Here is a 115,343-nt window from a genome sequence, read left to right as displayed (position 1 = left end):
CCTCCGCGGTGGCGCAGATCGTGGTGCCCATGGCCGCGTCACTGGCACCGGACCACCAGCGCGGGTCGGCGGTGGGCACGGTGACGAGCGGACTGCTGATCGGGATCATGATCGCGCGTACCGTCGCCGGTCTGCTCGCCCAGATCGGTGACTGGCAACTGGTGTTCGTCTTCGCCGCGGTCCTGATGGCGGCCCTGGCGATCGTCCTGCGCCTGGTCCTGCGACCCGTCCCGCCGTCGGAGAACACCACCTATCCGCAACTGCTGCGCTCGGTGCTGGCGCTGGTGCGCACCGAGTCGTTGCTGCGCAGGCGCATGGCTCTGGCAGCGGTCGGCATGGGCTGTTTCACCGTCCTGTGGACTGCGTCGTCGTTCCTGCTGGCCGACCGGCCGTACGGGTTCGGCCCCGCCGTCATCGGCCTGTTCGGTCTGGCCGGAGTCATCGGAGCCGTAGCCTCGTCGGTGGCCGGGCGGCTCACCGACCGCGGACGCGGCCGTCAGGTGACCACAGGCGGACTGATCCTGCTTGCGGTCAGCTGGCCCGTGCTCGCCGTCGCCGGCATGGGCGGACCAGTCGGCCTGATCACGCTGAGCGTCGGCATCATCGCGCTCAACCTTGCCCAGCAGTCCCTGTTGATCAGCCACCAAAGTGCGATCTACCGCCGGGCCCCGCACGCCCGGAGCAGGGTGACGACGGCCCTTATGGTGTCCGCGTTCGCCGGGGCCACCGTCGCATCGGCGCTGACCGCAGCACTGTATCCGCTCGTGGGGTGGCTGGGCGTGTCCGGGCTCGGCCTTGTCATCGCGCTGGCCGGGGCCGGGATCTGGATTCTGGAGCTGGTCCACCCCAGCCCCGCCGAACCGCTTCCTGCTCTGTCAGCGGCCGTGGACACCGGTGCGGCCCACAGGCGCCCGGCAGCCGCGGGCCGCGTGGGCTCATGCCGTGAGGAGGTCGGCTGTGCCTGAGATCCGCCGTGTGGCGGTCCTCGACGACTACCAGGGAGTCGCACGCCAGTACGCCGACTGGAGCGCCCTGCCGGACAACGCGCACCTCACGGTCTTCCCCGAGCCCCTGGGCGGCACCGAAAACGTGATCGCCGCGCTGGAACCGTTCGACGTCATCGTGGCCATGCGCGAGCGCACCGCGTTCCCGGTCACGGTCATCGACAGGCTGCCGAACCTGCGCCTGCTGGTGACGACGGGCCCGGCCAACGCCGCCATTGATGTGGCCGCTGCCCGGCAGCGCGGAATCGTAGTGTCGGGCACCCGCGGGGCAGGGCTGACCTCGACGGCTGAACTCACCTGGGGCCTGATCCACGCCCTGGCCCGCTCCATCCCTGCCGAGGACCGCGGCGTCCGCGAGGGCGCCTGGCAGCGGACCGTCGGGCGCGACCTGCACGGTGCCCGCCTCGGCGTCATCGGGCTCGGCGGCGTGGGCACTCGAGTGGCCCGCGTGGGGCTCGCCTTCGGCATGGACGTCGTCGGCTGGAGCACCCACCTCGACACCGAGCACGCCCGTGCCATCGGCGTCACCCCGGTCTCCAAGCAGGAACTGCTGGCCACCTGCGAGGTGGTAACGATCCACCTCAAGCTCTCCGCACGCACCACCGGACTTCTGGGCCGCGACGACCTCGCACTCATGCGACCGGGCTCCCAGCTGATCAACACCTCACGCGGACCCATCCTCGACGAGGAAGCGCTGCTCGCGGCCCTGCACGCGGGGACCATCGGCGGTGCCGGCCTGGATGTCTACTCCACCGAGCCCCTCCCGGCCGACTCGCCGTGGCGCACCGCCCCGCGCACGGTCCTCACCTCACATCTGGGCTACGTCACCGCGGGCGCCTACGACGTCTTCTACTCCGACGCGCTAGAAGACATCCTCGCCTACGCCGCCGGTGGACCGATCCGCGTGATCACCCCTGAGCAGACCACCCACCACCCCTGACAGCACACACCCATTTGAAATGGCACCACTCATGACCACGCATGACCAGCACACCGCGACAAACAACGCCGAGAACGACGATGACTCGGGATTCCGGCTCCCCGTCATCTGGACGCGCACCCTGGGTGAACTCACCTTGAGCTACGTCCCCGACGCGGGCGTCGACATGATTCCGACCCGGGTCTACCCCTCCTCCGTCGAGGAGGACTGGAGCGAGCACCGCGCACACATGACCCAGGCAGGCCACCTGCCCATGGGATGCGGGGCACTGCTCGTCGAAGCGGGCGGCACCCGCTTGCTCATCGACGCCGGCCACGGCCGCATATCCGGCAAGGACCTGGAACACTTCCAGCACGCCTTTGGTCATGTGCGGGACCTGCCCGAGTCACTGGCGACCCTCGGCGTGGACCCGGCCGAACTGGAGATGGTCGCCTTCACCCACTTCCACGGCGACCACACCGGATGGGCCCGGCCCGACGCGGTCGAAGATCCGCGGAGCCTGTTCACGAAAGCGCAGTGGATGGTCGGAAAGGGCGAGCTGGAGAGCATCCCGCCCGGGACCGGCCCGATACTGGCTGGCCAGGACGAACGCGCAGTGGTCGTGACCGACGGGACCGAGATCGCCGACGGTGTCCGCGCGTGGTCCCTTCCCGGGCACACCCCCGGTCACACCGCCTGGATCCTCGACACCGGCGACGGCCGAGAGGTCGTCGCCTTCGGCGACGCCATGCACTCACCGGTCCAGATCCAGCACCCGGACTGGGATGTGGTTCTCGACACCGACCGGGAGGAGGCCGAACGATCCCGGCGTCGGCTCGTGGACTACCTCTCGCGGGACGGGGTCTACGGCTTCGGTGTCCACTTCGCCGACCAGCAGCTGGGAACCGTCGACGGCTCCGGCCTCTGGCGCCCCTGGAACGACGCAGCAGATGTTTCTTGACGTCGGCTGCGGCGGCTGCGGCTGCGGCTGCGGCTGCGACAACACGTACGCTCACAAAGGTGTCAGGCGCATCCAGCCATGAACGTAGTCAAGGACATCCGCAGCGAACTCGGACCAGCAGCTCTCACTGCCTCGGCTTCGGCTCGATGCAACTGACCGGCCCGGGTACCCGGGGGAGATCCGAAGGATCCGGACGAGGCCGTACGGGTGCTGCGCCGGGGCGGTGGACCTCGATGTCAACTTCATCGACACGGCCCACCCCTACGGTCTTATGGTCGCCGAACCACTCATCAAGAAGGCCCTGCATCCCTATCGGACGGTCTGGTCGTCGCGGCCCAGGCCGGGCTCACCCGCCCGGGTTCTGATCAGTGGCTTCCGGTCGGCAGGCCCGTGATACCTGCGTCAGCAGGCCGAGATGAGCCTGCGCAACCTCCGCCTGGGCCGCATCGGCCTGTTCCAGCAGCACAGTGCGACCCCGTCGCAACTCGCCCTGGCCTGGCTCCTCAAGCGTTCCCCTCCGATGCTGGCCGTACCCAAAGCCTCGTCCGTGGCACATCTGGAGGAGCACCTGCGAGCCGCCGAGACCGAGCTGTCCGATGCCGAGTTCGACGCCCTCTCCCAGGCCGTACAGCGCATGGTCCTCGAGGACCGCCGGCCTGTTGTTCCGAGCCGGGTGACGCACTGCTGGTACGTGCGGACAGCGCAACCACCGGCGGGACGGAACACGCCGCCAGCCGAATGGGCCACGACGTCCCCGCCCGCCCGTTACGGAAGCCCCCGCGACGCACATGAACACCGGCGACGGCCGAGCGGATCATGGCTGACGATCGCGGGACGGAGGGCGCGACCCGTCAGCCCCGCGCCAGCTCGCGACCGACCCCGGCAGAGGCACGGCCTTTGGCCTGCAGGGCCAACTGGTGTCTCTGCCGCATTCACGCCCTGCAGTAGACCGGTGAGCATCCGGCATGTGACGTCCGTAGCCGCACCCGTTAAACTGGAGCAATCATTCCGTTATACAGGAGGTGTTCCGTGTCCCCCGCCGGCCGTCCCCGCGCCTTCAACATGGAGGGGGTCCTGGACGCCGCCATGCGGTTGTTCTGGGAGCAGGGCTATGAAGCGACATCAATGGTTCAGCTCCGGGAGGCCACTGGCCTGTCCTCGGCGAGCCTGTACGGCGCGTTCGGTTCGAAGCAGGGGCTGTTCGAGCGGACGTTGGAGCACTACATCGCCGGGCCGGGCAGCGTCACCGACATCCTCGGTGACGAGAGCCTGAGCCCGCGCGAGGCCGTCGCCCAGATGCTGCACGGATCCATCGACATGCAGACCGATACCTCCCATCCCCGCGGCTGCCTCGTCGCCCTGTCGGGTACCGTCCGGGCTCCCGGGGACGGCGACGCCGCAGTGCGCCGCGCGGTGTCGGCACGCCGTGCGGCGGACCGGACGCACATCAAAGCGTGCGTCGTCCGCGGCATTGCCGCAGGAGAGCTCGCTGAGGAAACCGACGTGGACGGCATCACGTCCATGATCCACGGCTTCCTGCTCGGCGTCTCCACACAGGTGTGTGACGGCACGCCCGCCAGGGACCTGCACGCCGCAGCGGACGCCGTCCTCGCTGCCTGGCGCGCATCGGGACGCAGAGCCTGACCGGCATACCCTGCGGGGCCGCCGACTCCTTCACCGTCTCGACTATGCCCGAGGGCGACGCGCTCAAGGACACCATCACCAAGTACGACCTGCCCGGCGAGATGACCGGCACCGGCGAGATCCGCAACGGCTTCGTCCACCTCCACGTCGTCATGGGCGTCGAAGGCGACCGCGCCATCGCCGGACGCCTCCACGAGGCCCACATCGGCACCCACTTCGCCCGCGCCTACGTCATCCCCGCAGGCTGACAAGCCCCCCGCTGCCCAGCGCTCCAGGCGCCCCGGGTGGGGAGCGTGACGGCCCCCGCCCGGGCGCCTGGCTCCATCCGGCCGTGTTTCTTACCAGGCCCGCCCGGCGCGCCGGGGCACTTCGCCGATACCCGCGCCCGCTGTACACCGGCGCCTCTACCGTCCAGCCCGACAAGTGATCACGGGGGCGTGCGGAAGGGGCTGAACAGTGGGGCGGAATCTGGGTCTGGACGGGGTGGTGGACCACTTCACCCTGTCCCGCGACGAGGCGGGCTGGTTACGGAACAAGACCGGCGCCACCAGGCTGGGCTTCGCCGTTCAGCTCAAGTATTTGACCTGGCGCGGCCGGTTTCCCCGGATGCGCCTGGAGCTGCCGCCCGACGCGGTCGAGCACGTCGCCAAGCAGGTCGGCGTCGCCTCCTCCGAGCTGGGGTTCTACGACTTCACCTCCCGCGCAGCCAAGCGGCACCGCAGCGAGCTGCGGGATCTGACCGGCTGGCACGAGTGCACCAAGACCGATCTGGTCAAGCTCGTCTCGCACCTGGTGGACGTGATCTGGCACGACGAACGCCGCGAGGAACAGGTACGGGCCGAGTTGCTGCGGCAGATGCGCGCGGAGCTGATCGAACCGCCGACCGCAGCCCAGGTCAATACGATCATCCGCTCCGCGCTCCACCAGGCCGACGAGCGCGCCGTCGCCGAGGTCGCCGCCCGGCTCGCGCGGGCCGAGGACTGCACCCGCCGCCTGGACGCGCTGGTCTTCACCGACCTGACCGGCACCGGGCAGGCCGAGGCGACCGCGGAGGACGGCGACACCTCGCAGGACGAAGACGAGGTGGAGTCGGTGCTGTCGGACATCAAGGCCCACCCGGGCAACGTCAGCCTCAACTCGCTGCTGGACGAGATATCCAAACTGGGGCAGGTCCGCGCCGTCGGCGTCCCGGAGAAGGCCTTCACCGGCATCGGCGTGCAGGTGATCAACGCCTGGCGGGCAAGAGCGTCGGCATCCTCCCCGAGCCATCTGCGGCGCTTCGCCCCCGAGGTGCGACATGTCCTGCTGGCCGCGCTGCTGTTCCAGCGGCAGCGGGAGATCACCGACACTCTGGTGGAGCTGCTGAACTCCACCGTGCACCGCATCAACGCACGCGCGGAGAAGAAGGTGACCGAGGCGTTCGTCGCCGAGTTCACCGAAGTCCGTGGCAAGGCCGGACTGCTCGGGAAGATCGCCGACGCCTCCCTCGGCGCCCCCGAAGGGTCAGTGCGCGAGGTGATCTACCCGGCCGCCGGCGGCGAGAAGACGCTGAAAGGCCTGGTCGCCGAGATGAAGGCGACCAACGCCGCCTTCGCCCGCTCCAAACGGGAGGTGTTCAAGTCCTCCTACAGCAACCACTACCGGACCGGGCTGATGAAGCTCCTCGGGGTGCTGGACTTCCGCTCCTCCAACGACCGGCACAAGCCCGTCATCGAGGCCCTGGCCCTGATCGAGCGGCACAAGGACTCCTCCACCACCTACCTGCCGCTCGGCGAGACCGTCCCCCTTAACGGCGTGGTCCGCAAGGACTGGATGGAGTTCGCCCTCCACACCCCCGACAAGGGGCCGGCGCGCGTCATGCGCACCGTGTACGAGGCGTGCGTCTTCCAGTCCCTGCGCGACCGGCTGCGCTGCAAGGAGATCTGGGCGGTCGGCGCCGACAAGTGGCGCAACCCCGACGACGACCTGCCCGACGACTTCGAGGTCAGGCGCGCGGAGTACTACGAGAAGCTGAACAAGCCGCGCGACGCGAAGGTGTTCATCGCCCAGCTCCAGAGCGAGATGCGAACCGAACTCGGCGCCCTCGACACCAGGCTTCCGAAGCTGCCGTGGGTGACGATCAGCGGCAAGCACCGCAACGGCGCGATCAAGTTCACCGAGCCCGAGCCGCAGAAGGAACCGAAGAACCTGCGCCGCCTCAAGAAGGCGATCCGCACGAAATGGGGCACCGTCGCCCTGATCGACATCCTGAAAGAGGCAGCCCTGCGTACCGGGATGCTCAAGGCGATGGCCCCGGTCGGCACCCGCGAGGCCATCGACGAGGCCAAGCTCCTCGAACGCCTGCTCTTGATCGCGTATGCGTACGGAACCAACTCGGGGATCAGCTCGGTCGCGGCCGGCGAGCACGGGCACAGTGAGGAGGAACTGCGCTACACCGCCCGGCGCTACCTGACCGCCGTCGGCCTCAAGGCTGCGGGGGTGGAGATCGCCAACGCCACCTTCGCAGCCCGCCAGGAAACCGTGTGGGGGCAGGGCACCACCACCGTCGCCTCCGACTCGACGCACTTCAAAGCCTGGGACCGGAACATCTTCACTGAGTGGCACTCCCGGTACGGGGGCCGCGGAGTCCTCGTGTACTGGCACATCGAGAAAGGTTCGATGGCCATTCACAGCCAGCTTCTCAACTGCACCGCCTCCGAGGTCGCCGCCGCGATCGAGGGGATGATGCGGCACGCGACCGACATGAAGGCCGAGGGCAACTACGTCGATTCGCATGGCCAGTCGGAAATCGGGTTCGGACTGACGCGGCTCCTGGACTACGACCTGCTGCCCCGCATCAAGCAGATCAACAAGGTCAAGCTCTACCGGCCCGGCCGCGAGGATGAGGACACCTACGACAACCTCGCCGACGCGATGACCCGCCCGATCCGCTGGGATGTCATCGAGAACAACTACGACCAGCTCATCAAGTACGCCACCGCGATCCGGGTCGGCACCGCCTCCACCGAGGCCATCCTGCGGCGCTTCACCCGCACCGCTTCCCACCCCGTCTACCAGGCCATGCTGGAGGTCGGCAAAGCCCAGAAGACCATCTTCGTCGCCCGCTACCTGCGCGACCGCGACCTCCAGCGCGAGATCCAGGAGGGCCTGAACGTCGTCGAGGGCTGGAACGGCGCCAACGACATCATCTTTTTCGGCAAGAGCGGCGAACTGTCCAGCAACCGCCGTGACCAGCAAGAACTGTCAGTTCTCGCGCTGCATCTCCTACAAACGGCGCTCGTCTTCGTGAATACCCTGATGATCCAGGACATGCTCGCCGACCCCGAATGGGCCGACGTCCTCACCGACGAGGACAAACGGGCCCTGACCCCACTGTTCTGGATGCACATCCAGCCCTACGGCGAAGTCCGCCTCAACATGGGCAGCCGCCTCCAACTCGCCGCACCCGTCCCCCAGGACCCGGACCCCACCCCGGAGCCCGCCGCGGCCTGATGAGATGTGAGGGCCCTGCGTTTCGGCAGCGGAGCCAGGGCCCCACGAGCGTTGGTCAGTGCGGAGTGAGGCAGTTCGGGTCGGTGCAGCCAGCGGCCAGGGCCAGCGTGCGGTCTTCGGGCGGCGCGTCCAGCCACTCTGCGCGCATGGCCTGGAGTCGGGTGACGTCCGAGGCCAGATCCGGCGGCTCGGATCGTAGGGCGTCGGCCCACTGCTGAGTGAGCGCACGCCCGTTGACGTACAGCTCGCCGTCCCGGCCTCCGACGGCGAACAGTACGCCGTCACGCTGGGCGGGGATGACCATCGCGCCCGCCGGTTCGGAGACCTTGCCCTGGCGCACCAGTACCGCAGTAGCGGCCTGGGCGTCGGCCAAGGCCTTCTCGTCCAGCGGCGGCATCGGATCGGGGGCGGAGGGCGGCAGCAGGGGCATCACACCGTCCTCGGGCGCCCCGTCCAGGCCGCGGCCGGCGAGCTGGTTGTTCTCGTAGAAGGCGACCATCCCGGCCAGCAGCGGCATCTCCGTCCGCAGCCGCTCGGCCACCGACGGGGTGAGCCGTTCGCCGTTGGCGAGCACCTGGCCGCTCTTGCCGACCGCGACCGAGAGGCGGGGCCGTCTCCGGCCGGGTCCCGGGCTGGCGGCGTGCATCGCGCTCGGCGCGCTTCTTCTTGATCCGCCCCATCGGCGGCCTCCTCGCGTATCGGCCCCCGGGCGGCAAACGAGCAGCCCCGCGCCCCGGATACGACCGCACCCCCTGAACGGCCCCGATCAACCAGACAAGCCACACAGAAACGTGAAAACCCGCCCAGGAAACTACTAGCGGGTTACTTGGCACCTGGTTCGCTGCTCGTTAACGGCATCCCTACCTGCGGGGGAGGAGTGCGTACGGGCGCAGGGGAACGCCGATCACCTGCAGGACGAGGTTGCGGTGTGCGGCGTGCAGGGTGCGTACGGCGGCCCGGGTCAGGCCTGGCTTCGGCGGCTGGATGCCGGCGCGTTCGCGGCCGGGCTTGGTCGGGATCCACAGATAGCCGGGGTCGCTGCCTTCGAGGGCCTTGGTGATGCCGGCGCGGACGTCGAGCCAGCGGCGCAGGATCTCCGCGCTGTGCGCATCGAGCGGGTGGTCGAAGTCGGCGACGGTCACGACGGGGACCGGGCGGCGTTCCAGGTCGACGTCGGTGACGTTGAGCTGGTGGAGCTGGGGGACGGAGCGGCCGGTGGCGGCGACGAGTGCTGCCACTGCGGCGGTGCGGATGGCGGTGGCGGCGTTGGCGCCGGTGGGCCGCCGTACGGCGAGGGTGCGCAGCAGCTTGTAGGCCTGCTCGGGTTCCAGGCGGTCGCCGTGCCCGGTGGGCGGGTAGTCGCGGCGCAGGTTCAGGCCGAGGTGCTCGACGAAGGTGTTGTAGGTCTGGATGCGGGCGCGCTGGGAGTCGTACGACGCGGCGGCGTCCGGGCCGGTGAGGGTGTTGCGGCGCCGGGTCTCGCCGGCGTCGGCCGCGTCGAGCCAGGAGTCCGCGCGCTCGGGCTGGACGAGCTGTTCGGCGGTCAGGGAAGTGGCCTTCTCCTCGTTGAGGACGTGTTCCAGGAACTCGGTGAGCAGGGTGCCGCGCAGCCGGACGGTCCCGTCGGCGTACCCGGCTTCTTGCTGGGCGTCGATGAAGGCGCCGATCGCGGTGAGGGCGTCGGCGGTGCGCGGGATCGGCTCGGACATGCCCGACAGCGTACGGAATCCAGTCTGGTGTCTAGATAACAGCAAGAAGCTTGAGGACGCCCCTCCCCTGGTGAGCTGCGGGTCTCGTCTCGGTCCGTGTCGGACCAAATCGGTCCGTGCAGGCCCGGTACGGACCTTGTACGACCCCCGGGCTACCCGGGAGCGGAGCCGAAGGCTCCGTGGAGGTCTTCTGCGCTTCTTGCTGTTATCTAGGTCCCGACTTGGGTGGCGCCCGCGGGAGCCGCGGAAGCTGTGGGGGCTGTCCGCCAGGTACGGATTCCGCGGCACCTCACCCCTGCAGACGGGGCACCCCCCGGCGAGCGTTACACGGGTATCGCCGAGATACGGGTCAAAGGGGCAATGAGTTGATCTCGAAGCCATGAGCACCTCGCTCCGCCACCCGTTCGGCTCAGTGTCGTTGGTCGTGATGTTGTTGTCGTCTGGGCCCGGGGCGGGATCCGTGGAGCTGCGCACCGACCGGTGACCGGTCGGTGCGGACCCGGTTTACCGGTTCGCGGCTTCGCGAGAGGCGATCCGGTTCGTGCGACCGACCGCGCGGGCCACCGTGTTGCGCACCGCGAGGCCCGGCCGGGTGCGGGGCACCATGAGCCTGGAGAGCAGACCGACGCGTCGCTGCCGCGGGCCTGTCTCACGGCGGAGCCGCGACTCGTAGGCGGCGAAGGCGCGGGCGTGATCACCGGGATGGGCGGCGAGCTCTTCCGCGAGGGCGTACGCGCCCGCCATCGCCATGCTGGACCCGTCGCCCAGCAGGGCTGTCGCCGCCGCCGCGTCCCCGAGCAGTACGACCCGTCCGCGGGACCACGAGGGCATCCGGACGGTGGTCAGGGGGTCGAAGAACGGAGCCGGGTGGTCGAGGAACGTCGCCACGAGTTCCGGTGCCCGCCACCGCACGTCGGCGTAGGCGTCAGCCACGGTCTGCTTGTGAAGGGCGATGTTCTTGCGGTCGTGGGGCGCTAGCTGTGCGGCCCGGAAGGTGAAGATCGCGAGCGGAGTGGTCCGTGAGGGATGGAGGACCAGCATCCGGTTCGGCACGGTCAGCATCGTCATCTCGTTCGGGTCCTCGATGGCGTCGGGTTCCAGCGGGACGGTCGCGCCGTACAGGCCCAGATCGTTCGCGAACTGCCGCTCGGGGCCGAACACCAGGCGCCGTACGGTGGAGTGAATCCCGTCGGCACCGACCACCAAGTCGAAGCGCCGTGGCGCGGACCGCCGGAAGGTGACGTCGACCCCTCCTCCGTCCTGGTCGAGAGCGGTGACCGTGTCGTCGAACAAGAACTCGGCCTCGGTCTGCGCCGACCGGTGGAGCACCTCGGACAGGTCGGCTCGGGTCACTTCGACCGTCGGCGCCTCGTCCGAGGTGAGCGGGAGTTGCAGGATTCGCCTGCCGCCGGGGTCGAGCAGGGTCAGTGACCGATTGCGGGTGGCGAGTCCGCGGAGCTGCGGGAGGATGCCCATGCGGTCGGCGACCGGGATCGCGGGCCCCTTCACGACGATCGCGCTACCACCGGAGCGCAGCTGCCGGGCATGTTCGACGACCGTCGGCCGGTATCCGTTCCGGGAGAGCCAGTACGCGAGTGCGGGCCCTGCGATTCCGGCACCGACTATCAGCACCTCGGGCTTCTTCATGACGATGACCTCTCGGAGTGTCGATGAACAGGTTCCCCGGCGAGTGCCGGGCTGGGTCTCAGGGAGCGGCGGCACGGGGCAGCGCAACCGGCCAGGTACGATCGATTTCGTACCTCAGTGGAGCACAACCTTCAGGTACGATTCAAGTCGTACCTGAAGGAGGTGCCGCGTGGCCGGGAAGAACCTGGTCGGCCCGGAGGCCGATGCGCTCGATCTGGGTGCGGTGTTCCGCGCCCTCGCCGACGAGCACCGTCGTTCGGTGATGACGCAGTTGGTCGCCGACCGCAGCGACAACGAGCGGGGCTGCAACTCGTTCGATCTCCCGATCTCGAAGCAGACCCAGACCCACCACTTCCGCGTCCTGCGCGAGGCAGGTCTCATTGACGAGATCGACTACGGCAACCGCAAGGGCATCCGACTACGACGCGCGGACATCGAGAAGAGATTCCCCGGGCTGCTCACCCTCCTGGGAGCAGCGCCTCCGGGTGATATGCCGTAACCCCGCCAAGCGCTCGCAGGACCCCCGCCAAAAGGTCAGTTGGATCATGCAGGCGGCGGAGCCCCGGCCACTGAGGTCCTCGGAGGGCGGTGGTGGAGTGCCTTGTGGCCCCGGAGTGCGACCTCAAGGTCCTCCAGCAGCGCCTTCTACTGTCACGCGGCGGGCCGCGTCCAGTCGCCGCCAGCAGATGAGCGCGCACCCAAGGACGAGCAGGGCTTCGTGAGTGTCGTCCCGGATCTCCCAGCGCATCCGCAGCCGGCGGAACCCGTGCAGGTGGGTGAACGCCCGCTCCACGACCCAGCGTTGGGCGCCTAGCCCGGAGCCATGCTCGGTGCCCCGCCAGGCAACCAGCGGCCTCACACCGAGCGCGCGGACGAGGCGACGGCACCCAGTAGAAGGCTCAGCGCTTCAAGATCAATCCATTGTCCCTTTGACCTGTATCTCGGCGATACCCCTTACACCGCGGCGTCGGCTCGGCTCACGCGCCCTGCAGCCTGGCGCGGGCTCGCTCCAGTTGCTCCACCGTGATGGCGCCGGTGTCGGGCAGGCCTGCCTCCGCCCATGCGGCCTGCGCGCGGGGGATGGCGCCGCCGGCGTCGTCGGTGAGGATCTTCTTGGCGAGGTTCACGGCGATGGCGCCGTCGCCGAGGTCCATGAGGTGGGCGAGCATGCGGACCTGTTTGGTGGCGGAGGCCTTCTCGTTGTAGCGGAAGACCAGCACCCATCGGCCCTGCAGGGCGCGGGCCCGCTCGATCAGATCGCGGCCGCGGTCGGTCTCCTGCTGCTCGGTACGGATGTGCTCGGTGTCCCCGGCCGGGTTGCGCAAGGTCAGCAGACCTCGCCGGCTGGACTCCTCGATCTCGACCTTCTCCAGGAAGGCGACGAACCGGGAGGCGCTGTCCAGGCGGGCGATGTCCTGCGCCGCCTGGTTCGCGATCAGGTGCAGGTCGACGGTGAGGGCGTGCACGCGGCGGCCCCAGGCGGGTTCCTCACCGGGCGGGCAGGGCCCGGCAGCGTGCGCGGCGGCGATCACGAGGCTGTAGTCCACACCCTCATCATGGCGGCCGTCACCGACAGCCCGATGCATCGCAGGCCAGGCGGCTCGATCAGCGCATCGCCTTCAGGATCCGCTTGAACCGGAGGATGCCGCCACTGATCGCCCTGGGGAAGGAGTCGCGCGTGGGGGATGGTGTTGCCGTGCAGGCCGATCACGATCTTGAACTTCTCAGACAGGGCCCTCTTGTCGCGGCGCGGCAAGTGCCCGGCGCCATGGAGGAGGTGCCGGATGTCCTCCTCCTGTGGAAGGGACTGCCCGACGCGTGGCCACTGCGCGCAGCACGGCCACACATTCGTGGGACCGCCCGACAAGGCCCCGGACTCCTACCTCTGTCCCCAGGGGAAAGGTAGCTGTCAGTGATCCTCTGGCTGGCGATCTTGGGGCATTGGAAGGCCGGTAGCAGGGCGAGCGAGGTCGGTCTCCTCGTCCTCCGTGCCGTCGGGCCAGTGCCTGAAGGGCCCGATGGGCTGCTCAGGGGCGGCGCCGAGTCCCGGTCGCTTCGTGCGGCGCGGGGGCAGCGGGATCATGCGCCCTCCCCCTTCGTGTCGGGCCTGCGCCAGCAGCACACCGGTGCGAGCGCGCTGATCCGGTTCTCGTACTCGCGGAGGGTCCGCGCGCTGGGCTGGGTGGCCGGGCTGCGGCCCGTCCCCTGCTAGCGTCGGCTCGTCTCTTTCTGTAATCCTCCGCATCCAAGGAGTCACATGGGCCACGGGTTTCCGACCGCGAAGTTCTTCCGCATCGTCAACGACGACACCGGGATGTGTCTGGCCGCTGCCAAAGGGGGCATGACCGAGGGCGAGCAGAAGGCGTACGACAAGTGGACCGGCGAGGAGGGCGTCATCCCCTACGCCCACACCAAGTCCCAGGTCCTGACCGTGCGCAAGCCCAAGGGCGACCGGGCCGAGGTCTGGTTCTTCTGTGAACTGGAGAGTCACGGGGAGCCGTGGTGGCACCTGGTCAACGCCGACAAGGACCACCGCAGCGCGTTCGCCCTCCACGTCGGCCCCATGCAAAACGCCTCCGGCCCGGTCGGGCTGGGCCTGTGGGGCTGGGGCAGGAACGACCAGACGCAGTGGACGGCACGTGACGGGATGTTCTGGCCGGGCCCGCACGAGAACATGGTCGCCACCCTGATGCCCGCCGACGGCGGATACTGGCCTGTCGTGGCGAAACGCGAAAGTGCCCCCAACCAGACGTGGACCTTCGAGGAGACCGAGCTGACCGGCGAAGCCGTCCCCACCTACCAGAAGGGCATGTACGCCACACGGGAGGGCCGCGACCCGGCCAAGTGGTACGCGGAGCACTGACAGCAAAGCCCCGCTGCGCCCAGGCCTGCGCTGAGCGGGCCAGGCCGGGAGGGGTGGAAACGGGCCGGCGCTTCCCGCTGAATGGGATCGCCACCGGGCACTGAGCTTGCCCCGCTTCAACTAGCGTTGACTGTCCGTCGCACTTGCTAGTGAACGAAATCCAGCCCTCCACGTCGGCGGGTCACCACCAGCGGTGACCCGCAACTGGCCTGATCAGGACGGCAGTAGATCCTATTGTGCGACACGCGGCGACCCAACCCCTCCTGGCTGTGAACACGAGGAGGGCAGAACTGCTATGCGCGCAAACCATTCTGCGCTTCGGGGGAGCCGAGTCCGCACTCACCGACACAGCCGCCCCCGCGCCAGCTGGGCAGTGCACGGTTTAAGCCAGGGCAGAACGCGTCGCGGCGACGGCAGGTTCTGGCTGTGCCCCGTCGGGACGGCATACCGACAGGCCGCCCCAGACATGCTCGAAGTGATGAGACCCGGCACGGCGGACAGGAAGCGGGGAACTTTCGGGTCGGTCTCCCTCTCGGCCCCGTTGCCTGAAGTGTCAGCAGTCTCGTGAGCTGCAGCAGAAGGAGCACCATGCCCAACAATGTCATCGGTTCCGGCAGCACTACGCCTGGCCAGAACTGGCAACCGACTCCCGGGGGTCAGGGGATCTACATCGACGTCAACACCAGCCAGGCGCAGTTCAATCCGGCTTTCGGCACACCGGCCTACACCATCTCGCTCGGTGGCCAGGGGACCATGTGGGACAGCTCCGGGTCCTCGGCGGTCTACAACCCGACCTTGACCGGCTTTCGGGTCTACCTGCGGGACATGGACCGCTCCAACCCGACCGTCACCGTCGCCCAGGCCCAGCAGCACGGATTCCATATCAACTGGATCGGCGTACAGACCTTCTGATCTCACGCCAGCCACAGATCACCGCCTTCCGAACTCTTCAGTAGTTTTCGAATCGAAGGTGGGGGTAGCGAGAGGACGCCGGCGACACCGCCGGGGTCCTCTGCTCCGGAGACCATCAGGCCGCCGGAGGCCGGCGGCGTCACCATCTCCTCCGAGATCCGCTCACGGCTGTCCCCGCTGGTCCACGAACACATCAATCTCCACGGCCGCTACCCCATCATCCGCTTCCACAGCGACGGAGGACTGCGGCCCCTGCGGGAGCCGGGCGAGGCCGAGGAGTAAGAGCCGTACGGCAGCGGGCCCCGGCCGCATCCGTACGGCCGCTGTGAGCGTCGCTCGCGACGGTCGGATGCAGCTGACCAGGTTCCGGCAGCAGACTCCGGTGACTGTCACCTCGCCACGCATAGGTGACAGTCTGCGATGACGCGACTACGCTTTGTATGCCTCATGGGGTGACGTGACCACCGCTGCGGTGCGGGAGGGCGACTGTCCCGCACAGAACAGGAGTCGTCGGCTTCGCCTTCGCCTCGGCCACCAGGTCCCGCAGCGTCTTCTCGCCCACCACCGGGTACAGGGCCGTGCGCACGATCTCGTCCGGCTTGCCGATCGCCGCGTCCGCGAGCTTGAAGAGGATGCCCTCCTTGCCGCGGACCTTCTTCAGCTCCGCGGTCAGCTGCCGCTCCACCCGCCGCTCGGCACGGGCATTGATCTTCTGCACCAGGGCGATCAGCAGCTCCACCAGCGCGTCGGTGATCTCCGACTGCCTCGACGCGCACAGCGCGGCCAGCAGCGTGATCCGCGCGTCCTCGGCCGTCTCCCGGAAGTCCGAGGGGTACATCTTGATAGCCCGCGCCCGCCAGGCAGCCAGCAGCTTCTCCGAGCAGTCGGTGAACAGCCCGTCCGGCAGCCCAAGCCTGCGCACGTCGTTCAGCTTGGTGATCTCCGTCAGCAGCGAGTCCAGGCCCACCGCTCCCGGGTCACGCTTGAGCGACGCCAGCAGTGCGGCCCCGGCTTCATTGCCCTCGCCCACCAGCTCCAGCAGCCGCTTGGCGCACGCACCCAGCCGCTCGATGGTGCGGGCACAAAACGCCTTCTCCGCCCGCGCCTGGGCCGCGTTCACGATGCGCTCGATCCGGCCGGGCGGCTCGATCCGGCCCGCCCGGCACTGCACCAGCACCGCCTCCCGCAGCCGGTCCTCGACCAGCTCCACCGGGCACACCTCGTCCGCCAGCCACGCGATCAGCCGGTCCTCATCCGCCCGGGTCGCCGGCCGGAACCCCAGCGCCTCGCGGATCTGCGCGCGGTGGTGCTTCACCGCACGGCTGGACAGGTCGTACTTCGCGAACTCCGCGGCCGGCACCTTCACCAGCCCAGCGACGTACTCCACCGCAGGCTGCGGGATCTCCTCGACGAACTCCGGAAACCGGCCCTCAAGCTCGAAGAACTTCAGCATCAGACAGAAGCCGAGCCTCGTCGCCCCCGTCTTATTCGCCACCAAGGCCCAGTCGCCGTCCACCAGCGTCCAGCACTCGACCACTTCCTCCGGCGACCACTCCTGCCGCACGCCCGCCCCTTCCTCGTCAATCACAGGCCACTCGTTCAGCCCAACGAGGCAGCGCTGAAGGGGAAACGGATCATCTGACTACTCGAAAGCTACCCGCCGGTTACTTTTCCCCCGGGGGCAGAGGTAGGAGTCCGGGGCCGACAAAGACCGCCCCGGCCCCCGCCCAGCCGCTACACACTCCACACCCAAGCCGTTGACCAGCACTGATGGATATGTTCGGCTGGATTATCAGACCAGTGGCCTGCGTTCGGGCCACCACCGCTGAACAGCCTCGGCGGTTGTCGATGAGCTCATGTTGAAACAGAGCTTCGCACCGGGTGCCAGTTCGCGTGTGGTGACGACCAGGACCTCGAAGAGCCTTCGACGGCAGCCCGCTCGCCGCCGCCTCCCGCGGCCGCGCCGTCTCCGCCGTCCGCAGCTTCTACGGCAGCCCTCTCGGCGATCGCCGCCGTCGACGTAGCCGTGAGACCCGCCTCGCGCGAACTCGGCAGTCGCCTCACGGCGGAGAGAAGTCGGCGGCGCAAGGATCACTGGCCGGGTGCGGAGTTCGAGAGCGCGGTGATCCTTGCGGGAGCCTCGTCGTGCAGATGGTGGATCTGTGCCAGGCGCCGCAGGGCAGACAGGAGTACGTCGCCCAGCACGCTGGTGACGACCAAGGCCTTTATGGCTTGGCTCGTGGTGGCGCGGGTGGTCCTGAGATCGGCCGCGGTCACGGTCTCGGCGGCCTGCGCATAGGCGTCGATGTGCTCCCTGGTGCCGGCCTGGCCCAGGCTGCGCAGAGCATCCAGGGCCCCGGCCGCGGTGACGACCGCCGGGGTGTCGTACGAGACCCGCCAGCCCTGCCGGTGGGCCAGGGCGACGATCTCCGACATCGCGGCCGCGTGGTCGGCCCCGTGTTCCGAGGCGGTTCCGCAGCAGGCCGGTGCCACGTGGCATGCGCTCACCAGCTCACCAGGCGTGAGGTCAGGTGTTTCCCTCGCTGTCAGTACGTCCCTGACCATCTCGATGGACAGACCGCCCACGTCGGTCAGCGCGCGGATGAGCCGAAGACGGGGCAGGTGGTGCTCGTCGTAGTGCATCTGTGTCGTGTGGACACGGTCACCGGGCCTGAGCAGCGCCTCACGCAGGTAGTACTTGATCGTGGCGGTGGACGCGCCACTGGATTCACTGAGTTGGGCGAGTTTCATCCGTGATCCCTCCTTTTTGCATTCAGCACGTGCGAAGTGGTTGCCGTCCGCCCGGGCTCCCTAGCGTGAGGGGAAGCACACACAGACCCTGACCGGAGCCGGAACCCGCAGGAGAGCTCATGGACCACGCGCACGGAGCACACGGCATGAGCGGGATGGGAGGAATGGGGAACACCGTTTCCTCCCTCGACACCCTGGGCGCCGTCCTCCTCATCGGCTGGGCGGTCGCAATGTGGGCGGCCGTCGTCGTGATCGCTCTCGGGAACCGGGGGCAGGCACGGCCCTGGCTGTACAAGGTGGCGATCGCTCTCATCGGGCTCGGAGTGATCGGGCAGGTGGGCCACTTCCAGGAACATGTGGCCCAGGCCGCCTACTGGGTGGCGCATCCGTACTCCCCGCCATGGATGACTCCCTGGGGGAACGGCCTGTCGCGCGGTATGGGGCAGGTCGACCCGAGCAAGCCCACGCTCGGTATGGAGATCCTCCACCTCATGGGCAACTTCATCTTCCTGGCCGGGCTCGTCGGCATCGCGCAGATCACCCGGCGGGCCGCCGGCGCGCTCAAGTCCCGCAAGTGGGCCAGGATGGGAGTGTGGATGCAGGGCATCCACGGCCTGGAGCACGTGGCGCTGACCCTGTCCATAGCGCTCGGCGCCAGCCGTGCCATCGGGCTGTCCACCTGGTTCGGCCTGATCGAGCCGGGCCCGGCGCTGGCGACGTACCGGGTGTGGTGGCATTTCGTCGCCAACCTGATCGGTACGGTCATTCTCGCCATCGCGGTCTACCACCTGTGGAAGGAACGGCGGGCGGTCAAGGCCGGGTACGGGGTTCCCGAGGCCGAGGTGGCTGAAGCGGACGAGGCGGTGGCCGTCGTCACCGGTCCGCAAGAAGCCGACTGCGAGCAGAGCACGGTGGTCGAGCCCGTCGTGGCCGGGCGTTCCTGATCGCCCTCGTCCGGGCGGCCCTGCGACGCTGGTCCATCGGGTGTCGTATCCGACGCGATGCGACACCGCCAGCACAGACCGTGCGGGGAGGGACGGCCGCAGGCGCAGCTGCTCCCCGAGCGGCCGCCGTCGCCGGCCGGGAGGACGGAATCGGGTCCGGGGCGGCAGCCGCGGCAGAGCCCGGACTGCCCGGGGCGGTGCGGGCGTTCGCAGCCCGGGCAGCATGTGCGCTGCGCAGGCGGTCGCGCCGGGGCCACGGGGAAGCGGTGACTCGGCCCACGGCGGCCCTCGACCGCTTCCTCGGGGGGGAGTGGTGCGCTACCGTGGCGGGCCGCCGCGCGCTCCGCGACAACCTCCCGGCAGACGGGGCAGTGTGTGCCGGTGGACCAGAGCACGCCCGTTTCGCAGTCCGGATGCGCACAGCCCCAGCGGGGGAGTGCGACACCCAGCAGCCAACGACCCACGTCCCGGATGTCGGCGACGACGGTCCGCGCGAGGCGTTGCGCGAGTCTGTCCCGCAGCCGCGCCACGGTCGTGCCGTCGGCGAGTTGCCGGGCGATCTCCCGCCCGATCCTGCGCTGCACGTACGTGTTCACCTTGCCGAGCAGGAAGCGGACCGGCTCCAGCACGGTGTGGAGTCTGCCGCTGAACGTCAGTTGCGGCCCGCGGTAGGACTTCTCACGGGTGGGGAGGGGATCGGGGTTCTCATCCGCGCGCAGCGCGAGCGCATCCGGTGCGCGCTCCGGGCCCGGTTTGTCGAGCGGAGCCTCGGCACGCGTCCCCACAGGTACCTCGCCTACGGCGGATGAGACCGGCTCGGCGTCGTTCTCAAGTCGGTCAGTTCTCAGGTCTTCCTTATACGCGAGGGAACGGTCATCAACGTCGGGACCCGATCGGTCATCAAGTTCGTGTGCGCAGACCGGCTGGGCGTTGACCAGGAACTCGTGACGCCCCTGTGCACCGGCTCGCCGCAGCACACCGATCCAGCCGGAGGCCACCAGCTCGTCGACGATGCGGCCGGCTGCCTCGGCGCTGATCGCCTCGCCGGCACGGCGGCCGGAATGGTGGCGCAGGAAGCCGGCGAGGACACCCTCGGTCAAAGGGATCTTCTGGACAACGGCGTAGGCGATGAGCGCGTAGGCGCGCAGCAGACGGGGTCGCAGGTGTTCGCTCGCCGCCACGGGCAGCCAGATGAACCGTTCGGTGGGCCGCGGCGGGCGGACTCGGCGGCGGGCGGTGGTTCCCCGGCCCCCTGGCAGGGACCGGCGGGTACTCACCGGCATTTCGATGACACCGTCGGGTGCCGGGGCACGCAGTTGCGCCAGGCCCCGTTGAACGGTCGACGCCGAGAGGCCCAGATATCGGGCGAGGGTGGCAACCCCTGCCGTGCAGCCTTCCTGACGCAGGCTGAGAGCCTTGACTTTCACGTAGACGCTGAGCGCCGCATCGGAGTAGTGGGGCGACTCGACGAGCCGCATGGGCACCTTCACTCGTCCGCGAGGCATGGCGATGGCCCCGCAACGCTTGGATTCGGCCAGATATTGGCTGGACTTCAGTAGGGAGTGGCTGGCGTCACAACAGCCTTCCCGCACATAAACCTGGTGGTAGGGCTGGTGAATCACGGAACTCTGGGTCATTATGGAGACGTCTCTGTGCAAGAGGCATGCGGAAGCCGTCATTCGGCGGCTGAACGGTTCGGGTAGAACCTGGCATCGCGCGTTTCTCGGGCTGGCACCCGTGAAACGGGCCTGCGCCCGTCGAGTTGGCAGCTCGACGGGCGGCGTGAAACGACCACGGACCCCAGTGCTGGCGCACTGGGGGGCGGTCGGCGACAGTCCCCTTCTGCAGGACACGAGTCGCCATGCTCGCTCTACATCGTCCCCCCCGTAGGTGATGGCTTTTTCGTGCGGAAGCGGAGCACCTCAGCCCTCAGAGTGAGGCGGCGTCCGCCAGCTCCGCCGTCGCCTGGAAGGCGAAGAAATCCCCCTGTCTGGCGTTCACGCGGATCGTACGACGCCCACCGGATGAAGGTGACACCGCAGGTATCTGCTCCGCTTCGATCCAGCACGGTTCGTCGAACTCGACGTAGCGGTTGAACGAGACGTCCACGGAGACCGGTAGCGCCGCCCCCGCCTGTGCGGAGTCCAGAGCGTGGCCGGCCTGGCGGACGGCCTCCAGCAGGAGCATGCCCGGCACGTGGTCGACCGGGTGGTCGAACAGCACGGGATGACTCGGGTCGACGCGCAGTTGCCAGCGGCCGCTGTCCTCGGTCGGCGACAGGACGATGTCCTGCTTGCGCAGGCGGCCCACGGCGGCCCGCGAGACCGGCTCGGGCGGCTCCGGGACGGCTTTGAAGACCTCCTCGACGTTCCGGCCCGTCCGCAGGCGCTGGTAGACCGCGGGGGAGTGGGTGTTGAACCGGATGCTGGCCATGGCCAGCAGCGAGCCGGCGCGAACGGCCTCCAGGTGCATGACCATGGTGCGCGGCAACTTGCCCTGGTACTTGATGTCCGAGCATGTCACGTGCAGTTCGATCTCGGCGGGCGTGGGCTCGATGCGCAGCGCCTGCGGGTTGAGCGCGTACTGAAGCCGCGACCAGCTGATCTGATGGCCGAACGGCATGTGATAGCCGACATGCATGAGCAGCAGACCGGACTGCCGCACGGTCTCGCTGAGCAGAAGCGGGTCGTACAGACCGTGCTCGGAGGTGTAGAAGCTGTGGCTGCGCGGCCACTGCGCGGTGACGGTGAAGCTGTCGGGCCCCTCCTTGATCCAGTCGGTCAGGAACACCTCCGACAGCGCCGCCCGGTGCACGTACTCCCGTGCAACGGTCGTGGTCAGGGCGGACGGTCTTACCGCGATGGGACGTTCCGTGGTGGTGAGCATGCCTCTCCCCCTGGCGCTCGTGTCGGGGCACCTTCCCTACCGATCTAGGGGCCCCGTCCTGTAAAATAAGGGTGTTCGTTTTTTTTGTCGAGAGAGTCGAGCACAGCAATGGCCGAGCCGAAGCAAGAGCGGGCAGTGCGGACGCGGGAGGTGATTCTGACTGCGGCCGCCGAGATCTTCGACGAGTTCGGGTACAGCGGTGCGAGTATCAGCAAGATCATGACTCGCGCGAACGTCACACAGGGTGGGATGTACTTCCACTTCAAGTCCAAGCGTGAGCTGGCTCAGGCCGTCCTGGCGCACCAGCAGGAGTTCGTCGCACATCCGGCCGAGGGGTTCGGTCTCCAAGGACTCGTTGACCTCACGTTCTTCACCGCGCACCAGTTGACCGGCAACGTGCTGTTCCGGGCAAGCGTCCGGCTCGCCGTCGAGCAGGGTGAGTTCGGGCCGTCCGACGACACGGCCTACCAGGAGTGGGTCGAGCAGTTGTACCTCCACCTGCGCGCCGCGCGCGAGCAGGGCGAGCTGCTTTCCGACGTCGACGAACGGGAGTTCGCCAACGTGCTGGTGGGCGCGTACACCGGGACTCAGGTCTTCTCCAACATCGCCAGCGCGTACGCGGACCTCCCTGAACGCCTGGTCTCGATGTGGCGGTACTTCCTCCCGGCGATCGCCACCTCGCAGGGCCGGGCTCGGGTGCGACTGCCCTCAGGCACCGAGAGATTCGCCGCATGAGACGTACGCGCATCGTGCTGACCGGTGCCACTGGGTTCATCGGGTCGGCGGTGCTGCGCCGGCTGGCCCGGTTACGGGAAGAGGCCGGCAGGCCCGCGCCCGTGCACGTCCACGGGGTGGGCAGGCGGCTGACCTCCGGCACCGCGGCGCTGGTCGACGACTGGACGTCGGCCGATCTGGGGGATCCCGGCAGCCTGCCGGGCGTCTGCGAGGGCGCGGACGTGCTGCTGCACCTGGCGGCCTCGCAGAGCTCCGACGAGGCGCACAGCACGGGGGTCAACGTCCACGGGACCGCCGCGCTGATGCGCGAGGCCTCACGGTGCGGGGTGAGGCGGATCGTGCATCTGTCGACCGCCGCCGTCTACGGGCCGGGCCCGCACCGGGGGATAGGCGTGGACGAAGTGGCGCCCGTCCCCATATCCGTCACCAGCCGCACCCGGCTCGCCGGTGAGAAGTACGCGCTGGCGGCCGGGGCATGCGTCCTGCGGCCCGGCCTCGTGCTGGGGCAGGGGGACCGGTGGGTCGTACCCGCTCTCGCCGAATTCATCACAGCCGTACCGGCCTTGTGGGACGGCGGCCGTGCACGTGTCTCCATGGTCGCCGTCGACGATCTTTCGCGCCTCATCGCCCACATCGCCACGGCGTCGCCCCTGCCCGGGCCCCGTGTCTGGCACGCCAGCCATCCCGATCCGGTGTCCACCCGCGACCTGCTGGCGACCCTGAGCCGGCACCTCGGCGTGCCGGCCGTGTCGGCCGAACTCGCCTGGGAAGACTGCCGGTCCCGCCTGCGGGCGTCGGCGTGCAAGCTGAGCGAACGCCAGTTCGCCCTGGTGGCGCGTGACCACTGGTACGACAGCCGCGAGATCTGGTCCGCGGCGGACTGCGACCCCGGTCCCGGGCCGCTGTCCCGGGTGCCGGAGGCCGCACCCTGGTACCGCGCCCTACTGGCAGTCCTCCCCGAGCGCCACGGCTGACGAGCCGGCGACGCCCGGGTCCACGGTGGTGACGAGCGTGGGGCAGCCCGGCTCGTTCGCCCCCGTGTCGACCGCGACACCCGCGAGGGCCACGTGCCAGAGCCGCTTGAGCTGAGCCACCGCGCTCTCGAACGCCACGTCCGAGCTCATGCGGCTCCGCAGATAGGCCTCCGCACCGCTGGTCAGGTACTCCACCAGCGTGGTGACGTCCGCCGGCAGGGCAGCCGCACGAAGTTGACCGGTTTCATATGCCTCGTCGAGGAGCATGCGCACCGTCGGCAGCCAGACCTCGGACCACGGGACGGCATCCGGACGTTCGCGGCTGAGGCGGATGGCGGCACGGACGGAAGGCTCCCGCTCCATCAACCGGGCCAGTACCAGCGTCAGGTCGACCACCACGCGCAGCGCGGACCGGGACCCGGCACCGACGCCCTCCACCGCCGTCCGGGTCACCGACCGCCCCGCCTCCTGGACCGCGTCGGCCAGTTCGCTCTTGGACGCGAAGTGGAAGGTGACAGCGCCTATGGACACGCCGACCGACTTGCTGATGCGTGACAGTGACGTGCCTTCGTAGCCGGCACGGTCGAACTCCGCCGCCGCCGCTTTGACCAGGGCCGCGCGCGTACGCATGGCCCGCTCCTGCTTCACCATGCCGTCTCCCGAAGAGTGCTGCCGGCCGCCGGAGTGCACGCGGGCGTACTCCCTGGGCAGCGCACCGCCGTGCTGTCCGTGTCCGAGGCGAAGATCGGCTCGGACCACCACCTTTGCGCCAACCCGCACGTCCCGGCAACCCGGAGTTGCCCAAGCAGTGCGAGATGGCGTCCGCAGCCGCCGCGTGGACTGCTGCGCAGGTGAGAGCCACTGCCGAGAACGCTGTGACCAAGGAGCGGGCGCTGCCGCGGTGCCGGCGAGTCGACCGTGTCGCAAGGCCCGGCGAGGGCCGACTTGGCGAAGTGCATCCGGCAACTCTCCTTAGTCGCGAAAAAAAGAGGGCGTTCGCTATTATTTTAGCGTGGCCAGCAGTCGCCGGCCGACGTCAGGAAGGGAACTTGCCATGGTCACGCACGCATTGATGAGCCCACAGGCCTCGCTCCCGGCCTTCGCGGAGAGCGTCTTCGAGTGCCTGCCGCGCAGCGACCAGCGGCGCTGGGCGCAAGCCTACGTGCAGGGCCTGCTCGTCACCCCGGGCAAGAAGTCGGTCCGGCGTCTGGCCGCGGCCGTCGCCGCGTCGCCCGCCGCCTCGCAGTCACTGCACCAGTTCGTCAGCGCCAGTCCCTGGGACTGGATGCCGGTCCGGGCGGAGCTGACTCGCTGGGTCGAGCAGCGCGTCGCTCCGCGCGCCTGCGTGATCAGCGCGGCCATGCTGCGCAAGCGCGGCGAGCACTCCTGTGGTGTGCACCGCCGCTTCCTGGCCTCCACCGGCCGCTCGGTGACCTGCCAGGTCGGCGTCGGCATGTTCCTGTCGTCCTACGACCGGGCCGTGCCGGTCGACTGGCGCCTGCTGCTTCCCGGTTCCTGGGTGAGGGACCACGAGCGCCGCCTCCGCACCCGGATCCCGGCCGAAGTGGGGCCCCGCTCCGTCGAGCAGCACACCCTCGACCTCGTCGACACCCTCGCCGGCAACAGCCGTACCGCGCCTCTGCCGGTGGTCGCCGACCTGGAGCCCGACGGCGGGACCTACGCGACCTCCCTGATCCGCGGCCTCGCGATGCGCGGGCGGGACTTCGTCGTCGCCGTCCCGGACCGTCTCCAGGTCGCCGTCGGCCGGCGCCTGCGGATGCAGAGCCCGCACGGCGAGGACGGGCAGGGCCTGGTGCTCGCGGCCCGCAGTCTGTTCGAGTTCGACGCGGGCACCCTCACCCGTATGGAGAGCGTGGCCCCGTGGGACGGGCGCGGCCGGCACACCACCGTCATGTCCGCCTTCGTACGGCTGCCCAGACCGGGACACGGCGGCGAGCGCATCGACCGCGTGTACCGCCTCTTCGCCGTCCGTCCGGAGGGCGGTCGGCGCCCCGTTCAACTGTGGCTGACCAGCCTCACCCACGCCCGCATGGAGTCGGTCCTGGCCCTGACGCGGACGCTCGCGCAGGCGGAGGGGTCCGTGCGCGCCATGTCGGACGGCTTCGGCATGCTCGACTTCGAGGGGCGCTCCTACCCCGGCTGGCACCACCACATGACGCTGGTGTCCGCCGCGTACGCCTACAGCAGCTTCGACCAGCATCCCACCGGCGGCGGACAGCGCGTGCTCATGGCAGCCTGAACATCCCGGCCGACCGTGACGGCTTCGCCAAGTCGAGTGCCTTCACACAACCCACCCTGCCTAAAGTGATCGCATGCTGAGACACATGTACGAGGGACAGGACTGCAGTCTCGCCCGCTCCCTGGAGGTGATCGGCGAGCGCTGGACCCTGCTGATCATCCGCTCGGCGCTCCTCGGCACCACGCGCTTCGACGGGTTCCTCTCCCACCTGGACATCGCACGCAACGTGCTCTCCTCGCGGCTGAACCGGCTGGTCGAGCACGGCATCATGGAACGGGTGCCCTACCAGGACAAGCCGGTACGCCACGAGTACCGGCTCACCCCTGCGGGCCGGGACCTGACCCGGTCGGTCGTCGCCCTGATGCAGTGGGGCGACCGCAACCTGCCGCAGGAACTGGGCCCGCCGAGGCGCGCCGACCACCTCGGCTGCGAGGGCACCCTCGAGGTCGCGCTCTGCTGCTCGCACTGCGGACGGGCCGTGCACGACGAAGAGGTGGACGTCCGCCGCATCCGCTGACCGCGCCGGCGCACAGCGCACGGGCGAAGATGCCTCCCGGCAACGGGGTCGACGACCATGACAGCCCCGCCGCCGGTAAGGGAGCGGCGCTTACGAGGAGGCGCCCGTGCCGGCACTGGGAGCGCTGCGCAGGCTCATCATGGCTCCGTCCCTGGACGAGGTCGGCTTCGCGCGGCGAGGATTCCACGTCGAAGCCACCGAACTCACACGTCAGTTGGAAGCAGTACCGCAGGCGGTGGTGACCGGCTTCGAATGGGGCATCGAGGACCGGGACACCGCCACCACCGAGCGCCGGCTGGCACTCGTCGACCCGCTCAACCGGGGCTTCGCCTACGAGGGCGCCACCATGGCCTGCGCGATCCGCGACACGGTCGGCCCGAAGGGCCACCGCACCGCCGACCTGATGCGAGGCGGCGGCAGGCCGCACGTGTTCCTCAACTACATCGGCATCGGCTTCGCCATGGCCAAACTGCCCAGGCCGCTGTGGAAGAAGCTCGTCCCGGACCTGGACGAGCCCGACCTGTACCCGGCGATGAGCTGGCTGTGCGTCGACGGCTACGGCTTCGACCGCGCGTACTTCGACACCGGCACCTGGGTGGACGGGCAGCGCCTGGACGCCCCCTATGCCTGGGGTGGCGCCCCCTCCTACTGGCAGCGCGCCTTCGACCAGGGCGTCGGACGCGCGCTGTGGTTCATCCACGGCGGGCACGTGGACAACGTGTCCGCGGCCGTACGGGCGTTCGCCGGTGACCGCCGCGCCGACCTGTGGAGCGGCGTCGGCCTCGCCGCCACCTTCGCCGGCGGCACCACGGAGGCCGGCCTGCGCGCGCTGCACGAAGAAGCGGGCGACCTCGCTGAGCACCTCGCCCAGGGCGCGGTGTTCGCCGCCAAGGCCCGCCACCACGCAGGGTACGTCCCCGAGCACAGCAGCATCGCGGTGCACGCGTTCACCGGGCGCACCGTCCCGGCCGTCGCGCGCCTCGCCGACGACTGCGCGGCCGCCGCTCCAGAGGACGGCACCGGACCGGCCTACGAGGTCTGGCGCCGCAATGTGCGCCGGCAACTGAGCAGCGCCGTTGTTTGAGCACATCTGAAGTAGACGCCCCTCCGAGGCCCCTGACTACATTCGATTCGCTGGGGATTCAAGGGATTCGAGAGGGGCGGTTAACTGCTGTGTCCAGTTTCTTTGGCGCTTTCCGGCGTCGATTGCTCACACCTCCTGTTTCCGAGACAACCATGGAGGTGCGTGGTTTCCATGTGAAGAACGCGGAAGCAAAGCAACGCCTCGAGTACATCGGTGAGACGTTCCTCAAGGGATACGCCTGTGCGGTGGAGGCGGGCTCGCCCGCCGAAGCCGAGGAACTGCTGGAGACCGTCCCTCGGGACATGCGCGGCTTCGCCTACGAGGGCGCCGGCATGGGCGCGGCGGTGTACGACTCGCTGCCCGGACACGGCGGCCGGCTCCAGGGACTGCTGGCCGGCCGGGGCCGTCACCACGACTACATGATCTACGTCGGCATCGGCTGGGCGATGGCCCGCCTGCCCAAGGCGCTGTGGCCCGACATCCGCTCCACCGATCCGCTGCTGCGCTGGCTGGCCCTGGACGGCTACGGATTCCACCAGGCGTACTTCAAGACGGACGCCTACGTGCGCACCCCCAGCGTCCAGCACCCCTTCCGCTGGCGCGGCGGTCACAACCACTACACGGCCAACGCCATCGACCAGGGCATCGGCCGCGCCCTGTGGTTCGTCGGCGGCACCGACCCGGACGTCGTCACCGACCTGATCCGCGCCTACCCCGAGCACCGCCACGCCGACCTCTACGCGGGCGCCGGCCTCGCCTGTGCCTACGCCGGGGGCGTCAGCGAGGACGAACTCGCGCACTTCGTCCACGGCGCCGGCGAGCACCGCTGGGCGCTCGCCCAGGGGGCCGCGTTCGCCACCGAGGCCCGCGTCAAGGCCGGCACCGTCATCGACCACACCCACCTCGCGGCCCGCGTCGTGTGCCGTACGACGGCCGACGGTGCCGCGCAGGTGTGCCGCGACACCCGGCCCCGGTCGCCCGAGACTCCCGGCCCGTTCCCGGCCTACGAGGCCTGGCGCCACGACATCGCCGCGCACCTCGCTTCCTCGTCGCTCGTTTCGAAAGGTGCTGACCAGTGACGGTCGCAAAAAACTGGGTTCGCCGAAATTCGCCGGGAATTGTCGCCTTGGCCCTGATGGTCGGCACGTTCTACGGCGTCCGACTGCCTCATGCCTCGGCCGCCGACGTCAACAAACTGGCAAAGAGTTTCTCGTTCGAGCCGATGTCCATCGCCGAGCCCGCGGGGTTCAAGAAGCAGGAGGTCCGGCGAGTCAACAAGGCGTTCAAGCACATTGATGCCTGGATATCCTCGGTCGGTGCCGGTATCGCCGTGAACGATCTGGACGGGGACGGCCTGCCCAATGACCTGTGCGTCGTCGACCCACGCACCGACCAGGCCTTCGTCAGCCCGGCACCGACACGGAAGGACCCGTACCCGCCGTTCGCGCTGAACCCGGCGCCGCTGGGCACCAGCACCACGATGGCGCCGATGGGCTGTGTGCCCGGCGACTACAACGAGGACGGCAAGACGGACCTCCTCGTCTACTACTGGGGCCGCACGCCGGTCATCTTCCTGAACCAGGGCCAGAAGGGTCAGCCGCTGACGGCCCGTTCCTTCCGGCCGACCGAGCTGCTGCCCGGCAAGTCCGGCGCGAAGTACACCGGCCCCCTGTGGAACTCCAACGCCGCCGCCGTCGCCGACTTCGACGGTGACGGCCACGACGACATCTACATCGGCAACTACTTCCCCGACAGCCCCGTCCTGGACCCGTCCAAGGACGGCGACGTCACCATGAACGCCTCGCTGTCGCACGCCACCAACGGCGGCGGTGGCCACTTCTTCCGCTGGACGAAGGACGGCTACGAGAAGGTCGACGACGCCATCCCGCAGAGCCTCAACCACGGCTGGACACTCGGCGCCTCCGCCGCCGACCTGGACGGCGACCACCTGCCGGAGCTGTTCCTCGCCCACGACTTCGGCACCTCCGCGCTGCTCTACAACAAGTCCAAGCCGGGCACGATCAAGTTCGCCGAGGTCAAGGCCGTGCACAACGGCACCGTGCCCAAGTCCAAGCAACTGGGCCGCAGCTCGTTCAAGGGCATGGGCGTCGACTTCGGCGACCTCGACCACGACGGTATGTACGACATGTTCGTCAGCAACATCACGACGTCGTTCGGTATCCAGGAGTCGAACTTCGCCTTCGTCGACCAGGCCAAGAGCAAGGCGGACCTGCGCAAGAGCTTCCAGAAGGGCCAAGCGCCGTTCAAGGACAAGTCCTCCGGCCTGGGCCTCGCCTGGTCCGGCTGGGGCTGGGACGTGAAGATGGGCGACTTCGACAACAACGGCGACCTGGAGATCGCCCAGGCCAACGGCTTCGTCAAGGGCAAGACCAACCGCTGGCCCCAGCTGCAGGAACTCGCCACCGCCAACGACTCGCTCGTGCCCAACCCGCAGTGGTGGCCCAACGTCCGTCAGGGTGACGACCTGGCCGGCAACCAGCGCATGCGCTTCTACGTCAAGGACGCCTCGAACGGCAAGTACGTCAACCTCTCCGTGGCCCTCGGCATCGGCGAGCCGATTCCCACCCGAGGCATCGCCACCGCCGACACCGACGGCGACGGCCGCCTGGACATGGCGGTGGCCCGCCAGTGGGGCGATCCGGTCTTCTACCACAACGTCAGCCGGGACACCGGCGCCTACCTGGGCCTGACGCTGACCCACCCCGGCGGCGGCGCCGTCGTGGGCGCGGAGGTCTGCGTCCGGCTGCCCGACGGCACCAAGCGGATCGACCGCGTCGACGGCGGCGGCGGCCACTCCGGCAAGCGCAGCACCGACATCCACATCGGCCTCGGCAAGGGGATCACGGGCCCGCTGCCCACCCAGATCACCTGGCGCGACCGAGGCGGTGTCGTCCACGAGCAGGAACTGACGCTGAAGCCGGGCCGGCACAGCATCGAACTCGGCGACCTGGCCAAGGAGAAGTGACCATGTCCCCCCAGACCAACGCACCACGCCATAATCCGAAGGCCGTCACGGCCCTGTTCCGGTTCGCGGTCTCCATCTCCGTACTGAACGTCTTCGGGTACACCCTGCTGGGATTCGAACAGCCCTGGACCTGGCCGCTGGTAGCCCTGGCGACCGCCTACTCGCTCGAGTTCGTCCTGGAGATCCTCGGCGCCCGCGTCGAGGGCCGCACGCCACGCTTCCGGGGCAACGGACCGCGCGGCGTGGCCGAGTTCCTCTACCCGGCGCACATCACCGGTCTCGCGGTGAACATGCTGCTGTACGTCAACGACGTCGTGTGGGTCATGGTGTTCGGCGTCGTCGTCGCCGTCGGCACCAAATGGGTGCTGCGCGCCCCGGTGAAGGGCCGCATGCGGCATTTCATGAACCCGTCGAACTTCGGCATCGCCGTCATCCTGGTGCTCTTCCCGTGGGCGTCGATCGCGCCGCCGTACCAGTTCACCGAATACCTCTACGGCGGCTTCGACTGGCTCGTGCCCGCCATCATCCTCACGCTCGGCACGATGCTGAACGCCAAGCTCACCGAGCGGATGTGGCTGATCTTCGCCTGGGTCGGCGGCTTCGCCCTCCAGGCGGTCGTCCGCGGCCTGCTGTTCGGCACCTCCATCCCGGCGGGCCTCGCCATGATGACCGGCGTGGCGTTCGTGCTCTTCACGAACTACATGATCACGGACCCGGGTACGTCCCCCTCCTCCAAGTGGGGCCAGATCGCCTTCGGCGGCGGTGTCGCCACCCTCTACGGCGTGGTGACCGCGCTGGGCATCGCCTACGGCCTGTTCTTCGCCACCGCGCTCACCTGCGCCGTCCGCGGCGCCTTCCTGTGGACCGCCGACATCGTGGCGCGCAAGCGGGCCGAGGAGGCCCTCGCCCTCGCCGCCGTCACCCAGTCCGTCGAACAGGCCCACGCCGCCCGCAAGGACGCCGCCCCGGCGGCCGACGCCGCCGCGTGCGGCTGCCCGGAAGGCGCCTGCTCCTGCCCCGCCCCGGAAAGCGCCGAAGCCGCGGCGTGCACGTGCCCGCAGGGCGCCTGCTCCTGCCCCGCCCGGGCGAACGCCGAGGCCGACATCCTGAAGACACCGGTGGTCGCATGACCAGAATCGCCATCGTCGGCATGGCCTGCCGCTATCCCGACGCAACCAACCCGAAGGAACTGTGGGACAACGCCGTCGCCGGACGGCGTGCGTTCCGCCGCCTGCCCGACGTCCGGATGAACCTGGACGACTACTGGGACGCGGACCCGGCCACCCCCGACACCTTCTACGCCCGCAACGCCGCGGTCATCGAGGGCTACGCGTTCGACCGGATCGCCCACCGCATCGCGGGCAGCACCTTCCGCTCGACCGACCTGACCCACTGGCTCGCCCTGGACACCGCCGGACGCGCCCTCGCCGACGCCGGGTTCCCGGCCGGGGAGGGCCTGCCCCGCAGGCGCACCGGCGTCATCGTCGGCAACACCCTGACCGGCGAGTTCGCCCGCGCCAACGTCATGCGGCTGCGCTGGCCGTACGTACGGCGGGTGATGGCCGCCGCCCTCCAGGGCGAACAGGACTGGGACGAGGACCGCATCACGCATTTCCTCGACGACGTCGAGGCCGCCTACAAGGAGCCGTTCCCCGCCATCGACGAGGACACCCTCGCCGGAGGACTCGCCAACACCATCGCCGGCCGGATCTGCAACCACTTCGATCTGGGCGGCGGCGGCTACACCGTCGACGGCGCCTGCTCCTCCTCGCTGCTGGCGGTCACCTCCGCGGGCACCGCGCTGGCCGGCGGCGACATCGACGTCGCCGTCGTCGGCGGCGTGGACCTGTCGATCGATCCCTTCGAGATCATCGGCTTCGCCAAGACCGGAGCGCTGGCCAAGGGCGAGATGCGCCTGTACGACCGCGGCTCCAACGGCTTCTGGCCGGGCGAGGGCTGCGGCATGATCGTCCTGATGCGGGAGGAGGACGCCCTCGCCTCGGGCCACCGCATCTACGCGACCGTCGCGGGCTGGGGCGTGTCCTCCGACGGCCAGGGCGGCATCACCCGCCCCGAGGTCGGCGGATACCAGCTGGCCCTCGAACGGGCCTACGAGCGCGCCGGGTTCGGCATCGAGACCGTCGGGCTCTTCGAGGGCCACGGCACCGGCACCGCCGTCGGCGACGCCACCGAGCTGACCGCCCTCATGGGTGCCCGCCGCGAGGCCGACCCCGACGCACCGCCCGCCGCCATCACCTCCATCAAGGGCATGATCGGGCACACCAAGGCCGCCGCCGGCATCGCCGGTCTGATCAAGGCGGCCATGGCCGTCGACCACCAGACCCTGCCGCCGGCCATCGGCACCGTCGACCCGCACGAACTGCTCGCCGACGACAACACCAACCTCAAGGCCCTGCGCAAGGCCGAGGCGTGGCCCGATGGCGCACCGCGCCGGGCCGGCGTCACCGCCATGGGCTTCGGCGGCATCAACACCCACATCGTCCTCGACGAACCCGCCGGCCGGCGGCGCACGGCCCGCAGCCGGCGCTCCGCCGCCCTCGCGCACGCCCCGCAGGACTGCGAACTCCTCGTCCTGGACGGGGAGTCGCCGGCGGCGCTGCGCGCCCGGCTCACCGAGGTCGCGGCCTTCGTGAGCCGGGTCTCCTACGGACAGGTCGCCGACCTCGCCGCCACGCTCCAGCGCGAACTGCGCGGCCTGCCGCACCGCGCGGCCGTCGTCGCCTCCTCCCCCGAGGACGCCGAACGCCGCCTGACCCACCTCGCCGGCCTCCTGGAGACGGGTAAGACGTCGTACGCCGCCGCCGACGGCCGTGGCTTCCTCGGCCGGGCCGGCAAACGCGCCCGGATCGGCTTCCTCTTCCCGGGCCAGGGCTCCGGTCACGGCGCCGGCGGAGGGGCGCTGAGCCGCCGCTTCCCCGAGGCCGCCGAGGTCTTCGCGAAGGCGGCACTGCCCACCACCGGCGACATGGTCGCCACCGACGTGGCCCAGCCGCGCATCGCCACCGGCTCCGCCGCGGGCCTGCGCGTCCTGGACGCCCTGTGCCTGGAAGCGTGCGTCGCCGTCGGCCACAGCCTCGGCGAACTGTCCGCCCTGTACTGGGCACAGGCCTTCGACGCGGAGACGCTCCTCGAAGCGGCGCGGGTACGCGGCCGGGCCATGGCCCAGCACGGCGATCCGGGCACGATGGCCTCGCTGGGCACCACACCCGAGCGGGCCGGGGAACTCCTCGCCGGCCTCGACGCCGTCATCTCCGGGTACAACGGCCCGGAGCAGACCGTCGTCGCCGGTTCGCCCGCGGACATCGAGGAGGTGCGGCGCCGCGCCGAGCGCGCCCATGTCACCTGCATCCCCCTCAAGGTCTCGCACGCCTTCCACTCGCCGCTCGTCGCCGGCTCCGCCGCGGCCTTCGGCGACTGGCTGGCCACCGCACGCCTGGGCACCCCGGCCGCGCGGGTCGTCTCCACCGTCACCGGCGAGGAGCTGACCCGGCAGACGGACCTGGCCGCGCTGCTCACCGAGCAGATCACCGGCCCCGTCCGCTTCACGCAAGCGGTGCGCGAGGCCGCCCGGGACGTCGACCTGTTCGTCGAGGTCGGCCCCGGACGGGTCCTCACCGGCCTCGCCGAGGCCGCCACCGGTGTACCCGCCGTCGCCCTCGACACCGACGACGAGTCGCTGCGCGGCGTCCTGGCCGTCGCCGCGGCCGCGTTCGTCGCCGGAGCGCCCGTCGCCCTGGAGCGGCTCTTCGAGGACCGGCTCATCCGGCCCCTGGAGGTCGGGCAGGAGTTCTCCTTCTTCGCCAGCCCCTGCGAGCAGGCGCCGCGCGAGGGGATACCGGCGGCCGTGCGCCGCCCGGCTCCCGAGGCCTCCGCCGCTGCCGCCGCCTCCGCCCCTCCGGCAGCGCAGGCCGCGAACACGGGACCGGCACCGGTTGCCACGGCCGCCCCGGCCGGCGAGGAGACGGCCGACGGCGGCGCCGACGCGCTCGAGGTACTGCGCGCCCTCGTCGCCGAGCGTGCCGAACTGCCCGCCGAACTCGTCGACCCCGGCAGCCGGCTCCTGGACGACCTGCACATGAGTTCGATCACCGTCGGCCAGATCGTCAACCAGGCGGCATCCCGCCTCGGCATCGCTGCCGCACAGGTGCCGACGAACTTCGCCACCGCCACACTGGCCGAACTGGCCGAGGCGCTGGACACCCTGGTCGGCAACGGCGGCGCCGCGCTCTGCGGTGCCCCGGTCGTCGCGGGCGCGGCCCCCTGGGCCCGCCCCTTCGCCGTGGACCTCGACGAGGTCGCGCGGCCGCACCCGGCCGCCGACGGCACCGACGGCGACTGGGAACTGTTCGCCACCGCCGGCCACCCCTACGCCGAGCAACTGCGCCGGGAACTCGCGGGCGCCGGCGTCGGCGCCGGCGTCCTCGCCGTGCTGGCCAGGGGCTGCGGGCGCCAGGAGGTGGAGCGGGTGCTGGCCGCCGCGCACAGCGCGCTCGCCGGCGACCGCGCACGGCGCTTCGTCCTCGTCCAGGACGGGCGCGGCGCCGCCGGTCTGGTCAAGACCCTGTACCAGGAGGCCCCGCACCTGCGGACCACGGTCGTCCACACCCCGGTGGTGCCGGACGTGGTGGAACGCGTGGTGGCCGAGGTCGCGGCGACCACCCGGTTCGCCGAGGTCCACTACGACGACGCCGGTACGCGCCGGGTGCCGACCTTGCGGGCACTGCCCGTGGCGGCGCAGCGCACCGAGTCCCCGCTGGACGCCTCCGACGTCCTGCTGGTGACCGGCGGCGGCAAGGGCATCTCCGCCGAGTGCGCGCTGGCCGTGGCCCAGCGGACCGGTGCCAAGCTGGCCGTCCTGGGCCGGTCCGACCCGGCCGAGGACCGCGAACTCGCCGACAACCTGGAGCGGATGCGCGCCGACGGCGTGCGGGTGCACTACGCCCGCGCCGACGTCACCGACGCCGAGCAGGTCGGCGCGGCCGTCGCCGAACTGACCGGCGAGCTGGGCGCGATCACCGGCCTGCTGCACGGCGCCGGGCGCAACGAGCCGAACGCTCTGGCCCGGCTCGCCCCGCAGGACTTCGAGCGGACCTTCGCCCCGAAGGTCGACGGACTGCGCACCGTCCTCGACGCGGTGGGCGCCGGCGCCCTGAAGCTGCTGGTCACCTTCGGCAGCATCATCGGCCGGGCCGGTCTGCGCGGAGAGGCCCACTACGCCACCGCCAACGAGTGGCTGGCCGACCTCACCGAGGAGGTCGCCCGCACCCACCCGGGGCTGCGCGCCCGCTGCATGGAATGGTCGGTGTGGTCCGGCGTCGGCATGGGCGAGAAGCTCTCCGTCGTCGAGACCCTCTCCCGCGAGGGCATCACCCCCGTCTCCCCGGACCAGGGCGTGGAGATCCTGCTGCGCCTCGTCGAGGACCCGGACGCACCCGTCGTCACCGTCATCAGCGGCCGCACCGAGGGCATCGACACCGTCCGCCGCGACCTGCCGGCCCTGCCGATACTGCGCTTCACCGGCAACCCGCTCGTGCGCTACCACGGCGTCGAGCTGGTCACCGAGGTCGAGCTGAACGCCGGCACCGACCCCTACCTGTCCGACCACCTGCTCGACGGCAACCTGCTGCTTCCCGCCGTCATCGGCATGGAGGCCATGACCCAGGTCGCCTCCGCGGTCACCGGACACACCGGCGCCCCGGTCATCGAGGGCGCGAAGTTCCTGCGGCCCATCGTCGTACCGCCCAGCGGCAGCACCCGGATCCGGATAGCGGCGACCGTCACCGGCCCCGACGCCGTCGACGTCGCCATCCACGCCGAGGACACCGGCTTCGTCGCCGAGCACTTCCGCGCCCGGCTGCTGTTCACCGACACCGCTGCACTGGCCGGGCCGCCGCTGCAGGTTCCCGAGGACACCCCGGTCGTCCCACTGGACCCGGCCGCCGACCTGTACGGCAGCGTCCTGTTCCAGGGCGCCCGCTTCCAGCGGCTGCGCCGCTTCCACCGGGCCGCCGCCCGGCACGTGGACGCCGAGGTCGCCGTGCAGCAGCGGCCCGAGGGCTGGTTCGCCGGCTTCCTGCCCGGTGAACTGCTGCTCGCCGACCCCGGCATGCGCGACGCGCTCATGCACGGCAACCAGGTGTGCGTCCCGGACGCCACCCTGCTGCCGTCCGGCGTGGAGCGGATCCACGCGCTCGGCTCCGGCGGCCACGTACCGGACCGGCTGCGGTACACCGCCGTCGAACGCAGCCACGACGGCGACACCTATGTGTACGACATCGCGGTCCGCGACGAACACGGCACCGTCGTCGAACGCTGGGACGGCCTGACCCTGCACGCCGTGCGCAAGACCGACGGCAGTGGCCCGTGGGTCGCCCCGCTGCTCGGCCCGTACCTGGAGCGTGCCCTGGAGGACGTCGTCGGCAGCCGTGTCGCCGTCGCCGTCGAGCCGCACGGGGACACACCCGCCGGCTCCGTCGCGCAGCGCCGCGGCTTCACCGCCGACGCGGCGGCACGGGCCCTGGGCAGCCCGGCCGCGGTCCGCCACCGCCCGGACGGGCGACCGGAACTGGAGCAGGACCGGCACATGTCGATGTCGGCGGCACACGGTCTGGGGGTCACCCTCAGCGCCGTCGCCGACACCGAGGTCGCCTGCGACATCGAGGCGGTCAGCATGCGGTCGGCCGACGAGTGGAGTGGACTGCTCGGGGAACACGCGGCCGTCGCCGAACTGGTCGCCCGGGAGACGGGCGAGGCGCCGGACACCGCCGCCACGCGTGTGTGGGGTGCGGTGGAGTGCCTGCGCAAGGCGGGCATCATGGCCGGCGCGCCGCTGACGGTGCTGCCGCGCCGCAAGGACGCCTGGGTGGTCTTCGCCGTCGGCGACCTGCGGATCGCCACGTTCGTCACCGCGCTGCGCGACGCTCTGGAGCCGGCCGTCTTCGCGTTCCTCACGCACGAGCCGCAACTCACCGAAGGGAGGGCCTAGACCATGGCGGACGACTACTTCGAGTACCGGCACACGGTCGGCTTCGAGGAGACCAACCTCGTCGGCAATGTGTACTACGTGAACTACCTGCGCTGGCAGGGCCGGTGCCGCGAGCTGTTCCTGCATCAGAGGGCACCGGCGGTGCTGGCCGACGTCCAGGACGACCTGAAGCTGTTCACGCTGAAGGTGGACTGCGAGTTCTTCGCCGAGATCACCGCCTTCGACGAGCTGTCCATCCGGATGCGACTGGCCGAACTCGGCCAGACCCAGCTGGAGTTCACCTTCGACTACGTCAAGGTGACCGATGGTGCGGAAGTCCTGGTCGCCCGCGGGCGCCAGCGGATCGCGTGCATGCGCGGCCCGAACACCAACACGGTGCCCTCGCTCATCCCCGAGGCACTGGCCCACGCCCTCGAACCGTACGCCGTCCAGGGCCGGGCGCTCACGGGGCGAGCGGCATGAGCACCCTGGCCGCCGCACCGCCGCGGGACGCTGTCACCGGCGATCCCGCGTGGCTGCGGCGGGCCTTCGGTTCCTTCGCCACCGGGGTGACGGTCGTGACCGTCGGCGGGCCCGGCCCGCGCGGCATGACCGCCAACTCCTTCACCTCGGTGTCCCTGGATCCGGCCCTGGTGCTGCTGTGCGTCGGCAACGACGCCGTCATGAACCGGGTCCTCGCCGGGGCCGAGACCTTCGCGGTGTCGGTCCTCGGCTCGGGCCAGGAGGACGTCGCCCGGCACTTCGCCGACCCTTCCCGGCCCGCGGGCGCCGCCCAGTTCGACGCCGTGGACTGGCTGCCCGGGCCGGCCGGTGGCGCCCCGCTGATCGCCGGCGCGGCCGCTCACTTCGAGTGCGCCCGGTGGCGGACGTACGACGGCGGCGACCACACCGTCCACCTCGGCCGGGTGCTCGCCCTGGACGCCCTGCCGGACCGCGAGCCGCTGGTCTTCCACCACGGCCGCTTCCGGCGGCTGGCCGAGGCCGCGGAAGGGGAGCGCACATGAGTGTCCACCCGCCCGGACCGCCCGTGTGGCGGCTGCCCGGCCTGCTGCGCAAGCTCGCGGTGGACCGGCTCGGCATGATGCGGGACGCGGCCGCTCTCTCCGACGCCGTCCGTGTCTCCATGGGGCCGAAGAAGCTCTATATCTTCAACCGGCCGGACTACGCCAAGCATGTGCTGGCCGACAACGCCGGCAACTACCACAAGGGCATCGGCCTGGTGGAGTCCCGCAAGGTGCTCGGCGACGGTCTGCTCACCAGTGAGGGCGAGCTGTGGCGCGCCCAGCGCCGCAATGTGCAGCCCGCGTTCAGGCCCGGGCGGATCGCCGCCCAGGCCGGAGCCGTCGCCGAGGAGTCCGCGCGGCTGGTGGAACTGCTGCGCCGGCGCGCCGGGGACACGCCCGTCGACATCCTGAACGAGGTCACCGGGCTCACTCTCGGGGTGCTCGGCCGCACCCTCATGGACACCACCCTCGACGCGCACGGCGGTATCGCGCACGCCTTCGAGGCCGTCCAGGACCAGGCCATGTTCGACATGGTCAGCCAGGGGCTGGTGCCGACCTGGGTGCCGCTCGGCACCCAGCGCCGGTTCCGCCGGGCCCGCCGGGAACTCACCCGGATCGTCGACGAACTGGTCGCCGACCGCAGCGCCCGCCTCACCGACGGGGAAGGCGCCGACGACGCGTTCGCCCGGATGATCCTCGCCGCCCGCGAGCGTGAGGACGCCGCCCTCGGCCGCCGGCTGCTGCAGGAGGAACTGGTCACGCTGCTGCTGGCCGGCCACGAGACCACGGCCAGCACGCTCGGCTGGACCCTGCTGCTGCTCGCCCGGCATCCGCACGTACGGGACCTGGTGCGCGAGGAGGCACGGGGTGTGCTGGCCGGCGGCCGGCTGCCCGACGCCGAGGACCTGCACAAGCTGACGTACACCACGCAGGTCGTGCAGGAGGCCATGCGGCTGTATCCGCCGGTGTGGATCCTGCCGCGCGTCGCCCAGGGACCCGACCGGGTCGGCGGGTTCGACGTGCCGGCCAAGGCCGACGTCCTGGTGTGTCCGTACACCCTGCACCGCCATCCGGACCTGTGGGAGGACCCCGAGCGGTTCGACCCGGGCCGGTTCGACCCCGCGCGCGTCGCCCACCGGCACCGCTACGCCTACATCCCCTTCGGGGCCGGGCCGCGCTTCTGCGTGGGCAGCAACCTGGGGATGATGGAGGCGGTGTTCGTCACCGCGCTCGTCAGCCGGGACCTCGACCTGGCCGCGGTGCCCGGGCATCAGGGCGTCCCGGAGCCGATGATGTCCCTGCGGATGCGGGGCGGACTGCCGATGACGATCCGGCCGGCGGACTGAGGAAGGTCACCGCGTGGTCCACGCGCGAAGGGGCAGGCACGGAAATCTCCGTGCCTGCCCCTTCGCCGGTTCCCCGGTGGTCAGCCGGCGATGCGCTCCAGCGCGTCGGCGCGCAGGTCGAGCAGCGCCATCAGCACCGGCGGGTCCAGGGCGTCCAGCGGGCGCAGGACGATCTCGGCCGGCATCAGCAGGGTGTCCTCGTGCGCGGTCACCGGTCCGTAGCTGCCCACGGAGACGACGTCACGGTCACCGGTGCCGGACGGCATGTGCTCGTAGCCGTAGGGCACGGAGTGAACCAGCACGTGCCAGGTTCCGTCCGGGACATCGCGCAGCTCGAAGGAGCCGGGACCGTCCAGGACGGCGCAGCGCACCGGCCGTCCCTGTGGGACGGGCGTGGGGAACAGGCCCACGAAGCAGTGGCCGGCCGCGCGGTCCTGGGGAAGGTGCACCCGCCCGCGCAGCGTGCCGTGAGAGTGCTCGGCCGCCCGTTCGCCCTGTTCCCCGGTTCCGATTTCCGCAGTGAATCCGTCTGATTCCCGGAACATGCTCGGCGATACGCCTACGCAGGACTTGAATCGGGAACTGAAAGTGCCGACACTGCTGTATCCGACCTGGCTGCTGATGTCGGCGACGCTGAAATCCGTCTGGAGGAGCAGGCGTTTCGCCTCCTGCAGACGCAGGGCGGAGAGAAAACGTCCGGGAGACGTGCCGGTCACATCCCGGAACACCCGGGTGAAGTGGAACTTGCTGAACATGGCGGTGCGGGCCATGTCGTCGATCGTGAGTTCCTGGCCGAGATTCGCATGCATTTCGTCGATGACTCGAAGGACGGCGGCTTCGATGGCGGTGGTGGTCACCGTTTCTCCCTGTCTGTGCGTCATGCTCCCTGCCGAGATTCGGGGGCGGCGTGCCGTGCTGGAGCGGGCGTCATGTGGGTCAGCCGTCGCCGGTCGAGGTCCTCGGCGAACCGCTTCCAGGCGCCCGCGCACTGAAGGGCCAGTTCCGCGACGGTGCCCGTGCAGTGCGCGGGGACCGCGTCGGCCTGTTGGCGCCAGGCCTCGTCGACCATGAAGTGGGTGTGCAGCCAGCGCAGGAACTGGCGCCCGGACTCGGAGTGCCGCAAGGACGGGTCGCCGGCGAGCCGCCGCAGGGTCTCCAGCGATCCGCGGGTGCGGTTCGAGCCGGCGGAGGCACTCTCGGCCGGGGCGCCGGTGCCGGTGGCGCGTTTGGCGCTGGGCGCGGGGTGGTCCTCCGCGGCGGCGGGCTCGCGCCGGGCCGGCGTCCGGCGGCCCGTGGGCACCGGGGCTTCGCCGCGCAGCAGACGCTGGCGCACGTCGTGGGCTGTGCCCAGTGACAGTCCGGTCTCCTTGACGATCGCCCGCAGCGGCAGATCGGGTCTGCGGGTCATGAGTTCGGCGGCCCGGATCCGCTCGGCCGTGCGGTCGAGCGGGTGGGTGCGGCCGTCGGTGCCGATCCGGATGTTCGACTGAGGAGAATCCACGGTCGAACACGGACGGAGTGTCGCGACCGTCTTCGCGTCGAGTCCGGTGTAGGCGGCGACGGCCCGGTCCGAGAGGTCGCGATGGGAGCGCAGTATGCGTTCGGCGGCCGCCTTGCGGTCCGCCACGGACAGCGGCAGGCCGTGCGCGACATTGGCCGTCACCGACCGCAGAAACGCTTCTTCGTCCGGGCCGTCGAAGTACTGCACCTCCACGGAGGTGAGCCCGTTCGCGGCGGCGGCGGCGACCCGGTGCATTCCGTCGACCACCCGCATGGTCGCGCGGTGGACGAGAATGGGGGGCAGCGCGGTGTAGATGTCGGCGAGGCGGCGCACATGGCCGTCGTCGACGCCGTTCAAGCGGGGCGAATCCGCCGGCAGAAGTGCCTCGATCCGCACCCGGTGAGTGAAGTTGGCGGGCAGCGTCAGAGATCTGTCGTTGCTGTTCACCTCTCCCCTTCCCCCCTCGGCGAGATCGAGGCGTTCCCGGATTCCCTCGAACCGCTCGAGAGGGCCCGGACGTCACGGAGAACAACGCATCCGGAGAGAGCATAATGAACGACCTGTTTTTTTTGAGGGTCCGCCGGCGGGGACAGCGCGACTTTGGCGGATCGGGCATGGGGCCGGTGTTCGGGCGAACACCCTCCTGGTTGGTTGTTTGAAAAGACTCAGCACTTCTAGCTTTTTCTCAACGCCACCAGGAAATCCAAATGACCTGACCGGAGGCCCCGTTGCCTGCAGTGAGAAGAACCCCCGAGCGCAGGGTCGACATCGGGCCCGACACCACCCTCACCCTCGAGGCCTACGCGGACACCATCGTCCCGGGCGAGAAGCGGTGGCCCGGTGACCGGGCGATCGCCGGAGTCAGCACCGGTGGCGGCGCCGTCGTCTGCGGAGCCATCGACCTGCTCCGCTGGGACGCCACCGGAATCCACGACGGTCTGGAGGACCTGGCCGACCGGGTCAACGGCCACGCCCGCGACTACGCGGAGAAGGCCGGCATCGCCCTCGACCCGGACGTGCCGCCCTTCGTCGGTCTCGACTACGACGACCGGGTCCGCCTCATCCAGGAACTGACCACACCCGGCCACCCGGAGAAGGACTTCTGGGTCCTGCTCTCCCTCTTCTGCAACATGGCCTTCGACTCCGCGGCCCACCTGCACACCGCCGAGGCTCTCGCGGACGGTCACCCGGGTCTGACGGCCATGGGCATCACCCGGCCGGACGCCGACGGACTGTGGCGCTTCAAGAGTTCCGGCTACGGCAGACAGCTGGCCGAACCCCACCCAGACACCACACCCACCGGGAGCCCCGCATGAGCAACGCGATCGAGAAGACCGACGTCCTGGTCGTGGGCAGTGGCTTCGGTGGCGCCATCACCGCCTACCACCTGGCCGCCGGCGGTGCCAAGGTCACCGTCCTGGAGCGCGGGCCCTGGCTGAAGAACCGCGAGTTCGAGCACGACTACAAGCTCGGCTCCTCCTACACCCGCATCTTCGACTTCGTCGTCGGCGACGGCATGAGCGTGCTCGGCGGCAACTGCGTCGGCGGCGGCAGCGTCGTCTACTTCGCGGCCATGCCGCGGGCCCCCCGGTTCGTCTTCGACCGGCACGGCAGCATCGGCCGCCGGATGTGGCCCGAGGCCGTCAGCCGTGACACCCTCGACCCCTGGTACGACCGGATCGACGAGTCCCTGTCGGTCAGCGACCCCGACTGGAACGAGGCCTCCTACTCGGGCGGCCTGTGGGCGGCGGCCTGCGACCACGCCGGACGCACCGCCAACCCGCTCGCAGCGGCCGTCGACAACGCCAAGTGCGTCAACTGCAACTTCATGATGGCCGGCTGCCGTTTCGGGGCGAAGCAGTCCCTCACCGTCAACTACCTGCCCGCCGCCCTCGCCCACGGCGCGGAGATCCGCCCCCTGCACGAGGTGCAGCACCTGGAGCGCACCGCCGACGGCGGCTACCGGGTCCACTACAACATCGTTCACGACGAGGACTACCGCCTGCAGGCCGGCTCCGGCGTCATCGAGGCGAAGATCGTCGTACTGGCGGCGGGCGCCGGCGCCACTCCGGTCATCCTGCAGCGAAGCGAGGCCCACCTCGGCACGATGCCGCACGCGGTCGGCCGCTACTTCTCCGGCAACGGCGAGCGCCTCAACACGGCCGTCCTCAACGAGGACAAGGTCGCCGAGATCCTCGGCCTGAGCCGCGGCGAGGGCGAACTCCCCTACGGCGCCAACGCGATCGGCAAGGGCCCGACCGTGGCCAGCTGGGACAAGCTCGACGGCTCACTGCCGGAGTACTCCCGCTACTCCCTGGAGCAGCTCTACTTCCCGCCGGGCCTCGGCACCATCCTCGCGCAGGTTCCCGACGCCACCGGTCCGACCTGGTTCGGCAAGGAGAAGAAGGAGATCCTGAAGAACTGGAAGTCCTGGCTGACGATCTTCTCCATGACCGAGGACGACAACGAAGGGGTCTTCGGACCGCCGCCGGCCACCGGCAACTCCCACCGCATCTCCCAGCAGCTGCTCGGCCGCGGCAACCTGTCGTACAAGCCGACGAAGAACACGTGGCACGGTTGGAACCAGGCCGACGCCGAGGTGAAGGAGATCCTGGAGAAGGACGGCCTCGCCAAGGTGATGCCCTGGACCAACGACCTCGTCGGCGCCTACACCGTCCACCCGCTGGCCTCCTGCCGGATGGGTGACGACCCGGACACCTCGGCCCTGGACGACACCAACGAACTGCGCGGCCACTCCGGCATCTTCGTCACCGACGGCTCCGCCGTCCCCTGCGCCCTGACCGTCAACCCGGCGATGACCATCGCCGCCCTCGCTGAACGCGCCGTGCCGCACATCGTGGCCGCCGCCCGGGCCAGGGGAGTGGACGTCACCTACGGCGCCCCCGCCCCCACCGGCCACAAGAGCGGACGCTCGGGTGTACTGCCCCTGTTGGAACAGCGCCGTCTGACCACGGTGTGAGCCTCCCGAACGGCTTTTCGCGGCCCAGTGAGTTGCTTCAGAAAACCATCCATACGTCCAGTGGGTTGCTTCACACAACCCGATCCGAACCGAACCAGGAGGCGGCGGTGCGACCGCTCGTAAGAATCCTGCTGAAGGGCTCTCTGCGGCAGATCCGGCACATCACGGCCGTCCCGCAGGACGCGGCCGGCGGCCCGGTGGCCGAGGTCTACGCACAGGCCCGGCGGGAGTTCGGCATCGTCGCCCCGCCCCTCGCGCTGCACTCGCCGGCCCCCGAGACGCTCGCAGCCGCCTGGCTGCTGCTGCGCGAGACCCTCCTCGCCGAGGGCCGCGTCGGCCGGGCCGCCAAGGAAGCCGTCGCGACCGCCGTCTCCCAGGCCAACGACTGCCCCTACTGCGTCGAGGTCCACGAGGCCACGCTCGCCACCCTGGGCGCCGCCGACCGCCACGGAACCCTCGCAAAGTGGGCCCGCGGCGCGGACACCGGCCCGGCCGCCGGGCAGGCACCGGCACCCTTCGACGCGCAGGAGGCCCCCGAGATCCTCGGCACCGCCGTCACCTTCCACTACCTCAACCGGATGGTCCGGCTCTTCCTGCCCGACTCTCCCGTCCCCGCCGCGGCCCCCGCCGCGGGCCGCGGGCCGGCGATGCGGGTGGTCGCCCGTGCCCTGCGCCCCACCCGGGGCCGGACCGTGGTTCCCGGTGCCTCGCTCGCCCTGCTCCCCGCCGCCCCGCTGCCGGCCGGACTCGACTGGGCGAAGACCAACCCGGCCGTCGCCGGCGCCCTCGCCCGGGCCGTGGCGTCCGTCGACGCCGCTGCGGAACGCTGGATCCCCGAAGCCGTGCGCGACCTGCTGCACGCCGAACTCGCCGTGCACGACGGGACCGTGCCCGGCCCGAGCCGCGCCTGGCTGGACCGGGCCACCGCCGCCCTGCCGGACGGGCAGCTGCCCGCCGCCCGGCTCGCCCTCCTCATCGCCCTCAACCCCCACCAGATCACCGACGGGGACATCGACGCGTTCCGCGCGGTCCACCCCGAAGACCGGGAACTGGTGGAACTCGCCTCCTGGGCGGCGCTCACCGCCGCCGTCCGGACCGGTGCCCGCCTCGGCGGAACCGTCCACCGCGCATCGTCCGCCGCCCGCTGACCGGCGACACCCCCTCACCCCGGCCCCTTTTCCACCCTCCCAAGGAGAAACGATCATGGACACGCTCAACGACGTCGTGAAGGACCTCGCCACCGACATCGAAGAGACCGCCCGTCTCGTCGAGGGCCTCGACGTCAAGGCCTGGCACACCCCGACCCCCGCCACCGGCTGGACCGTCGCCGACCAGATCGCCCACCTGACCTTCATCTTCCACCTGGCCGGCACGGCGGCCTCCGACCCCGAGGCCTTCGCCCAGCTCGCCGCCGGCGCCGCGCGCGACTTCGACGCCGCAGTCGACGCCGCCCTGCGCCGGTTCAACGCCTTCCCGCCCGCCGAGCTGCTGGGCCGCTTCCGCGCCCTCGGCCGCCGGTCCGTCGACGCCCTCGCCGCCATCCCCGAGGACCAGGTCGTGCCGTGGCTGGTCAACCCGCTGCCGCCGACCGTCCTCGCCTCCGCCGGGATCATGGAGGTCTTCGGTCACGGCCAGGACATCGCCGACGCCCTCGGCGTACGCCGCGAGGCCACCGGACGGCTGCGCCATCTGGTCTTCTTCGCCTTCCTGACACGGGACTTCGGCTACCTCTCCCGCGGCCTGACCCCGCCGGCCGAGCCCTTCCGCATCGAGGTGACGGCCCCGAACGGCGAGGTGTGGGCGTACGGCCCCGAGGACGCCGAGAACAAGGTCACCGGACCCGCCGAGGACTTCTGCCTCCTGGTCACCCGCCGCCGCCACCGCGACGACCTCGCCCTCGTCGCCACCGGCGCGGAGGCCGACCGCTGGCTCGACATCGCGCAGGCCTACCGCGGCCCCGCCGGAGAGGGCCGCAAGCCGGGCCAGTTCGCCCACGCCGGCTGCGACCACTGAGCGGCTCGTCCCCGGCGGTTCCCCCCAACCCTGGCCCCCCACCCACGCACCCGTGCCACCCGCAGCCCACCGGCCACGGCGCGAAGGCGCCACGCCGCAAGGAGCACCCATGACCGCCGTCCTGCGCACCGCCGTCGTCATCGGCTGCGGCACCACCGGCACCTCCCTCGCCCACGTCCTCAGCCTCGCCGGCGTCCGGGTCACGCTCATCGACGAGGACCCGGGCGCCCTGGACCAGGCCGTCTCCCTCGGCGCCGGCACCGCCTGGACGCCCGGACAGCCCCCCGCCGACCTCGTCGTCGTCGCCACCGCCCCCTCGGCCGTCGCCGATGTCCTGCACAGCGCGCAGAGCAGGGGACTCGGGCACGTCTACACCGACACGGCCGGCGCCAAGGACATCGTCTGCGCCGAGGCCGAGCTGCGCGGCTGCGACCTCAAGGGATACGTGCCCGGACATCCGCTGGCCGGCTCCGACGCACCCGCCCGGGGCACCGCGGCGGCCGTCCGCTTCGCCGGCCGGCCCTGGGTGGTGTGCCCGTACGAGACCACGCCCGACTGGGCGCTGGAGACCGTGGACGCGCTGATCGCGGTGTGCGGGGCGTACCGGATCGACCTGGCCCCCCACGTGCACGACCGGGTCGTCGCCGAACTGTCCCACGGCCCGCATCTGATCGCCGCCGCCGTCGCCACCCGGTTCGCCGACAGCTCCGATGCGTTCCTCGGGCTCGCCGGTGACGGGCTGCGCGACGCGGTGCGCAGCGCCGGCGGCGACCCGTGGCTGTGGGGCGACGTCCTCGCCCACAACGCGGGGCCGGTCGCCGACGTCCTCGACCGGGTCGCCGGACAACTCGCCCGGGCCGCCGCCATCCTGCGCGAGGGCGACGCCAGCGCACCCGTGGAACTCGCTCCCACCCTGGAGGAGGGCCGGCGAGGACAGGCCGCGCTGCAGCGGGCCGGCGAGCGGCGCACCCTGCGAGATGCGCCGGCCGAAGACCGGGTGTGACGGTCGGCCCGTGACCACTTCCTCCACGCCCTGCCCCCGCACCGCTGCCGACCGCGGGCCCGCAGCCCTGCGGCTGGCCCGGCGGCTGCTGCGCTCCGCCTACTGGTCCCTGTCCGACTTCGGCTGGGTGTGGATCGGGCCGGAGCCGCCCGCATACGTCCCCGGCCCGGTGGACGAACCCGCGCCCGGTCACCCGGAGCGGCTCACCGGCCTGCCCCTGACCCCGCTGGAGCGCGCCCTGGAAAAGGAGCTGACGGCCTGACGGACGCCGGGGCGCCGAGGCGCTCCGGCGGACAGCAACGTCAAAGATGCCCCATCCGCCACCCGCTTGAAGCATGGAACGAAGGGTGACAGACGCCCGCACTCCCAAGGACGAGGTGCTGAGCAGTGACTGTTGACATCGCACAGGGCAACGCGCGCGGCATTGCCTCCATCTACAACTCCGCCGTGGCGGCATGGGCGATCGCCGCCGCCTGGGAGGTCGGTGCCCTGGACGAGCTGCACCGCGCGCGGACGCTGGACACCGCGGACTTCGCCAGGCGGGCCGGTCTCGACCCGCTGTCGACCACCGGACTGTTCCGCGCGCTCGCCTCGGTCGGGCTCGTCCGGCGCGACGGCGCCGTGGTCCACACCCTCGACGGCTTCGACGACATGTACCGCAACAAGTCGTTCTTCCACTGGCTCACCCGGGGCAGCGCCGAGCTGTTCCGGCAGATGCCCACCGTCCTGCGCACCGAGAACCGCACCGGCGACTACTACCACCGGGACGCCGCCGCCATCGCCTACGCCTGCCGGGAGATCGACCAGGTCACCTACGCGCCCACCTTCTGGGCCGCGATGGACCGGGTGGACTTCCCCTTCAGCCGCGTCGCCGACCTCGGCTGCGGCTCCGGCGCACGGCTGATGCAGATCCTCGACCGCCACCCGGGTGCGACGGGTGTCGGCGTCGACATCGCCCAGCCTTCCCTCGACGTGGCGCGGAAGGAGGCGTCCGAGGCCGGCTTCGCCGACCGCGCCGAGTTCGTGCAGGGCGACGTGCTGCGCCTCGAGCCCCGCCCCGAGTACGCCGGCATCGAACTGCTCACCTGCTTCATGATGGGCCACGACTTCTGGCCCCGGGAGAACTGCGTGGCCACCCTGCGCCGGCTGCGCGAGGTCTTCCCCGCGGCCCGGCGCCTGCTGATCGGCGACGCCACCCGCACCGCGCTGCCCGACACCGAACTGCCCGTCTTCACGCTCGGCTTCGAGCTCGGCCACGACCTGATGGGCACCTTCCTGCCGACCGTCGACGACTGGGAGTCGGTCTTCGAGCAGGGCGGCTGGGAGCTGGTGCGCACCAACCGCATCGACATCACCGTCGGCGAGGTCATCTTCGAACTCGCCTGATCCGAACGGCACACCGGTCCCCGGGCGGACGGCGCACCACGCCCCGCCCGGGGACCCGCACGCCGCCCGGGCACGTCCCGCCTGATCAGTAAGAGCTCCGAACAAAAGTGGGGGCCGCCGGGGCCCACTTTTGTTCGGAGCTCCAAGTCGTCTGACGCAACCCATGGAGTCACGCATGACCACACTCGCGCAGGCCGTCGGGCAGACCCTCGCCGACAGCGGCATCCGGCACGCGTTCGGGGTGGTGGGCGGCGGGAACATCCTGGCCACGGCCGCGCTCACCGCGGCCGGCGTGCGGTACACGGCGGCCCGGCACGAGGGCGGGGCCATGGCGATGGCCGACGCCTACTTCCGGGCGACCGGCGACGTCGCCGTCTGCACCACCACCCACGGGCCCGGCATCACCAACACGGCCACCGCGCTGGCGGACGCGGCCAAGAACCGCAGCGGGGTCGTCCTGGTGTGCGGCGACGCCCCGGTGAGCGGCCCGAGGCCGCACGACATCGACCAGAGTGCGCTCCTGGCCGCGCTCGGCGTCCGCGTCGTCCGGCTCACCCGACCGCGCACCGCCCGCACCGACACCGCCGCGGCCGTACGCACCGCCCGAAAGGAGCGCCGCCCCGTCGCCGTGTTCCTGCCCGGCGACCTGGTCGACCATGTGCTGCCCGACACGCCGGGCACCGTCGCGCAGGCCGAGGCGGGCACGTGGGACGCCCTGGACGAACCGGACCTGGAGCCGCTCCTCGACGCCCTGGCCGGGGCGCGCCGCCCGCTGCTCCTGGCCGGGCTGGGCGCCTGGCACTCCGGCGCCGGCAAGATCCTGCGCGAACTCGGCGACCGTCTCGGCTCCCTCTTCGCCACCACCGTCATGGCCGCCGGGCTGTTCCGGGACAGCCCCTGGTCGCTCGGGGTCTGCGGCGGCTTCGCGGCACCGGCCGCCGCCGACCTGATGGGCGAGGCCGACGTCGTCGTCGCCTTCGGTGCGAGCCTGGACACCTTCACCCTGCACGGAGGCCGGATCCTCGACCCGGCAGCCACCGTCGTCCAGGTCGACATCGACGGGCAGAAGCGGGCGCGGCGCGCCGACCACGTGGTGCGCGGCGACGCCCACGCCGTCGCCGTACGGCTGCTCGACGCGGTGGAGAAGCGGGGGCTGCCCGTGGCGGACTGGCGCGGGCGGTGCGCCGGGCGGGCCGCGCGGGCGCGAGCGGGATGGGCGGACCTCGCACACGAGGACGCGTCCACCGCAGACCGGATCGACCCGCGCACCCTGACCCGTTCCCTGGCCGCGCTGCTGCCCGAGGAACGCACACTGGTGCTGGACGGCGGGCACTTCATCGCCTGGCCCGGGATGTACTGGCCGGTGCCCGACCCGGCCGGGTTCGTCTTCACCGGTGCCGCCTTCCAGAGCATCGGCCTGGGCCTGGCCGGCGCGGTCGGCGCGGCGGTGGGCCGCCCCGGCCGGCTGACCGTGGCTGCGGTCGGCGACGGCGGCGCGCTCATGGGCCTGCCCGAGCTGGACACGCTGGTGCGCTCGGGCCGGCCGGCACTCGTCGTCGTCTACGACGACGCGGCCTACGGCTTCGAGGAGCACATGTACGCGCCGCAGGGCGCCGACCCGGCGACGCTGTCCTTCGCCGACACCGACTTCGCCACGGTGGCCCGCGGCCTGGGCGCCACGGCGGTCACCGTGCGCCGCCCGGACGACCTCGACGCCGTAGAGCGGTGGCGCGCGGCCGGCTGCCCGGGCACCCTCGTCCTGGACTGCAAGGTGGTGCCCGGCGTGATCGCGCCGTTCCTGGCCGACCTGCTGGAACGGACCTGAGGCCCCTCAGCCGCCGAGCAGGCCCCCGCGGGCCTCGCGCAGTCCCGGGAACGAGTCGAGATCCGGCACCGTCCAGCCGTCCAGGTCGTACTCGGACAGGCACTGGTCGACGAACGCCTTGTAGTCGTCGATCTGCCCGCTCGCCGTCTGCGCGAACAGCAACTCGGTGCGCACGCTCTCGTGGTTGCCCGAGTAGTTGCGCTCGTACAGCTCGTGCCGGCCGCCGAACTCGGTGCCCACCGCGTCCCACAGCAGCTTCAGCACCTTGACGCGCTCGACGGCCTCGACGCCGCCCGAGCCGCGCATGTACTTGTCGAGGTACGGACGGATCTGCGGGTTCTTGAAGTCGTCGGCGCTGGAGTTCAGGTAGATCAGGCCGCTGGCGACGTCCTGCTGGACGATCTCCTTGATCCGGGGATAGCCGATCTGCATGAACCAGCGATAGGCCATGCCGTACTGCGGGTTGGGCAGCACCGCCCCGTTGCGCCACTTCACCGGGTTGCGCGCGGCCGCGTCCGACAGCCCCCAGAACAGGTTCCGCCAGGCGAGCACCTCGCCGAGACGGGTCTGCACCCCGCGGAAGTCCTGTGTCCCGGTGATCTCCAGCGCCTTGGCCAGCGCGCCGGCGAGGAACTCCAGCTTCACGGCGAGGCGTACACAGCCGTGGAAGGTGAAGCGCTCCAGGAAGCCCGACTGCCCGGAGAACATCTGGATCTTGGCCGTGTCGCCGTAGATGAACACGTCCTCCCACGGGATGAGGACCTTGTCCAGGACGAGGATCGTGTCGTTCTCGTCCAGCCGCGACGACAGCGGGTAGTCGAAGGGGCTGCCCATCACGGCGGACATCGCCGTGTAGGACGGACGGCAGATCAGCTTCACGCCCGGCGCACCCGTCGGCACCGTCGCGACCAGCGCGAACTCCTTCTTGCGCACCGGCAGGCCGTAGTGGGCGATGAAGTTGTGGTGGGTGAGCGCCGAACCGGTGGCGACCACCTTGGCGCCGCTGACGACCAGCCCCGCGTCGGTCTCCTTCTCCACGTGCACGAAGACGTCGGAGACCTCGTCCGCCGGGCGGCTGCGGTCGACCGGCGGATGCACGATCGCGTGGTTCCAGTACAGGACCTTCTCCTGCGACTCGCGGTACCAACGGCGCGCGTTGTCCGAGAAGGGGGCGTAGAAGTCGGCGTTGGCGCCGAGCGTGCCGAGGAAGGCGGCCTTGTAGTCGGGGCTGCGCCCCATCCAGCCGTAGCTCATCCGGGACCACGCGGCGATCGCCTTCTGGTCGGCCACCAGGTCCTCGGCGCTGCGGGGCGTGGTGAAGAACCGGTGGGTGAAGCCGCCGCTGCCGGTGTCGGTCGCGGTGGTGAGCACCTCGCGGTGGGCCGGGTCGTGCAGCGCGTCGTACAGGCGTGCCGTCATCCGCACCGGGTTGCGGAAGGCCGGGTGCGCGGTGACGTCCTTGACGCGCTCCCCGTACAGGTACACCTCGCGGTCGTCGCGAAGGCTCTCGACGTACTCGTCGCCCGTCAACGGGCGGCCGGCCGTCGCCTTCTCGCGCCCTCGCCCGGCGTGCTGCTGATCCGTCATGGGCCTCATCGTGGCAGCCGCCGGCCCGGGAAGGCTTCTTGCTGCGTGCGGCAGCGGGCCGGTCCCCGCGCTGACGTGCCGAAGTCGCGGCGACCGGCCCGACTTCGCAACACAAGAGGTGCCCCGAGGGCCGCTGCGATGTGAGCGTCGGTGGCGCGACCCGGTCCCGCTTTCGGCGACCGGCACCTGTGTACCTTCGGGAGGACCCACGATGCTCACCGCCGACATCCCCACGCGAGCGCACCTGGTGCAGCGCGCCGGCGACCTCGCACCGCTTCTGAAGAAGAACGCCGCGCAGGCGGAGGAGGACCGGCGGCTGCAGGACGAGACGATCGAGGCGATCGCCGGGGCGGGACTGTTCAAGCTGCGCGTGCCCAAGCGGTACGGCGGCTACGAGGCGGACACCCGCACCCTGGTCGAGGTCGCCGCCGAACTCGGCCGCGCCGACGGGGCGGCCGCATGGACGACGTCGGTCTACTGGATCCCCACCTTCATGGCCTGCCTGTTCCCCGACAGCGTCCAGGACGAGGTGTTCGCCACCCCCGACGTGCGCATCTGCGGCACGCTCAGCCCCTCCGCACTGGCCTCGCCCGCCGAGGGCGGCATCGTCGTCAACGGCAAGTGGGGCTTCGTCAGCGGCGCCCACCACGCCCACTGGCAGGAGATCATCGCCGTCCAGCCGACGCCCGACGGGCAGCACCTTCCGGTGATGGCCCTCGTACCCATGTCGGACCTGCAGATCATCGACGACTGGGACACCTCCGGGCTGCGCGGCACCGGCAGCGTCAGCACCGTCGCCCAGGACGTCTTCGTCCCGCAGGAGCGGGTGATCCCGCTCCCCGCGATCCTGCGGGGCCGGTACGCCTCCGAGCTGAACGCCGCGAGCCCCGTCTACCGCGTCCCGCTGCTGCCGGTCGCCTCCGCCTCCTCCGTCGGCACCGTCCTCGGCCTCGCCCGCGCCGCGCGGGACGTCTTCTTCGAGCGGCTTCCCGACCGCACCCTCACCTACACCGCCTACGAATCCCAGGCCCAGGCTCCGCTGACTCACCACCAGGTCGCCGAGGCCACCCTGAAGATCGACCAGGCCGAGTTCCACGCCTGTCGGCTGGCCGACCTCGTCGACGCCAAGGGCCTGGCCGGCGAGGAATTCACCCTGGAGGAGCGGGCCCGCGCCCGCGCCGACATGGGCGCCGTGGTCCGCCTCGCCAAGGAGGCCGTCGGCATCCTCGCCGCCGCTTCCGGAGGCTCCTCCATCTACCGCGACGTCCCGATGCAGCGGATCAGCCGCGACATCCAGGCCGTCAGCCTGCACGCGCTGATGAACCCGGACACCAACAACGAGCTGTACGGCCGCGTCCTGTGCGGTCTTGAGCCCAACACGCTCTACATCTGAGCGCCTTCAGCCCACCCGACACCCCGCTCGGACACCTCCGACCGACCACCCAGGAGCAGCACATGACCGCGCAGACCATCGTGACCGCCGCCGTGACCGACGAGGACAAGGCCGCCGTCGCCGCGCTGCCCCAGCGCGTCGTCGAGGCGTGGGCCGCGCACGACGCGGACGCCTTCGCCGACGTCTTCACCCCCGACGGCACGATGATCATCCCCGGCCACTTCCAGAAGGGCCGGGAAGCCATCCGGGCCTTCCTGACCCAGGCGTTCCAGGGCCCCTTCAAGGGCACCCGCGTCACCGGTACACCCGTCGACCTGCGCTTCGCCGACAGCGAGTCCGGCATCCTGATCACCCAGGGCGGCATCCTCGCCCCCGGCGAGAGCGAGCCGAGCGCCGAGCGCGCCGTCCACGCCTCCTGGGTCGTCGTCAAGCGCGAGGGCCAGTGGTTCCTCGCCGCGTACCAGAACAGCCCGCGCCACGCCGCCTGACGGCGTCCCCATCGCAGAAGAGGTTGAGTCCATGACCGACAGGGTGGGCGAGCGCGCGGTGGTGCTCGGCGGCAGCATGGCGGGGCTCCTGGCCGCGCGTGTGCTCGCCGACTCCTACGACGAGGTGCTCGTCGTGGAGCGCGACACGATCAGTGGAACGACCACGCCCCGCAAGGGCGTGGGACAGGGACGCCACGTCCACGGACTGCTCGCCCGCGGCCAGCAGATCCTCGACGAGCTGTTCCCCGGCTTCACCGGCGAGGCCGTCGAGGCGGGCGTCCCGACCGGAGACCTGGGCGAACTGCGCTGGTTCTTCAACGGCCGCCGGCTCAGTCCCGGTACGACCGGGCTGATCTGCGTCTCGGCCACGCGCCCGGTGCTGGAGAGCCGGGTGCGCGAGCGGGTTGCGGCACTGCCCGGCGTGGTCCTGCTGGAGCGGCACGACATCGTCGGGCTGGTCGCCGACGACATGCGCGACACGGTCACCGGGGTCCGCGTGCAGTCCCAGGAGCCGGGGGCCGAGGAGCGGACGATCGAGGCGGACCTCGTCGTCGACGCCACCGGGCGTGGCTCGCGCGCCCCGCTGTGGCTGGAGGAGTTCGGCTACGAGCGCCCCGACGAGGAGCGCATCCGCATCGACCTCAGCTACACCACACGGAAGTTCCGGCTGCGCGACGACGCGGCGCTCGACGGCGACCTGTCGATCAACCCCGTCTCCTCGCCGAGCCACCGGCGCGGCGCGTTCCTGTCCCGGATCGAGGGCGGCCTCGTCGTGGTCTCCCTCACCGGCGTCCTCGGCGACAGTGCCCCCGCCGACCTCCAGGGCTTCCTGGAGTGGACCCGCACGCTGCCGGTCTCCGACATCCACGACGTCATCCACGACGCCGAGCCGGTCGACGACGGCGCGGTCTTCCGCTACCCGGCCAGCCAGCGCCGCCGCTACGAGCGGCTGTCCCGCTTCCCGGACCGCTTCCTGGTCCTGGGCGACGCCGCGTGCAGCTTCAACCCGGTGTACGGGCAGGGCATGACCGTGGCCGCGCTGGAGGCGCTGGTACTGCGCGAGCACCTGAGCCACGGCGAGGTGGACCCGAAGACGTTCCTCGCGGACATCGCGCAGGTCATCGAGGTGCCGTGGCAGTTCTCCGCCGGCGCCGACCTCGGCTACCCCGAGGTCGAGGGCGAGCGTACCCCGCAGTGGGAGGCGTCCGGTGCGTTCATGGCCGCGCTGCACGCCGCCGCCGTCGTCGACGGCGAGGTCACGGCCACGTTCATGCGGGTCGCTGGCCTGGTCGCCACACCGGACGCGCTGATGAGCCCGGACATGCTGCGCCGGGTCGAGGAAGGCGCGGCCAGGGCCGCGGCACCCCTCGCCGCCTAGTGCCCCAGCAGGCAACGTTTGCCCGTCAAGGAGCGGCGTCCGGTGCGTGCTCTCGGGGTGCCCGGCCGGAAGTCCTCGTACTGGGCGTACTCGGGCTTTCGGCCGGTGCGGCGAGAGTGCGTGCCGGGCGTCGCGACGGGGCGAACGTTGCCTGCTGGGGCACTGGCCTGTCCCGCCCTACGGCACCTCCCCGCCGTGCGTCACGTGCCCGTCCCGCGTCCGCCGCGGGGCGGGCTCACGTGTGCCGCCGGGATGTCGGCGGCCGGCGGCACGGCAGCGCGAAGGGCCGCCCGGGACGTCCCGTCCCGGGCGGCCCTTCGGCGTGCGACGGTCAGCGGGCGCCCGCGCCCGCCGGCACCTTCGCGGTCAGCCGCACCGGCAGGCTGCGGTGGCCGTTCATGATGAATGTCGGCAGCGGCTGCAGCGCGTCGCGCTCCACGGCCAGCTCCAGGTCCGGGAAGCGCTCGAACAGCCGGGACAGGCCGGTGGTGGCCACCAGGCGGGCGATGCCCGCGCCCATGCAGTAGTGCGGGCCGAACCCGAACGACAGGTGGGACTTGTCGGTCCGCGTGAGGTCGAAGGTCTCCGGCGCCTCGGCGTGGAGCGCGGGGTCGCGGCCCACTGCCGCGTAGTTCACCAGGATCGGGTCGCCCTTCGGGATGGTCACCCCGTCCAGCTCGATGTCCTGCGCCGCGTACCGCAGCGGCAGATGCGCGAGCGGCGACTCCACCCGCAGCGTCTCGTCGATCACGTCGTCCCAGGTGGCGCGCCCGGAGCGGACCAGCTCCAGCTGGGAACGGTCGCTCAGCAGCGCGGTGATGGCGTTGTCGAAGAAGTTGATCGTGGTCTCCGAGCCGGCCCCGAGGATCGCGAAGATCGTGTCGGTCAGCTCGTCCTCGGACAGCCGCGAGCCGTCCTCGTCGCGTGCGGCGACCAGGTCGCTGGTGATGTCCTCGCCCGGCTCGCGCCGCTTGTCGGCTATCAGGTCGGCCATCGCGCCGCGCCAGCCCGCCAGCACGGCCTGGGCCTGCTCGGGGGTGATGGTGGTGTCCACCATCGCGTCGATGACCTTGGCGGTCTTGGCGCGGGCCTCCTCCGGCATGCCGATCAGGTCGGCCACCAGCCGGGCCGGCAGCGGGTAGGCGAACCGCTCGCGCAGGTCCACCGTCTCGCCCGGCCCCGCCTGCTCCAGCGCGTCCAGCAGCTGGTCGGTCAGCTCCTCCACGCGGGGCCGGAACGCCTCGGCGCGGCGCGGGGTGAACGCCGCGCCGACCAGCTTGCGCAGCCGCACATGGTTCTTGCCGTAGGCCGTCACCATGTTGTCCATCGCGACCCAGCTGATCAGTTCCCAGTCCGGCGGCACTTCCCCGTTGACGAAGGCGGGCCAGTGGGCACGGGCGCTCTTCGTCACGCGCGGGTCGGCCAGCACCTGTTTGATCACCGCGTGGCCGTTCAGCGACCAGGCGAACACACCGCCCGGCAGTTCCACCCGGGTCGCCGGGCCCTGTGCCCGCAGTGCCGCGGCCTCGCCGTGGATGTCGCGGCCGGTGGTGTCGAGAGCGAAGGGGCAGCCTTGTTCCATGGGTTCATCCCGATCTGTCGGACGTGGACTCGTGTGCGGACGCGGTGTCCAGGGGCGCAGCGCGGCGGCGCTCACCGGGCGTCGGTGCCGAAGTGCGCCCGGGCGAGCTCGCGGCCCGCGAGCGAGGAGAGGAAGACGCCGTTCCCGGCGTGGCTGTGCAGCGTGGACAGGTCGCGCCAGACCCGCTCGATACGCTCCCCGGCCCGCACCGAACTGGACCCGGCGGTCGGGAACAGCTGCCCCTCGACCGCCCGCCAGGCCAGCCGCACCGCCTCCCGGCTGATGGTGGCGAGCCGCAGCTCCTCCTCGCGGGTGAAGGCCGCCGCCTCCTTGCGGCACAGCTCCTGCCACTGCTGCGTGGCGTGCAGCACCGCCGCCTCGGCCGTGGCGATCATGCCGGTGGCCTCGCCGTAGCGGAACTGGAAGTCGGGGTCCTCGGTGCGCGGCACGATGGGGAAGAACGCCGTCGTCCGGGAGCGCATCAGCTCCTCGTACGCGTCCAGCGCGCCCTTGGCCATGCCGACCGCGAGCACGCCGAGCTCCAGCAGCATGAAGCTGAGCGGACCGCCGCCGTACTCGGGGCCGTGCAGAGCGCGTCCCGGGAGGTCCTCGGTGACCGCCAGCTGGCTCAGGTGCCCGCCGAGCGTGTGGCGGCCGGGCACCCGGCCGCCCTCGATGCGGATGCTGTGCGAGCCGCTGCCCTTCAGGCCGAGCTGGGCACCCCAGTCGTCCAGGCGCTCGAACTGCTCGCGCCGGGCGATGAACAGCATCGGTGCGGGCGGCTCGCCCTCGCCCTGGGCCACCAGGGTGTGGCCGATGAAGTGGGTGGCGTAGGGGGCGCCGGAGCAGTAGTTCCAAGTGCCGTCGAGCAACCAGCCGCCCTCGCCGTCGGGCCGGGCGGAGCCCGCCGGGGCGACCGTCGCCGGGCAGATGAAGTCGCCGCCGGCGAACAGCTCCGTCTGGGTGGCCTCGTCGAACAGGGTGCCCACCACCAGCGCGTGTGCCGCGCCGAAGAGGTACATCCAGCCGGTCGACGGGCAGCCGCGGGCCAGCGCCATGGAGACCTTCACGAAGGTCTCCGGGCCGAACTCGTAACCGCCGTAACGGCGCGGCACGAGGATCCGGTAGAAACCGGCGCGGGCGAAGGCCTCGTGGGTGTCCTCGGCGTAGAAGCCGCGCCGCTCGGTCTCGGCCTGCCGCTCGACCAGAGTCGCGGCCAGGGCCTCGGCCCGGGCGACGATCTCCTCGCAGGTCAGGCCGGGCTCCGGGGGAGCCACGGAGGCGGAGGGGGCCAGGGTAGTCATCGTCGGTCGGTCCTCTTGGCGTCGAAGGGGCTCGGCTCCCGCGGGTCAGTCCAGCGGGGTGTGGGGCGCGTCGGCCAGCATGCTCAGCAGATCGCGGAAGCGGGCCACCAGCTCGGCCGCGGTGGACTCGTCGAAGCGGTGGTGGTCGAACTTCAGGCTTCCGGCGAGCTGCCCGTTCGGCAGCACGTCCATCGCCCACAGGCCGCCGTCCGGGATGGCCGAGCTGACCTGCTGAGACAGCGTCCGCTGCCGGATCTCGGCGAACGCGAGGCCGCCGGCGTCCGTCCCCTCCATCGGGAACGCGGTCTGCAGTACCTCGAACGCGACGACGGCGAGGGACCCGTCGGCGAACGGCGCGAGCAGCGCGGGGCTGTCCTCGGCGATCCGGGCGAAGGGGATCTCGTGCCGGTAGGCGCCCACGCAGGCCTCGCGGGCCCGGTCCAGTACCTCGCCCAGGGTGGCGCAGCCGGTGGTGTCGATCCGGACGGGCATGAAGTTGAAGAACGGGCCGACCGCATCCATGAACCGCTCCTCGTAGCGGCCCGAGGAGAAGGTCGGGAAGACCACGTCGGTGGTACCGGTGCGCTCGCGCAGCAGCACGCCGTAGGCGGCGGCCATCACCATGAACGGCGTGCAGCGGGTGTCCCGGGCGGACCTCAGGACGGCCGAGGACAGCTGCGCGTCGAACACGAACCGGTGCACGCCGTAGGCGCTCGCCAGGTTCTCGTCACGCGGACGGTCCGAGGTGATTCCGGTGATCCGCGCTCCCTCCAGTCGCTCGCGCCAGTAGCCGCGCGCACGGTCCAGCCGCGGGCTCGCGGCGGTCTCCTGCTGCCGGCGGGCGAACTCCTGGTACTGCGCGGCCGCGTCCTGCCCGGCCTGCCCGCCCGCCGCGCGGGCCGCGTAGGCGGCGGCCAGGTCGCGCATGATCACCTGCAGCGACCAGGCGTCGGTGGAGGTGTGGTGGGTGGCCAGCACCAGGACCGCGTCGGTGGCGTCGAAGCGGCCCACCGCGGCCCGCAGGTGCGGTAGTTCGCGCACCTCGAACGGGCGGGCGTCCAGCTCGTTCAGGAACTCCTCGGCGCGCACGTCACGCGGCGCGCCGTCGCCGTCGCCCAGCTCCCGCACCTCCAGCACGACCGGCGACGGCTCCTCGATCACCTGGTGGCCGCCCTGCTCGTCGCTGCGCACCGCGGTGCGCAGCACCTCGTGGCGGACCACTACGTCGTCCAGTGCCTGCTGGAGGGCGGCGAGGTCGATCGCGCCGGTGACACGCCAGCCGCACACGAGGGTGTGGCGGTGACCGAACGCACCGTCCGTCTCGCCCTTGTCGAACGCGCGCAGGAACTCCTGGTTGTACGACAGCGGGATGCGGTCGGCGGTGGTCTCCGCCCTTGGCGGTGCGGCGGTGATGCTCACAGTGATCGAGTCCTCTCGAAGTGGCGGGGCGGTGAGCGGCGGGCGTGGCCGCCGGGTTCAGGCGGCGGTCGCCGCGGCGGCGGGGTGACGGGTCGAGGCCCGGTCGATGAAGTCCAGGCACCGCGCGCGGGAGGCCGGGCCGTAGACGACCGGCCAGCCGGCGGGGGTGTCGAGGTCTGCGGGCCACAGCGAGTGCCGGCCCAGGGTGTTGACGAGGACGACGCTGGCGCGCCCGGCGCGGCCGTCGGGGACGGTCCGGCCGGTCATCGCGCTGCCTCCACGAGTCCGTCCGCCCGGGCGAGTCCGTCCATATGGCGGTCCAGCTCGGCGACGGTCGGATGGTTCAGCACGTCACCGACGGAGATCTCATAGCCCAGCTCGGCCTCGATGCGCGAGGCCAGGCGCACGGCCTGCAGGGACTCGCCGCCGAGGGCGAAGAAATCGTCGTCCACGCCCACGCCGGGTACGCCGAGCACCCGGGAGAACAGCGCGCACAGTGCGTCCTGCCGTGCGCCGGCCGCCGGGGCGGAGTCCGCGGCCGCGCGCGGGACGGGCACGGGCAGCGCCGCGCGGTCCAGCTTGCCGTTGGCCGTCAGCGGCAGTTCGGCCAGCTCCACGAAAGCGGCGGGCACCATGTAGTCGGGCAGCACGGCCGCGACGGCCGCCCTCAGCGCCGCCTCGTCCAGGCCCGGTGTCGTGGGCACGAGGTAGGCGACCAGGCGCCGCTCGCCGCTCTCCTGCGCCTGGGCGACGACGGCGGCGTGCGCCACGCCCGGCTGTCCCGCCAGCGCGTGCTCGACCTCGGCGGGCTCCACGCGGAAGCCCCGGATCTTGACCTGGTCGCCGATACGGCCGGCGAACTCCAGGCCCCGGGGGCCGCGGCGCATGAGGTCGCCGGTGCGGTACATCCATGACCCCGGCGCGCCGGGGTCCTCGACGAATCGTTCCGCCGTCAGGTCCGGCCGCCGGTGGTAGCCGAGGGCGAGCCGGTCACCGGCGATGTACAACTCGCCGATCCCGCCGTCCGCGACCGGCCGCATCTCCTCGTCCAGCAGCCGCGCGTCGACGCTGTCCAGCGGGTGGCCGACGGGAATCACCGCCGTCGGCTCGTAGGGCGCGGTGAGGGTGGCGCAGGCGGCGAACGAGGACACCTCGGTGGCGCCGTACATGGCGCGCACAACGAGGTCCGGGCAGGCGTCGAGGACCCGCCGCACGGCCGTGGGGGAGATGACGTCCCCTCCGGTGAGGACCTCGCGCACGGGCGCGAAGCTGTACGGGGCCTCGTCGGCGAAGAGCCGGAACAGGCCGGCGGTGACGTGCAGCGCGGTGATGCCGTGCGCGGTGATGAGCCGGCGTACCGTCCGCACGTCCAGCTCGCCGGGCGGCGGCAGCACGATCTCGCCGCCGCGCAGCAGCGGGACCCACAGCTCGTAGGTGGAGACACCGAAGGCGTACGGGGCGAGGGCCAGGATCCGGCGGTGGGCCCCGCCGTCGAAGCAGGAGTCGTCGGCCAGGCCGAGGACAGCGCGGTGGGGGACCTCGACGCCCTTCGGCTCCCCGGTGGAGCCGGAGGTGTGGATGACGTAGGCCGGCGCGTCCGGCCCGGCCGGGACACGCGGATCGGTGGCGGGTGCCCCGGCCATGGCCCGGTCGTCGGCGGGCAGGATCACCTGACGGGTGCGGGGCAGCCCGCGTGCCTCGCTCGCCAGGTCGGTGAGGAGCACGGGGGAGCCGGTCCGGTCCATGATCTGCTGCATGAGGGGCAGCGGGTGGGCGCTGTGCAGCGGCAGGTAGAAGGCGCCGGCCTTGAGGGCGGCGAGGATCGCCACCACCAGGCCGGCCGAGCGTTCCATCAGCACCGCGACCGGATCCCCGGGCCCGACACCCGCTTCCAGCAGGCGGTGGGCGAGACGGTTGGCCCGCTGGTCCAGCTGACGGTAGGTCAGCCTCAGGTCACCCGCCGACACCGCCACCGCGTCCGGCGTCCGGTGCGCCTGCGCGGCGAAACGTTCGTGAATCGAGGTGGAACCCATCGTGTAGTCCAATCGCTCGTCCCTGCCGAGGGCAGCCCGCACGCAGGCGGCCTGACGGGTCAGCCGGAACGGTCACACAGGGCCGACGGGCGCTGCATCTCCTGGATTGCCGTGCGTCACAAGGGGGGTTGAGGCCTCGCCACCGGGTCGCGGCGGCCCCCGGCAACTCAGCACGGCAGAAGATGGCGCCGCATTCACGCCATGCCCATGCTGAACACGCCATCGAGACGACGCAGAGGAGTCTGTCGAGTGAATGCCAAGCGGGCCGCGGCACCGGCCCACCAGACCAAGCGTGTCGGGGGACTCGACGGTGTCCGCGCGCTGTGTGCCCTCGGAGTGGCGGCCGTCCACACGTCCTTCGCCGCCGGAGTCATGGGTGCCTACACGGTGAAGCCGGGCAACCCGGCCCTGGCCGACGTGCTGGCCGGCATGCGACCGCTGGCGCTCGGCCCCTTCTTCGTCCTGTCCGGCATGCTGCTCTACCGGCCCTTCGCCCGGTGGAGCCTCGGCGCTGCCGAGCGCCCCAAGGTCGGGCCGTTCCTCGCCAAGCGCGCGGCGCGGCTGTGGCCGGCCTACATCCTGCTCTCCCTCGTCTGCGTGTTCCTGATCAACTTCGACGCCGTGCACAGCGCCTGGTACGTGCTGCGGCCGATCCTGATGCTCCAGGTGTACGACTACACGTGGATCGCCGGCATGGACCCGGCCTGGACCGTCCCGGCCGAGATGCAGTACTACCTCGCGCTGCCCCTGCTCGCCATCCTGATGCACTGGCTGGCCCGTGGCACGGACGACCCGGTGCGCAAGGTGCGCCGCATGGCCGTCCCGCTCGTGCTCATCACCGCCGGATCCGCGGTGTGGACGTGGTACATCCACCGTCCGCAGATGGGCATCTATCCCAACGAGTACTGGTGGCCGCTGGGTGTCGGCGGAGCCTTCGCCCTCGGCATGGGGATGGCCCTCCTGCACGTCCTCGCCGAGCTGCGGCCCGACCGCAAGCCCGCCCTGTACCGCGTCGCCGCCAACCACCCGCTGCTGCTCTGGATCGCCGCGGCGGCCGTCTACGCCTACAACTGCACCCAGCCGTTCGGCCGCCCCGGCTATGGCGACTACGAGGGCGTCGGCCTCGCCCTGACCCAGTACTTCCTGCTGCTGGTCTTCTCCTACCTGATGGTGATGCCGCTCTCGATCCCCGGCGCCAAGTCCCGGGTCGTCGACGCGATCGTCGCCAACCCCGTCTCCCGCTACCTGGGCCGTATCTCCTACGGCATCTACCTGTGGCACTTCGCGATCATGTACTTCTGGTTCGGGACGGGCAGTGTCTTCGGCACCCAGCCGGCCCTGATGAACCAGCTGCGCGGCACGATCGGCTTCCCCGAGCTGATGACCGCGGTACTCGTCGGCAGCATCCTGGCGGCCACCGTGAGCCACTACCTCATCGAACGCCCGATCGTGAACGCCGTCGGCCGCTGGGCCGCCCGCAAGAACGGGATCCCGCGGACCGCCGCCACCGCGCAGGACGCCTACACCGTCGCCGGACCGCGCTGACCAGCACACGAACCGGACCACCCCGCCCCGGAGGCCCGCCGGCCTCCGGGGCTTCGCGCGCCGCCGGTACGGACGCAGCAATTTTGAAGATGCGCCGCGCCCCTCGCCGTCCGCAGGCTGGACGGGCACACGAACCCGTCATCCGCCAGCGTGGCCCGGCGCGCCCCCCATGTCTTCAGGAGAACGATGAACACAGTTCAGTCCGCCGACGGCACCCCGATCGCCTACGACCGCTCCGGCGAGGGCGAACCCCTGATCCTCATCGGCGGTTCCTTCAGCGAGCGGGCGCATCCGACCATGACGCAGCTGGCCGAGGAACTGGCCCCCCACTTCACTGTCTTCAACTACGACCGGCGCGGCCGCGGCGACAGCGGCGACGCCGCCGAGTACGCCGTGGAACGCGAGATCGAGGACCTCGCGGCGCTGATCGCCGAGGCCGGCGGCTCGGCCCGGGTGTTCGGCCTGTCGGCCGGCGGCGCCCTGGCGTTCAAGGCCGCTGCCGCGGGGGTGAACATCACGCAGATCGCCGTCTACGACCCGCCGTTCGTCGTCGATGAGACCGGCCCGCGTCCGCCCGCCGGCTTCACCGCCCGGCTCGCCGAGCTGAGCGCCGCCGGTCAGCGTTCCGAGGCCGTCGAGTTCTTCATGGTCGAGGGCATGGGGGCGCCGGCCGAGGCCGTGGCCGGCATGAAGTTCGCCCCGTTCTGGGCGGGCCTTGAGGCCCTGGCGCACACCCTCCCGTACGACACGACCATCGTCGGCGACGACTTCGCCCTGCCGACCGAGGACCTGGCCTCCGTCACCGTCCCCGTGTACGTGGTGCACGGTGGCGAGGCCGACGCGTGGCTGCGGACTTCGGCCAAGGCGGTCGCCTCGGCCCTGCCCGATGCTCGCCTGCACGCGCTGCCCGGTCAGGGCATCGCTGTCGAACCGGCCGTCCTCGCGCCCGAACTGAAGAACTTCTTCGCCAACTGAGGCCACCGGGGCCGGGCCCGGCATGACCGGCCGGGAGGCACCGCGCAGTGCCCGTGGAGCGCGGCTCCGCGGGCACTGCGGCATGCGCGCATTGAGCAATCCGGAAGATGCGCTCCCGGATGAACGCCCGGGACGATGAAACGTCCCCGCCGTGCGGCCCGCGTCGCGCCCGGCCGCGGAACGTCCCCCTGAAGGAGAGATCTCCATGCGAGCATGGCTCGAGCGAGCCGCCGGCGTGCCCGGCGGGCGTCGCGGAAAATGGCTCGTCCTCGTGACCTGGCTGATCGCGGTGATGGCGCTCGGCGCGCTCGCCGGCAAGCTCAGTGAGGTCCAGGACACCAGCGCCAACGCCTTCCTGCCTCGCGGCGCCGAGTCCGCCCGGGTCAACACGGAGCTGGAGAAGTTCCGCACCGACGACCTGACCTCCGCCGTCGTCGTCTACAGCAGCGCCGGCGCGCTGAGCGACCAGGCCCGCACCAAGGTTCAGGCCGACCGCACCGCCTTCGCGAAGGTCGCCGCCGACGGCCGGCAGGTGCCGCCCGCCGTCGAGTCCAAGGACGGCAAGGCCCTCATGGTCGTCGTCCCGCTGCCCGGCAAGGAGCAGTCGGTCGTCGCCGACAAGATCGCCGAGTTGCGCCGGATCGCCGGCGCCCACGCTCCGCCCGGGCTCAACGCCAAGGTCGGCGGCCCCGCCGGCTCGCTCGCCGACGCTTTCACCGTCTTCGACAGCCTCGACGGCACGCTGATGATGGCCACCGGCCTCATCGTCGTCGTCCTGCTGCTGCTCACCTACCGCAGCCCCGTCCTGTGGCTCTTCCCCGCGCTCGCCGTCGGCTTCGCCTCCGTGCTGACTCAGGCCGGCACCTACCTCCTGGCCAAGGGAGCGGGCCTGCAGGTCGACCCGCAGAGCTCCGGCGTGCTCATGGTCCTCGTCTTCGGCGTGGGAACCGACTACGCACTGCTGCTCATCGCCCGCTACCGCGAGGAACTGCACCTCCACACGGACCGGCACACCGCCATGCAGGCCGCCCTGCGCCGCAGCGGTCCCGCCGTCCTCGCCTCCGCGGGCACCGTCGCGATCGGACTGGCCTGCCTCTCCTTCGCCGACATCAACTCCTCGCGCTCCATGGGCATGGTCGGTGTGATCGGCGTCCTGTGCGGCTTCCTCGCGATGGTCACGATCCTGCCGGCCCTGCTTGTCATCGCCGGCCGCTGGGTGTTCTGGCCGCTCGTGCCGCGCGAGGGCACCCCCGTACGCGCCGCCCGCCCGGTGTGGGAGCGCGTCGGCCAGGCCATCGCGGCCCGGCCCCGCACCTCGTGGATCACTTCGCTGGCCGTCACCGGTGCGCTCGCCCTCGGCGCCCTGGGCCTGGACATGGGCCTCGGCCAGAGCGACTGGTTCGCGAACAAGCCGGAGTCGGTCGTCGCCCAGGAGAAGCTCTCGCAGCACTTCCCGTCCGGCTCGGCCGACCCGGCGACGATCATCGTGAAGACGCCGGACGCGGCCGAGGCCGCCCGCGCCGCCCGCGGCACCAAGGGCGTTGGTGCGGTCAGCACCGTCGGCCGTACCCCGGACGGCACCCTCACCCAGTTGGCCGCCGTCCTGCCCGGCACCCCCGACAGCGCCGCCGCCAAGCACACCGTCGAGGCCCTGCGGGACCGGGTCGACGGACTCGTCGGCGGCACCGCGGCCCAGGCCCTGGACAAGGAGAAGGCCGCCTCGCGAGACCTCGACGTCATCGTGCCGCTGGTGCTGCTCGTCGTCCTGCTCGTGCTCGTGTGGCTGCTGCGCGCGCTGGTCGCGCCGCTCGTCCTGCTGGCGACGGTCGTCGTGTCGTACTTCGCCGCCCTCGGCGCCTCGAACCTCCTGTTCGACCACGTCATGGGCTACCCCGGTGTCGACTGGACGGTACCGCTGCTGGGTTTCGTCTTCCTCGTCGCCCTCGGCATCGACTACAACATCTTCCTGATGCACCGGGTGAGGCAGGAGACCGGCCGGCACGGCCACACCAAGGGAATCCTGATCGGCCTGAGCAGCACCGGCGGGGTCATCAGCTCGGCCGGCCTGGTGCTCGCCGCGACGTTCGCCGTGTTCGCCGGACTGCCCCTGGTGGCGATGGCCCAGATGGGCTTCGTCGTCTGCATCGGCGTCCTGATCGACACCTTCCTCGTCCGCACGGTCCTGGTCCCGGCGCTCGCCCTGGACCTCGGCCCGCGCTTCTGGGCGCCGGGCCGGCTGTCCGCGAACCGGCCGGCGCCGGTGACGCGAGCGCCCGGGCCGGAGCGCCGGCCGACGCTCGAGAACGTCTGACAACGGCGCGCCGACCGTCCGTCTCCGTCCCCCGAGTCAGCAGCGCAACAAGGGAGATGGCCCCCGACCACCCGTACGCGACGATGAAGCCACGGGCTCTGGGAGGGGCCGCCGACCAAGGGAGGACATGCCGTGTTGGGTGACGGGGACGGCTCGGCCGCCAAGCTGTGGGCGATGGCGAGCCTGGGCACGCCGATGGCCGTGCGCGTGGCGGCCACGCTGCAGATCGCCGACCACATCGCCGCGGGGCGCCGCACCGCGGCCGAGCTCGCCGAGGCGGCGGGCGCGCACACCGAGGCACTCGACCGCCTGCTGCGCTACCTCGCCGTCCGGGGCGTCCTCGACCGCGACGACAACGGGCACTACGCGCTGACGCCCCTGGGTGAACCCCTGCGCGAGGGCCACTCGGCCGGCATCCGGGCCTGGTTCGACATCGACGGCGCGGGCCGCGGCGAGCTGTCGTTCGTGGAACTGCTGCACAGCGTCCGCACCGGCGAGGCCGCCTTCCCGGTCCGCTATGGACGCGAGTACTGGGAGGACCTGACCGCCGAACCCGACCGCGTCGCATCCTTCAACAAGCTGCTCGGCGCGGACGTGGCCGAACGCGCCCCGGGCGTCGTCACCGGGTTCGACTGGGGGTCCCTGGGCCATGTCGTCGACGTCGGCGGCGGCGACGGCTCGCTGCTGTCCGAGCTGCTGCGCGCCAACCCCGGCCTCCGGGGCACCGTCGTCGACCTGCCCGAGACCGCCCGCACCGCCAAGGAGCGGTTCGCCGCCGCCGGGCTGGGGGACCGCGCCGACGCCGTCGCCGGGAACTTCTTCGACCCGCTGCCCCCGGGGGCGGGCGGCTATGTGCTGTCGCTGGTTCTGCACGACTGGGACGACGAGCCCGCCGCCGCCATCCTGCGGCGCTGCGCCGAGGCGGCCGGCCCGGACGGCTCGGTCTTCGTCATCGAAACCGTCGGCTCCGGCGGCCATACCCCGCACACCGGCATGGACCTGCGCATGCTGTGTGTGTACGGCGCCAAGGAACGGGGCATCGCCGAGTTCACCGCGCTGGGCACTGCCGCCGGACTCGACGTCGTCGCCGTCCACCCCGCGGGCCCGTCCGTGATCATCGAGCTCACCGCCGCCCGATGAGCCGCCGTCCGGGCGCCACCGCGCCCACGGCCGAGGGAGCCTGGGCGGCCCTGGCGACGGTCCGCGGCCGCCAGGACCCCTACCCGCTGTACGAGGCGATCCGGTCCGAGGGCCAAGCCGTCCGGATCGGACCCGGCAAGCTCGTCGTCGTCGGCTACGAGGAGTGCGACCGCGCGCTGCGCGACACCCGCCTGCACGTCCAGGACGCCGCGCGGTACGACGCCGGCACACCGGGGTGGCGGGAGCACTCCTCGCTACGCGCCTTCACCAGCTCCATGCTGTACAGCAACCCGCCCGACCACACCCGGCTGCGCACGGTGGCCGGCTTCGCCTTCACCCCGCCGAGGATCCGCGAACTGCGCTCGGCCATCGAGGAGATGACCGAGCGGCTGCTCGACCGCATGGCCGCTCTCGGCACCGCCGGCTCGGCCGTCGACCTCATCGCCGAGTTCGCCTCCCGGCTGCCCGTCGCGGTGATCAGCACCATGCTCGGCTTCCCCGAGCAGGACCAGGTGTGGTTCCGCGAGATGGCCTCGGCCATCGCCGTGTCCACGGACGGCTTCCGCGACGCCGCCGCCCTGGAACGCGCCGACCGGGCGATGGACGAGATGACCGCCTACTTCGCACACCTCGCCGACCGGCGCCGCCGCGATCCCCACGACGACCTCGTCACCCACCTGGTGCGCACCCACGACGACGACCCCGAGCGGCTCGGACACGACGAGCTGATGGGCACCTTGATGGTGCTGCTCACGGCCGGGTTCGAGACGACGAGCTTCCTCATCGGACACGGCGCGCTGCTCGCCCTTGAGCAGCCCGTCCTCGCCGAACGGCTGCGCACGGAACCGGACTTCGTCACGGGCTACGTCGAGGAGATTCTGCGCTTCGAACCCCCCGTGCACGTCACCAGCCGCTGGGCCGCCGCCGACACCGAGCTGGCCGGCACCGCCGTGCCCGCCGGAACCCGGCTGACCCTGATCCTGGCCGCCGCCAACCGCGACGCGCGGCGCTTCGCCGACCCGGGCCGATTCGATCCGGACCGGTCCGGCAACCGGCCCCTGAGCTTCGGCGCCGGCGGCCACTTCTGCCTCGGCGCTCCGCTCGCCCGCCTGGAGGCGCAGATCGCCCTGCCCCGGTTGTTCGCCCGGTTCCCCGGCCTGGCCGCGACCGAGCCGCCCCTCTACCGCGACCGCTGGGTCGTCCGCGGCCTCGACACCTTCCCCGTCGCCGTGACCGCCTGAGCGGCACCCGCACCGGCGGACACACCCCCCCCCTTCCAGCGCCGGCCGAGCACACACCGGCGTGGCTCCGGCACCTCCTCGACGGCCCCGATCCCTTACCAGGTTGGGGGCCATCGGTCCATCCAGCATTTACGAAGATGCCTCGATCCGTGCGGAGACTTGACGATTCAAGGGAGTCAACGGGCCGAGAACGGCAGGGAATGTGCTCGCCGGAAACCGGCGCCGGCCGGATCCTTCGAAGGAGACACCTCGTGACATCACGTCTGAAGATCCTCGCCATCAACGGATCGGAGCGGGACGGCAACACCGCCGACGTCCTCCGGCACGCGGCCGCGATCGCCGAGCAGCGTGGTGTCGACTTCGAGGCCGTCGACCTGCGCAGCCTCTGGATGGAGCGGTGCGGGCCGTGCGGCGACTGCAACGACCGCCCGACCCCCTGCGCGCTGGGGGACGGGGTGCCCGGCGTCGTGCAGAAGATGATCGACGCGGACGGCATCATCTTCGCCGCACCGGTGCACGGCTTCGGCACCGCGAGCCTCATGCAGACCTTCATCGAGCGGGCCGGCGTCGGCTACCTGCGCTTCGACCGGCCGCTGAGCAACAAGGTCGCCGGCATCATCTCCGTCGCCCGCCGCTACAGCGCCGGCGAGGTGTGGGCACAGCTCACCGTCAACGCCCTGCTCAACCGGATGATCGTGGTGGGCAGCGGGTTCCCCGCCACGGTGCACGCGCTGCACCGGGGCGACGCGCTCAAGGACGACGAGGGCCTGAAGAACGTCGAGCGCCTGGTGGACCGCATGGTCGACATGATCCAGCTGCTCGACGAGCACCGCCGGCTGACCGGCCGCGACGATCTGCTGGCCAGCGGCGAGGTCAACGAACGGGTCGGACTCGCCCTGAACGAGCTGCAGGTGACGGCATGACCACCGCGCTGCAGTCCCTGCGGGCCCCCGCGCCCGGCCGGGACCTCGACGACTTCCTCGCCGTCTACCGGAACGTCAGCCGGGGCTTCTACGACGGCACCCTCACCGACGCCGCACTCGCCGGCTGGCGCCAGGAGCAGCTGACCACCGTCCTGCACCACGTCACCGAACGCTCCCCGTTCTACCGCTGTCACCTGGCGGGCGTGGACATCGACGCCGTCAGGGCCGACGACCTGTCGGCGCTGCCCTTCACCACCAAGGACGATCTGCGCCGCGAGATGTACGACGTGCTGTCGGGCCGGGTCGGCGAGGCCAGCATCTACTACGAGACCAACGGAACCACCGGCGCCGCCACACCGTGCCCGCGCGGCCCCCGGGACATCGCCACCTCCAACACGGCCGTCGAGGAGGCCTGGCGGCGGCTGCTGCGCTCCCACTTCGGCGACCGCATGCCCGTCGTCGGCCTGATGGGCCCCTCCGAGCTGTACGCGTTCGGCGACGTGTTCAGCGCTGTCACCGCCTCCCTCGGTGCCTGCCACGTCAAGATCTGGCCCGAGTCCCCCCGGGTCGGCTTCCAGAAGGCGCTGCGCCTGATCGAGGAACTGAACGTCGAGGTCGTGGTCTGCGCGCCCGCCCTGTGCCTGAGCCTCGCCAAGGCCGCGCTGCACTACGGCCACGACCTCTCCCGGCTGCCGGTGAAGCTGTTCCTGGTGCTCGGCGAGATCTGCACCCCGCAGTTCGCCGCCAACGTCTCGAGCGTCTGGCCCCAGGCCGTCGTACGCCCCGCGCTGTACGGCTCCCAGGAGGCGCTGTGCATCGCCACGGGCGCCGACGACGGCCGGCTCCACCTGTCGGCCCCCAACTACATCACCGAGCTGATCGACCCCGACACCGGCGCCGTGCTCGGCGACACCGGCGAGGGCGAACTGGTGCTCACCATGCTCGTCGACGGCATCAAGCCGCTGATCCGCTACCGCACCGGCGACCTGGTCCGCCTCACCCCCGCACCGGCCGGTGCACCGCTGCCCGGTCCCGTCGTCGAGGTCGTCGGCCGGGTCGCCGACCGCATCGCGGTCGGCGCGGCCCGCCTCCACCCCGGACAACTGGAGGCGGCGGTCCTCGACCAGGTAGGCGGCTGCCTCGGCTACCAGGTCGTCATCGACCGCGCCGGCGACGGCGGCGACGAGATCACCGTCCGCATGGACCTGCTGCCCGGGGCCGCCGACCCGGACGCCACCGCCGGCACCGTGGCCGACCGGCTGCGCACGCTCACCGGAGCCCGCGCCCGGGTCGTCATCGAGACCGAACTCGACCCGGTGACCCACACCGGTTCCTTCGTGAGCTGGAAGGCGGCCCGCGTGCTCGACCTGCGGTCGGCTCCCGACAGCGCGGCCGTCACCGCCCAGCGGGTCGCGCACCGCTACGCGATCACCACCTGAACCTTAAGGATCCCCCGATGACCGAGCCCCGCACGGCACCGGACGCGATCCGGGTGACCACCCGGACGCGCCCGATCCCCGAGGTGCCGATGCTGCCCGCCTACCGCGCCCTCGCCGGGCGCTTCGGCGCCGACGGCGTCTATCTGCTCGAATCGGCGGCGGGCCCGATCCGCGAATGCCGCTTCCAGTTCGTGGGCTTCGGCGCACTGCTTTCCGTGGCGGTCACCGACGGAGCCGTCCGCGTCGAGGGCGTCCCCGAACTGCGCGACCTCCTCATGGAACGCATCCGGCCGCTGCTCACCGAGGACGCCGACGGCACCTTGCGGCTGCGGACCTTCGCCGGCCTGTGGCCGCTGCTGCGCACCGTCCATGCGCTGTTCGACGCCCCCGGGTCGGTCTCCGGCTTCCGCTTCGGCTTCCTCGGCTACTTCGGCTACGACACCGTGCGCTACGTCGAGGACCTGCCCCACCTCATCGAGCAGCGGCCCGACCTGCCCGACGTCCAGCTCGTCCTCCACCAGGGCGTGGTCGTCCGGGACGTCGCCGAGGGCCGCACCGAACTGCTGCTGCACGACTGCGACGCCTGGCCTGCGCTGGACGAGCGGGAACTCACCGCGCTGCTCGAAGGCGCCGAGAGCGCCTGCCCCGAACCCGCGACGGACACCGTCCCCGAGGCGGACGTCAGCGACGACACCGACCCCGAGGCGTTCCGCCGCGACGTCGAACGCTGCCTGGAGCACATCGCGGTCGGCGACATCTACCAGGTGCAGATCGGCCACGAACTGACCATCCGCTCCGGCGCCGACCCCGTCGACGTCTACCAGCGGCTGCGCCGCCGCAACGCCTCCCCGTACATGTACCTGGCCAGCGTCGGCGGCCAGCGCGTCATCGGCGCGAGCCCGGAACTGTTCGTCAGGATCGAGGACGGCACCGTCACCATGCGGCCGATCGCCGGGACGCTGCCGCGCACCGGCGACGACGAGGCGGGCGCCCGGCGACTGCGCTCCGACCCCAAGGAGATCGCCGAGCACACCATGCTGGTGGATCTGTGCCGCAACGACATCGGACGGATCGCCGAGGCCGACTCCCTCGACGTCCCCGACGAGTTCGCCGTCGAACGGTACTCCCACGTCCTGCACCTGGTGTCCACGGTCTCCGGACAGGCCGAGGCGGACAAGGACGTCTACGACGCGATCGCCGCCCTGTTCCCCGCCGGCACCATGACCGGCACACCCAAGATCCGCGCCATGGAGATCATCGAGTCCGTCGAGCGCAGCCGCCGCGGCCTCTACGCCGGCGCGCTCGGCCTGATCGACGTAGGCGGCTACACCAACCTCGCGCTGTGCATCCGCACCCTCTTCCACCACGACGGCGCCTACCGCACCCGCGCCTCGGCGGGGATCGTCGCCGACTCCGCACCGGCGAGCGAGTGGCGCGAGACGCTCGCCAAGATGAGTGCCGCCCACTGGGCGGTCACCGGAAAGGAGCTGCTGTGACGCTTCCGTCCAGCGCCACGGCCACCGGCCCCGGGCCGCGACCGCGCGTCCTGGTGGTCGACGCCTTCGACAGCTTCGTCGACATCCTGCGCCAGTACCTGATGTCCGCCGGGGCCGACCCCGTCATGGTGCGCTCCGACGCCCTGCGGCTGAGCGACGTCGAGCGGCGTCGACCCGACGCGATCCTGCTCGGCCCCGGTCCCGGCCACCCCGACGACTGCGGGCACGTCGAGATCGTGAAGGCCTTCGCCGGCCGGCTGCCGCTGTTCGGCGTCTGCCTCGGCCACCAGGCGATCGGCCGTGCCTACGGAGCCCGCGTGATACCGGCGCGCCGGTTGATGCACGGGAAGGCCAGTCCCGTCGACCACGACGGACGCGGCCTGTTCGCCGGGCTGCCGGCCCGGTTCTCGGCGACCCGCTACCACTCGCTGATCGTGCCCGAGACGACCGTGCCGGCCTGCCTGGAAGTCACCGCCCGCTCCGCCGACGACGGCTATGTGATGGGGCTGCGCCACCGGACGCTGCCCATCGAGTCCGTCCAGTTCCACCCGGAGAGCTTCCGCACCGAACACGGCATGCGGATGATCACCAACTTCCTTCGCGGCGTACGGGAGTCCGCTACCGAAAAGGGCCACATCCTGGCGGCCTGAAGCGGGCGCGGAGAAGGGGGCACGGATCGAGATGCGTGTCCCGCCGCGCACATGATGGGCTCAACGGGTCGGAGTCACGCATCCCGGAGGCGACGTGGAGTACTGGAACGGCACAGCGGAGACGATGCCCCGCGAGGACCTCGAGCGGTGGCAGTGGCGCCGGCTGCGGCGCGCCCTGGACCACGCCCGGCACAGTTCACCCTTCTGGGCCGAACGGATCCCGGACGGCATCACCTCGATGGCCGACTACACCGAGCGGATGCCCCTGCTGTACAAGGCCGACCTCCTCGCCGCCCAGCAGGCGGCGCCGCCGTACGGCACCTGGCCCTCGCTCGACCCGGCGCTCGGTGTGCGCCACCACCAGACCAGCGGCACCAGCGGCAACCCCCCGGTGCGCACGTTCGACACCGAACGCGACTGGAAGTGGATCACCGACACGTTCTGCACCGCTCTCTACAACAACGGCGTGCGCAGCCACCACAAGGGCCTGGTGTCCTTCGGATACGGCCTGTTCGCCGGCTTCTGGGGCATGCACTACGCCCTGGAACGCATCGGGTGCACCGTCGTCCCGGCCGGCGGCCTGGACTCCCGCACCGTGGTCCGGCTGCTCGTCGACTACGGCATCGAGGTCCTCGGTCTCACGCCGAGCTATGCCATGCGGCTGATCGAGACGGCGGGCGAGATGGGCGTGGACCTCGCCCGCGACGCCAACGTGCAGATCATCCTGGCGGGGGCGGAACCGCGCTCGGACTTCACCACCCACACCATCGAACAGGCCTTCGGCGCCCGCATGTTCAACGCCGCGGGCACCACCGAGTTCGGCGCGGTGTTCATGTTCGAGTGCCCCTCGCGGCGCAACGCCTGCCACATCATCGAGCCCACCGTCATCGAGGAGGTACTGCACCCCGAGACGAGGCAGCCGGTGGGCTACGGCGAGGAAGGCGTCCGCGTCACCACCGGCCTGTGGCGCGAGAGCATGCAGCTCTTCCGCCACTGGACCGAGGACATCGTCGTCAAACGGCCCTACAGCGAGTGCGGTTGCGGCCGAACCTGGGACTTCCTCGACGGCGGCATCCTGCGTCGCGTCGACGACATGCGCAAGATCCGGGGCGTGTCGGTGACCCCCGTGATGATCGAGGACGTCCTGCGCTCCTTCCCCGAGGTCACCGAATTCCGCTCGTCCATCCGTACCGTGCGCGGGCTCGACACCGTCCACGTCCAGGCCGAGGCGGGCGGCATCTCGGGAGAGGCAGCGCAGGCCCTCTGCGCGCGCATCGCCGGCGAGTTCAAGCGCGAGATCGGCATCCGGCCCCAGGTGGAGCTCGCCCCGCCGGGCAGCCTGCCCCGAACCAAGTGGAAGGCGGCACGACTTCATGACGAACGACACCTCGCTCACGCCTGAGCAGCGGGACAGGCTCCTGGAGAGCTACCGCACCCTGACGGACCTCTACGGCACCTGCCGGGTTCCGTCGGTCCAGGCCGCCCTGCGCGGCGCCCTCGCCGAACTGCGCGTCGCCCTTGACGGCCAGGCGATGGAGCTGGACGACTACTACCGCCCGGCGTCGACCGCCTGGTACCAGGCCCCGCCGACCGCCCCGGACCTCGCGGCGGCCTGAGCCGGCGACGCCCCACCAGCGGCTCCCCGTGGACGCTCCCCCTCGTCCTCGGGGAGCCGCGCCGTGCCGTGGGCGTCTTTCGGCGTTCCGCGCCGGCGCAGAAGCCGGGAGAGGGGGCGGACCGGACGGTCCGCCCCCTCTCCTTTCCGTTTCCGCAGGCTACTTCGAGCCCTTCACCGCGTCCTCCAGCTGGGCGCCGGTGTAGGCCTCCGCGTCGCGGAAGTACTCCACGCGCAGGCTCTGCGGGTCGCGCACGCCGTTGTCGACGCGGTCCTTCTCGTAGGCGTCGAGCAGTCCCTGCGCCTCCACCGTGGCCTCGGCGAACCGCTCGGCGAGGCCGGCACCGCGCTGCAGCACGTCGTCCATGGCCCGGGTCATGACGTCCTGGGCGCCGGCGAAGTCGCCGAACAGGGCGCCGCGGCACGGTGGCACGCCCTCGCCCTCGGCGTAGGAGCCGAGCTGCGCGCTGGCCAGCCGGTGGTAGGGGTTGGCGTCGAACCAGCCCTCGTCCTCCAGCAGCCGGTAGGAGGAGCGGGTGACCGGGACGAAGCTGGAGGCGATGTGCCGGTCGGCGGCGTTGCGCGGGTTGTTCAGGAACTGCATGAAGGCCAGCGCACCGTCCTGGGTGACCTCGTCGAGGCCGTTCGCCAGCCACAGCGAGGTGCCCGCGATGATGTTGCCGCCGTACGCCTCGCCCTCACGGCCGGGGAAGCGGCCGACGCTCATCTCGAAGCCCGCGTTCTCAGCGGCCATCGCCATGTAGTTGAGGTCGTTGGACGAAGTGATACGCAGCGCCACGTCCTGGTCGGCGAACGCCTTGATGTTGCCCTCCCAGTCCGGGATCTTCCCGGTGTAGAGGTAGTGGCCCCTGCTGTGCAGCGTCTGCCACCACTCGGCCCAGGTGAGCATCTCCTTCGACGACAGGTCCAGACGGGTGGCCCGGCCCGCGCGGCCGTTGGCGTTGTCGGCCAGTTCGCCGCCCTGCACCGCGAGCGCCTGCTGGAAGAACAGCCCGTGGTTGGACCAGGTGACACCGTGCGACGGGCCGCTCTCCAGAGCCGCCACCGCCTCGCAGGCCGCCTCTATCCCGCCCCACGTCGTGGGCAGCGAGCCGATGCCTGCCTTGTCGAGGACCGTCTGGTTGCCGTAGAGGAGCATGGCGGTGACCACGGCCGGCATCGAGGTGAGGTCCCCGTCCACCGAGTAGTACTCGCGCACGGCCGGGAGGATGTCGTCGACGACCACCGGCTCGCCGAGGATCTCGCTGCGGCCCGCGATCGCCTTCTGCACCGAGGTGAACAGCGGCTTCCCGTCGGCGGCGCGCGAGTCACGGGCCGCCTGGGTGACGGCGAAGTAGTACTCCGCGACGGCCGGCGGACGGCCTTGCGCCGCCGCCTCGGCGATCTGCTGCGACAGCAGCCGGAAGTCACGGCCCTCGATGTTGATCCGGTACTCGGGGTGTGCCTTCTCGAACTCCGCTCCGAGCCGGTGGAGCCGGTCCATGTAGCCGGGGAACGTCAGGTCGGCCACCCAGACGTCGATCACGGTCCTGGCGGTCATGCGGTGCCTCGTCTCTCTTGGTCGGTCGTACTCGAACCGGGTCGTGGGCGTTCGCGCCGTCAGGCCGTCACGGCCGCGGGGCGCAGCGCGCGGGCGAAGGCCCGGATGTCACCGCTGAGGGCGGCGGGCTGTTCCAGTGCGGCGAAGTGGCCGCCCTGCTCGAACTCCGTCCAGTGCGTGATGGTGGGCAGGTCCCGGTCGGCGAGGCTGCGGATGGGCACGAAGATGTCGTCCGGGAAGACGGCGACGCCCACCGGCACCGTCAGCGGCGGCGGTACGGCACCGGCCGCCGCGGCGCGCACGCCGGCCGCGCCCTCGTAGTAGAACTGGGCCGACGAACCCGCGGTCGCCGTCAGCCAGTAGATCGTCACGTTCGTGAGCAGACGGTCGCGGTCGACGGCTTCCTCGGGCAGCTCCGTCGCACCCGTCCAGTCCAGGAACTTCTCCACGATCCAGGCCAGCTGGCCCACCGGAGAGTCGGTGAGCGCGTACGCCAGCGTCTGCGGGCGGGTCTGCTGCAGCTTCATGTAGCCGGACAGCTCCGCGTCGAAGCGGGCCAGCTTGCCCAGGCGCGCCTGGTCGCGCTCGTCGAGGGCGGCCAGCTCGGCGGGGTCGCCGGAGGGGAACGTCATCAGCATGTTCACGTGCACGCCGACGACGTGCTCGGGGTCGATGCGGCCCAGCTCCAGGGAGATCACCGCACCGGCGTCGCCGCCCTGGGCGACGTAGCGGTCGTAGCCCAGACGGGCCATCAGCTCGGCCCAGGCGCGAGCGATCCGCGGGGTGTCCCATCCGGTCTCGGTCAGCGAGGAGAACCCGTAGCCCGGGATCGACGGGATCACCAGGTGGAAGGCGTCCGCCGGGTCGGCGCCGTGCGCGCGCGGGTCGGTCAGCGGCCCGATCACGTCCAGGAACTCGGCGACGGAGCCCGGCCAGCCGTGCGTGAGCAGCAGCGGCGTGGCGTCCGGCTCGGGGGAGCGCACGTGCAGGAAGTGCACGTCGGCACCGTCGATCTCCTCGGTGAACTGCGGGTGCGCGTTCAGCTGGGCCTCCGCGGCACGCCAGTCGAACGAAGTGCGCCAGTACGCGACGAGCTCCTTGAGGTAGCCCAGCGGCACCCCGCGGTCCCAGCCGACGCCGGGCAACTCGTCCGGCCAGCGCGTCGCGTCCAGACGGCGGTGCAGGTCGTCGAGCCGATCCTGCGGGATGTCGATGCGGAAGGGGTGCATGAGCGCTCCGTCAAAGGGCTGAACCGCGAGGCGGTCGTCGGTCGAGGGGAACGTACGGGCTCGCAACCGGGCGGGATTCGGCTCCCGGACCCGCAGCGCCCAGCCGTATCGTCCGCCGCCCTTGGAGCCGCCCGCATCTTGCGGATTGCTGCACCCGCACGCCGCCCCGGCCCGCGGCGCAGGAGCGCAGCCAGGAAGATGCGGCGCCCGCGCGCCCGCTGACAGCGTGGCGCATCGCGCGCGGCGCCGGCGCCCGCCGCACCGACCCAGGAAGGACACCCAGATGACCGTTTCCCCCGCCCCCGCCCCCGCCGCCGTCGGCCTCGCCGATGCGTTCGTACGCACCGCGCCGGACGAGGTGCCCACGGCCTACCGTGCGCTGGTGGACTCCCTGTGGGACGACGGCACGGCGAGCACGGACGCCCTCGCCGCGGTGCCCTCGCTCGTCGCCGCCCTGGAGCACGCCGCCACCGACCGCAAGGGTCACCTGGCCGTCCTGCTGGGCCTGCTCGCCGAGTCGGACTACCCGGACCTGGACGGCGAACTCACCCGCGCCGTACGCGCCCACCTCGGCCGCTACCTCGACCTGCTCGCCACCGAGGGCATAGGCACACCGCTCACCCTCGCCCTGCTGTACCTGCTCTCCCACTTCCCCGGCGACCGCGAGCGCATCCTCTCGGTGGCCGCGGCGCTCGACCTGGAGGCGGAGGACCTCTCCCGCCTGGACCGGTCGCTGAGCGCGCTCGACGTGGACCACCCGGACCTCGGCCGGGTGTGGCCCTCGCCCTCGGCGTGGACCCTGAACGCGGACGAGCGCGCCTTCGACCAGAGCTGGATCAAGGAACTGACGCCGCAGCAGCTCGTCGCCAACTGGGAGAACGACACCCGTACGGTCCTCGGCTGCACCGGCGCCCGCGCGTACTGGGCGGTGTGCCATGGCGAGCCGCGCAACCTGCCCGCCGAGCCGCTGCCCGAACGCCGCGACGTCCGCGCCCCCGTCGCCGACGCGGCCCTGTTCGCCGAGCACCTCGGCGCCCTGCGCTGCCCCGCCTGCCGGGGCTCCCTCGCCTCCCACGACGGCGCCCTGCGCTGCGCCGGCTGCGCCGCCCGCTACCCGGTGGCCGGCGGCATCCTCGACCTGACCGCGCCCGCGCCCGAGCAGGAGGGCGACGCCTCCGCCGACTTCCTGGAGAAGCTGTCCCGGGTACCCAGCATGGGCCTGTTCTACGAGGCCGTCGCCCGCCCCGCCTTCCTGCGGGTGTCCGGGGCCAACTGGGGCGGCACCGTCACCCCGCAGGACGAGGACCGCTACATCGCCGAGCACGTGCGGCCCGTCGACGGACCCGTCCTCGACCTGGGAGCCGGCGCCGGACGCTGGACCGCCGTGATCGCCGAGACGGTCGGCACCGAGCGGCTCATCGCCGTCGACGCCGCGCTGCCCATGCTCAACGTGCTGCGCGGCCGGCTGCCCGAGGTGCCGTCCGTGCTGGCCTCCGCCGCGGAACTCCCCTTCGAGGACGCCTCCCTGGGCGCCGTCGTGTGCTGGAACGCCCTCCAGGCCTTCTACGCCGACGCCGGCGCGGCGATCGCCGAGGTCGGCCGCGTGCTGCGGCCGGGCGGCACCTTCACCCTGATGACCTTCCGCCGCTCCGACGACCCGGTCTACCGCTACTTCCAGTCCGCGCACCGGTTCCCGCAGCACCAGGGCGGCCTGCAGCTGTTCGACCGCGACGAGGTCAAGCGCTGGCTGACCGACGCCGGCTTCACGATCCGCGAGGAGAGCGGACCGGGCACGTTCGTGTTCCTCACAGCCGTGCGCGAGCACTGACACCCGGCAAGCCGACACAGCGAGCACCGGCGCCCAGCGCGCCCGGACGCACGGAAGGAACAGACGCCGACATGAACCGGCACGACGTCCCACGAACGGTCTTCGCCGCGCCCGGCACGGCCGCCTACGACGAGGCCACGGCCGTCTTCAATCTCGCGGCACCGGCACGGCCCGAACGGGCCGTGATCGCCCGCAGCGTGGCCGAGGTCCGCGCCGCCGTACGCGAGGCCGCCACCCTCGGCCTGCCCGTCCGTGTGCACACCACCGGTCACGCCTCCGGCGCCCGGCCGGCCGTCGACGGCGGGCTGCTCGTCCGCACCCGCCTGGACGGCGGCGTCGTCGTCGACGCCGAGCGCCGGATCGCCCGGGTCCCGGCCGGCACGACATGGGGCGAGGTCGTCGCGGCGGCGGCACCCCACGGACTGACCGCAGCGCACGGCTCGGCCGCCCACGTCGGTGTCGTCGGCTACCTGCTCGGCGGCGGCGTCAGCTACTACGGCCGGCACACCGGACTGGCCGCCAACAGCGTACTCGCGGTCGAACTCGTCACCGCCGACGGGGAGTCGGTCCGCGCAGACGCCGACAGCGACCCCGATCTGCTGTGGGCCCTGCGTGGCGGCGGAGGCGGCTTCGGTGTCGTCACCGCCGTCGAGTTCGAGCTGTTCCCCGTGGCGAAAGTGGTCACCGGCGGCACCTACTGGTCCGCCGCCCACGCCCGCCCGCTGCTCACCGCATGGCGCGACTGGGCCGCCGCCGCGCCGCGCCGGGCGACCACCTCGCTGCGCGTGATGAACCTCCCGCCGGTCCCCGGCGTCCCCCCCGCGCTCGCCGCCGGGCCGGTGATCTGCGTCGACGGCGCGGTGTTCGCCGCGACGGCGGACGACGTGGCCGACGCCCGACACGACGCCGAGGACCTGCTCGCACCCCTGCGCGGCATCGCCGAACCGCTCATGGACACCTGGGCGCTCACCGACGCCGCCGGCGTGCTCGACGCCCACATGGACCCGGCGGACCCGGTCCCGTTCATCGGCGACCACCTGCTCCTGGCGGACCTCGGCGACGACGCGGTGGACGCGTTCCTCGGCGTGTGCGGCGAGAACTCCGGCTCGCCGCTCGTGGTGGCGACGCTGCGCCAGCTCGGCGGGGCGTTCGCCGACGCAGACCCCCGTGGCGGCGTGCTGAACCAGGTGGACGCGGCCTACGCCTACATGGGGTCGGGCCCCCCGTTCGGGCCGGTCACCCCGGCGGACCTGGAGAAGCACTGCGCCGTCGTCCGGGCCGCGCTGGAGCCCTGGAACACGGGCCGTACGGTGCCGTCCCTGGTCGAGGGGGCGGACCGGCCGCAGGGCCATCTCGACGCCGGTGCCGCGGCCGCCGTGGACCGGGTCCGGGCCCGGATCGACCCGCGCCGGCGCTTCGCCGGCGACATCGCGCCCGGAGCGGCCGCGGTCGGCTGAGGCCTGGCTGCACGACCGACGGCGTGGACCCCTGTGGGCCCGCGCCGTCGGTCGTGCACGCTGCGGAGCCCGGAACCACGCCTGGACCCCCGGCAGGTCTGCCGGGGGTCCAGGCGTGGTTCTGGTGACTTCGCAAGGATGTGCCGCAGCGGGGACCGGACTACTTGAAGGAGACGATCTGGCCGCCGCCCTCGCCGGCGTCGCTGCCCAGGCCGACCTGGGTCTGGGTGGTCTTGGCGTCGACCGTGCCCCAGACCTGGCGGTCGGCGCCCACGACCGCCTGGAAGGAGCTGTGCACGACCAGCGTCGTGTTCACCTTGCCCTGCGCGTCCGAAGTGACGTCCTTCGAAGTGCTGGCGTCACAGCCGTACTTGGTCGGCTCCACGAACGCGCACTGACCGACGTGGAACACGGTGTTCGGGGTCAGGCCGGACGCGGTGACGGCCACCTGCTGGCCGTCCGCGAGACCGCTCGCCGGGGAGACCGAGACCACCGGCGAGGCGGCCATGGCGGACGGCTGGACGGCGACAGCCAGGCCGGCGGCGACGGCGGCGACGGCGCCGAGACGGGTGACGAGGCCGAGCTTGTTCTTGACAGTCATGATCGTGGAACTCCATGTCGGTGTGAGGGACAGAAGGACAGTGGGAATCGGGGCTGTTCTCGGGGCCGTTTCCCGGTGTCCACCAATGACATTAGGTTCCGGTGATCACTGCCGGCATCTTCGAGGTTGCTTCATGAAACCGACTCGGATCCCAGCGCAGAAGGGCATTCTGCGAGATGCGGACGGCCCGCCCCGCGCGGGACGCTCGGGGACGGGCCTCGCCTGTCCGCGCGACGACGACGCCTTCAGCCCCCACCACACACGACGACGGGAAGAACACGCACATGACTGCAGGCGGTGCTCCCAAGGCCGGGCGGAAGGAGTGGATCGGGCTGGGAATCCTCGCCCTGCCCACCCTGCTCGTCGCCCTCGACGTTTTCGTACTGCTGCTCGCGCTGCCGCATCTGAGCGCGGACCTCGACGCGGACAGCAATCAGCAACTGTGGATCATGGACATCTACGGCTTCATGGTCGCCGGCTTCCTGGTGCCCATGGGCACCCTCGGTGACCGCATCGGCCGCCGCAAACTGCTGCTGATGGGCGGAGCGGCCTTCGGCGCCGCCTCCTTGCTCGCCGCATTCGCCACCAGCCCCGGCATGCTGATCGCCGCCCGGGTGCTGCTGGGGATCGCCGGCGCCGCCATCAGCCCGTCCACCCTCGCGCTGATCTCCACCATGTTCAAGGACGAGAAGCAGCGGGCCACCGCCATCGGCCTGTGGGCCAGCTGCTTCACCCTCGGCGCCATCATCGGACCCATGCTCGGCGGCGTCATGCTCGAGCACTTCTGGTGGGGCTCGCTCTTCCTCATGGGTGTGCCGGTGATGCTCCTGCTGCTGATCACGGGCCCGAGGGTCCTGCCCGAGTCCGCCAACCCCGAAGCCGGCCGCATCGACCTGCCGAGCGTCGCCCTCAACCTGGGCACCACCATCCCGGTCATCTACGGCATCAAGGACCTGGCCCGCAACGGCTGGAGCCCGCTGCCCGTCGCCGCCATCGTCGCCGGCGTCGTCCTCGGCACGCTCTTCGTCCGCCGCCAGCGCATGCTGACGGCCCCGCTGCTCGACGTGACCCTCTTCCGGCACGGCCGGTTCAGCGCCTCGCTGCTGGGCCTGCTCGCCTACAGCCTCATCGGCGGCACGGTCATGCTGCTGATGACGCAGTACTTCCAGGCCGCCCAGCGCATGAGCCCGCTCGACTCCGGTCTCGGCCTGCTCCCGGGCATGGCGGCGGCCACCGTCTCCTTCATGGTCTGCCCGATCATCGCCCGCAAGGTGCGCCCGGCCTACGTCATCGGCGCCGGCCTGGTCGGCGTGGTCGCCGTCCTTCTCACCTTCTCCCAGCTGGGCGCCGACTCCGGTACGTCCACCCTCGTCGTCGGCTTCGCGGTGTTCTCCTTCTGCGGCGCCCCGCTGGTCGCGCTCGGCACCAACATGGTCGTCGGCACCGTCCCGCCGGAGAAGGCCGGTTCGGCCGGCGCCCTCTCCCAGATCAGCAACGAGTTCGGCGCCGCCCTCGGCGTCGCGACCCTGGGCACCGTGGGCCTGGCCGTCTACCGGGACCAGATCCACTCCGCGGTGCCCTCCGGTGTCCCCGCACAAGCGGCCGACGCCGCCCGCGACAGCGTCTCCGGTGCCGCGGCCGCCGCGCAGAGCCTGCCCGACAAGATCGCCGACACGCTGATGGAGCCGGTCCGCGTCGCCTTCACCGGCGGCATCCACACCGTCTCCGCCGTCGCCGCCGGCCTGATCGCCGTCGCGGGCGTGTTCTTCGTGGTGCTGATGCGGCACGTCCCGCCGATCGGCCAGGAACAGGCCCCGGCCGACGCCGAGTCCGCCGAGGAGAAGATCCTCGCGGCCTGACCCAGGCACCCGCACGACGAGCGCCGCCGGACGACCGAGGAGGTCGACCGGCGGCGCTCGGCGTTCCCGTGCAGCTCAGCGCAGCTCGATCCCGGTGTACCTGGCGAGCGCGGTGAGGAACTCGCCCCGCGACAGCGCCGCCGCGACGAGCTCGATGTCGTCCGCCATGTACCGGTCCACGCCCAGCGCCGGCACCAGCGACCGCACCGCGTCGTACGTCGCCTGGGAGGCCGGGCTCAGATCCTCGTAGCGTCGGGAGACGTCCACCGCCTGGGCGGCGGCGAGGAACTCCACCGCGAGGATGCGGTTGTTGTTGCCCAGCACCCGGCGGGCGTTGCGGCCCGCGATCAGGCCCATGCTCACCACGTCCTGGTTGTCACCGTTGGACGGCACCGACTGGGTGGAGGCCGGCCCGATCGTCCGGTTCTCCGCGACCAGCGCCGTCGCGGGGTACTGGGCGCCGGCGAACCCGCAGTTCAGGCCCGGATTCGCGGCCACCAGGAACTCGGGCAGGCCGTAGCTGAGATGACGGTTCAGCAGCCGGTTGAGCTGACGCTCGGCGAGCACACCGAGCTGGGTCAGGGCGATGGTGACGAAGTCCAGGGCGAAGGCGATCGGCTGGCCGTGGAAGTTGGCGCCGTGGAAGATCTCCTCGCCCTCGAAGAACAGCGGGTTGTCGTTGGCCGAGTTGAGCTCGATCTCCAGCTTGTCCTGCGCGTGGTAGAGGGTGTCGCGCACGGCGCCGAGGATCTGCGGGACGGCCCGCAGCGTGTACGCCTTCTGGAGGTAGGTGTCGGTGCGCTGGACGTCCTGGCCTTCCTCCTTGACGTCCTGCACCTGCCTGCGCAGCTCCGCGTGCTCGGCGATCAGCCGGCTGCCGGCCAGCAGGGCCCGCATGTTGGCGGCCGAGTCGATCTGCCCGCGGTGCGGCCGCGCCACGTCGTGTCCCTCTGCGAGGAACGGACTCGCCGAGCCGCGCAGGACGTCGTTGAGCAGGCCCGAGACCAGCTCGGCCTGCCGGGTCTGGGCCAGCGCGCGCTCCACGACCAGCGAGCCGAGACCCGTCATCGCCGACGTGCCGTTGATCAGCGCGAGCCCTTCCTTGAACCGCAGCCGCAGCGGCTCGATGCCCTGCTCGCGCAGTACCTTCGCCGTCTCCATCCGCCGGCCGTCCCGGAGCACGTACCCCTCGCCGATCAGCGTGCTCGCCAGGTGCGACAGCGGTACGAGGTCGCCGCTGGCGCCCAGCGAGCCGATCTCTGGGATGGCCGGGACGATGCCCCGGTTCAGGTAGAGGGCCAGGCGTTCGAGGATCTCCGGGCGCACCGCCGAGTGCCCCTTGGCGAGGGTGTTGAGACGGGCCGCCACGATGGCGCGTGCCTCGTCCTCGGCGAACAACGGGCCCACTCCGGCGCAGTGACTGCGCACCAGGTTGGTCTGCAGCTCGACTTCCTTCGACTTGTCGACCTGCATGCAGATCATCTCGCCGTACCCGGTGGTGACGCCGTAGATGGGGACGTTCTGCCCGGCCAGCTCCTCTAGCATCGCCCGGCTGCGCAGGGTCTTGGCGACCGCCTCGGGAGCGACGGCTGCCTGTGCCCCCTCTTCGGCGACGCGCCGGACGGCGTCGATGGTGAGGCTCTGGCCGTCGAAGGAGACGGGGGCGGTGGAAGTCTCGACTGAGGTCAACGCTTTCACTCCAGGCATAGGCGGGGCGAGGGAACGGGCGAGGTGACCGTGAGGGAGTGGGAGCCGGTGCCCGAGGTCAGCGCAGGGCGTCCTCGGCGGCGAGCGCGCGGATGGCGCGGCGCTGCAGCTTTCCCGTCGGATTGCGCGGCAGCCGGGTGACGAAGGTGATGTCCTGCGGCACCTTGTACCAGGTCAGCGACGAGCGGCAGGCGTCCAGGAGTTCTTCGCGCAGGCTCTGGCCGGCCGCGCCGTCCACGGCGTGGCGCAGGACGGCGTAGGCGCGCAGCACCGTGACGCCGGTGTCCCGCCGCACCGCGCACACCGCGGCCTCCTCGACGGCCGGGTGCGCCATCAGCCGGTCCTCGATCTCCGTCGGATGGACGTTGATGCCGGCGACGATCTCCACGTCGTCGAGCCGCCCGTAGACCCGGACGAACCCGTCGGCGTCCATGGTGGCGGCGTCGCTGGTGGTGAACCAGGCGTCCGGACCGAGCCGGACAGGGGCGTCCCCACCGTGCGGGACCGGCAGACCGATGGTCGGCCCGGACACCTCCACCCGGCCCTCGACACCTGCCGGGACCGGCCGGCCGACCTCGTCGACGACCCCCGAATGTGACGGCGCACTGACGCCCGATGTCACCGTGATGGACGGTGTCGTCGCCGATGATGCTGGCCGTACCCGACACATACAGGACCGGCCGGGTGCCGTCGGCCGGCTCGAGGAGCGTGGCGCGGGCGAAACTCGGCGACTTCGGCCCGTACCGGTGCGGATACCGGTGCGCCGGGGTCTGGCGCGGATTCTCCAGGTGCCGGGGCCGGCCGGTGCGGCAGGCGAGGAAGTACATGTCGATGCCGGGGCGCAGGGAGCCGATGCCGGTGGCCGCGGGCATGCCCGCGATCCGGTCCGACCAGGACTCGAACGCCTGGGCGCGGCCCACGCAGAAGTCCCGGTAGTTCTCCATACCCTCGCCGTTGGGGCCGGTGATGTCCCCCCCGAGATTCCACATGCGCACCGGCTCCGTGTAGCCGAGCCGGCACATCAGCGCGAACGCCGCCTCGTACACCGATCGCACGGTGTCGCGGTAGACGCCCTGCTCCTCGACACGTACCGCGCACAGGAAGTGCTCGCTGTCCTCGGCGTACACCAGATCGCCGTCCCGGCCGCGGCGCACCGGCCGGTCGGTGGTCCACACCTCGGTGATCCGCTCGGCATCCACGCCGGCCATGGCGATCCGGGCCAGTGGAGCACCGTCGAGAAGCAGGGGTGGCCCGCCCCCGTGGCCGTAGGTCACCCTGCCGAGCACGTGCCGGCCGCCCGTGCGGGCCCGTACGTCGTCGCCGGGCCTCACGAAGATGCAGTCCAGGGCCGTCGTCCTGGTCGTGCCCGGGCGCGTGACTGTCACGATGTCCTTCCCGCCGCGCAGCGCGCGGCATGGGCGGTCGGTCGAAGGTCGGGCTGCTGGGCGTCGGCCGGCTGCCAGGGCAGGTCCCGGGCGGCGAAGCCGTCCGCGTCCACCCACAGCGCGCGCAGTCCGCGCAGCACCGCGGAGGGCCGGTAGGAGGTGCTGCCGAGGGCGAACCGCGCGCCGGCGACGCGCTGCGCGAAGCGCATGAGCACGGTTCGCGCGATCAGCCGGGCCAGTGGCGTCCCGGGGCAGTGGTGCGGATTCGCGCCGAACGCCGGATGCGGCGACGAGCCTTCCGGAGCGAGGACATCGGGGGCCGCAGTGAGCGCCGGGTCGCGATGGGCCGCGGCGAGCAGCAGCACCATCACGGTGCCCCGCGGTACGCGCGTGCCGCACAGGTCGAGGTCGGTGCCGGCCAGCCGCCGGACGACCTGCACCGGCGGGTCGAAACGGAGGGTCTCCTCCACCAGACGCGCCGCACGGGAGGGGTCGCGGCGCAGCGCGTCGATCTCGTGCGGGGCTCGCAGCAGCGCCAGCACACCGCACGAGACCAGAGCGGCGGTGGTCTCGTAGCCGGAGACGAGCAGGAACCGCCCGACCGACGCGGCTTCGGCGTCGGTGAGCCGGTCTCCGTGCTCACCGCCGATCAGCCGCGCCGGAAGATCGTCGGCGTCCGCCCGGCGCCGCCGGTCGCGGACCGCCTCGGCGAGGTAGGCCTCGAGTTCGGTCTCGGTCCACCGGAGCTCGGCCAGGCGTGCCGGGTTCTCGGTGCCGGCCGGCGGCAGGTCGAGGGCGGCGCCGAGCGCCGTGACCCGCCGGTGCAGCCATGGGGCGTCATCGGCCGGAAGACCCAGCAGGCGGGACAGGACGGCCATGGGCACCGGATGCGCCAGGTCGCTGACCACCTCGAGACGGCCCCGGGCCGCCACCGAGTCCAGACGGTCGTCGACGAAGGAGCGTACGAAGGGCGCGAGGTCCGCCAGCGCTTCCGGGCCCAGGACGCGGTCCAGCACCGGACGCAGCCTGGCCGAGGGGACCGGGCAGACGCCGACGGCGGCCGGCAGCCGGGTGCCCCTTCGCAGGGCGTCGGCGCAGTGCGCGTGTGACGACAGGACGACCACGCCCTCGTCGAGCCACACCGGTCCCGTCTCCCGGATACGGTTCAGCACGGGATACGGGTCGACGTGGACCTCGCCGCTCAGGAACCGCAGCACGAGGGAGCGGGCCTCGTCGTGGACGACTTCGTCCTCGGTGGACAGGTGCATCGCCGAACGACCGCCTTCCCTCGCACAGTCTTTCTGCGTCTGCTTGCGTCTGCTTGCGTCTGCTTGCGTCTGCTTGCGTCTGCTTGCGTCTGCTTGCGTCGGAAGAATGTGCGGCCTGTCCGGACCGCGTCCACGGCGAGTTGCGCAAGCCTGCACGGGCTGCGACGGGCCGCGGCGACTCCGCCAGGTCCGCTTGCCGTGGACCGCGTGCTGCTCGTGTGATGTCCCGCAGGACATGCTGGAGGGGACAGGCAGACATGGCGGAACTCGTCGAGCGGCAGTCCGCGGCCCGGTTCGAGGAACACGAGCGCGGCGGAAGCAGGGCCCCGTACCGCCACGGCCCCGGCCGCGCAGCCGGCCGGCGCTGGTACTCCTGCTGGTCGGACCCTTCTTGCCGCTGTTCGACCAGTTCTGTGTGAACCTCGCGGCGCCGTCCATCAACCAGTCGTTCCGGCTGACGCCGTTCGAGTTCCAGGCGGTGGTGGGCGGATACGGACTGGTCTACGGACTCGGACTGATCACCGGCGGTCGGCTCGGCGACCTGTTCGGACGGCGGCGCATGTACCGGGCCGGAATCGCCGTGTTCGCGCTGACCACCCTGGGCTGCGCACTCGCCTGCTCGCCCGGCACGCTCATCGCGGCCCGGCTCGCCCAGGGCGCCGCCGCCGCGGTGCTCCAGCCCCAGGTACTGGCCCTGATCCGGACCCAGTTCCCGCCCACCGAGCAGCCCAGGGCGCTGTCCTGGTTCGCGGTGTCGATGAGCCTCGGCATGGTGCTCGGCCAGATCCTCGGCGGTGCACTGCCCGCCTGGGACGTGTTCGGCCTCGGCTGGCGCCCGGTCTTCCTCGTGGCCGTACCGCTCTGCGTGGCGGTGTTCCTGCTGCTGCCCGCCACCCTGCCCGCCGACCGGCCGGCCCTCGCGGGACAGGGGGCCGACGTGACGGGCGCGGTGCTCAGCGCGGTGTCCGCGGCGCTGGTGCTGCTGCCGCTCGCCGCCGTCCGGCAGTGGCCGTTCCTGCCCACCGGTGTGGTGCCGTGCGCGGCGGGATGCGCCCTCGCGGCCGTGTTCGTACGCAACCAGCGCGCCGGGCTGCGCCGGGGACGGCCGGCGCTGCTGCCGGTGGACCTGTTCTCCGTGCCCGCGTTCGTGCACGGAGTCCTGCTCAACTTCGCGCTCTACATGGCCAGCGTGCCCTTCGCCGTCGTCCTCGCCGTGTACCTGCAGGACGAGGCCGGGCTCAGCTCCGCCGAGGCGGGGCTCACGTTCACGCCCGCCGCCGTCGCCATCGCCGTCGGCTCGCGGTTCGCCGTCCCGCTGCGGACGCGATTCGGCGAGCGGGTCCTCGTCCTCGCCGCCGCGCTGATCGCGCTCGGTCTCACCGCGGGACCGGCCGCCGCCGCCATCAGGGGCGACAGCGCATCGATGGCTGTTCTGCTCACGGGCATGGCCGTGTACGGACTCGGCAACGGCCTGATCGTCCCGCTGCTGACCGGGGCCGTGATGAGCAGAGTGCCCCCGAAGGATGCGGGAGCCGGAGCCGGCGTCCTGGCGACCACGCAGCAGCTCGCCGCGGCGCTCGGCATCGCCGTCGTCGGCATCGTCCTCTACCCGTCCTCGCCCGCACTGCCGTTGCGCTACACGTCGGCTCTGGTCGCGGAGGTCGCGATCGCCGCGCTCGCCGTGGTCCTCGCCGGCCGTCTGGTCGCCGTTCTGCGGCGGCACGGCACGCAGTAGCCAGGGCACGGAGCAGCCACGGGCGTCAGCCCATGTCCAGCCCCGCCAGGAACCACGTCTGCGCGACCCGGATCCGGGCCTCCGTCTCCGCCCGGTCCGCGCCGGCGATGACGAACGCGGCGAGGAAGTCACCGGAGTGCGAGGCGTCCGGGACGCGCCGGCCGACCTCGGCGTACGTCGTGTACTTCACGACGCCCGGCGGCAGCGTCGCCGGGTCCGGCAGTGCCCGCAGCACCCCCGGCCGCTTGGTGAACAGCAGCTGGCCCGCGAGACGTTCTGGGTCCCGGCGCTCGCCGGCCGCCACGGGCAGGCCCAGCTGGCGGCGCACCGGGTACTCCATCGGGTCGAAGCCGTACAGCACCCGCTGCACGTCCCGCACCCCGGCGCCGCCCGCCCGGGAGGCCGCCTCGCACAGCACGAGGTCGCCGCCGGTGGTGTGGAACACCTCGATGTGGAAGGCGAAGTTCTCCGGCCCTTCGAACGCCTCCAGCACCCGCTCGCCGAACGCGACGAGCCGGCGGGCCAGCGGGTCGGCGAGGTCCAGGGCGATGTCCACACGGCCCTTGCGGTCCCGGAAGTCGGCCAGCGCGTACTGGTACTGCGACGGCCACAGCGTGGCGATCCGGCCGTCCAGGACCGTGCCGTCGATGTGGCACATGGAACCCTCGACGAACGCCTCGGCCAGCCACTGCGGACTGCCGTCCGCGTCGAACAGCTCCACCTCCTCCAAACGGTCCCGGAGTTCCTCCCGGGTGCGCAGCACGGCCACCCCGACAGACAGCGCGCCCTTGCGGGGCTTGAGCACGACGGGGAACCCATGCCGGTCGGCGAAGGCCTCCAGTTCGGCGGCCGAGCGCAGCAGCGCGTGGTCGGCGACCGGAATCCCGGCCCGCACCGCGGCCTGCTTCATCTCCCACTTGTCCCGGTACACCCGCGCGGAGTCGGGCCGCTGGCCGGGCAGGCCGTAGCGCTCGCGCAGGACGGCCGCTCGTTCGATGTCGAACTCCTGGCAGGCGACGACATCCGTGACACCGAACTCCTCGACGAGCTCGGCGGCCCGTTCGAGGACGTGCGGGCCGGTGTCGTAGTCGTCGAGCACCTCGGCGTGCAGGTACGGCGCCCCGGTGGGAAGTTCCTCGCCGAACAGGGCCAGCTGCGCGGCCGAGCCCAGCAGGACGAGCTTTTCGCCGTGGTCGGCCAGCCACTGCTCGTAGGGGTTGGCGCGCAGCGAACCGCGGTGCAGCACGAGCGTGGTCATGTAAAGGTCCCTTCGTTCCAGATACTGACGTACCGTTCGCCGGTGTCGGGCAGGACGGCGACGATCGTTCGGCCCGCGTAGGCGGGGTCCCGGGCCAGGAGTGTCGCCGCGTACACGGCGGCACCGGAAGAGAGCCCGGCGAACACGGCTTGCTCCCGGGTCAGCGCCCGCGAGGCCCGCCGGGCCGCTTCATCGGAGCAGGTGAGCACCCGGTCGATGAGCGCGACGTCCGTGGTGGGGGAGACGAAGCCACCGTTCAGGCCGGGGATGCAGTGGGTGCCGGCGTAGCCGCGGGAGAGGACCGGCGAGCCCTCCGGCTCCACGGCGACGACCTCCAGGCGGGGATTGCGCTCGCGCAGGAAGCGGCCGGCACCGGTGAGGGTGCCGCCGGTGCCGACGCCCGCGACCAGGACGTCCACCTGGCCGGCGGTGTCCGCCCAGATCTCCGGTCCGGTGCTCTCGTAGTGCGCCCGGACGTTGTCGGGGTTCTCGTGCTGGCGCATGTACCAGGCGCCGGGGGTGGCGGCCTGGATCTCCTCGGCCCTGGCGATGGCGCCGGCGAACCCCTCGGCGCTCGGGGTCTGCACGACCTGGGCGCCCAGCGCCGTCAGCAGCCCCACCCGCTCCGGTGTCGCGCTGTCGGGCAGGACGACGACGCAGCGGTAGCCGCGCAGGGCGCACAGCGCGGCCAGGGCGATACCGGTGTTGCCGGACGTGGATTCCACCACGGTGCCGCCGGGGGTCAGCTCGCCGCGCAGCTCGGCGCCGCCGAGCATGGCGAGAGCGGCGCGGTCCTTGCTGCTGGAGAAGGGGTTGGCGGACTCCAGCTTGGCGAGGACCTCGGTGCCGGGCGCGGCGCCGGGCACGTTGAGGCGGAGCAGGGGTGTGTTTCCGATGAGTTCTTCCAGGCCGGCGGCGACGCGCCGGGCGGCGGGCGCCGCGGGTGGGGCGGTGGTCATGGACCAACTCCTGGGTGGAGGGGGAGGGGAGAGGGGTGGGGCGGAGGGCGCACGGTCACCAGGAACCCGCCGAGGCGAGCAGCCGTACGGCGTCGGAGGGGGTGCCGGGTGTGGCGTCGGAGGTGGCGTCGGGCCCGTCGGCAGGGGCGGGGCCCTGGGCGGCGCCGGGTGTGGTTCCGGGGCCGGTCCCGGTGTCCGGGACCGGACGCAGGCCAGGGCCGGGCCGGACGACCGAGCGCGGCGCGTACACCCGCGCCCCGGGCGGCAGGTCCTCGGTGACGGTGGCCATGGCGCCGATCAGAGCGTGGTCGCCGATGGTCACGGGACCCAGCACAGTCGCGTTCGCGCCGAGGATCACCCCGTCGCCGACGACCGGGTGCCGCCGGGCGCCCGGCGGGCGGTGGTTGTCCGTCCACCACCCCACCGCGCCCAGCGTCACCTGCTGGTAGATCGTCACGTCGTCGCCGACGACGGCCGTCTGCCCGATCACCACGGACGCGCCGTGGTCGATGAAGACCCGGCGGCCCAGCACCGCGCCGGGATGGATCTCGACGCCGGTACGGCGGCGGGCGATCCGGGCGAGGAACCGCGCGGCCGTGCGCAGCCGTCGCCGGTACAGCCGGTGGGCCACACGGTGCGTCCACACGGCGGACAGCCCGGTGTGGCCGAGAGCCTCCAGCCGGCCGGACAGGGACGGGTCGCGGGCGACGACGACGTCGAGGTCCTCGCCCAGGGTGCGCAGCAGCGAATGCTCTTCGGACATGGTGCCGACTCCTTCCGGCGGTGGTACGCCGCTCAGGCGGCCCGGGCGGGTACGTGGGCCGGCTCGGGCTCGACGTCGATCCGGATCCCGTCGCGTACCAGGTGCTCGCACAGCTCCACCGCGGTGTCGGTGTCGGCAGCGGTGACGACGACGCTGCCGAGCCGGTCCCAGTTGTCGCCGAGCGGCCGCACGGTGTCGCCCGGGTTCACGGAGACCTGAGCCGTCAGTACGTCTGGCCGGGCCCGGACCTCCTCCACGCCGCTCACGGCGGTGACGGTGCCCGGCTCGCGCACCACGGCCCGCATGACCGCCGCACCCCGCGCGGCCGGCGGCTTTGCGAGCGGCTCGGTGAGCCCGAGGGGCCAGGCCGCGCCGTAGGCGATCATGTCGATGCCGTACGCCGCCTCCACCATCTCGACGATGTGGCCGCCGCCGAGCCGGTTGTGGGACTCGATGACCACCGGCCCGCGCGAGGACAGCCGGATCTCGGTGTGGCTGGGGCCGTCGGTGACGCCCATGGCGGTCAGGAACTCCTCGACCGCGCCGGTCAGCCGCTGCCGGTCGGTGCCGGTCAGCCGGGCGGGTACGGCGTGGCCGAGCTCGGCGAAGTGACCGTCGTCGGTCAGCTTCTCGGTGACGGCGACGACGACGTGCCGGCCGGCGAAGCTGAGTGCCTCGACGCTGAACTCGGGCCCGTCGATGTAGGACTCCATCAGGAAGCCGTCGACGGTGAACATCGTCGAGCCGCGGTCGGTGCGCCCGCCGTCCAGCTCCCGCACCCGCGCCCACACCCGGTCCAGGTCCCGCGGGCCGTGTGCGCGCAGCAGGCCGAACCCGGCGGTCGTGGAGACCGGCTTGACGATGAAGGGGTAGCCGGCCCGCTCGCCGAAGGCGTCCAGCGACGCCCGGTCGGTGACCCGGGCCGTGTGCGGCACCGGCAGTCCCCGCTCGGCGAGGTGACGCCGCATCAACCACTTGTCGCGCATCCGGCGGCTCACCTCGTGGCGGCGGCCGTCGGTCAGCCCGAACAGGTCGCCGAGCCGACTCGCCGGGTTCAGCCCCGGCTCGGTGAGCGAGACCACGGTGTCGATGCCGTACACGGCACGCGCCGCCTCGGCGAACGGCCGTACGGTGTCCCAGTCGGTGTAGTCGACGACGAGCAGCACGTCGGCGGCGCGCGTCTGATGCTCGGTGACCTTGTCGGGGTGCTGGATCAGGACGACCTTGACGCCGAGCGCGGTGAAGCGGTCCACATGGGCGTCGACGCCGCCGATCAGCAGCACGGTCTTGCGGGTGCTCATCGAAGGACTCCCTCGGGTGCGGCCAGGGCGGCCTCGCGGACGTCGGTGCGCAGCAGACCGCGGACCCGGGCGATGCGGGCCCGGGCCTCGGCGGGCGACTCGGCGTCGACGACGACGTAGCCGTGGCGGGTGAACGAGGTGGTGGTGGGCGGCAGTTCGTCGCCCGGCTGGAACGGGAAGTGCAGCGCCTGCACGTAGGGCAGCGCGCGGATGGCGTCCAGGCCCTCGACGGACTCCAGGCGTCCGGCGGGCAGGAAGAAGAAGCCGACGGAGGCGGTGTGCCGGGGCACGGGCGCCTCGACGGGCTCCCCGGCCAGGGTGCGGAAGATCGCGGCCTCGATGTCGTAGTCGGAGGCGGTCTCGATGAGCAGCGGTATGCGGTCGCCGCCCAGCCGGGTCTGCGACTCCACGATGCGCGGGCCTTGCGCGGTGAGGACGACCTCGGTGTGCGCGGGCCCGAAGCGGTAGCCGGCCAGGTCGAGCAGCCCGATGACGACCGCGTGCAGGGCAGCCCGCTCCTCGGGGCCGAGCGGGGCGGGGTGGACGTGCCCGGTCTCGATGAAGAACGGCGCGCCCGTGGTCTGCTTCGCGGTGATGCCGATGACGTGGTGCTCGCCGTCCGCGGACAGCGTCTCGACGCTGAACTCGGGGCCCTCCAGGAACTCCTCCACCAGATAGGGGCCGGCGAGGGCACCCTCGGTGATGCGGGCGGTCCACTCCTGGAGGTCGTCGGCGTCGCGGACCAGTGCGATGCCACGGCTGCCGGAGGCACGGGCCGGCTTGACCACGACGGGCAGCGGCAGCCGGGACACGGCCGTGGCGACCTCCTCGGTGGTCTCGGCCACCTGCGAACGCACCGGCGACAGGCCGTGCGCGGCGAGCAGCGCCCGCATTTCGGCCTTGTCATTGAGGGCGGTGACCGCGGCGGCCGGGTTGCGGGAGACGCCGAGCGCGTCGGCCTCCGCGACGGCCGGGGGCATCGACTCCTCCGCGCCCAGGTGCAGCACAGTGCCGATGTCGTGGGTGCGGACCGTCTCGGCGATCAGGGCGCGCAGGCCGGCCTCGTCGCCGAAGTCGGTCAGCAGCAGTTCCCGGGCGGGCGCGGCGACCTCGTCGAGGTACGCCCGCTCGCGCAGGGAGGGGTCCCAGATCGCCCAGACCTCGAAGCCCGCCTCGGCGGCCTTGCGGACGAACTGGCTGTACGGCATCACCATCAGCAGGCGCCGGGATGCGCCGGTGCGGGTCATGGCAGGGGGCTCCGATCTGAAGCTGCGGGGGGCCGGGCGGGGACTTCACGAAGAAGTGCCGACTGCCCGTCGAGTGCTTCGGGGGCGGGGGAGGATCGGTATCGTTTGCGGCAGACGTGGGGGACGGGACTCGGTCGGGAGCGCCGTCCTCGTCCGGTGCGGCCCGGGCCGGGGGCCTCGGTGCGGCCGGATCAGTCGCCCGCGCGATGGAAGCGGGTGACGGTGTGTGCGGCCTGGACGGTGAGGACCCGCCCGAGCGATTCGGGGTCGTGCAGGTCGCCGGTGTCCAGGAGGACCCGTGCGCGGGTCACACCCACGGCCCGCAGTTCGGCGAGCCCGGCGGTGAGCAGGGCGTACTCGATGCCCAGCCCCCGCAAGGCGGGGGCCACCGCCAGCTCCAGCACGCGTCCCTCCTTGCCGTCCACGGCCCGGGTCAGGACGTAGCCGGTCGGCCGGCCGGTGACCTCCATCAGCAGGGCCGCGCCGCCCGCGTCCTGCAACCGCCGCAGGCGGGCGCCGAACAGGGCCGGATCCTCGGTCTTGGGGCTATTGCCGCGGCTGTTGAGGTGCACGGTGTGCAGGGCGCCGAGATCGTCCGGGCCCGTCTGCCGGATGCTTCCCCCCTCGGGGAGCACGGGCGGCAGCGGCGGGGCCGTCAGGTCGATCGTGTACTGGCTCGCGCTGGTACCGGGGGCGAACCCGGCCTCCTGCAGGATGGACGGGACCACCTCGTCACCGCTGAGCACACCGCCGACGGTCAGGGCGTACGGCCTGCCCTGCTCCGCGCCGAGCTCGTCGGCCCGGTCCAGGAGCCGGGCCAGCAGGGTGCGGGCCGCGCTCTCGGCGTGCCGGCCGGGGCGAACGGTGAGCGCGGCGTCCAGGGTGGTGCCGTGCGCGGTGAGCGCCGCCCAGCCGAACACCTGGCCGCCGGGGCCGGTCAGGCACCAGCCGTTCTCCTCGTAGCCCGGGTGGCCGGCCTCCAGGAGGATGTCCTCGCGGGTGCAGCCGGCCACTCCCGTGATGTGCTCCTCGTAGGAGCGCACCAGGTCGACCAGGTTCTCAAGCGGTACGTCGCCCGGACGCCTGACGGCGAACCTTTCCTGCTGGGTCATGGATCGTGCCCCTTCCTGCGGGTTTCGGGTCCGGCGGTCGGGCCGGAGCGTTCGGGGCGCGGGCGCCCGGTCGCAGGCGTCGGCGTGGGCGGGGAGCCGACGAGTTCGGCCACGGTCACCTCGGCGGGAGCGGAAGCGTCCCGGAACCATGCGACGGTGCGGGCCGGGCCGTCGGAGACGGGGCTGCCGAGGTCGACCGGTCCGGTGACACCTGCCTCCAGGGCACTCACCGCGGGCCCGGCAGACCGCACGCGCCAGGTCCGCGGAGGGACCCGGCCACACGTGCTCGGCGCGCACGTCGAGATCGAGTTCGCGGCCGAGCGCGTGCAGCGGCTCCTCGGTGAACTGCGTGACACAGCCGCCGATCAGCAGCACCCGCACCGGCTCCCCGGCCCCAAAGGCCGCGGCGGCCGTGGACGACCGCCGGGGCGGCCCGTAGCGGGCGGCCGGCGCCGGCGAGGTGAACGCCTCCTGCCCGAACGGCGCTTCGGCCTGGGTGCGCACCGGCCGCTCCCAGGCCGCGTCCAGCACGATCCGCTGCTGCAGCGGCCCATGGGCGAGCAGAATTCCCGAATCAAGAACGACCGTGGAAAGGAATACGCCGAAACGGAATTCACGGGTGTCCACAGCGCTGTTCCCCTCCCTTCACGGTTTCTTTTCGAGGCTTGTGCACAGACGGCTGAATTTGGTCCCACGTGCCGTCTCACCGGTGCAGTTGTGGATGCTAGTGGCCGCTCGGCCGCCCTCGTTCTCCGAGAATGCTCAGTGGGTTCACGGGCGTGGAAAGAGAGCACGAACCGAGATGCGCGCCGGCGCCGGACCGGGAGACGCTTCCTGATCGAGCCCGGAGATCCGGGCGAGTGCGAGGGGGTACGCGCATGCAGGGCAGCGTCATCGAGGCAGGGCGCGAGCCATCGGCGACCACCGGACCGGACGAGCGGCCGGCGTACCCCCCGGGACCGCCCTCGGCAACGGTGGACACGGTCGTTCGTGGGTTCGTCGACACGCTGCTGCGGCACCGGGACGAATTGCACGGCGTCCTGACCCGCGTGGCCACCGCCCAGGCTGCGAACGACGAACTCTTCCGTTCGCTGCGCGCGCTCGCCGGCGCCCCGTGGGAAGTACTGCGCAATGCGCCGCGACGGCTCACCCGGCTCGCGACGTTCCTGCCGTCGAACAACCTGCTCTACTCGTACGTCCTGTTCGGCGTCATACCCTCGCTCTACACCGACGAGGTCCGCATCCGGCCCTCGGCCCGGGTGGCGCCCGCCGCGATGGCCGTGCACGAGATCCTCGGCCCGCACCTGAGCGGCCTGGGCGGCGGACGCGTCCTCATGGAACCCGTCTCGCAGCGGCAGTTCCTCGCCGACTGCGCCCGCTCCGACGCCGTCGTCTTCGCCGGGCAGCCCGACAACGGCCGCACGGTCGCCGCCCAGCTGCCCGGCGACGCGCTGCTGCTCGCCTTCGGCTCCGGACCCAACCCGCTGGTCGTCGGGCCCGAGGCCGACACCGACGCGGTCTGCCGCACCGTCCTCACCGCCCGGCTCTACAACTCGGGCCAGGACTGCCTGTGCACCGACATCGTCTTCGTCCACCGCTCGCTCGTCCGCGAAGTCGTACCCCGGCTCACCGCGGCGCTCGCCGAGGTCGGCGTCGGCGACCGCCGCGACCCCGCCACCCGGGTGGCGCCGCTGGTCTACCCGGACGCGGTGCAGGAGGCGGCCGCCTTCCTCACCGCCCACCGCGAGTTCACCGTCGGCGGCGGCCGGGTCGACCTCGCCCGCCGGGTCGTCGAGCCGACCCTGCTCCACCTGCCCTGGCAGGACGCCTTCCACCCGCCCGAGTTCTTCTCCCCGGTCGTGCTCACCATGGAGTACAGCGACCCCGCGCAGATCACCCGGTGGCTGCACTCCGCCGAGGAGAGCGCGCGCGGCATGTACGTCTCCGTCTTCGGCGAGCCCGCCCTCGCCGGCCGGACGCGCGTCGCGACCAGCGTGGTCTGCGAGGAACGCGTCACCTTCGACGTGGAGGACGGCAACCGCCCCTTCGGCGGCTACGGCCCCCTGTCCGGCAGCGTGCACCGCCACGGCACCGCCACCGGGCGCCCGCTGCTGCTGTCCGCCGAGGCCGGCACCGGGACCCGCCCGTGAAAGCCGTCCTCGACCCCCCTGCCACCCGGGAACACCCCGCCGTCCACCACCCGGCCGCCCCGCGACGCGTCGTCCTGGACCCGCCCGTCGCCCGCGGCCGGGCCACCGGCACCCGCCGCCCGGCCGCCGACCCGGAAGCGGTCGACGCGGTCGGCGCCGCCCTCGCCGACCCAGCCCGGCGCACGGTCCTCGCCACCGGCGACCACACCGTCCACGGCGCCGGCACCTTCACCGCGCACTGCGACGACCCGGCCCGACCACGCCCCGCCGACTCCGTCGGCCTCGGACCGTCCAGCCTGCTGCGGCGGTTCACCGAACTCACCGGCCGGCGCGGGCCCGGCTGCGTCGTCACCGAGAACGGCACCACCGCCCTCCGCCTCGCCCACGGCCTCGTCGCCGCCGGCCGCATCCCCGTCGTCCACCTCTGCGAGGTCCTGCGCCGCCCCGACACGGGCGCCTTCTGGGCCGTGGCCGGCCGGGTCCGCCGCGCCCCGGCACGGCTCCCGTCCGGCGAGCACACCCGGCCCGTCCTCCCCGCCGCCGGGCTCGACCCCGTCACCCGCCACCGCAGCGCCTTCCTGCGCGCCTGCCTCCGCCCCCGTCCCCCCGACCCCGCCGAGGAGCAGCAGTGAGCGCGACCTTCGACACCCACCCCTGGCACGTCGTCGCCGCCACCCTCGCGGACGCCGGATGCGACGTCGTCGTCGGGCTGCCCTCCGACGAACCCGGACTGATGGACGCGGCCCGCACCGCACCCGGGCTCCGCGTCCTCGGGGTCCGCGACCAGCGGGTCGGCGCCTGCGCCGCCATCGGCCACGCCGCCGTCTCCGGACGGCCCGCCGTCCTAGCCGTCAACTCCGGACCGAGCTTCGCCAACGCCCTCACCGGCCTGCTGGAGGCCTCCTCGCTGGGCGCCCCGGTCATCGTCGTCACCACCCGCGTGCCCGCCCTCCGCATCGGCCGCGGCGGCTTCCAGCACACCGACCAGGCGGCCATGGCCCGCCCCCTGACCAAGTGGGACTTCCTCGTCGAGGACCCCCGGCAGCTCACCTGGGCGCTGCGCCGGGCCGTCCACCTCGCCGTCAACGGCGGCCCCGGCGTGGTCCTCGTGGAGATCGCCGACGAGGTGCTGCGGGCCCCCGCCCCGAAGCGGCGGCCCGCCCCGCCGGTACGCCGACTGCGGTTCGCCGCCGACGCCGAGGAGGTGCGCCGGGCCGCCCGGCTGCTCACCGGCGCCCGCTTGCCCGTCGTCGTCGCGGGCGGTGGCTGCAAGCCCGCCGACGCCGGCCCCGCCGTCCGGCGGCTGGCGGAGCTGCTGGCCGCACCGCTGTTCACGACGGCCGCCGGACGCGGCCTCGTCGACGAGGAACACCCGCTCGCCTGCGGCCTGGTCGGCCTCTACACCACACCCCCGGCGGACGGCCTGCTCGCCGACGCCGACGTGGTCCTCGCCATCGGCTCCCGCCTCGAGGAGACCGCCCGCATGGGCTGGGCGGGCCTGGAGGACAAGGCGCTCGTGCACGTCGACGTCGACCCGGCCGTCTTCCACACCGCGCTGGAACCCGAGGTGGCCCTCCTGGGCGACGCCGCCGTGGTGGCGGGCCAGCTCGCCGACGCCGTCCTGGACGAGGTGCCCGCGACGACCGCGGACGGCGCCGCCCGCCGGGCCGAGGTCGCCGCCGTCCGCGCCGCTATGCGCGCCCGCCACACCCCCGCCGACAGCCCGGAGCTGACCGTCACCGCCGCGCTGCGGCTGCTGCAGGAGTCGGTGACCCGCGAGGCGACCCTCGTCCAGGAGAACGGCCTGCACGACATGTGGGGCTACCACCACCCCGTGGTGTCCGTCGGCGACGGCGCCCGCGTCATCACCCCAGGCGAGCAGACGATGGTCGGCTTCGGCCTGCCCGCCGCCGTCGGCGCCGCCCTCGCCGACCCAGCCCGGCGCACGGTCCTCGTCTGCGGCGACGGCGCCTTCGAGATGGGACTGGCCGCCCTGCCCACGGCCGCCGAACTGAACCTCGGCCTCACCGTCCTCGTGCTCGACAACCGCGGCTACGGCTGGCCCCGCTTCGTCCGCGCCGAGGAGCGGGCGCCCGACACCCTCACCCGCTTCTCCGCACCCGCGCACACCGACGCCGCCGTCCGCGCCCTCGGCGGCCACACCGCCCGCTGCACCACCGCCGCCGAACTCGCCGCCGCCCTCGAGGACGCGGCCAAGGCCCACGCCGAGGGCCGCACCACCGTCATCACCGTCCCGGTCCGCGACTACGACGTACCCGTGGGCGTCCGCCGCGTGTTCGACGCCGCCCCGCCCGAAGGAGCCGCCGCATGACCCCGCGGCCCGGCCCGGCCGGGCCACCGCGCCTGACCGTCGACGGGGAGCACGTCCCGCCGGCCCACCTGGCCCGTCTCATCACCCGCACCGCGCGCGCCCTCTCCGCGGCCGGAGCCGGCCCCGGCCGGGCCGCCGCGCTCGCCTCCGACCACCCGCTCACCGCCGTTGTCACCGCGCTCGCCGCCGAGGCCGCGGGCGCGCCGCTGCTGCTCGACGGCGCCGCCCCGGCCCGGCGGATCGCCGCGGCCGCCGCCGTCCACGCCACCGCCACCGGCGAACCCGTCGTCGACGCCCGGACCCGCCCCGTGGCCCTCCCCGAGGACACCGCCGCCGTCTTCTGGACCTCCGGCAGCTCGGGCGACCCCAAGGCAGTCGCCGTCCCGGCCGGAGCCCTCGACCACCAGGGCCGCGCCACCGCCGCCCGGATGGGGATCACTGCGGCCGACCGGCTGCTGCTCCCCCTGCCGCTGCGGCATGCCTACGGGCACAGCGTGCTGCGCGTGTGGCGCACCACCGGCGCCCACCTGTACGCCGAGTCGGGCTTCCACCTGCGCGGCACCCTGAGCCGGCTCGCCACCGAGGGCATCACCTCCCTGGACGGCGTACCCACCATGTACCGGATGCTCGCCGCCGAGGCCGCCGGGAACGCCGGCTCCGCCCGGCTGCTCGCCGGGCTGCGGATCCGCGGCTGCGGCGGCGACGTGCTGACCCCCGCCCTGTACGACGACTTTCTCGCGGCCACCGGCGCGCCGCTGCACGACGGCTACGGACTCAGCGAGGCGGGCCCCAACGTCGCCCTCAACGCCCCGGGCGACCTGCGGCCCGGCACCGTCGGACGCCTCCTCGCCGGCGTCCGGGCCCGGGTCGCCGGACCGCGCCGGGAGATCGAGATCGCGAGCCCCGGCCTGATGCTGGGCTATCTCGATCCCGCCACGGGAGCCCTCGACCGCGGTCCGTTCACCGCCGACGGCTGGCTGCGCACCGGCGACACCGGCACGGTCACGGCCGACGGCTGGCTCACGGTCGGCGGCCGGATCAAGGAGGTCCTCGTGGTGCACGGAGAGACCGTCGCCCCCACCGTCGTGGAGGACGCGGTGCGGGCCGCGGACGGCGTCGTCGACGCCGCCGTCGTCGGCATCCGGCGCGGCGACCGCGGCGATGCCGTCTGGGCGTTCGTGGAGAGCCCGGACGCCGACCACGCGGCCGTCGCCGGCCGGGTCGCCGAGGCCTGCCGGCGCCGGCTGCCCCCTCACGCCCGCCCCCGTACCGTCCGCGTGGTGCCCGCGCTGCCCCGCACCGCCAGCGGCAAGCACGACCGCATGCGGCTGCGCGCCTGGGCCTCGGACGCGACGGCGGTGGCGGCATGAGCGCCCCGCCCGGCCACCGGCACTCGCCGCCCCCTTCCGCACGGACGCCTTCTGGCGCGGCCTGTTGCGCGGACAGCGGGCGCTCGGCGAACACAGCTGCCCCGACGGCGACTTCCGCAACCGCGTGATGGACGCCGTGCCGTCCGGCGACCGCGCCGCCCCGGCCGGACGGGGCAAGGGGCACTCGCCTCGGCCGCCGTAGCCAGGTCCCCGCATCGGCCGGTCTGCCCGGACTGCCGACGGCCCGCTGCTCGTCGTCGTCTCCCGGAACACCCGCGCTCGGCGGAACACCGGACGAGGACGGCGGCGACTTCGCGGGCCCGCGCGTCGGGACACTGCTCCCAGCCTGCCGCGCCGGTGCCTCCCGGCCCGCGGCATGGCTGTCCGGGGCGGCCTGCGTGGTCGACTCATCCGAGTCCGTCGCCGAGGCCGAGGTCGAGGCCGCACTGACCGGCGCCCTCGGCCACGGCCCGCTGCCGACGAGTTCACACAAGGGCGCGATCGGCCACCGGCTGCATGCCTCCGCCTTCCCCGGCCTGGTCGCGGCGGCCGGCTTGCTGCGTGAGGCACGGGTCCCCGGCGCCCCGGGACTGCGCAGGGCCGCCGCGCTGCCCGACGGCGTGCTCGCCCTGGCCGGCCCGGGCCGCGCCGCCGAGCACGCAGCGCGCCTGAGGGCGCCTGAGGGCGCCGTATCTTCTGAACTACTGTGCGGTGTCCTGGGGTTGGTGGGGCGCGACGACGACGGCGTCCGCCAGCAGGCCGGCCACCGTGACGGGCTCGAAGTTGACGGCACTGGACCAGCCGCCGCCGGACAGCCGGAACCAGACGGAACTGGTGATCAGCCCGTCCGGGTGCTGGTCCTCGACCACCTCGTCGCCCGTGGACCAGACCTCGGCGGTGTGGCCCACGGCGGCGTCGGGCAGGACCACCCGCAGCACCCGGCTGTCCAGGGACGGCCCGGACCGGATGTTGGCGTCACGCCACACGGGGCCCAGCGGGGCCCGCAGGACCTGGTGGCCGGTGGACGGCACAGACATGCTTCTCTCCTTCCGCCGCGTGCCCTTGCACACGGCCCGGGGGTCAGGGAGGCGCGGAGCCGGTCAGGCGACGGCACCGAGAACGGGCGTGCCGACCTCCTCGGCCCGCACCCCGCCCAGCCACACCACCTGCGACACCATCTCCACCAGCCGTGCCGCGTCCGGCCCGCTCTCCCCGCCGTCCACGCCGGACTGCTCAGGCGCCTGCGACACGGCCACACCCACCGGCGTCGGCCAGCCGCGCAGCGCGTGCCCGATGGTGCGCAGCGTGGTCAGCGTCGAGACCGCGCCCTGGGCGGCCGAGCCCACCGCGACCGTGCCGATCGCCCGGCCCTCCAGGTACGGCACCGGCCCGCCGATGTCGTTGACGTAGTCCAGGGCGTTCTTCAGCAGCCCCGAGACGGTCGCGTGGTACGTCGGCGACACCAGGATCACGCCGTCGGCGGCACGCAGCTCGCCGAGGAACCCGGCGACGGCCGCATGCCGGTCGGCCAGCCCGGGCCGGTACGCCGGGAAGTCGACCTCCGCCCCGCTGAAGACGCGCGCGGACGCGCCCTGTTCGGCGCACCGCTGGGCGCACCACTCTGCCACCCGGTCGCAGGTGGACCCCAGGCGCAGCGAACCGCTGATCAGGACGATGTGCGGTGCCCCCATGACGGCGGCCCCTTTCTTGGGACGGATGGTGGTCGTCGCGGCCGCTGCGCCCGCCTCCGGGCGGGGGCGGGGCCGCCAGCCGACGACGTCGGCGAGGTCCGCGTCCTTGCGGCCGGCGGACCTGATGTGCGCGTTGCGCCGCTCCTCGTCCGCCCGGTCCGCACCCTGGTCGAGCGCGCCCTGGCGGCGGGAGGCCAGGACGACGGACGCGGCCCTCTCCATGCGCTCACGGGCGTACCCGGCGAGCGCCTCGGGCACCGGGGCGGGTGAGGCGAGCGCCTCGGCGAGCACGGCGGCGTCCTCCAGAGCCAGGTTCGCGCCCTGACCGAGCGCCGGGACCATCGGATGTGCGGCGTCGCCCAGCAGCGCCACCCGGTCGTCCACCCAGCGCGGAGCCGGGTCGCGGTCGTGGATGTCGGTGACGACGACGTCCTCGGGGTCGGCGGCACGCACCAGGTCGACGACGGGCTCGTACCAGCCCTCCAGGGCATCCAGCAGGGCCAGCCGGGCCGCGGCCGGGCCCAGGGCGGGCCACACCCCGGCGGGTGCGGTGATCTTCGCGGTCCAGTAGAGGGTGTCGTCGCCGACCGGGGCGACGAACAGCTGGATGCCGCGACCGCTCACGACATGGCCGCGCTGTCCGAGCGCCGACCCCGTCGTCCGGCCGCGCACCGAGGTGTAACCCCGGTACTGCGGCGCGCCGTCGCCGAGCATCCGGGCCCGCACCGCCGAGTGGATGCCGTCGGCACCGACGAGCGCGTCACAGGTGGCCATGGTGCCGTCCGACAGCCCGACGGCGACCTGACCGGCCCGCAGCATGTAGTCGGTGACGCCGGTCGCCAGGACGACGGACGCACCCTCGGTGAGCGCCTCGTCCAGCAGGGCCCGGTGCAGCGCCGAACGCAGCACGGGAACCTGCGGGGCGGCGAACGCGCCGGCGGCGCCGACCGGCTCCTCGGCCAGCACGGTGCCCCGCGCGTCCATCAGGACCCGCACCTCGTCGGGCCGAGTGGCACGGCCGGCGGCCCGGATCCGGGCGCCGATCCGGGTGCCCAGGGCGTCGGCGGCCCGCAGCCCGTTGGGGTAGAGCACCAGCCCGGAGCCACCGGTCCCGATCCGCTCCCCCCGCTCGAGGACGGTCACGTCCAGACCGCGCGCTGCCATACCGGCGGCCGCCGCGAGCCCGCCGATACCGCCGCCCGCCACCACCACCGACCGTCTTCTGCTCATGTCATCCCTCCCTGGCGGCGAGTGCCACCGGCCGCGGTCCGGGTCCGTCGGCCGCCAGCAGACGGCCGTCGTACGCGCCGAAGGTGCCCGAGGAGCCGTCCCAGACGGTGCGGCCCGCCCGCAGGGTGCGCTCGACCCGCCCGGTGAACGTCCAGCCCTCGTACGCCGACCAGCCGCACTTGCTCTCCACGTCGTGCGCCGAGAACATCCATGGCGTGTCCGGCGCGAAGAAGACCAGGTCCGCGTCGGCGCCCGGCGCGATCCGCCCCTTGCCGGGCAGGCGGAACAGCTCGGCGGGCGCCTGCGCCAGGTGCCGCACCAGACGCGACACGGCGACGTCCGGGTCCTCGGCGGGCCATCTGCGGCGCATCCCCGTCCACACGGCGACGGCCAGCTCCTGCACCCCGGGCAGCCCGGGTGGCGAGGCCGCCGCCGAACGGGTCTTCTCCGCCACGGTGTGCGGGGCGTGGTCGCTGCCCAGCGTGGCGAGCTGACCGTGCGCCAGCGCCCGCCACAGCCGGTCCTGGTCCGCCTGGGAACGGATCGACGGCGACAGCCTCGTCCGCGCGCCGAGCCGGCGGGTGTCCTCGTCCGTGAACGACAGATGGTGGCCGGTGACCTCGAAGGTGACCGGATACCCGGCGGCCTGCGCCGCGCACACCAGGTCCGCCTCCTCGGCGCTCGACAGGTGCAGGATGTGCGCCCGGGTGCCGTGCCGCCGCACCAGCTCGACGACCTTGGCGACGGCGACGATGCCCCCGGTGCGCGGCCTGCGCCGCTCGTAGTCCCGGTACCCGTCCGGCTCCCCCCACCACTCGTCGAGCAGCGCGAACAGCCCGTCGTCCTCGGCGTGCAGCACGAGCTGGAGCCCCGCCTCGGCCGCCGCGGCGAACGTCTCCTCCAGCACCGCCGGGTCGCGGACCACCGTCGGGGCCGTGTGATGGCCCGCCATGAACACCTTGGCGCTGGTCGCCACCGACGGATCGAGTTCCGCCAGCAGCCGCGGGCGCGCCGGGTCGACCCCGATGTGGAAGCGGAAGTCCGTCAGTGAACTGCCCCGCACCAGGCCGGCCTTGTCGGACAGGGCCTGCGGATCCAGCGTGGGCGGCACCGTGTTCGGCATGTCCATCACCGTGGTCACCCCGCCGCGGACCGCCGCCCGGCTGCCGTGCTCCCAGTCCTCCTTGTACGACAGACCCGGCGTCCGGAAGTGCACATGGGAGTCGATGAGCCCCGGCAGCACGTAGTGGTCGCCGGCGTCGAGCCGCCCGGCCGCCGCGGGCACCGACCCGGCCGCGGTGACAGCGGTGATGCGGCCGTCGCTGATCAGCACGTGCCCCGGTCGTACGCCCTGCGGCGTCACCAGCCGGCGGCCGCTGACGACGAGATCGGGCACGGGGGTCAGCCGGTCCATGCCGCCGCCACCAGATCACGGCACAGGTCGTTCGTCGGCCCCATGAAGGCGACAGCGCGGGCGTCGGCGAGCAGCCCGTCGATCGCCGAGCCCTCCCGGTATCCGGCCGAGCCCAGCATCCGGGCCACGTCGAGGCAGATCTCCTCGGCGGCGACCGACGCGTGCAGCTTGCTGTGCAACGTGGTCAGTCCCGGATCCGCCGAGGTCCGGGCACCGGCCCGGGCCACCACGGCCCGCGCCGCCTCCAGCCGGGTCGCCAGGTCCACCAGCCGGTGCCGCACCGTGGCCAGTTCCAGCAGTCCGTGTCCCTCGGCGTGCCGGACCGCCAGGTCGAACGCGGCCTGCGCGATACCGACGGACACCGCGCCCAGGCTCGCCCCCGACTCGCGCACACCCGCGATGACCGACGCGGCCCCGCCGACCGGACCGAGCCGGTCGGCGTCCGCGACGACACACCCGTCCAGGGCGAGCAGCCCGGTCGCCGAGTTCCGCATCCCGGCCAGATCCAGGCCCAGGTCCGGGACCAGTCCGGGGTTGCCGGTCTCGACCAGGAAGAACGTCTGCCCGTCCGAGCCGTACCCCTGTGCGGCGGCCGACGGCCGGGCGGTCTGCGTCAGGACCAGGTACAGGTCGGCGACCCCGGCGCCGGTCGTGAACGTCTTCGCGCCGTCCAGACGCCAGCGGCCGTCCGCGAGCCGCTCACCGCGGCTGGCCAGGTTCCGCTTCGCCGCGCCCGCGCCCGTCTCGCTCCACGCCGACGCGGCCAGCCAGGTGCCGTCGGCCAGCCGCGGCAGCCACCGCCGCTGCTGCTCCTGCGTGCCCCACTCGGCGATCCGGGCGGACACGGCGAAGTGCTGGAAGGCGATGATGGCCAACGACGGGTTGACGGCGGCGATCTCCTCCACGACGTCGTTGACGGCGGCGGCGTCCCCGCCCGCTCCGCCGAACCGGACCGCGACCGCCGTGCCCAGCAGTCCGCCGGCACGCAGCTCCGCCAGCACTTCGCGGTCCGGCACACCGGACGGTCCGCCGCGCGCGGCGGACTCCGGCAGCCGGGCACTCGGCTCGGCATCGGGCGGCGCGATCACGCCGCCACGGACAGCGCCAGGCATTGGGCGACCTCCTCGAACTGCAGATGACTAAGGGGTGTCAGGGCGAACGAGCCCTGGAAGGTGACGTGTTTGTGCGCGACGGTCGCCCACAGCAGAGCGCCCTCGCCGCCGGGCGCTCCGGCGGCCGTGGTGACCGCCGAGACCGCCGTGCGCCCGCCCGTGGTCGTGATCCCCACCGCGTCGTCGCCCGTGGCGTGTCCGCCGGCGATCCGCCACGGCACCGTGCCCGGGATCCGCACCGCCGACCCCAGGCACACGGCACCGGTGAGCGCGATCGAGGGGTGCCAGCCGGGTACCGTCACGGCCCGGGCGGCGACACCGCCGTCCGCGCCCGGCAACACCGCCGCGATCTTGGGGAAGGCCCCGTCCCGGGGCCAGCCCAGCAGGTCGGCCGCCGCGCCCCGGACCGACTCCAGCCGCTCCAGCAGCTCCCCACCGGCGTGGAACAGCGCAGCCTGGTCGTGCACACCGAGCGCGCGGGCGTCGACGAAGGCGTAGGTGTTGGCGCTGGCCACGAGCGACACCTCGACGGACTCCCGGCCGACCGCCAGCACGGTGCGCGGCCGGCCGGCCGGCAGCAGGTCCGCGAAGGGCACCGGCGACGGCTGGACGAAGGTGACGGTGAACTCGGCCCGGTCCCGCTCGACGTGCTCCGCCTCGCACACCACGCTGTCTCCGTTGTTGCGCACCCGTACCCGGACCCGGGCGCCCGGCACCAGCCGCGGCAGCATCCCCGAACGGGAGGCCGCCAGCACCGACGCCAGCACCGAGTGCCCGCACGAACCCCGCAGGTCGAACCGGTCCGGGGCGCCGGGCAACGCCTGCACGAACCGGTGATCCAGGTCGAACATCGGGTGCGCGGACGGTTCGATGAGGGCGATCTTCAGCACGTGCGCGCCGCCCGCCGACGCCAGGTACCGGCGGGCCTGCGCGAGATGGGCCAGCAGCGGCTCCTCCTCGCGCGGCAGCCGGCCCGCGTCCAGGACGAAGGTGGGGCAGGGAGCACCGGCCGCGTACGCCAGATGCCCGATCACGCCGCCACCGCCAGCGCGGCCGTGCTCCCCGGCACCGTCCCGGCCGTACCGGGATCGCGCAGGGAGCGCCGGAACTGCTCGTCCCACACCTCGTGCACCAGCAGCGCCCACAGCGCGAGCGAGGCCGTGTCGTCAGGGCGTTCGGCCTGCACGGCGAACAGGGCGTCCACCGCCCGGCTCTCCAGCCGCCCCGCTGTCGCGGTCCGGCCCGGCGCCAGCAGGTCCCGCGCGTACTCCCACAGCGGGGTGCCCGGCCGCAGCATCGCCGTCACCGGCAGGGTGAACGGCTGCTTCGGCCGGGACAGCACCGTGTCGGGCAGCAGCCCGGCCGCCGCCGCGTACAGCGTCCGCTTCACCTGGCCGCCCTGGATGCGCCGGTGGTCGGGAAGCGGCCGGCCGAGGGCGAGGACCGACCGCTGGCAGAACGGCAGCCGGGCCTCCACCGCGGAGGCCATGCTGAGGTGGTCGACGCGGCGCAGATGGTAGGCGGGCAGCCGCTGTTCCAGCTCGAACCGGGTGATCCGGTCCAAGACGGTGCCGGGGCCGTGCAGCAGGTCCTCCCGGGCCGTCGCGGGCAGCGCCGGGTCGGCGGCCACATGGGCCCGGTAGGCGTCGGTGTACAGGCGGGCCCGCAGCGCGGCCGGCACCGCGGACAGCGCGTCCAGATAGCCGGACGCCCAGTCGGCGCCGGCCGCCGCCCGCTGTGCCGCCAGCCGCATCCGTTCGTACCCGCCGAACACCTCGTCGGCGCCGTCCCCGGTGAGCGCGACCGTGAACCCGGCCTCCCGGATCGCCCGGAACAACGCGTACGTGCTCAGCGCGATCGGATCCGCGTTGGGCTGGCCCAGATGCCAGACGGTCTCCTCCAGCAGCGCGGGAAACCCGGCCGGGTCCACCAGCACCTCGTGGTGGACCGTACGGGCACGGTCGCTCACCTCGCGGGCGAAGTGCCGCTCGTCGGAGGGCCAGGTGCCCCGGTAGGCGATGGTGAACGTGTGCTGCAGCCCGTACTCAGCCGCCAGTGCCGTCACGAGGGAGGAGTCCAGACCACCGGAGGTGACCACGGCGACAGGCACGTCCGCCTGCAGCAGCCGGCCCACCTCGTGGCGCAGGGTGCGCCGCACCTGCCGGGCCACCGTGAACCCGTCACCGGCCGGCCCCTTTGCCGCCACCGGCACCTGCGGGGCGCGCCGCCGCACCCGCGGAACGCCGCCCAGCTCGCACACCCATGTGGTGCCGGGCTCCAGCACCTCCACGTCCTCGTACATCGTCCGCGTGCCGAACGGCGTACGGGTCGCGAGGAAGGCCTCCAGCGCGGACTCCCGCACCCGGGCGCCCGCCCCGCCGAACCCCAGCAGCGCGGGCAGTTCCGAGGAGAAGAACAGCGACCGCTGCGCCGCGTCCCACCGGAGGTACAGCGGCTTCATCCCGATGTGGTCGGTGGCCAGCAGCAGCCGCGGCACCGAGCCGCGCGTGTCCAGCACCGCCAGCGCGTACATGCCGTCGAGGTGTTCGGTGAAGTCCTCGCCGTACTGCGCGTACAGCGCGGGCAGCACCGATCCGTCACAGCGGTCGGGCACCACGTGGCCGAGCGTCTCCAGGCGGCGGCGCAGCTCTTCGTGGTTGTAGATCTCACCGTTGAACACCACCTGCACCGGCCCGCCCCGCCCGTACGGCTGCTCTCCGCCGTCCAGGCCGACGACCGCCAGCCGGTTGTTGCCCAGGCCCCAGTCGGCGCCCGCGCCCCGCACGACACCCGTCGCGTCCGGGCCGCCGTGCCGCTGCAGGGCGGCGACGGTCCGCATCGCGTGCGGTGTCACCGCCGCGTTGAAGTAACCGAAGATCCGGCACATCTGTGTCTGTCTTTCCGTGAGGACGGCAGATCAGCGGGCCGTCGACAGATAGCGCTCCCCGCTGTCGGGGAACACGGTGACGACCGTGGCGCCCGCCCAGCCGGGCTGGGCTGCCACGGCACGGCTCGCCCAGGCGGCAGCCCCCGAGGAGATACCGACCGGCAGGCCGGTCAGGCGGGTCACCTCCTCGGCGGTGGCCGAGGCCGCGTCGTCGGGGACGGCCACCACCTCGTCCACCAGCGTGAGATCGGTGATCGGGGAGACGTAGCCGGCGCCGATGCCGGGGATGCCGTGCGGGCCGGCCTCGCCCCCCGACAGCACGGCGCTGCGGGCCGGCTCCACCGCCACCACGTGCAGCGAGGTGCGCTCTTTCAGATAGCGGGCGGTGCCCGTCAGCGTTCCGCCGGTGCCCACCCCGCACACCAGCACGTCGATCCGGCCCCGGGTGGCCTCCCAGATCTCCGGGCCCGTCGTCTCGTAGTGCGCCCGCACGTTGGCGGGATTGCGGTCCTGGTGCGGCATCCACGAGCCCGGCACACCTCGCTGCAGCTCCTCCGCGTACCTCCAGGCGGCCTGCAGCCCGTCCCGGTGCGGCACGAGGTGCACCTCGGCGCCCAGCCGGCGCAGGATCAGCCGGCGTTCCTCCGAGGCGTTGTCCGGCATGACGATGACGCACCGGTGACCGCGGCGAGCGCACAGCGCGGCCAGCGAGATGCCGGTGCTGCCGGAGGAGCACTCGATGACGGTGCCCCCGCTCGCCGGCAGCAGCCCCGCCTCCTCGGCGGCCCGCATCATGTACAGCGCCGCCCGGTCCTTCACACTGGCCAGCGGGTTGGCCATCTCCAGCTTCGCGAGCAAGCGCGCCGAGCCGGCCATCCCCGGCAGCGGGATCTGCAGCAGCGGTGTGCGCCCGACCAGTTCCTCCACGGACCGGGCCGGTCCGGCCGCGGTGTGGCGCGTGTCTGTCCTCACTGTCCCCCCCCGGTCCGGTGGTGTTCAGGCGGCGGGAAAGCCGCGCGCCGCCCGCAGGTGCGCCGTGGCGGCCTGCTGCAGATGGGTGATGTCGCTGGAGACCGTGGCGAAGGTGAATCCCTCGGCCAGCCGCTTGGCGGCGCCTTCGCCGTCCGGCACATGGATGCCGCAGGCGATGCCGTGCCGGTGCGCGGTCTCCGTGATCCGCCGCAGCGCCGCCTCCAACGCGTCCGCGGTGGCCGGGTCGCCGAACCAGCGCGCGCCGAGCGCGGCCGACAGATCGGCGGGCCCCACGTACACCGCGTCGAGCCCCTCGGTGGCGCAGATGGCCTCCAGATCGTCCACCGCGTTCGCGGTCTCGATCATCACGACGCACACGACGCGGTCGTCGATCTCCGCCGGCGCGGACCCCAGCCGCAGCTCCGCCCGGACCGGACCGGCCAGACTGCGGGTCCCCGCCGGATGGTGCCGGCAAGCCCGCACCGAACGGCGCGCCTCCTCGGCGTTCTCCACCATCGGGACGATGACGCCCTGCGCCCCGGCGTCGAGCGCGGCACCGATGGCGACCGGGTCCGCCGACGGCACCCGGATCAGCCCGGCGGACCGGCCCCGGGCGTCCACGGCCAGCATCGCGGCCTGCCATCCGGGCTGGTGGACGACCCCGTGCTGGCCGTCCACACCGACATAGTCGTAGCCGAGCCCGGCGATCCGCTCGGTCGCGACCGGGCTGTCCAGGGACATCCAGTAGCCGACCAGGGGCTCCCGTCGGCGCAGCCGCGCCGCGAACCCCGGATCCGGGTGGGAGACGGACGTCATGCTCATTCCCCTTCCTTGAGTGCGTAGCTCTGCTTGCCGTCGAGGCCGTACGGCACGTCGCCGTCGATGGACACCCGGTGCAGCACCCGCTGGTGCCGCCCGTAGTCGTTGACCGCGAAGTGCTGCGTGCTGCGGTTGTCGAAGATCAGCACGTCACCGGGGCTCCAGCGCCAGCGCGCCGTGTTCTCCGGCCGCCGCACATAGCCCTGGAGCACGTCGAGGATCGGCCGCGACTCGCGCGGCTCCACACCGAGCAGCCACTGCGCGAAACCGCCGAGGAACAGGCTCGGCTCACCGGATTCCGGGTGCAGGCGCACCACCGGGTGCGCGGTCTCGAACCGGCGGGCCAGGAACGCCTCGCGGACCCTGTCGCCGCGCTCGGTGCCCAGCCGCGGCTGCTCGGCGTGGTTGGTGTGCACCGCCCACAACCGGTCCGCGACTGCGCGCAGTTCGGCCGGCAGGTCCTTGTACCCGGCGGCCGCGTTCGCGACCAGCGTGTCCCCGCCGTACGGGGGCAGCACCACGCTGCGCAGGGTCGTACCCAGCGACGGGGCGGTGGTGAAGCTGATGTCGGTGTGCCAGTGGTCGGCCCGCTGGTCCTCGCCGTCGACGGGGACAACGTGCGGGGTGCCCTCGACGGTGCGCATCATCGGGTGCGGCTGGGTGAGCGGCCCGAAACGGGCGGCGAAGGCCAGCTGGTCCTCGTCGGATATGTCCTGGTCCCGGAAGAAGAGGACCTTGTACTCCAGGAACGCCTCGTGAATCTGGCGGAAGACGGAATCCGACAGCTCGGTGGACAAGTCGACGCCTGTGACCTCCGCGCCGATCTTGCCGCCGATCCGGCGTATGTCGAACAGGGACACCAGCATTCCCTCCGAATATGTCAGAGACTCGCGCGGTCGTGCCGGCCGGGGACAGGCGGGCGCGGCACCGCATGTCCTTTCCGGTTTCCGATCACAACACGTGGCTCAATCCGGCGGCAACGGATGCCGGAAAGGAACGACGACTTCACCAACTCGCCGCCCAGGAAGTCCGGAAACTCCGCGGAGAAGAGCCGAGTTGTTCAAGTCGTATTCCGTCTGCCGAATTGGCTTGTCAGCGTCGGGCCGCCACGGCGATTCTCTGGGTCCTGTCGTGAAATTCCCGTCGTCCGCCCGGAGGGCGGGCCTCGCGGCGTCAGATGCGTGCTCTGGGGGCCCCGGCTCGAAGAGCTTGGGGGAGCGGGCATGGCGTCGCGGGGCAGACGGGAATTCGACGACAGGGTCTAGGCCTGTCCGGCGGATCATGCCGCAGACGCGGGGTCCGGCACGCCCATCTGCGGCGTTGTCGTCGGTTGCCGATGCTCCGCATCGACGCCCTCCTCCGCCTTGCATATGGACGCACCAGAGCCCGCTCACCTGCGTCGATCAGCCGCCGTCGGTCACCTGCGACTTGATCCGCCGGACAGGCCCTAGCCGCCGCGCCCTTGAATCGTCCTCCGGAGCAAAGGACCGCTGACATGCCAGTGATCACCGTCAACTGGTGGCAGGGCAACGACCGGCGAGCACGAAAGGAGTTGGTCGCGGGCATCACCGACGTCGTCACGCGGGTGTCCGGCTGCCCGGACGACACCGTCACCGTCATCGTGCGGGACGTGGAGCCGGACCACTGGGGCAAGGGCGGTCACCTCGCTGACGAACCTCGCTCCTGGCGAGGCCCGCGATGACCTTGCGCTCCCTGCACCCCAACATCCGTCTGCGGATCGCGGTCGGCTTCGTCCAGCGGCTGCTGTCGGTCATGCTGATGCCGCTGCTCGTCATCCATCTGGCGGCCCTCTACGGCCCCGCCGTCGCCGGTGTCCTCACCGTCTGCGTGGCAGGAGCGGGCATCGCGGCGAACTTCCTGGGCGGGCACCTCGCCGACGTTCACGGCCGGCGCCCCGTGATGGTGGCCGGCGAACTCGGCGCCACCCTCACCTTCGGCCTCCTCGCCGTCGCCAACTCGCCGTGGTGGACCTCCGGACCCGCCACGTTCGGCCTGTTCCTGCTCAACACGTGCTGCTCGCAGCTGGCCACCCCGGCGGCCGACGCGATGATGGTCGACGTCTCCACCCCCGACAACCGCCAGCTCGTCTACACGATCAACTACTGGTCGATCAACCTGGCGTTCACCGTGGGCGCCCTGCTCGGCGGCTTCCTCTACGACGGCCACTTCCTCCAGCTGCTGACCGGTGCCGCCGCGCTGTGCCTGCTGACCACGTCGGTGATGTGGCGGTGGATCAGCGAGACCGCCCCGCGGACCGGCAGGGCGGCGGCCGGTCCGGCCGCCATGCTGCGCGGCTACCTCACCGTGGCCCGCGACCGGGTCTTCCTGCGCCAACTGGCCGCGGCCGCCCTGATCGCCGCAGTCGAGATGCAGATCGGCTACTACATCGCCGTACGCCTGTCCCGCGAGTTCCCCCGCCAGACTCTCCTCGCGGTCGCCGGCCGGCGACTGGACATCGACGGCGTCGCCGTCCTCGGCGTCCTGCGGGCCGTCAACGCCGCCCTGGTCGTCGCCCTCGTCCTGTTCGCCAAGACGATGCTGGCGCGGGTGCCCGAACGGGTCCGGCTCTACGGCGGCATCGGCGTCTTCACCGTCGGCTACATGGTGTGGGCCGTCAGCGACGCCGGCTGGGTGCTCATCGGCGCGGCCGTCCTGCTCACCTTCGGGGAGATCGCCAGCGTCCCGGTACGCCAGGCGCTCCTGGCCGGCCTCATCGACGCCGAGGCCCGCACCAAGTACATGGCGGCCTACGCGCTCAACGCCCGGATCGGGCTGCTCGTCGCTGCCCTCTGCGTCACCCTCGGCGCCTTCGTCCCTGCCCTCGGCATGAGCCTGCTGTACGGGACGGCCGGCTGCGCCGCGATGCTGCTGTACCGGTCGATCGTGGCGGTGCGCGACTCCCGCGAGGCCGAGGAGAAGGTCCCGACCGCGGTCTGACATGCCCAAGCGTCCTCCCGTCCGGGATACCGCCGGTGACTCGACCAGGTCCGGTTGCCGGCCGGTACCGCCCACCGCTCTGATGCGGGTCATGACGAAACGGCTGTTCACCTCGGAGTCGGTCACCGAGGGCCATCCCGACAAGATCGCCGACCAGATCAGCGACACCATCCTCGACGCGCTTCTGCGGGAGGACCCGTCCTCGCGGGTCGCCGTCGAGACGCTGATCACCACCGGCCTGGTGCACGTGGCCGGCGAGGTCACCAC

92 protein-coding genes and 3 pseudogenes (1 of these 95 running past the window's edge) are annotated in these 115,343 nt (G+C 72.1%); 56 read left to right on the top strand and 39 right to left on the bottom strand.

All coding sequences use genetic code 11. The features are described from left to right. The 7 genes and pseudogenes from AB0G56_RS27315 to AB0G56_RS27285 form a co-directional block, all read left to right on the top strand. Positions 1-965 carry the 3' portion of an MFS transporter gene (locus AB0G56_RS27315; protein ID WP_360973766.1) on the top strand. It extends 433 nt beyond the left edge of the window, so only the last 965 of its 1,398 coding nucleotides appear in the window; its start codon lies beyond the left edge, outside the window; its stop codon occupies positions 963-965. Next, on the top strand, positions 958-1,944 hold the full coding sequence (locus AB0G56_RS27310; protein WP_360973763.1) for a D-2-hydroxyacid dehydrogenase family protein: 987 nt from the start codon (positions 958-960) through the stop codon (positions 1,942-1,944). The genes AB0G56_RS27315 and AB0G56_RS27310 overlap by 8 nt, the downstream gene beginning before the upstream one ends. 31 nt (positions 1,945-1,975) lie before the next feature. Beyond that, a complete protein-coding gene (locus AB0G56_RS27305) occupies positions 1,976-2,884 on the top strand; it encodes an MBL fold metallo-hydrolase (protein WP_360973761.1) in 909 nt (302 codons plus the stop codon). Between the two features lie 415 nt (positions 2,885-3,299). Further along, positions 3,300-3,449: pseudogene (locus AB0G56_RS27300) on the top strand (aldo/keto reductase); the annotation flags it as partial. Between the two features lie 464 nt (positions 3,450-3,913). After that, positions 3,914-4,528: a TetR/AcrR family transcriptional regulator gene (locus AB0G56_RS27295; RefSeq protein ID WP_360973758.1), complete on the top strand. Its 615-nt coding sequence runs from the start codon at positions 3,914-3,916 to the stop codon at positions 4,526-4,528. A 44-nt stretch (positions 4,529-4,572) separates the two neighbouring features. Continuing rightward, complete coding sequence (locus tag AB0G56_RS27290; RefSeq protein ID WP_360973755.1) at positions 4,573-4,776, top strand: hypothetical protein; 204 nt, start codon at positions 4,573-4,575, stop codon at positions 4,774-4,776. Positions 4,777-4,984: 208 nt separating this feature from the next. Next, positions 4,985-8,020, top strand: coding sequence for a Tn3 family transposase (locus AB0G56_RS27285; RefSeq protein ID WP_360973752.1), 3,036 nt, complete (start codon positions 4,985-4,987; stop codon positions 8,018-8,020). A 55-nt stretch (positions 8,021-8,075) separates the two neighbouring features. Here AB0G56_RS27285 and AB0G56_RS27280 read toward each other — a convergent pair whose 3' ends face one another. The 3 genes from AB0G56_RS27280 to AB0G56_RS27270 all read right to left on the bottom strand — a co-directional run bounded on the left by AB0G56_RS27280 (position 8,076) and on the right by AB0G56_RS27270 (position 11,376). Continuing rightward, a complete protein-coding gene (locus tag AB0G56_RS27280) occupies positions 8,076-8,666 on the bottom strand; it encodes a hypothetical protein (RefSeq protein ID WP_360973749.1) in 591 nt (196 codons plus the stop codon). A gap of 214 nt (positions 8,667-8,880) precedes the next feature. Then, positions 8,881-9,729, bottom strand: a complete 849-nt coding sequence (locus tag AB0G56_RS27275; RefSeq protein WP_360973747.1) for a hypothetical protein — start codon at positions 9,727-9,729, stop codon at positions 8,881-8,883. Between the two features lie 504 nt (positions 9,730-10,233). Continuing rightward, positions 10,234-11,376 carry an FAD-dependent monooxygenase gene (locus AB0G56_RS27270; protein WP_360973744.1) on the bottom strand — a complete coding sequence of 381 codons (1,143 nt, stop codon included), beginning with the start codon at positions 11,374-11,376 and terminating at the stop codon, positions 10,234-10,236. A 169-nt stretch (positions 11,377-11,545) separates the two neighbouring features. Between AB0G56_RS27270 and AB0G56_RS27265 the strand changes: the two genes are divergently transcribed. Next, positions 11,546-11,875 carry a winged helix-turn-helix domain-containing protein gene (locus AB0G56_RS27265; protein ID WP_360973741.1) on the top strand — a complete coding sequence of 110 codons (330 nt, stop codon included), beginning with the start codon at positions 11,546-11,548 and terminating at the stop codon, positions 11,873-11,875. 123 nt (positions 11,876-11,998) lie between these two features. Here AB0G56_RS27265 and AB0G56_RS27260 read toward each other — a convergent pair. Then, positions 11,999-12,259: pseudogene (locus tag AB0G56_RS27260) on the bottom strand (transposase); the annotation flags it as partial. Between the two features lie 94 nt (positions 12,260-12,353). Beyond that, the gene (locus AB0G56_RS27255; protein ID WP_360973738.1) at positions 12,354-12,923 is read right to left on the bottom strand and encodes a hypothetical protein; all 570 of its coding nucleotides are present in this window, start codon (positions 12,921-12,923) and stop codon (positions 12,354-12,356) included. Positions 12,924-13,633: 710 nt separating this feature from the next. Here AB0G56_RS27255 and AB0G56_RS27250 point away from each other — a divergent pair. Then, positions 13,634-14,239 carry a hypothetical protein gene (locus tag AB0G56_RS27250; protein WP_360973735.1) on the top strand — a complete coding sequence of 202 codons (606 nt, stop codon included), beginning with the start codon at positions 13,634-13,636 and terminating at the stop codon, positions 14,237-14,239. A 588-nt stretch (positions 14,240-14,827) separates the two neighbouring features. Further along, on the top strand, positions 14,828-15,151 hold the full coding sequence (locus tag AB0G56_RS27245) for a hypothetical protein (protein ID WP_360973732.1): 324 nt from the start codon (positions 14,828-14,830) through the stop codon (positions 15,149-15,151). A 445-nt stretch (positions 15,152-15,596) separates the two neighbouring features. On the opposite strand, the gene AB0G56_RS27240 is transcribed toward AB0G56_RS27245, so the two are convergent. Continuing rightward, positions 15,597-16,739: a DUF4158 domain-containing protein gene (locus tag AB0G56_RS27240; RefSeq protein ID WP_360973730.1), complete on the bottom strand. Its 1,143-nt coding sequence runs from the start codon at positions 16,737-16,739 to the stop codon at positions 15,597-15,599. Between the two features lie 503 nt (positions 16,740-17,242). Then, positions 17,243-17,902, bottom strand: a complete 660-nt coding sequence (locus tag AB0G56_RS27235) for a MerR family transcriptional regulator (protein WP_360973727.1) — start codon at positions 17,900-17,902, stop codon at positions 17,243-17,245. A 119-nt stretch (positions 17,903-18,021) separates the two neighbouring features. On the opposite strand from AB0G56_RS27235, the gene AB0G56_RS27230 reads away from it, so the two are divergent. Continuing rightward, positions 18,022-18,846 carry a DUF6008 family protein gene (locus AB0G56_RS27230; RefSeq protein ID WP_360973724.1) on the top strand — a complete coding sequence of 275 codons (825 nt, stop codon included), beginning with the start codon at positions 18,022-18,024 and terminating at the stop codon, positions 18,844-18,846. 1,929 nt (positions 18,847-20,775) lie between these two features. Here the strand turns inward: AB0G56_RS27230 and AB0G56_RS27225 are convergent. Further along, positions 20,776-21,732 (bottom strand): ScbA/BarX family gamma-butyrolactone biosynthesis protein, encoded by a 957-nt coding sequence (locus AB0G56_RS27225; protein ID WP_360973722.1) that lies wholly within the window; start codon positions 21,730-21,732, stop codon positions 20,776-20,778. Positions 21,733-21,840: 108 nt separating this feature from the next. On the opposite strand from AB0G56_RS27225, the gene AB0G56_RS27220 reads away from it, so the two are divergent. Both AB0G56_RS27220 and AB0G56_RS27215 read left to right on the top strand, forming a co-directional pair. Continuing rightward, positions 21,841-22,467, top strand: a complete 627-nt coding sequence (locus AB0G56_RS27220; RefSeq protein ID WP_360973720.1) for a ScbR family autoregulator-binding transcription factor — start codon at positions 21,841-21,843, stop codon at positions 22,465-22,467. Next, a complete protein-coding gene (locus AB0G56_RS27215; RefSeq protein WP_360973718.1) occupies positions 22,464-23,441 on the top strand; it encodes an NAD(P)-dependent oxidoreductase in 978 nt (325 codons plus the stop codon). Before AB0G56_RS27220 ends, AB0G56_RS27215 begins: the two co-directional genes overlap by 4 nt. On the opposite strand, the gene AB0G56_RS27210 is transcribed toward AB0G56_RS27215, so the two are convergent. After that, positions 23,409-24,092: a TetR/AcrR family transcriptional regulator gene (locus AB0G56_RS27210; protein ID WP_360973716.1), complete on the bottom strand. Its 684-nt coding sequence runs from the start codon at positions 24,090-24,092 to the stop codon at positions 23,409-23,411. The genes AB0G56_RS27215 and AB0G56_RS27210 overlap by 33 nt on opposite strands. A gap of 403 nt (positions 24,093-24,495) precedes the next feature. On the opposite strand from AB0G56_RS27210, the gene AB0G56_RS27205 reads away from it, so the two are divergent. The 10 genes from AB0G56_RS27205 to AB0G56_RS27160 all read left to right on the top strand — a co-directional run bounded on the left by AB0G56_RS27205 (position 24,496) and on the right by AB0G56_RS27160 (position 39,644). Next, positions 24,496-25,701 carry a transposase gene (locus AB0G56_RS27205; protein WP_360973715.1) on the top strand — a complete coding sequence of 402 codons (1,206 nt, stop codon included), beginning with the start codon at positions 24,496-24,498 and terminating at the stop codon, positions 25,699-25,701. A 73-nt stretch (positions 25,702-25,774) separates the two neighbouring features. Beyond that, positions 25,775-26,218, top strand: coding sequence for a helix-turn-helix domain-containing protein (locus AB0G56_RS27200; protein WP_360973714.1), 444 nt, complete (start codon positions 25,775-25,777; stop codon positions 26,216-26,218). Between the two features lie 106 nt (positions 26,219-26,324). Then, on the top strand, positions 26,325-27,302 hold the full coding sequence (locus AB0G56_RS27195; protein ID WP_360973713.1) for a DUF1702 family protein: 978 nt from the start codon (positions 26,325-26,327) through the stop codon (positions 27,300-27,302). Positions 27,303-27,391: 89 nt separating this feature from the next. Further along, a complete protein-coding gene (locus AB0G56_RS27190; protein ID WP_360973711.1) occupies positions 27,392-28,381 on the top strand; it encodes a DUF1702 family protein in 990 nt (329 codons plus the stop codon). 56 nt (positions 28,382-28,437) lie between these two features. Beyond that, on the top strand, positions 28,438-30,288 hold the full coding sequence (locus AB0G56_RS27185; protein WP_360973855.1) for a CRTAC1 family protein: 1,851 nt from the start codon (positions 28,438-28,440) through the stop codon (positions 30,286-30,288). Positions 30,289-30,290: 2 nt separating this feature from the next. Continuing rightward, complete coding sequence (locus AB0G56_RS27180) at positions 30,291-31,418, top strand: enediyne biosynthesis protein (protein WP_360973709.1); 1,128 nt, start codon at positions 30,291-30,293, stop codon at positions 31,416-31,418. Further along, entirely contained in the window at positions 31,415-37,294 is a 5,880-nt protein-coding gene (locus tag AB0G56_RS27175) for a type I polyketide synthase (protein WP_360973707.1), read from the top strand. The genes AB0G56_RS27180 and AB0G56_RS27175 overlap by 4 nt, the downstream gene beginning before the upstream one ends. A 3-nt stretch (positions 37,295-37,297) precedes the next feature. Further along, positions 37,298-37,756: an acyl-CoA thioesterase gene (locus AB0G56_RS27170; protein ID WP_360973705.1), complete on the top strand. Its 459-nt coding sequence runs from the start codon at positions 37,298-37,300 to the stop codon at positions 37,754-37,756. Beyond that, positions 37,753-38,298 carry a flavin reductase family protein gene (locus AB0G56_RS27165; RefSeq protein ID WP_360973703.1) on the top strand — a complete coding sequence of 182 codons (546 nt, stop codon included), beginning with the start codon at positions 37,753-37,755 and terminating at the stop codon, positions 38,296-38,298. Before AB0G56_RS27170 ends, AB0G56_RS27165 begins: the two co-directional genes overlap by 4 nt. Next, complete coding sequence (locus tag AB0G56_RS27160) at positions 38,295-39,644, top strand: cytochrome P450 (protein ID WP_360973701.1); 1,350 nt, start codon at positions 38,295-38,297, stop codon at positions 39,642-39,644. Before AB0G56_RS27165 ends, AB0G56_RS27160 begins: the two co-directional genes overlap by 4 nt. A gap of 80 nt (positions 39,645-39,724) precedes the next feature. On the opposite strand, the gene AB0G56_RS27155 is transcribed toward AB0G56_RS27160, so the two are convergent. Further along, positions 39,725-40,501, bottom strand: coding sequence for an AraC family transcriptional regulator (locus AB0G56_RS27155; protein WP_360973699.1), 777 nt, complete (start codon positions 40,499-40,501; stop codon positions 39,725-39,727). Between the two features lie 20 nt (positions 40,502-40,521). Then, complete coding sequence (locus AB0G56_RS27150) at positions 40,522-41,592, bottom strand: transcriptional regulator (RefSeq protein WP_360973697.1); 1,071 nt, start codon at positions 41,590-41,592, stop codon at positions 40,522-40,524. A gap of 290 nt (positions 41,593-41,882) precedes the next feature. Here AB0G56_RS27150 and AB0G56_RS27145 point away from each other — a divergent pair, with 290 nt between their 5' ends. From AB0G56_RS27145 to AB0G56_RS27110, 8 genes are all read left to right on the top strand, one after another. After that, positions 41,883-42,461: a DUF5987 family protein gene (locus AB0G56_RS27145; protein WP_360973695.1), complete on the top strand. Its 579-nt coding sequence runs from the start codon at positions 41,883-41,885 to the stop codon at positions 42,459-42,461. Continuing rightward, positions 42,458-44,125, top strand: coding sequence for a GMC family oxidoreductase (locus tag AB0G56_RS27140; RefSeq protein WP_360973693.1), 1,668 nt, complete (start codon positions 42,458-42,460; stop codon positions 44,123-44,125). Before AB0G56_RS27145 ends, AB0G56_RS27140 begins: the two co-directional genes overlap by 4 nt. 107 nt (positions 44,126-44,232) lie before the next feature. After that, the gene (locus AB0G56_RS27135; protein ID WP_360973691.1) at positions 44,233-45,273 is read left to right on the top strand and encodes a carboxymuconolactone decarboxylase family protein; all 1,041 of its coding nucleotides are present in this window, start codon (positions 44,233-44,235) and stop codon (positions 45,271-45,273) included. Positions 45,274-45,328: 55 nt separating this feature from the next. After that, positions 45,329-46,138 (top strand): TIGR03084 family metal-binding protein, encoded by an 810-nt coding sequence (locus AB0G56_RS27130; RefSeq protein ID WP_360973689.1) that lies wholly within the window; start codon positions 45,329-45,331, stop codon positions 46,136-46,138. A 109-nt stretch (positions 46,139-46,247) separates the two neighbouring features. After that, the gene (locus AB0G56_RS27125; protein ID WP_360973687.1) at positions 46,248-47,141 is read left to right on the top strand and encodes a prephenate dehydrogenase/arogenate dehydrogenase family protein; all 894 of its coding nucleotides are present in this window, start codon (positions 46,248-46,250) and stop codon (positions 47,139-47,141) included. A 10-nt stretch (positions 47,142-47,151) separates the two neighbouring features. Next, the gene (locus AB0G56_RS27120; protein WP_360973685.1) at positions 47,152-47,403 is read left to right on the top strand and encodes a DUF6059 family protein; all 252 of its coding nucleotides are present in this window, start codon (positions 47,152-47,154) and stop codon (positions 47,401-47,403) included. 125 nt (positions 47,404-47,528) lie between these two features. Next, positions 47,529-48,527 carry a class I SAM-dependent methyltransferase gene (locus AB0G56_RS27115; RefSeq protein ID WP_360973683.1) on the top strand — a complete coding sequence of 333 codons (999 nt, stop codon included), beginning with the start codon at positions 47,529-47,531 and terminating at the stop codon, positions 48,525-48,527. 175 nt (positions 48,528-48,702) lie between these two features. Next, the gene (locus AB0G56_RS27110) at positions 48,703-50,352 is read left to right on the top strand and encodes a thiamine pyrophosphate-binding protein (protein WP_360973681.1); all 1,650 of its coding nucleotides are present in this window, start codon (positions 48,703-48,705) and stop codon (positions 50,350-50,352) included. A gap of 6 nt (positions 50,353-50,358) precedes the next feature. Here AB0G56_RS27110 and AB0G56_RS27105 read toward each other — a convergent pair whose 3' ends face one another. After that, positions 50,359-51,939 (bottom strand): 4-hydroxyphenylacetate 3-hydroxylase N-terminal domain-containing protein, encoded by a 1,581-nt coding sequence (locus AB0G56_RS27105; protein ID WP_360973679.1) that lies wholly within the window; start codon positions 51,937-51,939, stop codon positions 50,359-50,361. Positions 51,940-52,150: 211 nt separating this feature from the next. On the opposite strand from AB0G56_RS27105, the gene AB0G56_RS27100 reads away from it, so the two are divergent. The 3 genes from AB0G56_RS27100 (at position 52,151) to AB0G56_RS27090 (ending at position 55,198) form a co-directional block, all read left to right on the top strand. Beyond that, entirely contained in the window at positions 52,151-53,332 is a 1,182-nt protein-coding gene (locus tag AB0G56_RS27100; RefSeq protein WP_360973677.1) for an acyl-CoA dehydrogenase family protein, read from the top strand. Positions 53,333-53,394: 62 nt separating this feature from the next. Continuing rightward, a complete protein-coding gene (locus tag AB0G56_RS27095; RefSeq protein WP_360973675.1) occupies positions 53,395-53,820 on the top strand; it encodes an SgcJ/EcaC family oxidoreductase in 426 nt (141 codons plus the stop codon). A gap of 31 nt (positions 53,821-53,851) precedes the next feature. After that, on the top strand, positions 53,852-55,198 hold the full coding sequence (locus tag AB0G56_RS27090; RefSeq protein WP_360973673.1) for an FAD-dependent oxidoreductase: 1,347 nt from the start codon (positions 53,852-53,854) through the stop codon (positions 55,196-55,198). A gap of 331 nt (positions 55,199-55,529) precedes the next feature. On the opposite strand, the gene AB0G56_RS27085 is transcribed toward AB0G56_RS27090, so the two are convergent. The 5 genes from AB0G56_RS27085 to AB0G56_RS27065 form a co-directional block, all read right to left on the bottom strand. Beyond that, entirely contained in the window at positions 55,530-56,780 is a 1,251-nt protein-coding gene (locus AB0G56_RS27085; protein ID WP_360973671.1) for a cytochrome P450, read from the bottom strand. 71 nt (positions 56,781-56,851) lie between these two features. Further along, complete coding sequence (locus AB0G56_RS27080) at positions 56,852-58,084, bottom strand: acyl-CoA dehydrogenase family protein (RefSeq protein WP_360973669.1); 1,233 nt, start codon at positions 58,082-58,084, stop codon at positions 56,852-56,854. Positions 58,085-58,129: 45 nt separating this feature from the next. Then, entirely contained in the window at positions 58,130-59,503 is a 1,374-nt protein-coding gene (locus AB0G56_RS27075) for a condensation domain-containing protein (RefSeq protein ID WP_360973667.1), read from the bottom strand. 57 nt (positions 59,504-59,560) lie between these two features. Then, entirely contained in the window at positions 59,561-59,770 is a 210-nt protein-coding gene (locus AB0G56_RS27070; RefSeq protein ID WP_360973665.1) for an MbtH family protein, read from the bottom strand. Beyond that, positions 59,767-61,548, bottom strand: coding sequence for a non-ribosomal peptide synthetase (locus tag AB0G56_RS27065; RefSeq protein ID WP_360973663.1), 1,782 nt, complete (start codon positions 61,546-61,548; stop codon positions 59,767-59,769). Before AB0G56_RS27065 ends, AB0G56_RS27070 begins: the two co-directional genes overlap by 4 nt. Positions 61,549-61,785: 237 nt before the next feature. Here AB0G56_RS27065 and AB0G56_RS27060 point away from each other — a divergent pair, with 237 nt between their 5' ends. The 11 genes from AB0G56_RS27060 to AB0G56_RS27010 all read left to right on the top strand — a co-directional run bounded on the left by AB0G56_RS27060 (position 61,786) and on the right by AB0G56_RS27010 (position 74,872). Then, positions 61,786-63,081 (top strand): acyltransferase, encoded by a 1,296-nt coding sequence (locus tag AB0G56_RS27060; RefSeq protein ID WP_360973661.1) that lies wholly within the window; start codon positions 61,786-61,788, stop codon positions 63,079-63,081. Between the two features lie 186 nt (positions 63,082-63,267). Continuing rightward, positions 63,268-64,056: an alpha/beta hydrolase gene (locus AB0G56_RS27055; RefSeq protein WP_360973659.1), complete on the top strand. Its 789-nt coding sequence runs from the start codon at positions 63,268-63,270 to the stop codon at positions 64,054-64,056. Positions 64,057-64,261: 205 nt separating this feature from the next. Beyond that, entirely contained in the window at positions 64,262-66,367 is a 2,106-nt protein-coding gene (locus AB0G56_RS27050) for an MMPL family transporter (protein ID WP_360973657.1), read from the top strand. A 132-nt stretch (positions 66,368-66,499) separates the two neighbouring features. Continuing rightward, positions 66,500-67,507, top strand: coding sequence for a methyltransferase (locus tag AB0G56_RS27045; RefSeq protein WP_360973655.1), 1,008 nt, complete (start codon positions 66,500-66,502; stop codon positions 67,505-67,507). Continuing rightward, positions 67,504-68,748: a cytochrome P450 gene (locus AB0G56_RS27040; RefSeq protein WP_360973653.1), complete on the top strand. Its 1,245-nt coding sequence runs from the start codon at positions 67,504-67,506 to the stop codon at positions 68,746-68,748. The genes AB0G56_RS27045 and AB0G56_RS27040 overlap by 4 nt, the downstream gene beginning before the upstream one ends. Positions 68,749-68,999: 251 nt before the next feature. Then, positions 69,000-69,671 (top strand): flavodoxin family protein, encoded by a 672-nt coding sequence (locus AB0G56_RS27035; protein WP_360973651.1) that lies wholly within the window; start codon positions 69,000-69,002, stop codon positions 69,669-69,671. Continuing rightward, the gene (locus AB0G56_RS27030) at positions 69,668-71,110 is read left to right on the top strand and encodes an AMP-binding protein (RefSeq protein ID WP_360973649.1); all 1,443 of its coding nucleotides are present in this window, start codon (positions 69,668-69,670) and stop codon (positions 71,108-71,110) included. Before AB0G56_RS27035 ends, AB0G56_RS27030 begins: the two co-directional genes overlap by 4 nt. 17 nt (positions 71,111-71,127) lie before the next feature. Next, a complete protein-coding gene (locus AB0G56_RS27025) occupies positions 71,128-72,606 on the top strand; it encodes an anthranilate synthase component I family protein (protein ID WP_360973647.1) in 1,479 nt (492 codons plus the stop codon). Beyond that, a complete protein-coding gene (locus AB0G56_RS27020) occupies positions 72,603-73,256 on the top strand; it encodes an aminodeoxychorismate/anthranilate synthase component II (protein WP_360973645.1) in 654 nt (217 codons plus the stop codon). The genes AB0G56_RS27025 and AB0G56_RS27020 overlap by 4 nt, the downstream gene beginning before the upstream one ends. 94 nt (positions 73,257-73,350) lie before the next feature. Then, positions 73,351-74,658, top strand: a complete 1,308-nt coding sequence (locus AB0G56_RS27015) for an AMP-binding protein (RefSeq protein ID WP_360973643.1) — start codon at positions 73,351-73,353, stop codon at positions 74,656-74,658. Continuing rightward, positions 74,630-74,872, top strand: a complete 243-nt coding sequence (locus tag AB0G56_RS27010; RefSeq protein WP_360973641.1) for a DUF6052 family protein — start codon at positions 74,630-74,632, stop codon at positions 74,870-74,872. The genes AB0G56_RS27015 and AB0G56_RS27010 overlap by 29 nt, the downstream gene beginning before the upstream one ends. Positions 74,873-75,031: 159 nt before the next feature. On the opposite strand, the gene AB0G56_RS27005 is transcribed toward AB0G56_RS27010, so the two are convergent. Beyond that, on the bottom strand, positions 75,032-76,432 hold the full coding sequence (locus AB0G56_RS27005) for an extracellular solute-binding protein (RefSeq protein ID WP_360973639.1): 1,401 nt from the start codon (positions 76,430-76,432) through the stop codon (positions 75,032-75,034). Between the two features lie 59 nt (positions 76,433-76,491). Further along, the gene (locus tag AB0G56_RS27000) at positions 76,492-77,661 is read right to left on the bottom strand and encodes an epoxide hydrolase family protein (RefSeq protein ID WP_360973637.1); all 1,170 of its coding nucleotides are present in this window, start codon (positions 77,659-77,661) and stop codon (positions 76,492-76,494) included. A 283-nt stretch (positions 77,662-77,944) separates the two neighbouring features. Here AB0G56_RS27000 and AB0G56_RS26995 point away from each other — a divergent pair, with 283 nt between their 5' ends. Both AB0G56_RS26995 and AB0G56_RS26990 read left to right on the top strand, forming a co-directional pair. Beyond that, positions 77,945-79,489, top strand: coding sequence for a class I SAM-dependent methyltransferase (locus AB0G56_RS26995; RefSeq protein ID WP_360973635.1), 1,545 nt, complete (start codon positions 77,945-77,947; stop codon positions 79,487-79,489). Positions 79,490-79,560: 71 nt separating this feature from the next. Beyond that, complete coding sequence (locus AB0G56_RS26990; RefSeq protein WP_360973633.1) at positions 79,561-80,946, top strand: FAD-dependent oxidoreductase; 1,386 nt, start codon at positions 79,561-79,563, stop codon at positions 80,944-80,946. Positions 80,947-81,106: 160 nt separating this feature from the next. On the opposite strand, the gene AB0G56_RS26985 is transcribed toward AB0G56_RS26990, so the two are convergent. After that, the gene (locus AB0G56_RS26985) at positions 81,107-81,547 is read right to left on the bottom strand and encodes an enediyne antibiotic chromoprotein (RefSeq protein ID WP_360973631.1); all 441 of its coding nucleotides are present in this window, start codon (positions 81,545-81,547) and stop codon (positions 81,107-81,109) included. Positions 81,548-81,831: 284 nt separating this feature from the next. Between AB0G56_RS26985 and AB0G56_RS26980 the strand changes: the two genes are divergently transcribed. Continuing rightward, on the top strand, positions 81,832-83,406 hold the full coding sequence (locus AB0G56_RS26980) for an MFS transporter (protein ID WP_360973629.1): 1,575 nt from the start codon (positions 81,832-81,834) through the stop codon (positions 83,404-83,406). Positions 83,407-83,481: 75 nt separating this feature from the next. Here AB0G56_RS26980 and cmdF read toward each other — a convergent pair whose 3' ends face one another. The 4 genes and pseudogenes from cmdF to AB0G56_RS26960 form a co-directional block, all read right to left on the bottom strand. After that, positions 83,482-85,095, bottom strand: a complete 1,614-nt coding sequence (cmdF, locus tag AB0G56_RS26975) for a tyrosine 2,3-aminomutase (protein ID WP_360973627.1) — start codon at positions 85,093-85,095, stop codon at positions 83,482-83,484. A gap of 76 nt (positions 85,096-85,171) precedes the next feature. Further along, the gene (locus AB0G56_RS26970; RefSeq protein ID WP_360973625.1) at positions 85,172-85,735 is read right to left on the bottom strand and encodes a hypothetical protein; all 564 of its coding nucleotides are present in this window, start codon (positions 85,733-85,735) and stop codon (positions 85,172-85,174) included. 28 nt (positions 85,736-85,763) lie between these two features. After that, positions 85,764-86,387 (bottom strand): annotated as a pseudogene (locus AB0G56_RS26965) (reactive intermediate/imine deaminase); the annotation flags it as partial. A 107-nt stretch (positions 86,388-86,494) separates the two neighbouring features. Beyond that, on the bottom strand, positions 86,495-87,766 hold the full coding sequence (locus tag AB0G56_RS26960; protein WP_360973623.1) for a cytochrome P450: 1,272 nt from the start codon (positions 87,764-87,766) through the stop codon (positions 86,495-86,497). A gap of 391 nt (positions 87,767-88,157) precedes the next feature. On the opposite strand from AB0G56_RS26960, the gene AB0G56_RS26955 reads away from it, so the two are divergent. Continuing rightward, positions 88,158-89,501: an MFS transporter gene (locus AB0G56_RS26955; RefSeq protein WP_360973621.1), complete on the top strand. Its 1,344-nt coding sequence runs from the start codon at positions 88,158-88,160 to the stop codon at positions 89,499-89,501. 25 nt (positions 89,502-89,526) lie between these two features. On the opposite strand, the gene AB0G56_RS26950 is transcribed toward AB0G56_RS26955, so the two are convergent. The 6 genes from AB0G56_RS26950 to AB0G56_RS26925 form a co-directional block, all read right to left on the bottom strand. Further along, complete coding sequence (locus AB0G56_RS26950) at positions 89,527-90,759, bottom strand: ATP-grasp domain-containing protein (RefSeq protein ID WP_360973619.1); 1,233 nt, start codon at positions 90,757-90,759, stop codon at positions 89,527-89,529. After that, entirely contained in the window at positions 90,756-91,718 is a 963-nt protein-coding gene (locus AB0G56_RS26945) for a cysteine synthase family protein (protein ID WP_360973617.1), read from the bottom strand. The genes AB0G56_RS26950 and AB0G56_RS26945 overlap by 4 nt, the downstream gene beginning before the upstream one ends. 55 nt (positions 91,719-91,773) lie before the next feature. Then, the gene (epsC, locus tag AB0G56_RS26940) at positions 91,774-92,481 is read right to left on the bottom strand and encodes a serine O-acetyltransferase EpsC (protein WP_360973615.1); all 708 of its coding nucleotides are present in this window, start codon (positions 92,479-92,481) and stop codon (positions 91,774-91,776) included. Between the two features lie 32 nt (positions 92,482-92,513). After that, positions 92,514-93,782: an ATP-grasp domain-containing protein gene (locus AB0G56_RS26935; protein ID WP_360973613.1), complete on the bottom strand. Its 1,269-nt coding sequence runs from the start codon at positions 93,780-93,782 to the stop codon at positions 92,514-92,516. Beyond that, the gene (locus AB0G56_RS26930) at positions 93,779-95,029 is read right to left on the bottom strand and encodes an ATP-grasp domain-containing protein (protein ID WP_360973611.1); all 1,251 of its coding nucleotides are present in this window, start codon (positions 95,027-95,029) and stop codon (positions 93,779-93,781) included. Before AB0G56_RS26930 ends, AB0G56_RS26935 begins: the two co-directional genes overlap by 4 nt. A gap of 191 nt (positions 95,030-95,220) precedes the next feature. Beyond that, entirely contained in the window at positions 95,221-96,141 is a 921-nt protein-coding gene (locus AB0G56_RS26925; RefSeq protein ID WP_360973609.1) for a GNAT family N-acetyltransferase, read from the bottom strand. 878 nt (positions 96,142-97,019) lie between these two features. On the opposite strand from AB0G56_RS26925, the gene AB0G56_RS26920 reads away from it, so the two are divergent. Genes AB0G56_RS26920 through AB0G56_RS26905 form a run of 4 tightly spaced genes read left to right on the top strand, consistent with a single transcriptional unit; the run spans position 97,020 to position 101,993 of the window. Continuing rightward, complete coding sequence (locus tag AB0G56_RS26920) at positions 97,020-98,291, top strand: aldehyde dehydrogenase family protein (RefSeq protein WP_360973607.1); 1,272 nt, start codon at positions 97,020-97,022, stop codon at positions 98,289-98,291. Next, a complete protein-coding gene (locus AB0G56_RS26915) occupies positions 98,288-98,923 on the top strand; it encodes a hypothetical protein (RefSeq protein WP_360973605.1) in 636 nt (211 codons plus the stop codon). The genes AB0G56_RS26920 and AB0G56_RS26915 overlap by 4 nt, the downstream gene beginning before the upstream one ends. Beyond that, positions 98,920-100,623: a thiamine pyrophosphate-binding protein gene (locus tag AB0G56_RS26910; protein WP_360973603.1), complete on the top strand. Its 1,704-nt coding sequence runs from the start codon at positions 98,920-98,922 to the stop codon at positions 100,621-100,623. Before AB0G56_RS26915 ends, AB0G56_RS26910 begins: the two co-directional genes overlap by 4 nt. Further along, positions 100,620-101,993: a fatty acid--CoA ligase family protein gene (locus AB0G56_RS26905; RefSeq protein WP_360973601.1), complete on the top strand. Its 1,374-nt coding sequence runs from the start codon at positions 100,620-100,622 to the stop codon at positions 101,991-101,993. Before AB0G56_RS26910 ends, AB0G56_RS26905 begins: the two co-directional genes overlap by 4 nt. A gap of 701 nt (positions 101,994-102,694) precedes the next feature. Here the strand turns inward: AB0G56_RS26905 and AB0G56_RS26900 are convergent. From AB0G56_RS26900 to AB0G56_RS26860, 9 genes are all read right to left on the bottom strand, one after another. After that, the gene (locus AB0G56_RS26900) at positions 102,695-103,030 is read right to left on the bottom strand and encodes a hypothetical protein (protein WP_360973599.1); all 336 of its coding nucleotides are present in this window, start codon (positions 103,028-103,030) and stop codon (positions 102,695-102,697) included. 63 nt (positions 103,031-103,093) lie between these two features. Beyond that, positions 103,094-104,914, bottom strand: coding sequence for an NAD(P)H-dependent oxidoreductase (locus AB0G56_RS26895; protein WP_360973597.1), 1,821 nt, complete (start codon positions 104,912-104,914; stop codon positions 103,094-103,096). Position 104,915: 1 nt separating this feature from the next. Further along, complete coding sequence (locus AB0G56_RS26890) at positions 104,916-106,328, bottom strand: dihydroorotase family protein (RefSeq protein ID WP_360973595.1); 1,413 nt, start codon at positions 106,326-106,328, stop codon at positions 104,916-104,918. Continuing rightward, positions 106,316-107,440, bottom strand: a complete 1,125-nt coding sequence (locus tag AB0G56_RS26885) for an acyl-CoA dehydrogenase family protein (RefSeq protein WP_360973593.1) — start codon at positions 107,438-107,440, stop codon at positions 106,316-106,318. The genes AB0G56_RS26890 and AB0G56_RS26885 overlap by 13 nt, the downstream gene beginning before the upstream one ends. Continuing rightward, positions 107,413-108,474, bottom strand: a complete 1,062-nt coding sequence (locus AB0G56_RS26880; protein WP_360973591.1) for a PrpF domain-containing protein — start codon at positions 108,472-108,474, stop codon at positions 107,413-107,415. The genes AB0G56_RS26885 and AB0G56_RS26880 overlap by 28 nt, the downstream gene beginning before the upstream one ends. Continuing rightward, positions 108,471-110,327: an asparagine synthase (glutamine-hydrolyzing) gene (asnB, locus tag AB0G56_RS26875; RefSeq protein WP_360973589.1), complete on the bottom strand. Its 1,857-nt coding sequence runs from the start codon at positions 110,325-110,327 to the stop codon at positions 108,471-108,473. The genes AB0G56_RS26880 and asnB overlap by 4 nt, the downstream gene beginning before the upstream one ends. A gap of 30 nt (positions 110,328-110,357) precedes the next feature. After that, on the bottom strand, positions 110,358-111,299 hold the full coding sequence (locus AB0G56_RS26870) for a cysteine synthase family protein (protein ID WP_360973587.1): 942 nt from the start codon (positions 111,297-111,299) through the stop codon (positions 110,358-110,360). Between the two features lie 24 nt (positions 111,300-111,323). Further along, positions 111,324-112,115 carry an aldolase/citrate lyase family protein gene (locus tag AB0G56_RS26865; protein ID WP_360973852.1) on the bottom strand — a complete coding sequence of 264 codons (792 nt, stop codon included), beginning with the start codon at positions 112,113-112,115 and terminating at the stop codon, positions 111,324-111,326. Positions 112,116-112,117: 2 nt separating this feature from the next. Continuing rightward, positions 112,118-112,978: a TauD/TfdA family dioxygenase gene (locus AB0G56_RS26860; RefSeq protein WP_360973585.1), complete on the bottom strand. Its 861-nt coding sequence runs from the start codon at positions 112,976-112,978 to the stop codon at positions 112,118-112,120. A gap of 635 nt (positions 112,979-113,613) precedes the next feature. Here AB0G56_RS26860 and AB0G56_RS26855 point away from each other — a divergent pair. From AB0G56_RS26855 to AB0G56_RS26845, 3 genes are all read left to right on the top strand, one after another. Next, positions 113,614-113,820, top strand: coding sequence for a 4-oxalocrotonate tautomerase family protein (locus tag AB0G56_RS26855; protein WP_360973583.1), 207 nt, complete (start codon positions 113,614-113,616; stop codon positions 113,818-113,820). Next, the gene (locus AB0G56_RS26850; RefSeq protein WP_360973581.1) at positions 113,817-115,076 is read left to right on the top strand and encodes an MFS transporter; all 1,260 of its coding nucleotides are present in this window, start codon (positions 113,817-113,819) and stop codon (positions 115,074-115,076) included. Before AB0G56_RS26855 ends, AB0G56_RS26850 begins: the two co-directional genes overlap by 4 nt. 91 nt (positions 115,077-115,167) lie before the next feature. Beyond that, positions 115,168-115,343: S-adenosylmethionine synthetase N-terminal domain-containing protein (locus tag AB0G56_RS26845; protein ID WP_360973849.1), on the top strand; the 176-nt coding region annotated here is incomplete at its 3' end.

It is taken from the genome of Streptomyces sp. NPDC021356, from assembly GCF_040641015.1.
In the GTDB taxonomy this organism is placed as follows: domain Bacteria; phylum Actinomycetota; class Actinomycetes; order Streptomycetales; family Streptomycetaceae; genus Streptomyces.
This window is presented reverse-complemented; position numbering and strand designations above follow the sequence as displayed.

What these genes read in the sequence shown, in the direction of transcription:
- AB0G56_RS27180 (WP_360973709.1), top strand. Translation starts at nt 30,291, where the DNA reads ATGTCCCCCCAGACCAACGCACCACGCCATAATCCGAAGGCCGTCACG.
- AB0G56_RS26905 (WP_360973601.1), top strand. Translation starts at nt 100,620, where the DNA reads ATGACCCCGCGGCCCGGCCCGGCCGGGCCACCGCGCCTGACCGTCGAC.
- AB0G56_RS26890 (WP_360973595.1), bottom strand. Translation starts at nt 106,328, where the DNA reads ATGGACCGGCTGACCCCCGTGCCCGATCTCGTCGTCAGCGGCCGCCGG.
- AB0G56_RS26945 (WP_360973617.1), bottom strand. Translation starts at nt 91,718, where the DNA reads ATGACCACCGCCCCACCCGCGGCGCCCGCCGCCCGGCGCGTCGCCGCC.
- AB0G56_RS26855 (WP_360973583.1), top strand. Translation starts at nt 113,614, where the DNA reads ATGCCAGTGATCACCGTCAACTGGTGGCAGGGCAACGACCGGCGAGCA.
- AB0G56_RS27290 (WP_360973755.1), top strand. Translation starts at nt 4,573, where the DNA reads ATGCCCGAGGGCGACGCGCTCAAGGACACCATCACCAAGTACGACCTG.
- AB0G56_RS26985 (WP_360973631.1), bottom strand. Translation starts at nt 81,547, where the DNA reads ATGACTGTCAAGAACAAGCTCGGCCTCGTCACCCGTCTCGGCGCCGTC.
- AB0G56_RS27050 (WP_360973657.1), top strand. Translation starts at nt 64,262, where the DNA reads ATGCGAGCATGGCTCGAGCGAGCCGCCGGCGTGCCCGGCGGGCGTCGC.
- AB0G56_RS27280 (WP_360973749.1), bottom strand. Translation starts at nt 8,666, where the DNA reads ATGCACGCCGCCAGCCCGGGACCCGGCCGGAGACGGCCCCGCCTCTCG.
- AB0G56_RS27105 (WP_360973679.1), bottom strand. Translation starts at nt 51,939, where the DNA reads ATGACGGATCAGCAGCACGCCGGGCGAGGGCGCGAGAAGGCGACGGCC.
- AB0G56_RS27210 (WP_360973716.1), bottom strand. Translation starts at nt 24,092, where the DNA reads ATGGTGAAGCAGGAGCGGGCCATGCGTACGCGCGCGGCCCTGGTCAAA.
- AB0G56_RS27125 (WP_360973687.1), top strand. Translation starts at nt 46,248, where the DNA reads ATGACCGCCGTCCTGCGCACCGCCGTCGTCATCGGCTGCGGCACCACC.
- AB0G56_RS27095 (WP_360973675.1), top strand. Translation starts at nt 53,395, where the DNA reads ATGACCGCGCAGACCATCGTGACCGCCGCCGTGACCGACGAGGACAAG.
- epsC (WP_360973615.1), bottom strand. Translation starts at nt 92,481, where the DNA reads ATGTCCGAAGAGCATTCGCTGCTGCGCACCCTGGGCGAGGACCTCGAC.
- AB0G56_RS27165 (WP_360973703.1), top strand. Translation starts at nt 37,753, where the DNA reads ATGAGCACCCTGGCCGCCGCACCGCCGCGGGACGCTGTCACCGGCGAT.
- AB0G56_RS26925 (WP_360973609.1), bottom strand. Translation starts at nt 96,141, where the DNA reads ATGACCCAGCAGGAAAGGTTCGCCGTCAGGCGTCCGGGCGACGTACCG.
- AB0G56_RS27200 (WP_360973714.1), top strand. Translation starts at nt 25,775, where the DNA reads ATGCTGAGACACATGTACGAGGGACAGGACTGCAGTCTCGCCCGCTCC.
- AB0G56_RS26935 (WP_360973613.1), bottom strand. Translation starts at nt 93,782, where the DNA reads ATGAGCACCCGCAAGACCGTGCTGCTGATCGGCGGCGTCGACGCCCAT.
- AB0G56_RS27175 (WP_360973707.1), top strand. Translation starts at nt 31,415, where the DNA reads ATGACCAGAATCGCCATCGTCGGCATGGCCTGCCGCTATCCCGACGCA.
- AB0G56_RS26885 (WP_360973593.1), bottom strand. Translation starts at nt 107,440, where the DNA reads ATGCCTGGCGCTGTCCGTGGCGGCGTGATCGCGCCGCCCGATGCCGAG.
- AB0G56_RS27005 (WP_360973639.1), bottom strand. Translation starts at nt 76,432, where the DNA reads ATGACCGCCAGGACCGTGATCGACGTCTGGGTGGCCGACCTGACGTTC.
- asnB (WP_360973589.1), bottom strand. Translation starts at nt 110,327, where the DNA reads ATGTGCCGGATCTTCGGTTACTTCAACGCGGCGGTGACACCGCACGCG.
- AB0G56_RS27040 (WP_360973653.1), top strand. Translation starts at nt 67,504, where the DNA reads ATGAGCCGCCGTCCGGGCGCCACCGCGCCCACGGCCGAGGGAGCCTGG.
- AB0G56_RS27230 (WP_360973724.1), top strand. Translation starts at nt 18,022, where the DNA reads ATGGACCACGCGCACGGAGCACACGGCATGAGCGGGATGGGAGGAATG.
- AB0G56_RS27090 (WP_360973673.1), top strand. Translation starts at nt 53,852, where the DNA reads ATGACCGACAGGGTGGGCGAGCGCGCGGTGGTGCTCGGCGGCAGCATG.
- AB0G56_RS26960 (WP_360973623.1), bottom strand. Translation starts at nt 87,766, where the DNA reads ATGCACCTGTCCACCGAGGACGAAGTCGTCCACGACGAGGCCCGCTCC.
- AB0G56_RS27305 (WP_360973761.1), top strand. Translation starts at nt 1,976, where the DNA reads ATGACCACGCATGACCAGCACACCGCGACAAACAACGCCGAGAACGAC.
- AB0G56_RS27205 (WP_360973715.1), top strand. Translation starts at nt 24,496, where the DNA reads ATGGTCACGCACGCATTGATGAGCCCACAGGCCTCGCTCCCGGCCTTC.
- AB0G56_RS27140 (WP_360973693.1), top strand. Translation starts at nt 42,458, where the DNA reads ATGAGCAACGCGATCGAGAAGACCGACGTCCTGGTCGTGGGCAGTGGC.
- AB0G56_RS27085 (WP_360973671.1), bottom strand. Translation starts at nt 56,780, where the DNA reads ATGGAACAAGGCTGCCCCTTCGCTCTCGACACCACCGGCCGCGACATC.
- AB0G56_RS27070 (WP_360973665.1), bottom strand. Translation starts at nt 59,770, where the DNA reads ATGACCGGCCGGACCGTCCCCGACGGCCGCGCCGGGCGCGCCAGCGTC.
- AB0G56_RS26865 (WP_360973852.1), bottom strand. Translation starts at nt 112,115, where the DNA reads ATGACGTCCGTCTCCCACCCGGATCCGGGGTTCGCGGCGCGGCTGCGC.
- AB0G56_RS27010 (WP_360973641.1), top strand. Translation starts at nt 74,630, where the DNA reads ATGACGAACGACACCTCGCTCACGCCTGAGCAGCGGGACAGGCTCCTG.
- AB0G56_RS27275 (WP_360973747.1), bottom strand. Translation starts at nt 9,729, where the DNA reads ATGTCCGAGCCGATCCCGCGCACCGCCGACGCCCTCACCGCGATCGGC.
- AB0G56_RS27185 (WP_360973855.1), top strand. Translation starts at nt 28,438, where the DNA reads ATGGTCGGCACGTTCTACGGCGTCCGACTGCCTCATGCCTCGGCCGCC.
- AB0G56_RS26950 (WP_360973619.1), bottom strand. Translation starts at nt 90,759, where the DNA reads ATGACCACGCTCGTGCTGCACCGCGGTTCGCTGCGCGCCAACCCCTAC.
- AB0G56_RS26990 (WP_360973633.1), top strand. Translation starts at nt 79,561, where the DNA reads ATGAACCGGCACGACGTCCCACGAACGGTCTTCGCCGCGCCCGGCACG.
- AB0G56_RS27130 (WP_360973689.1), top strand. Translation starts at nt 45,329, where the DNA reads ATGGACACGCTCAACGACGTCGTGAAGGACCTCGCCACCGACATCGAA.
- AB0G56_RS27030 (WP_360973649.1), top strand. Translation starts at nt 69,668, where the DNA reads ATGACCACCGCGCTGCAGTCCCTGCGGGCCCCCGCGCCCGGCCGGGAC.
- AB0G56_RS27055 (WP_360973659.1), top strand. Translation starts at nt 63,268, where the DNA reads ATGAACACAGTTCAGTCCGCCGACGGCACCCCGATCGCCTACGACCGC.
- AB0G56_RS27220 (WP_360973720.1), top strand. Translation starts at nt 21,841, where the DNA reads ATGGCCGAGCCGAAGCAAGAGCGGGCAGTGCGGACGCGGGAGGTGATT.
- AB0G56_RS27250 (WP_360973735.1), top strand. Translation starts at nt 13,634, where the DNA reads ATGGGCCACGGGTTTCCGACCGCGAAGTTCTTCCGCATCGTCAACGAC.
- AB0G56_RS27170 (WP_360973705.1), top strand. Translation starts at nt 37,298, where the DNA reads ATGGCGGACGACTACTTCGAGTACCGGCACACGGTCGGCTTCGAGGAG.
- AB0G56_RS26920 (WP_360973607.1), top strand. Translation starts at nt 97,020, where the DNA reads ATGCAGGGCAGCGTCATCGAGGCAGGGCGCGAGCCATCGGCGACCACC.
- AB0G56_RS26995 (WP_360973635.1), top strand. Translation starts at nt 77,945, where the DNA reads ATGACCGTTTCCCCCGCCCCCGCCCCCGCCGCCGTCGGCCTCGCCGAT.
- AB0G56_RS26930 (WP_360973611.1), bottom strand. Translation starts at nt 95,029, where the DNA reads ATGACCCGCACCGGCGCATCCCGGCGCCTGCTGATGGTGATGCCGTAC.
- AB0G56_RS27080 (WP_360973669.1), bottom strand. Translation starts at nt 58,084, where the DNA reads ATGACTACCCTGGCCCCCTCCGCCTCCGTGGCTCCCCCGGAGCCCGGC.
- AB0G56_RS26895 (WP_360973597.1), bottom strand. Translation starts at nt 104,914, where the DNA reads ATGAGCAGAAGACGGTCGGTGGTGGTGGCGGGCGGCGGTATCGGCGGG.
- AB0G56_RS27215 (WP_360973718.1), top strand. Translation starts at nt 22,464, where the DNA reads ATGAGACGTACGCGCATCGTGCTGACCGGTGCCACTGGGTTCATCGGG.
- AB0G56_RS27100 (WP_360973677.1), top strand. Translation starts at nt 52,151, where the DNA reads ATGCTCACCGCCGACATCCCCACGCGAGCGCACCTGGTGCAGCGCGCC.
- AB0G56_RS26900 (WP_360973599.1), bottom strand. Translation starts at nt 103,030, where the DNA reads ATGTCTGTGCCGTCCACCGGCCACCAGGTCCTGCGGGCCCCGCTGGGC.
- AB0G56_RS26980 (WP_360973629.1), top strand. Translation starts at nt 81,832, where the DNA reads ATGACTGCAGGCGGTGCTCCCAAGGCCGGGCGGAAGGAGTGGATCGGG.
- AB0G56_RS27000 (WP_360973637.1), bottom strand. Translation starts at nt 77,661, where the DNA reads ATGCACCCCTTCCGCATCGACATCCCGCAGGATCGGCTCGACGACCTG.
- AB0G56_RS27235 (WP_360973727.1), bottom strand. Translation starts at nt 17,902, where the DNA reads ATGAAACTCGCCCAACTCAGTGAATCCAGTGGCGCGTCCACCGCCACG.
- AB0G56_RS27110 (WP_360973681.1), top strand. Translation starts at nt 48,703, where the DNA reads ATGACCACACTCGCGCAGGCCGTCGGGCAGACCCTCGCCGACAGCGGC.
- AB0G56_RS27225 (WP_360973722.1), bottom strand. Translation starts at nt 21,732, where the DNA reads ATGCTCACCACCACGGAACGTCCCATCGCGGTAAGACCGTCCGCCCTG.
- AB0G56_RS27270 (WP_360973744.1), bottom strand. Translation starts at nt 11,376, where the DNA reads ATGAAGAAGCCCGAGGTGCTGATAGTCGGTGCCGGAATCGCAGGGCCC.
- AB0G56_RS26850 (WP_360973581.1), top strand. Translation starts at nt 113,817, where the DNA reads ATGACCTTGCGCTCCCTGCACCCCAACATCCGTCTGCGGATCGCGGTC.
- AB0G56_RS27160 (WP_360973701.1), top strand. Translation starts at nt 38,295, where the DNA reads ATGAGTGTCCACCCGCCCGGACCGCCCGTGTGGCGGCTGCCCGGCCTG.
- AB0G56_RS27245 (WP_360973732.1), top strand. Translation starts at nt 14,828, where the DNA reads ATGCCCAACAATGTCATCGGTTCCGGCAGCACTACGCCTGGCCAGAAC.
- AB0G56_RS27025 (WP_360973647.1), top strand. Translation starts at nt 71,128, where the DNA reads ATGACCGAGCCCCGCACGGCACCGGACGCGATCCGGGTGACCACCCGG.